Raw genomic sequence first — 115,343 nt, 5'->3', positions numbered from 1 at the left:
CTTGTGACCAATAATGGCCGCCATCACCAGTACAAAAACCAGTACCGGTGCAACTGCCTTGAGGCCGCCCACGAACAGGCCGCCGAGCAATCCGACTGATTTGGCAGCCTCAGGAGCCAGCCACGCCAGTAGGATACCAATGACCAGACCAACCAGGATCTGGCTAACAAGACTGGTACTGTTGACCAGTTTGATCAGGGGGTGTTGTGCTTTTGTCATCTGTCGAAGATTCCTTGTATACCAGCGGACAGGGTCCTTTGTCGCACCTCAGGCTGTACGAACAGAAGCAGAAGACATGGTCTACTGCTTCGCTGGTACCACTTTATTTTTTGAATAGGTTGCCCGAGTGCTGGAAATATCCCATCAACTGCACTGGATTTCCACTACAAAGGGAAACATTTAACTATTGACAGACACAAAAGCTAGTTATCAATCTTTTTATCAGCTTTTTAACCATATCTTCACGTTGAATACACTTATCCGGTCGGAACCTGAACGTACAGCACAAAAACAGGAAGGGCCCCTACCGGGGCCCTTCTTAAGCGGCTTTGTCATGCAACCGCTCAATCACTTCGTTGACTTCCTGCACCGTGTCCCGATGCGCGTCATCTGGCCGAAGTGGCATCACCATATGACCAGAAGCAAAATCAAACCGGCCGCGGCCATGTACGTAGATACGTCCCTTGAAAAAGGTCTTCACGTGTTTGGCGATCATTAAAGGCAAATACTTCTTGAACACACGCATGTATATAACCCTCTACACTTGTACCGGTTTGACCACAGCGTCTGCAAAAAAGTTCTCAATTGGCGAAGTTATCTTCTGCATTAACACAAAAGTGTGACATCAATCACCAATTGTTAATTATTTGTAATTTTAGCCTATTGTATGCGGTCCTTCCAGCCAGAGCAATGTGCCACGCCCCTCTTTATAGTCGATACACGCAAGACCTGAGGTAGCAAACAGCGGTGCTTCATGACCAGGGCAGAGGTGATGAACGAGATATCCGACCAGTGGCAGATGGCTAACTAGCAGGATGCTCTGCTCACTGGCGGAGAGTACATCCAGGTATGACGCCATGCTGACCGGATTGCCGTAGGGGGTGATCTCATCGCTTTGCTCCACCACCGCCACCTCGGGCAATTCACTGCAGATGGCTTGCCAAGTTTGACATGCGCGCACATACGGGCTGTGAATGACCCTATCCAGACCACTCAACTGCGGCGCCAACCAGCGGGCCATCAGCACCGATTCATGAATGCCCTGCTCTGTCAGCGGGCGCTCCTCATCGGTTCTGGCATTCATGCCGGCCTGACCGTGACGCATAATATAGATCTTCATGACTACCTCGCCCTGACGGGCCTGTTAAATGCGGGGGGATCTTACCTTGCCTCCCCCCCTGAAACAATTGAACCAGCTCGCAGAAAAGGGTTTGCCTGCCCCTCCCGAGAGGTCAATAATTGCCTTTACTAACCAAATACTTGCGCAAAGAGCTCACCATGAATCCCCATGCCAGTCCGAATGATCATCGGCAATACCGTTATCTGGTGCTCGACAACCTGCTGCGGGTACTGCTGATTGAAGATGACACCGCCGACAAGGCTGCCGCATCACTGGCTGTCCACACCGGGCACTTCGATGATCCCGTTGACCGGCAAGGTATGGCTCACTTTCTTGAGCATATGTTGTTCCTAGGGACACAAACCTTCCCCAAACCCGGTGACTATCAACAGTTCATCAACCGCCACGGTGGCAGCAATAACGCCTGGACCGGCACCGAATTCACCAACTTCTTCCTCGAGATAGACCCGGACTATCTCGACGAAGCGCTGCAGCGTTTTTCCCAATTTTTCATCTGTCCGACCTTTGATGCCGCGCTGGTGGACAAGGAGCGCAACGCCGTCGATTCCGAATATCGTCTTAAACTTCAAGACGATGTGCGCCGCAGCTATCAGGTGCACAAAGAGACCGTCAATCCGGCGCATCCGTTTGCCAAATTCTCGGTGGGCAATCTCGACACACTGGGCGATAGGCCCGGCCGTGCACTGCGCAGTGAACTCATCGCCTTTTACGAGCAACACTACAGTGCCGATCGGATGGCGCTGGTGTTGCTCGCCCCTGCCCCACTCGATCAGTTAGAAGCGTGGGCAAAATGCTATTTCTCTCCCATTTTGAATCGCAATTTGGGAATGCCACGCCTGTCGATGCCGCTCTATCGACCCGAGGATCTCGCCATCGAGATCGCCATCAAGCCGCTCAAAGAGGTGCACCGCCTTAATGTGGTCTTCCCGCTCGGCTCGGTGGATCACCTCTATCGCCAAAAGCCGCTCACCTTTATCAGCCACCTGATTGGCCATGAAGGTGATGGCAGCCTGCTGGCCCTGCTCAAACGCCGCGGCTGGTGCAACCAGCTCTCGGCTGGCAGCGGCGTGAGCGGTGACAACTTCAAAGATTACTGCGTCACCTTCGCCCTGACACCGGTTGGCTTTGAGCATATCGACGAGATCGTTACCCTGCTGTTTGGCTATCTGCAGCTGATCCGGGATCAGGGGCTCGAGGCGTGGCGTTACGACGAAAAAAAATGGGTACTCGAATCGGCCTTTCGCTTTCAGGAGCGTGGCCGCCCGATGGACACCGTCTCGTCCTTGGTGCTCAACCTCTTTATGTATGAGCCAAACGATCTGCTCTATGGCGACTACATGATGAGCGGATTTGATGAAGGGGAGCTGAAGACGCTGCTGGCACAGATGCATACCGGCAATCTGCGCCTGATGATCACCGCCCCCGAGGTCAGCACCGACCGTCTGGCTAACTGGTATCAGACCCCCTACCAGGTGACTGCGCTGACGCCAGCGCGTCTGGCATGCTGGCAACACGCCACGCCACACGCCGAGCTGCGCCTGCCCGAGCGCAATCCCTTTATCTGTCAGCGCCTCTCGGCCCGTCTGCCCACATTGCCAGCACAGGTGCCGGTAGCGCTGATTGATCGCCCCGGTTTTCGTCTCTGGCACCTGCACGATGGGCAGTTCAATGTGCCCAAGGGCAATGTCTATATTGCCGTGGATAGCGAGCATGCGGTCAAAAGCCCACGCCATATCGCCATGGCCCGCTTGGCGGTCGAATTGCTCACCGATCACCTCAACGCCATCACCTACGAAGCAGAGCTCGCGGGGCTGGGCTACCAGATTTATGCCCACCAGGGCGGTTTTACCATCGCCCTTCAGGGCTTTTCCGAGCATCAACTGGCGCTGCTCGATACTATCCTGGCTAACCGAACCCTGGGATACCCGGATCCTGGCCGCTTTGTGGAGATCAAGGAGGCGCTGATCCGCAACTGGGAAAACCAGTCCCACAGCCGACCCATTTCCCAGCTGTTTGGCCAGCTCACCAGCTTGCTGCAGCCCAACAATCCGCCCTTTGATCAGCTGCTGCCGCACCTCAAAGCCACCGAGCTTAAGGACATGCCGGCGTTTGTCACCGGCTTGTTTCGCGAAATCCACCTCGAGTGCCTGGTCCATGGCGACTGGCTGGAAGATGAGGCGCTGGCGCTCGCAGCCCTGCTTGAACGCCATCTTGCACCCTACAGCCGTCCCAGCCCCGAGACCCGCCGCCGACTGGTCGATATCAGCGGTCGTGGAACCCTGATCCGTGAGCATGGCTGCAATCAGGACGACTCGGCGCTGCTGGTCTATTACCAGTCGCGCACCACCCGCCCACGCGATATCGCCTGTTTCTCGCTGGCCAACCACATCATGTCGTCGACCTTCTTCCATGAGCTGCGTACCCGCCAGCAGCTAGGTTATGTGGTCGGCAGCGGTAATTTGCCGCTGAACCGTCACCCGGGACTGATCTTCTATATCCAGTCGCCGGTGGCCGGCCCGCAGATATTGCTCGATGCGGTAGAGCAATTTATCGACCTGTTTCCACTGGCAATGCTCGAGCTCACCGAAGAGCAGTGGCAAGCCAGCAAGGCCGGCCTGCAAGCCCAACTGGCCGAGCGCGATACCAGCCTGCGTGCCCGCGGCCAGCGATTGTGGGTCAGTATCGGCAACAAGGATTGGGGCTTTGTGCAGCGCGAGCGGGTCTTCGAAGAGGTGGGTGCCCTCACCCGGGCAGATCTCATCCGCTTTATCACCAAGCTACGTTCACGTACCTCAGATCGCCTGATCTTCTGCAGCTATGGCAAGGGACATCAGCACGATGAGCGCATCACCGGCCAGCTTATCGATGACACCCGTGCGTTTCGCCAAAGTGCCCGCAAGTTCTATAACTCATGACACCGTTTTGACAAAGAAAAAGCCGACCCGTTGGGTCGGCTGGAAATACCACATCAAACACGGCTTGAGCCGCAAAGTGAACATGAGCGTGAAAATCAGACACCGATGATCGGCTATGGCAGCCTCGCCAACCCGATAGCAACAGTGATTGAGAAACAGGTGTATCTTACGAATCAGGCGGCTGGGAGGCGTTGATCTACATCAAAGGAGGTAGCGTATTGCGTGCACGCCGCACCAGTCGGTAGCACACTTCATCGCAATACGAGAGCTCACCCCTTTGCAGCTTCGGATTGGCCTCATCAGCCTGACGCCCAAGTACCTCAATGGCAAAGTGCCGCTCAAACAACTGCCTGACCTCCAGCTCGCACACCGAAAACGGCGGCTGCTGTTGGCTATCGGGCTGATACTCCATGGTTACCAGTAGCACCTGCCCTCCGACTTCAACCATGCTGGCCAGTTGCTTGGCATACTCGACCCGCATAGCCGGCGGCAACGCAATCAGCGCCGCTCGGTCATAGACCAGCGCATAGCGGCGACCAAGGCGGCGCGCCTCGAAAAAATCGCCTTGATAAAGATGAATGCGTCCGTGGTGATGATAGCGAAACGGGCCGCTTTGACGAGACTCGGCCTGCCAGCCGTGCTCGCTAAAAAACTGCTCGACCGCAAGGGGCGAGAGCTCAAAGCCATGAACTTCATGGCCCTGCTCGGCCAGCCAGACCATATCACGCGATTTACCGCACAGTGGCACCAGCACGGTATCGGCCACACTCTGGGCTGCCCACCAGGTTTTCAGCCAGTCATTAAAATCGTGCTGATGAAAACCGATGCGATTCTCGGCCCAGCGGTTATGCCAAAATTCATCATCCATGATCGTGCTCCTTGCCCCTCACCGCATCCATGGCGGCGCTTAATTCACAGAGAGCCACTATGCCAAGAGGGCGCCGAGTTCGGCAAGTAGATGGCTGCATGTATTGTGCAGTCCCTCGCCAGGCACTCCGGCGCAACGTTCTGTACGTGTCTACGCACCAAACAACATTTCAAGCCTGGCTTGCACAGCGGCAAAATCCGGTCTGGATAGCGGCGCAGCATGACAGCACGCTGTCACCAGTTCAAAGAGCGCCTGGCGAAGTTCATCTGGCATGGTGCAGCGCTCGGTGAGCTCTTCGAGCAGACAACCAAATGCGCGCACTTCAAGCCGCTCTAGTGCGACGCCAAGCTGGCTACCGGGCTGATAAAACGAGGCGGCGCCAAAATCGCCAAGCAGCGCACCGCCCTGCCCGTCATGCAAAATATTGTGCGCGTAGAGATCCCCATGCACTATGCCGCGCCCGTGCAGATGCACCGCGACCGAAGCCATCTTGAGCGCAATCCCCTGCATGGTGGGCAGCGTCAAGCTGAGCCCTGCCTCATAACTATCACGGGTGCACGAAGCCAAACTGGGCGGTCCGGCCAGCGCCGTAAACGCAGGATCAATCAGCGCCATCACCAGTGCGGCAGAGCCCTTGGGATGATCGTGAATGTCCCCCACCAGCGGGATCAGCGCCGGATGTTGCCCCGCTGCCAGCGAGGCAGCCATCTCGCTTTGTGGCAAGCCATCACTGGTGACCTCACCCTTAAAGCATTTGACCGCCACCGGCTGCAACGCAGCCCCTTGCTGCCGGTGGGCTGCGAAAATTTGCCCGGAGGCCCCTTCCCCAAGCAGTGTTCCCAGCGTTAATTCACTCCATGGCACGGCAGTCACCGCTTCCGATGGTCTTGGCAAGATGCAACAAGGGTTGCCAGAAAAGGCCAGCCAGGAGAGGCGCGGCAGCGCCAACAACCAGGACGGCAGTTCACGCAGCCGGTTGGCCGAAAGACGCACCAATTCCAGACGCTGACAATCGGCGAGCGTCTCGGGAAGGGCCTCAAGCCGGTTACCGGCAAGCATCAATTTTTGTAAATCGCGGCACTGACCCAACTCATCGGGCAGCTGCGCGATATCGTTATCGGTCAGCACCAGCCAGCGCAGGTTAGTGGGCAAGGCGGCGGCGGGTACGTCGCGAATACGGTTAGCCTTAAAGCCCACCATAGTCAGTGCCGGGCAGCGCCCGAGCACCTCGGGCAAGCGGGTAAAGCGGTTTTGTGAGCAGAAAATGATCCGCAGCCGGTGACACTCAGCCAACTCATCGGGTAGTTCACAAAGCGCATTACCGGTGAGATCGAGCACTTCGAGCGTCTCTTTAAGGCTCAAAATCTCGGGCGGAAACGTGGTCAGATGTTCAGAGAGTTTCAGGTGGCGAGCACCAGCAAGCTCGCCAGCGCGCAGCTGCGCCAAGGTATGCATAACCATGTCTCAATCGGGATAAACAACACAATCACTGACACGGCCAACTATCTAACCGGCGGTCAGTCAGGGAGGGGCATTATAGAGAATCGTGATAGAGACTGCTTGTGTGGATACCAAGATATCTGTCTCGCACGGATGGCGCATCCTTGTCGCGTTTGCCGTTATCACTATCATTCGCGGATAGGATGCGCGCTCGGTAAGCTCATATGCGTGAATAATTGGCAGCTTGTCGATGGTGATGTCTGTTAGACATACAACGTGCCATGCCCATCTGGCATGGCATAGTGGTCACTCATCGACACGCAGCCAAGATGTAGGCGCCATCGTGGAGCGGTCAAGCATGTCCAGCCATGCCTTATTACTGTTCACGCGTCTTCCTGAGTTCTCATGTGTGAATGCCGTGAGGCAAGGATGCCCGCCGGAACCATTACCAGCAGGCCGGCGAAGGCCAGTGCCCCCCCCACCCATCCGGTAGAGGCCCAGCCCAGCCCTTGCGCAATCGCCAGTCCACCCAATGACGCGCCGATGGCATTGGAGACGTTGAAAGCACTGTGGTTAAGCGCTGCGGCTAGAGTCTGCGCCTTTCCCCCGACCTGCATCAAATGAGCCTGTAGGGCAGGCACCAACGCGAAGCCGTTACCGATCAGAAATAGCGTTACCAAAGCCCAATAAGTTGAACTGGCGGTAACGGAAAACAGTGCCAAAAACACCATGTTCCAAACCAACATACTGAAAATAGCTGGGATCAGTGCTCGATCAGCGAGCCAGCCACCGACCAGATTACCGACGATCATGCCCATCCCCCAGGTCGCAAGAGCCATCGGCACGCTGGACAGCGCCAGTCCTGTCACCTCGGTAAGCGTGGGGGTGATATAGCTATACACAGCGAACATACCGCCAAAGCCGATTGAAGCCACACCTAGGGTCAGCCACAACTGTAATGACTTCAGCCCAGCGAGTTCTGTGAGCGCACTGACCCCAGCCTCTGCTGCAACACGAGGCACAAACAGCATCAACATGGTTGCGGTTAAGGCACACCCCAGCCCGACACAGCCGAACGCACTACGCCAGCCCCAGGTCTGTCCCAGCCAAGTGGCAGCTGGCACGCCAATCACGTTCGCAGCTGCGAGTCCGAGCATCACATAACCAATCGCTTGTGCTCGACGCTGAGCGGAAACCATGGCCGAAGCCACCAAAGCGGCAACACCGTAGTAAGCTCCGTGCGGCAGACCGGACACGAAGCGCGCCATAAGGAGGCTCAAATGATCCCAAGCAAATGCACTGGCTAAATAACCCAAAGTGGCCAACGCCAAGAGCATCAGCAACAGCGTCTTGCGCTCACAGCGAGCGCCCAGTGCGGCAATGAGCGGGGCTCCGAACACTACGCCAAGGGCATAGGCACTGATGTAAGAGCCTGCCACGGGGATCGACACACCGGAGCTTTGCGCCATGTCAGGCAGCAGACTCATCGATGCGAACTCGCCGGTTCCAATGAACAGTCCTCCCATACCCAGTGTGAGCATAGCGATCAACAATCCATGGGGAGGCAAGACAACACCACTTGCTTTGGGTGATGTTGACATGTGTGAAGCAGATAAAGACATCATGGAGTACTCGTTGGTTCACGAGTGCGAGCAGGCACACGTGGTGAATGGTCAGAAGCAATGTGCCAAGGGGTGCCTGAGCTGGTTCGACTTAACAGCAACCAGCCGATAGTCATTGTCACGATAGCGAGCAGCAGACTAAGCAGGGAAAGTCGCAAACCAACCAACTCGGCGATAGGGCCAATCAACAGAGGGCCCACTAGCAAGCCCACATAGGCGATACGGGTCGTGATAGCCAACCCCTGCGAAGCAGGCCAGCCAACGTGCGCTGACAGCTTGCTCGCCGCCGAGAACAGCACAGGGATGAAGTTTGCTAGCCCAAAACCGGTGATGAGGAAGCCGATGACCACCATCAAGGGCGAGTGGTTCGCCAGCACCACGCCCAGGCCTGTGACGCCAGCGATGCCGCTGCCAGCGATGACGATCTGATGGTGATAGTGATCGCGTAGCCAGTCGCCGCCTAGGCGACCCAGCGCCATCGCGACGGCGAAAGCGGCATAGCCGGCGCCCACCCAGGAGGCCGGCGCCAACGCCACTTCCCGCATATAGACGGCGGACCAGTCGTAGAACGCCCCTTCGACGACCAGAGCGGCAAAGGCAATGACTCCGAACAGTTTCAAGCGCTTACGCACGACAGCGTCGGGGAACGCGGTCGACGAGGGAGCGTCATCAATTAAGCCGTGGTCACTGGGCTCGTTCTTGAGATAGCGAGAGGCGCATGCGATGACCAACACAGTCGTGCCGGCTAACCAAAGGAAATTGGCGGCACTAGGCCATGATGAAGCTAACCAGACGCTTGCAATCAGGGCGCCCACCAGACCGCCCGCGCTGAAACTGCCATGTACCGAGCCAATCAGCGAACGTCCCGAGATCTTCTCCAGATAAGCGACCTGGGCATTGGCGGCCACGTCGTTAGCAGCCGTCATCGTGCCGTAGGCAAACAGCAACGCCAACAACACTGGATAGTCCGGTACCAACAGGACCGGTGCTGCCGCCAGCGCCATCAGCAGGCCGCTGTACCGACTGGAACGGCCGCTTCCGGTGCGTGCGATCCATCGCCCCGCGGCGGCCATGGTGACAATGCCACCCATAGCCACCGCAACCATTGCCAGCGACAGGGTTCCTTCCGAGAGTGAGAACGTATCCTTGATCACGGGCATGCTCACGCCCCAGGTTGCGTAAAGCAATCCATTGCAGAACAGCATCGCCATGGTGGCTAGGCGCGCAGCTCTCACATCCAGACTCATGGCTCGTACTGTCATACGCCCTTCATGAACTCGGCGAATTTCTCACGCCAGTCCGGATGCCAGCGCGACAGCGCAGGCCGATTGTGGATCAGGTCATCAGCCGACCACTGCATCCGGCGCTGATCCATGTCACGAGTGACTTCGTTGTCCTGACAGAAAATGTAGAAGTCACCCGCGCTTAGGCCCTCGATCATCCTGTCTACGACCTGATCAGCGCTCCATGTCCCCGCCGGCTGGGGAGCATCCGTCGCCACGCCAGGGAAGTTCATCGGGGTGAACGTCCAGCCCGGAATCAGCAGGTGCGCCGTCACGCGATTCTGCACCCGCTCGCGCAGCTCGTGCGCAAGCTGCTCCGTCAGGACACGCACAGCCGCCTTGGACACGTTGTAGGCGGCATTACCCGGTGGCGTGGTGATGCCCTCCTTTGAGCCCAGATTGACAATCGCGCTGGACGAAGCTTGGGCGATCAGGGTAGGCATGAAACGTTGCTGCAATGTCAGGATGGCCCAGAAGTTGATGTCCATGACCTGACGCCATTGGGCCGCACCTTCCCATGGGCCAGCGCCTTTGATGATTGCCGCGTTATTAACCAACAGCGAAACCTCGCCAAGTGCAATCGCCTCTTGATACAGCTTCTCGACGGTGGCGTGTTCGGTGACATCCCCGACCACGGCACGTAGGGTCTGTGTCGGAAAGGCTGCTTGCAGGCGCTCAGTCGCGGCAGTCAAAGCCACCGCATCCCTGTCCAGCAGCACGAGCTGCATACCTTCTTGGGCGAGCCGATGGGCGATGGCATAGCCGATGCCCACTGCGCCGCCGGTAATCACGGCGACGCCGTTCTTGCTAATTGCTGGATGCATGTTTGTTCTCTCTAAAGTAAGGAGTCAGCGAGCAGGTGATCTGAGTGTGAATTCCGTTATCTCGGCGGGTCGGCCCAGTCGAATAGGGAAGCCATCCCAGATTCCCGTGCCATTGCTGACATACAGGTGCATATCACCAAGGCATCGAAACCTGGGATCATTCCGCCGTGGGTATGGCCCGCCAGTTGAAGATCGACGCCGGCTTGGGTGTGTGCCGCCGTGTCCACGGGGCGGTGCGTCAGCAGTACCGTCAAACTCTCGTGAGACACACCGCTTAGGGCTCGTGCTGCATCGGGCCCCGGAAGACCATGCGCAAGGGCCGCCGTATCATTCACCCCTGCCACAACAAGCTCTGCCACATCAGTTGCAATGCGCAGGCGCGCATTGGCTAGCGCAACCATGCCCAATTGTTCGAACATGGTCGTCCACTGACTAGCGTCAAAGTAGTACTCGTGGTAGCCCAGAATCGTGACGACACCATGCTTGGCCCGCAGATCCCTGAGCGGATCCACATCATCGCGACGAGCCTTGGGCGTGCCGTCAATCAGATCACCTGTAATGACAATCAAGTCGGGATTCAGGGCGTTGGTGCGTGCAACAACCTGTCGCACCCATGGGCCGTTCAGGAACCGGCTAATGTGCAGGTCGGTCATTTGCACCAGCCGAAAACCGTCCATGCCTTGGGGCAGATCGTGCAGTGTCAGCTCGATGCATCGCACGTTAGGTACCTTCATGGCCTGCTGAACACCTATCGCGCAGAGAAGAAGTACTGCAATGCCGATGGTGTAACGAGCCCACGTGTGGTGTTGTCGCTTCATGGTGCAACCTCGTTGCACCATCCAGGCAGCCACTAGCAGCATGTCGAGTATTGCCGTAAGGCAAAAAAGCTGTATGAAGGCACAAAACAGCCCGCTAAATACCACTATCAACGTTTTCGACATCTCCGGGGAAAACACCGTCCCGAAGACCCATTGCTGGATCAGGTGGTATTTGGATATCACTAGCAGTACAGCGGCCAGCAGCACACGCCATCCTGCACCCCATGGCAGTGGGAGCACAAAACGGCATGCGACATAAACATATAAGACGAACAAAACAACGTGAAACACTGGCGCCCAATCACCGTATTGTGGAAATTTTATGTATGATATGGCGGTAAAAATCAGAAACAATCGAGTATAAATCCATGGTTCGTGTAATTAAATTCACAGATAGACGTTTACCATGAGCCTTCGCCCCATCACGCGTTTATCGAGGGCCGACCTGGCTGATCTGAACTCATTTCTAGTCGTCCATCGCCTGTGTAGCTTTACCCAGGCTGCGGTCGAGCTGGGCATCACCACCTCAGCACTCAGCCATGCCATACGCAACCTGGAAGCCAGGCTTGGAGTGCGCCTGCTCAACCGCACCAGCCGCACGGTGTCGCCCACCGAGGCCGGCGACAGCCTAGCTAAACGGTTGGAAATCGGATTCATGGAAATTGGAGGAGCTCTGGCGGACGTGAATCACCATCGCGACCGCCCCATCGGGAGACTGCGTTTGAACGTACTCCAAGACGGAGCGCGGCTCTTGCTGGCCAAGCACCTACCGAAATTCCTGCATAGCTATCCCGATGTCGACGTCGAGATCGCCGTGGATGACCATATGATCGATATCGTGGCAGCAGGCTTCGATGCCGGTATCCGTTTCGGCGGGACAGTGCCAGAAGACCTTGTTGCCGTCAGGATCGGCACGCCACTGCGCTGGGTCGCAGTCGCGTCACCTCGCTACATTCACCGCAGTGCGCCGCTGCACGTTCCCGAAGATCTCAAAATGCACGAGTGCATCCAGATCCGCACCGGTCAAGGCGTCATCTACCGATGGGAATTCGAGAAGGACGGCGAACATCGCACCATCGACGTGCCGGGCCAGCTCTGCGTGAATGAAACGACTCTGGGTATCGAGATCGCTGTCGCCAGCGGCGGCATAATGTACTGTCTGGAGGATCGGGTACGAGAGCACTTGCTGCGCGGCGAGTTGCAGGTGGTGCTATCAGACTGGGCCCCGATAGCGCCTGCGCTCCATATCTACTATCCGGGCCACCGTCAGGTTCCGCCGGGCTTGCGCGAATTAATAGAGATACTGCGTCAGGACAATTGAGCTAGCGCAGCGGTGTCCTCTTATCTGGAAGCAATGACGCTTGCAAGGGCTCGTGGAGAGACGTGGTCAACCACCGCTTCTTCTCGCCCACTAGTTGATATATCGCTATGAGGCACACGGCAAAGCCAACGCTAGCTCGCTATACCGGCATCTGCGTCAGGGTCACAAGCACGATAGCAAGGGTAAGATCCCCTGATTGACGCGCTCCCTGCGGGAGTCAATGAACGCAGCCGTGTGGGGGATTGGCAAGGCTGCTTTGACATATTTTGCAATGACCATGAGCCACCGCGTGACATTCGCAGATTGCGACGCAAACGATTAAAAAAGAAAAGACGCCGCAAGGGCGTCTTTTTGGCAGTTTTACCTGCACAGCGAGAACTGCGTTAAACGCTTATTCCCACTCGATAGTTGCAGGCGGCTTGCCGGAGACGTCATACACCACGCGGGAGATACCGTTGATCTCGTTGATGATGCGGTTCGACACGTGGCCGAGGAAGTCATACGGCAGGTGTGCCCAGTGGGCGGTCATAAAGTCGATGGTCTCGACAGCACGCAGGGCGATAACCCAATCGTACTTGCGACCGTCACCCATGACGCCAACAGAGCGCACCGGCAGGAACACGGCGAAGGCTTGGCTGACGCGGTTGTAAAGATCGGCTTTACGCAACTCTTCGATAAAAACGGCATCGGCGCGGCGCAGCAGATCGCAATACTCTTTTTTCACCTCGCCCAGCACGCGCACGCCAAGGCCCGGACCCGGGAACGGGTGACGGTAGAGCATGTCGTAAGGCAGACCCAGTTCGAGACCCACGCGGCGCACTTCGTCTTTGAACAGCTCGCGCAGCGGCTCGACCAGCCCCATCTTCATCTCTTCCGGCAGGCCGCCCACGTTGTGGTGCGACTTGATGACGTGGGCTTTGCCGGTCTTGCTGGCCGCCGATTCGATCACGTCCGGATAAATGGTACCTTGGGCCAACCACTTGGCGTTCTTGAGCTTTTTGGCTTCATCGTCGAACACTTCAACGAAGACACGGCCAATGATCTTGCGTTTGGCTTCCGGCTCATCCACTCCGGCCAGTGCAGAGAGGAAACGCTCTTCGGCATCGACCTTGATGATGTTCAGACCAAAGTGGTCACCAAACATCTCCATCACCTGCTCGCCTTCGTTTAGACGCAGCAGACCGTTGTCAACGAAGACGCAGGTCAGGCGATCGCCGATGGCGCGGTGCACCAGCATGGCCACGACGGAGGAGTCTACCCCGCCGGAGAGACCGAGGATCACTTCATCCTCACCCACCTGCTCGCGAATGCGGGCGACCGCGTCGTCGATGATGGTGGCGGCAGTCCACAGGCATTCGCAGCCGCAGATATCTTTGACAAAGTGCTCGAGCATGCGGGCACCTTGACGGGTGTGGGTCACTTCCGGGTGGAACTGCACGCCGTAGAACTGCTTCTCTTCCCATGCCATGGCGGCATGCGGGCAGGTCGGGGTCTGGGCGATGGTGGTGAACGGCTCGGGAATCGCGACGACCTTGTCACCGTGGCTCATCCAGACATCCAGCATGGCGTTGCCGTTAGGGGCAATCGCATCTTCGATGCTGCGCAGCAGCGCGCTTTCACCCAGCACTTCAACCTGGGCATAGCCAAACTCGCGCTCGGTAGACGACGCCACCTTGCCACCGAGTTGCTCGGCCATGGTCTGCATGCCGTAGCAGATGCCAAACACCGGCACGCCGGCGTTAAACACATACTCGGGCGCACGCGGGCTGCCGGCTTCGGTCACGGACTCCGGGCCACCGGAGAGGATGATGCCGTTGGGGTTGAACTCGCGGATCTGCTCTTCTGTCACATCCCAGGCCCACAGTTCGCAGTAAACGCCGATTTCACGCACGCGGCGGGCAATCAATTGGGTGTACTGGGAACCGAAATCCAGGATCAGGATACGGTGATCGTGAATATTTTTACTCATGTTCGTCCTGTATCAGACTGCTGTGGGGGGTAAAAAATCGAGTTAAAACGGGGCGCAGGGCCCCGTTGTTATCAGCCCATCCGGTAGTTGGGGGCTTCTTTGGTAATGGTCACATCGTGCACGTGGGACTCTTTCATCCCGGCGCCGGAGATGCGCACAAATTCAGCCTTGGTACGCATGTCGTCGATGGTGGCGCTGCCGGTGAGACCCATGGAAGAGCGCAGGCCACCCATCTGTTGATGGATGATCTCTTTGAGGCGGCCCTTGTAAGGCACGCGCCCTTCGATGCCTTCCGGCACCAGCTTGTCAGCGGCGTTATCGCTTTGGAAGTAACGATCACTGGAGCCCTTGGACATGGCGCCCAGCGAGCCCATACCGCGGTAAGACTTGAACGAACGGCCCTGGTAGAGCTCGATTTCACCCGGTGCTTCTTCAGTACCGGCGAACATGGAGCCGACCATGACGCAGCTGGCGCCCGCAGCAATCGCCTTGGCGATGTCGCCAGAGAAACGGATACCGCCGTCAGCAATGACCGGAACGCCCGTGCCTTCAAGGGCTTCTACGGCGTCGGAGATGGCGGTGATTTGCGGAACGCCCACACCGGTCACGATACGGGTGGTGCAGATAGAGCCCGGGCCGATACCGACTTTGACGGCATTCACACCGGCTTCGACCAGTGCGCGCGCACCGGCGGCAGTGGCCACGTTACCACCGATGATTTGCAGTTCCGGATAAGCCTCGCGGGTTGCCTTGATACGGTCCAGTACGCCTTGGGAGTGGCCGTGAGAAGAGTCAATCAAGAGCACATCAACACCGGCTTCCACCAGCGCAGCAACGCGCTCTTCGTTACCGGCACCGGCACCGACTGCCGCACCGACGCGCAGACGACCCTGCTCGTCCTTGCAGGCGTGGGGCTTACGCTCGGCTTTTTGGAAGTCTTTCACCGTGATCATGCCCTTGAGTTTGAAATCGGCATTGACCACCAGCACCTTCTCGATACGGTGCTTTTGCATCAGGCCAACCACCTCTTCACGGGCAGCGCCTTCACGCACGGTCACCAGGCGTTCTTTGCCAGTCATGACCTGTTCAACCGTCAGGGAGAGATCGGTGACGAAGCGTACGTCACGGCCGGTGATGATGCCGACCAGCTGGTGGCCTTCAGTGACAACCGGATAACCGGCGAAACCGGTCTTGTGGCTCAGCTCTTTGATCTGGGCAATGGTCATGTCAGGACGCACGGTGACCGGGTCGGAGACCACGCCACTTTCGTACTTCTTGACCTTGCGCACTTCGGCAGCTTGTTGCTCCACCGTCATGTTCTTGTGGATAAACCCGATCCCCCCTTCCTGAGCCAGGGCAATGGCCAGACGCGCATCGGTCACGGTGTCCATGGCAGCAGAGATCATGGGGATGTTGAGGCTGATTTTGGAGGTCAGCTTGGTACGCAGATCGGCAGTATTGGGGAGAACAGTGGAGTGGGCGGGAACCAGCAACACGTCGTCGAAGGTCAGCGCTTCTTTGGCAATCCGGAGCATGGCAATATCTCACCTGTGGTGTGGGGGTGTAAAATATTGCCGGCAAATTCTACCGGCCAATGTGACAGTCGTAAAGGACTATTTTTTAAATTTTTACTACACATCGCCAATTTTCCCGACGAATCCGGTAAAAAAGCAACAAAAATGGTCGTCTAATGGGCCTTTCCAGCCCAACATTTGTGGCTGATCGAAGCAGACTAATCCGTTTTGCCTCACCCTCACCCACCGTGATAACGACCCGGTTTGTGCCAGTTTATCAGCATGGCATTCATCGCCACCGCACTGAGGGTCGACCAGAGTATTAACTCCACTCGCACCACCGGGAGCGACAGGGCAAACACCAGAATATCGAGCAGCAACTGGGTCTTTCCAGCATTGATGCTGGCGCGCTGCTGTAGCCACAAGGTAACAACGCCCGTACCACCGACCGATGCGTTATGACGGGCCAGCGACAGTACGCCCATCCCGAGGAAGGTGCCGCCCACCAGTGCGGCAAACAGGGGATGGATGTAGCTGACCGTTAGCATAGTGGGGACGGCCTGTGTCGTCAGCGCCAGCGCCAGGTTGACGATCACGGTCTTTAGCGTAAACGCACGTCCCATGGTGAAATAGCAGAAGATAAGAAAAGGGACGTTCACCAGAGCAAACAACACGCCGACCGACGCGTGAAAGTAGTAAGACCCAAGTAGCGCCAACCCGGCAATGCCACCGGTGATCATGCCGCACTGTTTGAGCAAATTGAGCCCGACGGCAATAAACATCACGCCCAGCGCCAATCCGTAAATATCATCCTTGATGCTGTGTGCCAGCGTTCTGCGGGCACTTTTGACTCTATGTTCCGGAGCCGGAGAAAAATGGTGCGTCATTGTCATGATGTGACCTCACTGCAAGAGAGAACACGGCAGGCATCCATGGCCAGTCGCTAAAGATGCTGCAAAAACAGCACCATCTCGCAGTAACGCGCTGCATATCATAAAAATTTGGTAATTTACCCTGCAAAATGGCAGACAGAGAAATTTGCTGCTGACACACACATCTCCATCCCCTTCCAACGCCGAGCGCAAAAGATTTTATGCTGCCACTACCCGCCAGCACAGACCTCAGAGCCATCACATCGCGTGCTCTGGCCAGCCCACAGGATGAACCATCGCTGGTGCATGCGCGCCAATTTGGTGCGTAATGAAGGCCAGTCTGAGCATTCACCGCCAACGATAAAGTGCGGTAAGATGCCTCATCCCCTTGATTGTCCATCCATGATGGCTGGACAGACACAATGAGAACACGTTGAATCAGTCATCCTCGCAACCGGTTTTTACCGTCACCCGCCTCAACAGCGCCGTGCGCATGCTGCTCGAGCATGAGCTGGGTATCGTCTGGCTGACGGGCGAGATCTCCAATTTGGCTATGCCCTCCTCCGGCCACTGGTATTTCTCACTCAAGGATCTCTCCTCGCAGGTGCGCTGTGCCATGTTCAAGGGCAGTAACCGCCGCGTGCCCATGCGCCCTCGTGATGGTATCCAGGTACTGGTTCAAGCGCGCGTCTCCCTCTATGAGCCGCGTGGCGACTATCAGCTGATTATCGAAAGCATGCAGCCGGCCGGTGATGGCCTGCTGTCCATGCGCTTTGAAGAGCTGAAAAATCGACTCGCCGCCGAAGGACTGTTTGCCGCCGAGCGCAAGCGCCCCTTGCCGGCCGAGCCCAGAGCCGTCGGGATGATTACCTCTGCCACCGGCGCGGCCTTGCACGATATGATCACCGTGCTTTCACGACGCGCACCGACCTTGCCCATCATCATCTATCCCACCCAGGTGCAGGGCGCCAGCGCCACGGCGCAGATTGTGCGCGCTATCCAGATTGCCAATGCGCGCAATGAAGTGGATGTGCTGATCGTCGGGCGTGGCGGTGGCTCACTCGAAGATCTCTGGTGCTTTAACGAAGAAGCGGTGGCGCGGGCTATCGCTGCCTCGCAGATCCCGGTGATCAGCGCCGTCGGCCATGAGGTGGATGTGACGATCAGTGACTTTGTAGCTGATCTGCGCGCTCCGACACCGTCGGCTGCCGCCGAGCTGGTGGCGCCGGATCAGGGTGCGCTGCGCCAGCGCTGGCAGGCTCTGGAGCGACAGCTCAAGCGCGCGCTGAGCCAACAGGCGCGCACGGCCAGGCATCAACTCTCCTTGCTCGAGCAGCGTTTGCTCAACTGCGATCCCAAACGCCAGCTCGAACGTCAATCCCAACGCCTTGATGAGCTGGCGCTGCGCCTACAGCGCAAGATGGAGCGAATTCTTCGCGATGACGAGCGCCGCCTGCAGGTACTCAATGATCGCCTGCAGCGTCAGGCACCGGGACAGCGGCTGGAAACGGCCCATCGCCGTCACCAGTTGGCACAAGAGCGCCTGCACAGCGCGTTTGATCGGCTGATAGGCAGCCGCCAGCATCACCTGGCAATGCTCACCGCCCGGTTGGACGGAGTCAGTCCACTGGCTACCTTGGGGCGGGGTTACGCTATTTTGCGTAATCCTGCAGGCAGCGTGATCCGCTCACCGGCCGACACCCGGGTGGGCGAGACCCTCTCGGCCCGGGTGGCCGACGGGTGCTTCACGGTGCGCGTCGAGACACTCGAATAACCCGGCTTGCAGATTCACCGTCCAGAAACGCCCGGCCAGGGTCAGCGTTAACGCATCCTGGCCACACTCGGCCAAGCCATGCTGTTGCCAGATAGCAAACAGGGCCATCAGCAGCGCTCGCTGATCGCTTGGTAACAACGAGTAAGGCAGCACGCCACAATCCATGGCATGACGGACTGCCCCTTCTTTGGCAGCATGCGGCGCGCTGGCGATCACCATGCCGGGCACCCGCTCCTGTTTCTCCAGGGCTGCGTGCCACCCAGCCAGATCGCGCCCATTCATCAGGGCGAATTGATGGACCTTCCCCCCTGCCCCAGCACCAAATGGCAGGATCTCGGCGCTACCTTTAGCCAGCTGGTTATAGCGGCTGCGCTCATCCTCACTGCGCCGCCAGTGGCTGCAGGAGAGACGCTGCCAGCCGGCGCGCTCCAGGCGATCGGCGCCAGCTGCATACATCAACGCCCGCTCGTGGCTGGGCAACCCGTCGGGCTGGCGACCGGAGGCCTGAAAGCGCTCCAGGTTATTACCCGGCAGCGCGATCAACTGATAGAGATCGACGCCGTGGATATCGCATTCGAGCAGATCACTCAGATCCTGCTGCCACACTTCATGGCTTTGCCACGGCAGGCCGAAGATAAGATCCGCCACCACCACCGCCTGATTACGTCGCCCCAGCGTCTGCAAGCGACTCATCACGGTATCGCGATCATCAATACGTCCGGCCGCCAGACGCACCTTGCTATCAAAACTCTGTACGCCAAACGAGAGACGGTTTACCCCACCAGCCAAGGCGGCCTGCCATTTCTCATCGTCAAAGCCATGCAGACGCCCCTCCAGCGTCACCTCGGCATCTGCAGCCAGCGGAAAACGCCGCACTGCCGCCAACACCAAGGCCAGTTGCTCGGCCGTCATGTCGGTTGGTGTGCCTCCTCCCAGATAGACCGCCTCAAACGGTCGGCTCTGCGCCAGAGGGGTGTCTGCTGCCCGCTCCAACTCTTCACACAGCGCCGTCACATAACGTTCAATCCGCCTAGGATTGGCACCATTTTCAAAGAAGTTACAGAAACTGCAGCGCTTGGTGCAAAACGGGATGTGCAGATAGAGCGCGCGCTCGGTGGCCTGCGAGGGTTGCTGCCACCATGCCAGCCACTGCTGATGCTCCGGTTGCATCGGACGGCCGCCACGGCGGGATGCGTGCGCCGAACTTTTGCTGGAAAAGGCAAACTGCAGGGGGGATGGGCTGGGCAAGCCAGTCATGGTGGAAGTGAACTGCATGGTGAGATCCTAACGCGCCAAAAACTTAATGATAGTTATTATCACTCAAGCTTTATTGTGCTGGATCAATCCCCTGCGATGCACCGCACATTACTGATTAAAAGCACAGTTTGTGTGTTAACGATTTGATAGCATCGGTCGATAGCAATGTAGCAAGACACTTGCCGACCTCTATCGTGGTCTGCGTTCACTGACTGCACATGGATTGTCTGCCATGCGAAATCTCTCGTTAAAACAGAAGATTTTCCTGCCCCTCACCCTGGTTATTGGTACGACCTTTTTCCTCTCTTACGAGCTCTCGGCCTGGCTACAACGGGATCTGGCCCTCAAGCTGGTGAGCGAAAAAGTCGACAATGTTGCCAATACCTACATGGATCAGCTCAACGTCTTGATGGTGACCGGCACCATTGCCAACCGGCAGATCGTGCAAACCAAACTGAAAAGCGAGCCCGGCGTAGTAGAAGCGCGGTTGATTAGGGCGCCAGCCATCACCTCGCTGTTTGGTCCCGGCCACAATGATCAGCACGCGGTGGATGCCTGGGATCGCCGCGCCCTGGAAAGTGGCGAGCAGATCATGGAGCAGCAAGGAGAGCGGCTGACCCTTATCAAACCGTTCAAAGCCTATAAGGAGTATCGCGGCACCCAGTGCCTGATGTGCCATCAGGTCAGTGAAGGCACCGTGCTGGGGGCCGTGCGCATTACCTATGATCTCTCCGCTACCTTAAGCGAGATCAGGCATAACAACTGGCTACTGATCGGCACACTCACGGCCGTGTTCGGGTTGGGCTTTGTAGTGCTGGGCTGGGTGCTGCAGCGCTATATCCGCCGCCCCATCCAGCAGTTGCAGGGGACGGTGATCCGTATGGCCCAGCAGCGCGATCTCTCGCTGCCGCTCCCCGTCGCCAGCCGCGACGAAATAGGACACATGACCCAAGCAGTGGCCGAGATGGTGCAGGGATTTCGCGCCAGCTTGAGCGAAGTAGAGCACGCCACCCAACGCATCTATGAAGAGTCGGCCCAGATAAGCCAGGTAGCGGCCAATACCGAGTCGTGCGCCAACATGCAGGATACACAAACGCGCCAGGTCGCCGACGCGGTAGGTGAGCTGGATCACTGCTCCGGCTCGGTGCGCAGCCACAGCCAGCAAAATGCCGAGCTCTCGGCACTGACTGACCGCGATGCCGGCCATGCCAGTGAGCTGGCGCATGCCTCAATCCACAACATGAGCGAACTCTCAGAAGAGATTGGCCGCATCGATCGGGTGATCAAAGCGCTCGATGAGCGCTGCCTGGCCGTCGATGGAGTGCTTGAAGTTATCAAGGCCATTGCCGATCAGACCAACTTGCTGGCACTGAACGCCGCCATCGAAGCCGCCCGCGCCGGTGAGCAGGGTCGCGGCTTTGCGGTGGTCGCTGACGAGGTACGCGCCCTCTCGAGTCGCAGCCGCTCGGCCAGTGAAGAGATAGCCCAGATGATCCGCGCCTTGCAAAGTGAGGCACAAAGCGCCGTTGACGTTATCAGCGATGCCGAGCATAAAGCCGCCGAGAGCATAGGTAAGACGCGCGACACACTGGCTGCGATGCAGACCATCATCGACCGCATTGCCAATATCAATGATCTCAACAACCAGATGGCCGAATCGGCCGAGCAGCAGAACCGGGTCTGCCACAACGTGACCCTGTCAGTCGGTCAGATCCGTGATACTGCGCACCAGACACTCGATCAGGCCCGCTCAGCGAGCAGCGCCTGCCAGCAACTGGTGGAGCTCTCAGCACGACTTGAGGCTCTGTTAAAAACCTACCGCTGGTAAGCGATAGCAAAAAGGGCTGCCACTGGCAGCCCTTTCTCATGGTGACGCGATTAACCGCGGCGGGTTTTAACCGCAGCCGCCAGACGGCGCAGCAGCACCTCGGTGTCGTCCCAACCGATGCAGGCATCGGTGATGCTCTGGCCGTAGGTCAGGCTGCATCCATCCACCAGATCCTGGCGACCTTCCACCAGATGACTTTCCACCATCACACCAAACACAGCCTGACTGCCCGAGGCAATCTGGGCGGCCACGTCTTCACCCACCAGCATCTGATTCTTGAACTTCTTGCTGCTGTTGGCGTGGCTGAAATCCACCATCACCTTCTGCGGCAGGCCGGCTTTCTCCAGACCTTGGCACACCTCAGCCACATGCTCGGCGCTGTAGTTGGGCGCGCGGCCGCCACGCAAAATGATGTGGCAATCCGGGTTACCGCCCGTCTTCACGATGGCCGAATGACCGTATTTGGTGACCGACAGGAAGCAGTGGGAAGCGCTGGCAGCACCGATAGCATCGATGGCCACCTTGATGGTACCGTCGGTACCATTTTTAAAGCCCACCGGGCAGGAGAGACCGGAAGCCAGCTCACGGTGCACCTGGGATTCGGTGGTGCGGGCACCGATAGCACCCCAGCTCATCAGATCGGCCACGTATTGCGGCGAGATCATATCAAGGAACTCGGAGGCCGTCGGCAGACCCAGATCGTTAAGATCGAGCAGCAGTTTGCGACCGATGCGCAGGCCGTCGTTGATCTGGAAGCTACCATCCAGATACGGATCATTGATAAGGCCCTTCCAGCCCACTGTGGTACGCGGCTTTTCGAAGTAGACGCGCATCACCACTTCCAGCTCACCCTTGAGCTCTTCGCGCAGTGCCAGCAGGCGCTGACCGTACTCTACCGCGGCCTTGGGATCGTGAATGGAGCAAGGACCAATCACCACCAGCAGGCGATCATCTTCACCGTTGAGAATATGATGAATGGCCTGACGGCACTCATAGACGGTGCGGCTGGCGGTCTCGGTCGCCGGAAACTTTTCCAGCACCGCGACAGGGGGCAACAACTCTTTGATTTCCTGGATACGAACGTCGTCGGTTTGGTGCTGCATAGCGAATTCCTGCGGTGAAACAATCAATCAATAATATCAAGAGAGAACAATCTAGCCCTCGAAGGCAGACCTGTAAATAGAAAATTACATCCAGCAAGGATTTATTTTTTATTGGCATCTTGCATGTTGTAAAAAACATGCTAAAGGCCCGCCAGGTGGCGGGCCAGAGGGTTACGCCTTGACGCTGACCGAAGCGAGCTTGGCGAAGTAATCAGGGAAGGTTTTGGAGGTACAACCCGGATCGTTGATGGTCACCGGGGTATCCGATAGCGCCACCAGCGAGAAGCACATAGCGATGCGGTGATCATTGTAGGTGTCGATAGCCGCATGCTTGAGGTGAGCAGTCGGGGTGACGGTGATGTAGTCCTGCCCCTCCTCCACCTCGGCACCCAACTTGCGCAGCTCGGTCGCCATGGCGTGCAGGCGGTCTGTCTCTTTGACCCGCCAGTTGTAAATATTGCGGATAGTGGTCGGCCCCTTGGCAAACAGGGCGGTGGTGGCGATGGTCATGGCCGCATCGGGAATATGGTTCATATCCATGTCGATACCATGCAGTTCACCCTGCTCGGCCTCGATAAAGTCGTCCCCCCAGGTGATGCGGGCGCCCATCTTTTCGAGCACATCGGCAAAGCGAATATCGCCCTGAATGCTGTGACGGCCAATGCCGGTCACCCGCACCTTACCCTTGATAGCGCCAGCGGCCAGGAAGTAAGAGGCGCTGGAGGCATCCCCTTCCACCAGGAAATCTCCGGGGCTGACATAGCTCTGGTTACCCTTGATGTAGAACACCTTGTAGTTGTCGTGCTCAATCACCACACCAAACTGCTTCATGATGTGCAGGGTGATGTCGATGTAGGGTTTGGAGACCAGCTCCCCCTTGATGTGAATGCGGGTATCACCCGCGGCCATCGGCGCCGCCATCAGAAACGCGGTCAAAAACTGGCTCGAGACAGACCCGTCCACGTGTACGTCCCCGCCCCACAGCCCTTTGGCATCAATGGCCAGCGGCGGATAGCCCTCTTTCTTGAGGTACTGGATGTGGGCGCCGGCTTCACGCAGGGCGTCAACCAAATGGCCAATTGGACGCTCTTCCATACGCGGCTCACCACCGAGCAGGTACTCACCGGTGCCCAGGCACAGGGCTGCGCACAGCGGGCGCATGGCGGTACCGGCGTTGCCAAGAAACAGGCGCACCGTCTCTTTGCTCGAGAAGCTGCGGCCCAATCCATTGACCACGCACTCGGTTTTGTCGGCCGACAGTTTGTAGCGCACACCCAGCTGGGTCAGCGCATCAAGCATGTGACGAATATCGTCGCTGTCGAGCAAATTGGTCAGGCGCGTGGTGCCACGGGCCAGTGCCGCGAGCAGCAGCGCACGGTTGGAAACACTCTTGGAGCCGGGCAGGTTGACACTGCCGGCAACGCGGGCGATGGGCTCAAGGGATAACGACTTCATAGACATCCTGTTCCTGGACCAAATTCGTGAACTGCTCCGGACGTTAACAGCCCGGGCAGGCGACGGCAAGGCTATTGCCGCCTGAAATGAAAACGGCGCCGGTGTGGATCCGGCGCCGTCTGTTCACACCGGAATATCAGCCATGGCTCTTGGCAAAACGCTCCATAAAGCCAATCAGGGCCTTAACGCCGTCGATCGGCATGGCGTTGTAAACGCTGGCACGCATACCACCGACAATACGGTGCCCCTTGAGCGCCAGCAGGCCGGCTTCCTTAGATTCAGCCAGGAAACGGGCATCGAGGCTCGCATCCTTGAGCTGGAAGGGAATGTTCATCAGTGACCGGCAGGCCGAGTCTATCTGGTTGGAGTAGAAACGGCTGCTATCAATATAGTCATAAAGCAGACTGGCTTTCTCCTGATTCAGACGAGCCATCTCATCCAGGCCACCGATCTCTTTGAGCCACTCAAACACCAAACCGGCCAGATACCAGGCGTAGGTGGGCGGAGTGTTGAACATGGAGTCATGTTCAGCGGTGAGGCGATAGTCGAGCACCGCCGGCACGTCGCTGCGCGCCTGACCGAGAAGATCGTCACGCACGATGGCAATGGCCAGCCCCGACGGGCCGATATTCTTCTGGGCACCGGCATAGATAATGCCAAAACGGCTGACATCAATCGGACGCGACAGAATGGTCGAGGAGAAATCCGCCACCAGCGGCACACTGCCGGTGTCGGGGATGTCGAACATCTCGATCCCTTCGATGGTTTCATTGGGGCAATAGTGCACATAGGCGGCATCAGCGCGCAGCGTCGGGGTCGGCAGCAGGTGAACGCGGCCTTGCTCATCCTTGGACACCACGTTGTAGCCTGCCATGTCGCCGTATTTGCGACCTTCGGTGAGGGCCCCTTCTGACCAGACCCCGCTTAACAGGTAATCCGCCTTGGTGTGACCGGCGCCAAGCAGGTTAAGCGGAACGGCTGCAAACTGGCCACGACCACCGCCATGCATGAACAAGACCTTGTAGTTGTCCGGAATGGCCAGCAGATCGCGCAGATCTTGCTCCGCCTTCTCAGCCACCGCCATGAACTCCTTGCCACGGTGGGAGAGTTCCATAACCGATGCGCCCAGTCCCTGGAAGTTGCAGAATTCCCGTTGGGCGCGTTCCATGACAGGCACCGGCAACATAGCTGGGCCGGCGCAAAAATTGTAGATTTTGTGTTCCATGACAGTTCCGTGGCGTGTGATCCGTGAAGTCATGCTTTTACACCGAGCCGCCCCTGCTCGGCAACGCCTTTTTGTGTCGGCGGTCACACCAGCGCACTGAAAACGGGCAGGTTGGATCCTGATAGTGCACGGCGTTTTACCTGCTTTGCCGACCGTTCATGGCGCTTTTTGCCCCCTTATTGCCACTTTGTCCTGCTGGCAGCTCCGACCTCGCCGTTTTTTGGCGCGAGGCTTTGAATATTCACGCGATTGCGCCTGACAATCGTCTTTAGCCCCTGTATAGTTCGCCGCAGTCAGGTTTCTTTTGGCCTATGCGTCTTTTTGCATTCTCCCAGCCGTCCCCTGCGGGCGCCGCATGAACCTGAGTGAGCATCCCTGCTAACCCACGAGTATCAAAGGGGGACAGATGATTACAGCCTACATCCTCAACAATCAGATCCTAGACATTCACACCCTCGGACCGGACGATACCCTGCCCGACAATACGGTGTGGCTGGATGTCTACAAACCTGACGAAGAGGAGCGGGAGTGGCTGACCGGCCTGTTTCTGGAAGAAGTTCCGGACAAGGAAGAGCTCGACGATATCGAAGCCTCGGCGCGCTTTTACTGGGACTCCGACGGTCTGCACATTCACTCCCTGTTTCCGCAGCGTATTGGCCGTGACACCAAGGGTGTCCACGTCTCGTTTACCCTGCGTAACAATCTGCTGATCAGTATCCGGGAAGAGGATATCGGTCTGGTGCGTTTGCTGCGCCACTACATGCGCCAGGAGCGTCTTGAAGTTGAAGACGCCCTCGACGTATTGCTGGAAGTGCAGAGCCTTAAGGTTGATTACCTTTCTGATCTTATCGAAGACGGTTATAAAACCTTGGAAGGCACCGCCGATCAGGTCTTTGAAGCCGAGCAGCTCACCCCTATGCTCAAAGAGCTGATCGCTCAGGAAGAGACCAACGGCCAGATCCGTCTCTCCCTGCACGATACCCGCCGTGCCTTGCGCTTTCTCAAGCGCAGCCTGCGCCAGAAGATGAGTGGCGAGCAGGCCAAGTGGATCGACGAGATGCTGCACGACGTGGAATCCCTGCTGCCGCACACCCAGTTCTTGTTCGACAAGATCAACTTCCAGCTCGAAGCCGCCATGGGCGTGACCAACCTCGAGCAGAACAAGGTGATCAAGATCTTCTCGGTGGCCGCCGTGGTATTCCTGCCACCCACCCTGATCGCCAGTATCTACGGGATGAACTTCGCCAAGATGCCGGAGCTCGCCTGGGGATACGGCTATCCCCTGTCGCTTGGCCTCATGATGATGTCAGCCTTTGGCACCTACTTCTTCTTTAAACGCAAAGGCTGGCTCTGACGCCACTCGTTGCGGCGCCACGGATGGCGAGTCACACGCTTTCGGCCCATACCCTCCCCGCTTTTTCCTCTCACAAGCCAAAAACAACACGGGCTGCCTGTTGGCAACCCGTGTGTTGAACCTGCTCGCGCGTCAGGACTCCAGTAGTGCTTCACGCAGCTTAGCCACCTGATCACGCAGCGCCGCCGCCTGCTCAAACTCGAGATTACGGGCATGTTCGAACATCTGCTCTTCAAGGCGCTTGATCTCGCGGGCAATCTCGCCCGGTGAGTGGTGATGATAGGGCGCTTCTGGCTCGGCGGCTTTGCGACCACTGGCACGGTTACTGCTCTCGCCCCCCGTGTCCATCACATCCATGATCTTCTTGTTCAGCCCCTTGGGCACGATGCCGTGCTTGAGGTTGTGCTCATGCTGCAGGGTCCGGCGCCGCTCAGTCTCTTCAATGGCCACCCGCATCGATTCGGTGATGCTATCGCCATACAGGATCACTTTGCCGTTGATGTTACGTGCCGCCCGGCCGATGGTCTGAATGAGCGAGCGGGTCGAGCGCAGGAAACCCTCTTTATCGGCATCCAGAATCGCTACCAGCGACACTTCCGGCATGTCGAGCCCTTCCCGCAGCAGGTTGATCCCCACCACCACATCAAACTTGCCTAGCCGCAGATCGCGGATGATCTCGACCCGCTCCACCGTGTCGATATCCGAGTGCAGGTAACGCACCTTGACGCCGTGATCGGCTAGGTACTCGGTCAAATCTTCCGCCATCTTCTTGGTCAGGGTCGTCACCAGCACCCGCTCATCCACTGCGGTGCGCTTGTGGATCTCCGAGAGCAGATCGTCCACCTGGGTCGCCACCGGACGCACTTCCACCTCGGGATCGAGCAGACCGGTTGGCCGCACCACCTGCTGCACCACCTCGCCCGCGGATTTGCCCAGCTCATAGGGGCCAGGCGTCGCCGACACAAACACCGTCTGCGGCATCAGGGCTTCAAACTCGTCAAACTTGAGCGGACGGTTATCCAGCGCCGAGGGCAGGCGAAAACCATATTCAACCAGCGTCTCCTTGCGCGAGCGGTCCCCTTTATACATGGCGCCAATCTGCGGCACCGTGACGTGGGATTCGTCGATGATAAGCAAGCCGTCCCCCGGCAAATAGTCAAACAGGGTCGGCGGCGGCTCACCGGGCGCGCGCCCCGAGAGGTAGCGGCTGTAGTTCTCGATCCCCGAGCAGTAGCCAAGCTCCTGCATCATCTCGATATCAAACTGGGTACGTTGGCTGATGCGCTGCTCTTCGAGCAACTTGTTCATCTCGAGCAGCTGCGTTTTACGCTCCCGCAGCTCCTCTTTGATCTTGTCGATGGCACCGAGGATGGTCTCGCGCGGCGTGGCGTAGTGGGTCTTGGGATAGACGGTCCAGCGGGCTACCGTCTGCTCAATTGCGCCGGTGAGCGGATCAAACAGGCTGATACGCTCGATCTCCTCGTCAAACAGCTCGACACGCACCGCCTGCTTGTCTGATTCAGCCGGAAAGATGTCAATCACCTCGCCGCGCACCCGAAAGGTGCCGCGACTGAACGCCATCTCGTTGCGGGTGTATTGCAACTCGGCGAGGCGGCGCAGGATATCGCGCTGGTTGATGATCTCCCCCACCCTCAGGTGCAGCATCATCTGCAGATAGGCCTGGGGGTCGCCCAGACCGTAGATAGCCGACACCGAAGCCACGATCACCACATCACGGCGCTCTAGCAGCGCCTTGGTCGCTGACAGCCGCATCTGCTCGATATGGTCGTTGATCGAGGCATCCTTCTCGATAAACGTGTCGGTACTCGGCACATAGGCTTCCGGCTGGTAGTAGTCGTAGTAAGAGACGAAATACTCCACCGAGTTGTGAGGAAAGAACTCCTTCATCTCTCCATAGAGCTGGGCGGCCAGCGTTTTGTTAGGGGCCAGGATCATGGTCGGTCGACCAAGACGAGCGATCACATTGGCCATGGTGAAGGTTTTACCCGAGCCGGTCACCCCGAGCAGGGTCTGATGCGCCAAGCCGCTCTCGATACCGTCGATAAGCTGCTCGATGGCGGCCGGCTGATCGCCGGAAGGCTGAAACTGGCTGGCAAGGGCAAACTCTCGACTCATGACGACTCCGGCAGTAGCACAACAGGACAGCGCAGTGTACTCCGTCCAACTTCATCTGCCTATGTCGGTAAAACCCTTGACCGACCAGTGCGACCTCTATAGAATTCTCGTCCCTGCCGATGTTCCCCCGTAGTTCAGTCGGTAGAACGGCGGACTGTTAATCCGTATGTCACAGGTTCAAGTCCTGTCGGGGGAGCCAATTTCGCTCACTACTCTGGTGCAACTTATCCACTTCAGTGCACCGTCTCCAGCAAAATAATGCACATCCTGCCAGGATCCAGAAATGGGGCCTGCGATCTCCCGTTTCCGCCCCACAGAATTTTCTTCTGTTGCTATTAACTCATTGTTTTTAAATGCAACTTTTGCTGTCCGTCATTTTTTCTACAACGGCTGCAAGCCAGTATCCATGCGGCCTTGGCGCGCTTTTGCAATTTTCATAAACAGGGTTATCCACAGTTTCTGTGGGTAACTGCCGCCAGCCCTGCCAGCACGGGCATTGGGCGCAGTTCCCATACTTTTCGCATTTTGCGCCGCAAAAAACGATTTTCTTCTAACCTGCAACAAGTGGTACCCCCGTCACATTATGACAAAACAACCTAGCCATCGGCCTTGTGGCTGAGTCAACGTCCAAGCAGTGGATAAGCTGAGCAAATAATCACCAAATAAAACGAGCGTTCATCCTGCCAGGTGAAGATTTGACCGCACAAAATAAAGCCTTTATCCAACTGCGCTCACCCCACTCTTGCGCGTGGGATTTATGCTGACAAGGCAGATAGGTTCAGGTGAAAAAGCTACTTTGTACTACCCCGTCCATCAGGCTGACCAGCGCAAACGACACAAACAAAAAGGCCACCTGATGAGGTGGCCTTGGCAGTGAACGTAAGAGCAGGCTTATTCGCCCTGACGGCGACGCCCTTCAGCCGGACGGCGAGCGCGCGGCGCACGTGCCTGACCATTGCCACCCTGAGCAGGACGCCCCTGGCCCTGACGCGGTGCAGTACCCTCACTGCGACCACCTGCCGCAGCCGGTTTGTTACCGGATGCAGCACGGCGTGGCTGACGCTGCTCATGGGGATCGCGAGGCTCTTTACGCGGCGGCTGACCAATGCCCTTGGCGATAGCATCCAGGGTTTCACGGGACGGCTCAAAACCGGCGACCGCTTGCTTGTCGATGGTCTGCTTGATGAGGCGCTCGATGCCCTTGATAAGCTTGCCTTCATCGGCGCTCACCAGCGAGATGGCGTGACCCGCCGCCCCCGCACGACCGGTACGGCCAATGCGGTGCACATAGTCTTCTGCCACGTTAGGCAGCTCGTAGTTAACGACCTGCGGCAGCTTGTCGATGTCGAGACCACGGGCCGCGATATCTGTCGCCACCAGCACCCGCAGGGAGCCATCTTTAAAACCGGCCAGCGCACGGGTACGCGCACCCTGGCTCTTGTTGCCGTGGATGGCCGCCGCAGTGACGCCCTCTTTTTCCAGCTTCTCGGCGACACGGTTGGCAATGTGCTTGGTACGGGTAAACACCAGCACCTGACGCCAATCGTTGGCTTTGACCAGATGAGTCAGCAGCGGGATCTTGTTGCCCTTGTCGACCGGGTGCACCAGCTGCTCGATACGCTCGGCGGTGCTGTTACGCGGGGTCACTTCGACCACGGCCGGCTCGTGCAGCAGACCGGTCGCCAGTTCGCGGATCTCGTCGGCGAAGGTGGCGGAGAACAACAGGTTCTGCCGCTTTTTCGGCAGCAGAGCCAGAATTTTGCGGATGTCGCGGATAAAGCCCATATCGAGCATGCGATCCGCTTCGTCCAGCACCAGGATCTCCAGCTCATCAAAGCGCACGGCCTTCTGATTGTAGAGATCGAGCAGACGACCCGGGCAGGCCACCAGCACATCCAGACCACGGCGCATGGCCATCATCTGGGGATTAATACTGACGCCACCAAAGACAACGTGGCTCTTAACCGGCAGATATTTGCCGTATTCACGGACGCTCTCACCCACCTGAGCAGCCAGCTCGCGGGTCGGTGCCAGCACCAGGGCACGAACCTGGTTGGGGGAGACACGGCGATTACTCTGTGTCAGACGCTGCAGCATCGGCAGCGTAAAACCGGCGGTCTTACCAGTACCGGTCTGAGCAGCGGCCATCAGGTCGCGGCCTTGCAACACGACCGGAATGGCCTGCTGCTGGATCGGAGAGGGAGTGGTATAGCCTTGATCGGCCACAGCCCGCAGCAGCGGAGCGCTGAGGCCCAGGGAATCAAATTGCATGAAGTTCCTTTGATGACGCGGCGCTGGTCGGCTTCTCTGCCTGGCTCGACCTGCCGGATCAGGGGGAATAAGGATGGCCCAGGGTGCAGAGCAAAAGGGCGCGAAAGAGGGGCGCAGTGTAACGGCTTTGTGCTAACAAGACGAGAAAAATGTGAGTCAGATCGCAAACGGGCCCGCAGGCCCGTTTGATAGGCGCTTAACGAAGCTGAGGCGTGCCGGTGTGCACACCCAGGTTCTGGGCGCGATGGCGCAGCAGGTGATCCATCAGCACCAGCGCCAACATCGCCTCGGCAATAGGCACAGCGCGAATGCCGACACACGGGTCGTGACGACCACGGGTGATCATCTCGGTGGCCTCACCACGGGTGGTGATGGTATGACCGGGCACCGTAATGCTGGAGGTGGGCTTGAGCGCCATGCTCACGACGATCTCCTGCCCCGACGCAATGCCACCCAGAATGCCGCCAGCGTGGTTACTGGCAAAGCCTTGCGGCGTCAGCTCATCACGATGCTGTGAGCCCTTCTGCTCAACCACGGCAAAGCCGTCACCGATCTCGACCCCTTTCACCGCGTTGATGCCCATCATGGCATGCGCGATATCGGCATCAAGGCGGTCAAACACCGGCTCACCAAGCCCGACTGGTACGTTCAGCGCCACCACCTGCACCTTGGCACCGATGCTGTCACCCTCTTTCTTCAGATCCCGCATAAAGGCATCGAGCGCTTCGAGCTTGCTGCTGTCGGGGAAGAAGAACGGGTTTTGCTCAATCTGATCGCGCTCCACCTGCTCGGCCTTGATAGGCCCAAGCTGTGAGAGATAGCCATAGATCTCGATGCCGTGCACCGCCTTGAGATACTTCTTGGCAATCGCCCCTGCCGCAACCCGCATCGCGGTTTCACGGGCCGAAGAGCGGCCGCCGCCACGATAATCGCGCAGGCCGTACTTCTGGTGATAGGTGTAGTCAGCATGCCCCGGACGGAACAAATCCTTGATGTCCGAGTAATCCTTGGAGCGCTGATCGGTGTTTTCAATCAAGAGCCCAATCGAGGTGCCGGTGGTTTTCCCCTCAAACACCCCGGAGAGGATCTTCACCTCATCCGGCTCGCGCCGCGGCGTGGTATAGCGCGAGGTGCCAGGTTTGCGGCGATCCAGATCGTGCTGCAGATCGGCTTCGCTGATCTCAAGCCCCGGCGGGCAGCCATCGACCACAGCGCCCAGCGCCAAGCCGTGGCTTTCGCCAAAGGTAGTTACCCGAAAGAGTTGGCCAAAACTGTTCCCTGCCATGATGTTCCTGCTATCAATTCTTGTAGAGTGCGAAATGTTCCTGGTACTTGATGAGCTCGTCGCGGGTCATCACGAACACGCCGTGACCACCGTTCTCGAACTCCACCCAGGTAAAGGGGATCTCGGGGAACTGTGCCTCGAGATGGATCATGCTGTTGCCCACTTCCACCACCAACACCCCGTGCTCGTGCAGGAAATCGGCGGCGCTGGCCAGAATGCGTTTGGTGAGCTTGAGGCCATCCGAGCCGGACGCCAGTGCCAGCTCGGGCTCATGCCGGAACTCATCGGGCAGATCCGACATGTCTTCTGCATCCACATAAGGCGGATTGGAGACAATCAGGTCGTATTTGTCGCCCGCCGGCAGATCGCGAAACACGTCAGAGCGGATCGGGATCACCTGCTGCTCGAGCCCGTGATCAGCGATGTTGCGCTCGGCCACGTTCAAGGCATCGATGCTGATATCGATGGCATCGACCTCGGCGTCCGGGAACTCATGGGCCATGACGATAGCAATGCAGCCCGATCCGGTGCACAGGTCCATGATACGGGTCGGCTCCTCTTTCAGGAACGGCGCAAAGCGGTTGGCAATCATCTCGGCTATCGGCGAGCGCGGGATCAACACCCGCTCATCGACGAAGAACTCCCACCCGGCATACCAGGCCTTGTTGGTGAGATACGGCGCAGGAATTCGCTCTTGCACCCGGCGAATGATGAGCTCCGCTACTTTATGACGTTCACTGGTGGTCAGGCGGGATTCACGCATGGCCGGGTCGACATCCGGTGGCAGATGCAGGGCGGGCAGCACCAGTTGCACGGCTTCATCCCAGGCATTGTCGGTGCCGTGACCATAAAAGAGGCCCGCATCATTGAAGCGGCTCATGGCCCAGCGCAACATGTCCTGGATGGTGTGCATCTCGGCAACCACCTCGTCGATAAAGATCTTGTCCAAAACCACCTCCAAGTCGAGTAATATCCGGCCCAGTTTCTTGATAATGCAGTACGACGAGTTGCCAATGAAAAAAGTACCACCTCTGGCCGACGATGATCGCCAGCTATTTCGCGAAGCGGTCAAGGGCACCCGTCAAATCAGGCAAGATACCATAAGTGCCGACTACAGACCGGTCAAGCAGAAACGGCAGTTGCGCCTTGAGCGCGAAAACCTTGGGCTGGAGCACCATTTCAGCGACGAATTTCAGCCTCATCTGGAAAGTGATGGACCGATGCGTTATGTGCGCAGCGACGTCTCCCATTTCGAGCTGAAAAAGCTGCGCCGTGGCGACTATCCGCCCGAGATCCTGCTCGATTTGCATGGCATGAGCCAAAATCAGGCCAAATCCGAGCTCTCGGCGCTACTCTCGGCCTGCGAGCGGCAAAACCTGCACGTGGCCTGCGTGATGCACGGCATCGGCAAGCATATTCTCAAACAGCGCATCCCCGCCTGGCTGGCCCAGCACCCCCATGTCCGCGCCTTTCATCAAGCCCCTCGGGAATGGGGCGGCGACAGCGCCCTGCTGGTGCTGCTCGATATCAAGGAGTAATGCGGCTGCGCACTCACAGCGCCCGATCACACCGGGCGCTCGGCGCGGATCACGATGTTGCGGGGCGTTAGCGGCCGGGCACAAAATTCCCCCAACGCGACCCGATAGCCCTGCTCTTGCAGATAACAGGCGCGATCCAGCACCAGCCATAGCTCCAGCGGCCGACGAAACAGCTGGCGTACCAGCTCGGTGCGCAGCACAATGCGCGCCCGCCGGGCGCCTTGCGCCAACCAGTACTCGGCGTCGATCTGTGCGGGCAAGGTGATGCCACGCGCATCCGCTGCCCAGCGGCAGAACGCCTCGAAACTGCCACTGAGCAGACTCTTTTGGATGTTCGGCACCGCCAGATAACTGTTGATGCCGCGCACTTCACGCTGCAAGCTGTCAAATGCTAGCCGCCAGCTCACCTCCTGCTGACGCAAGCGGCGCACCCGGGCTCCGGCTGTGACGGTCTCTTGCAGCGGCAAACGCAGATCCCCCTTGCCAAGGCGCAGCGCGCTACGGCGCGCCTGCTGGCTCATGGGTTGATAGGTGTCGCTGCTTATCAGGTGATAGCAACAGGGCGAGAGGGTCACGCCGCGAGCGCCACGCGCGGCAACATGGCGCATCAAGGTCATGTGCAACTCACCGCAAGCGTGCAGGGCCAGAGCGTGATGTTCGGGATGCACCAGCGCGGCGGCTTCCGCCGAGAAGGCGTCCCCGTGGACAAACTGCTGCTGGGCTCCATCGCGCTGCGCCAGATGAGTGCCCTCGGAGCACAACATCGCTTGCCACTCCAGACTGGTCACTCGTGCCTTGCGCGTTAATGAAACCACCCGTCCCAAGTGCCCTTTCCCGGCGCACCACTCCAGCCATGGGCCCTGATGAGCCGGTAACACGCCGGTAAAGGCCAGGATCTGCTCCCACTTGCGACCCGGCGTGTCACGCGCCATAAACGGGTCCACGGTCACAGCATCTGCCACCCATTGCGGCAACGCAGCGAGCTGCTGTAACTCGCTTCCCTCCACTATCCAGGGTGACAAAAACGCCACCAATTCATTGCCGCGCTCTTCGAGCGCCAACACCTGTTCATCCGAGAGGCCAAGCAGCGCCTCGACCAGTGCTGGAGAGTGCGCCGCAAAGCAAAAATCGGTGTGATGATAAGGCTGGTTTTGCCACCACTGGCGGGTGGCGGTTAATAACGCATCGAGGCGTGCAAAGCGCTCAGAAAAAGAGGAAGGAATCAATACAGTGGCCTCGCCGGGTCAGGTTGCGACATTCTAGCGGTTTGCCGCAGCATCGCCTCCTCCGATCTGCCGTTTTTTGTCGGGTTTGCGACCCCCTTTACCTTCTTTGTTAACAGGGTTCAGGGCATAATGTGGCCCCTTTGCAACTATCTCGGTCCTTTTGGGCATGACCATCGATTTTGTGACCCTGCTCCACCAAAGCGACTCCCTGCTTTTGTTTGTGGTGCTCGCCTTCGGCCTGCTGCTGGGCAAGGTGCGCATCGGCACCTTCCAGATTGGTAATACCATCGGCGTGTTGTTCACCGCCCTGCTGTTTGGTCAGATGGGGTTTCAGTTCTCCAACTCGACCGAAAACGTCGGATTTATGCTGTTTATCTTCTGCGTGGGCATTGAAGCCGGCCCGCACTTTTTCAGCATTTTCCTGCGCGACGGTATTCACTACATCACGCTCACGCTGGTGATCCTGCTCTCGGCGTTGCTGCTGACCGTCGGATTGGCCAAGTTTTTCAATCTGGGGCCTGGCATGGCCGCCGGGATTTTGGCCGGCTCACTCACCTCGACACCGGCACTGGTCGGTGCCCAGGATGCACTGCGCAGCGGGCTGCTAAACCTGCCACACCAGACCGACATGCGTTCAGTGCTCGATAACATGGGTATCGGTTATGCCCTGACCTATCTGGTCGGGCTGGTCGGCCTGATGCTGGTAGTGCGCTATCTTCCCTCCCTCGCCCGCCTCGATCTCTCTAACGAAGCGCAAAAGATTGCCCGTGAGCGGGGGCTTTCCGAGAGTGAAAACCGCAAGACCTACCTGCCCATCATCCGGGCCTATCGGGTTGGCCCCGAGCTGGCGGCCTGGATCGGCGGGCGCACCTTGCGTGAAACCGGCATTCACCCGCACACCGGCTGCTATGTGGAGCGCTTGCGCCGTAACGGCATTCTGGCTAGTCCGGATGGCGATGCCATCATTCAGGAAGGCGATGAGATTGCGCTGGTCGGTTACCCCTCCAGCCACGAAAAGCTCGACGTGAACTACCGTAACGGCAAGGAAGTATTTGACCGTGATCTGCTTGATCTGCAGATCGTCACCGAAGAGATCGTGGTCAAAAACGACGCGGTGGTCGGGCGCCATCTGGCTGAGCTTAACCTCACCGAAAAGGGCTGCTTTCTCAACCGCATCGTGCGCTCGCAGATCGAGATGCCCTTTGATCGCAACATCATGCTGCAAAAAGGTGATGTGCTGCAGATTAGCGGCGAAAAGCAGCGGGTGGCACAACTGGCCAGCAAGATCGGCTTTATCAGCATCCACAGCCAGACCAGTGATCTGGTGGCGTTTTGCACCTTCTTCGTCATGGGTCTGCTGATTGGCTCGGTCTCGCTGGTGTTTGGCCAGATTGAGTTTGGCATTGGCAATGCGGTGGGGCTGCTCATTGCCGGTATCCTGATGGGCTATCTACGCGCCAACCACCCGACGGTGGGGTATGTCCCGCCCGGCGCCCTGCGGCTTGCTAAAGATCTGGGTCTGGCGGTGTTTATGGTCAGCACCGGGCTAAAAGCCGGCAGCGGCATTCTCGATCACTTGAGTGAAGTAGGGGTCATCGTGCTCTTCTCCGGCATGGTGGTGACGGCGCTGCCGGTGGTGATCGGTTATCTGTTTGGTGTCTGGGTGCTCAAGATGAACCCGGCGCTGCTGCTCGGAGCCATTACCGGCGCCCGCACCTGCGCGCCAGCCATGGACCTGGTCAATGAGGCCGCCAACAGCTCGATTCCGGCGCTCGGCTACGCCGGTACCTATGCGGTAGCCAACGTACTGCTCACGCTGGCCGGCTCGATGATCATCGGTTTCTGGTTCTGATCATCACCTGGCAATAACAACGGCCGCGGATGCGGCCGTTGTTATATCAGACATAGAGACTCGCTGGCTGTTTATACCCTGAACTGGGCGACCAGCGATTGCTGCTCATCGGCGAGCCCCGCCAACCGGCTGAGCATGGTGTCGGTGCTGCTCGACTGGGCAATCACCTGTTCACTGGCTTTACGCACATTGTTGATGTTCTCGCTGATCTCACCGCTCACCTTGCCCTGCTCGCTGATGGCGCTTTCAATCTGACTGCTCATCTGCAAGATGGTGCCGATGGAGCGGGTGATCTCCTCAATATGCGCCACCGCCTGACGGGCATGCTGCTGAGTGACGCTGGCCTGCTCATGACTGTCTAAAATCCCGTTGACCACCAGTCGGGTGCCCGATTGCAAGTCGCCAATCACCTGGCGGATCTCCACCACCGAATCCTGGGTACGGCGCGCCAGATTGCGCACTTCATCGGCCACCACCGCAAAACCGCGCCCCTGCTCGCCAGCACGCGCCGCTTCAATGGCTGCGTTAAGAGCCAGCAGGTTGGTCTGCTCGGCAATGGACGTGATCACCTCAAGGATCTGGCTGATGTTCTCACTGTTGCCCGCCAGCGCATCCACCCGGGGACGGGTCACGCTAATGGTCTCCATCAGGCTCTCCATGGCGTGACGGGTCTCTTCAACCACCGCCTTGCCCTGCTGGGCGGCCAGCTCGGCATGCTCCGCCGCGCTGACCACCTGATTGGCGTGCACATCCACCTCACGAGAGGTCTGATGCATCTGCTCGATGGCCGACGCGACCATATCGAGTTCGCGAAACTGGCTATTCAGGGATTGCTGACTGCTAAGCGAAAGCGAGACGGCCTCGCGGGTGGCCTCGCGGCTGGTCCCCACCCCGCTGACCAACACTCGCACCGTGCCGTGGATCTTCTCCTGAAAGGCATTGAACCAGTGCGCCAGCTGGCCCAACTCATCGTGGCGCTCAACCGGCAGACGCTGGGTCAAGTCCCCCTCACCCTGGGCAATATCGCGCAGACGCTCAGCGACCCCGGCCAGCGGATGGGCAATATGACGCGCCAGCAGGGCAAACAGCACCAGACCGAGCAACGTGATGCCAAGGGAGAGCAGCACCAACTCGGTCAAGGTCCCGGCCAGATTGCCCGCGAGCTGAGCTTCGAGCTCAGTGGCACGCGCCAGCACGGCGCTGGCCGGTACCCGGATAAACATGGCCCACGGCGCGGCACTGCCGTGCACCGTGATCGGCAAGAACAGCTCGAGAGCGTCTTGTTGCCAGCTCAGCTGCGGCTTGCCGGCTTGCTGCAGTGAGGCCAGCTTGCCAGCCAATTCAGTCAGAGGCTGCCCCACCTGCATTGAGGCCGCTGTGCCGGCCAGCACATTACCCTTGGCGCTAAGCAGTACCACGTCGCCCTGACCGTCGTAGAGCGCTTTATCGACCTGCTCCATCATGGCTTGGGTCGCACCAAGATCGACGGTCAACCCCACCTCACCAATCACCGCATTTTTCTCTACCACCGGCAGGGACAGGGTGGTCATCAGCTGGCCTTTATTCACCACCGGCTCTTGCAGGCAGACGGCCTTGCGCTCGAGGGCGCACAAATAATCCGGGTTGGCCTTCGGTCCGACCAACTCGGCCTCATCCAGGCTGCGCCGTGACAGTCTATCTCCCACTTTGCGCCAGTAAAACGCCACACGCCCTGAATCGTTAGAGCCCAGATAGCTGGCATCGGCGTAGTTGCTGTCGGCATTATCGAGCGCATTGGGCAGATAGACCGCAAAGCCGCCTAACAAGCTGGGAGAGCTTTCCAGCGTCGAGCGCAAGGTATGAATGATGGCACCGCGCAGCAGTTCGCTACTGAGCAGGTTGGTTTCGGCAAAGGATTTTTGGAACAATTGCGCCTGGGCGGCTGCACCGCCGCGCACAAACACCTCGGAAAGGTAGTCACTGAGCTGGGAAGATTGCAGCGCAGCCTGCCTGGTGAGCTGCTGCTCGGCATTGTGTTTGAGTTCATCGCTTATCTGAGTCACTGCCATCTGGTTGCTATGGCGTATGTCATAGAGCGCGAACCCGGTCAGAGTCGCCATGGCGAGCAGCAAACAACTACCCGCTAACAGGGCAATTTTCCATTGCAAAGTCAGCTTACGCATGAGTCCATCCATGAATGTCACTGGGAAGAACTCGATAATAAGAAAGGCAAGGCCGCAAAGGCCAGCGTTTATTGCGGACAATAAGGCTATAACATTATGATTAAAAAGGATTAAAACCCACAAAACGCACCATAATGCAGCATTCGATCACTTTTGGGGCGCAGCACTGAATCAACAGCAGAAACATGTCCTCAAAAGAGGCCTGTTTTCCCTGTTAACGGCGGATCGCCAAGAGCAAGACTCCACCGGCAATCATGGCAATCGCCAGCCAATCTTTAGGCACCGGACGCTCTCCGAGAAACAGTGCAGCAAACACCACCACCAGCACCACGCTGAGCTTGTCAATGGGTGCCACCTGATAGGCTTGACCCACTTTTAACGCACGAAAATAGCAGACCCAGGAGGCACCCGTAGCCAGCCCGGAGAGGATCAGAAACAGCCAGGACTTGGCGGGCAGGTTGGCCGGATTGCTCCATTTACCGGTCATTACCACAAACACCGAGAGCACCGCCACAATCACCAAGGTGCGGATCAGCGTTGCCAGATCCGAATCCATCCCCTGGATCCCCACCTTGGCCAAGATGGCAGTCAGCGCAGCGAACACCGCAGAGAGCAGGGCCCAGAGCACCCAGCTTGGTAACAGTAGTGACATGAACACACCAGACATGAGAATAGGAATGGCTGCACGCTACGCGCCGCCCGCTGGCGTGTCAACGCACCCCACAATGACAAAAGGGAGCCAGGCTCCCTTTGACTTCGACGGTGATGGTGTCACGCCTCTTCCCACACCACGCTTTTCCCTTGCGGCCACTGGTTGCCCAGTTCGGCGTAACGCTGCTCGAGCAGGTGACGGCGAATCTTCATGGTCGGTGTCAGCACCCCATTCTCGATATTCCACGGCTGCTTGACCACATAGATACCGCGCAGCTTGGCATGCGCCTCCAGTTTCTCGTTGACCGCCACCCGGGCCGCTTCCAACTGACGCTCGATGCTGTCACGGTCACCTTGCATGGCACTTTCCACCAGTTGCACCAGCGCCAGCGGCTGGGGCATGCCATAGCCGATGACACACAGCTGCTCAATCAGCGGCTCCTGGCCGAGCATCCCTTCGATGGGTACCGGCGCCACATACTTGCCCTTGGCGGTCTTGAAGACATCTTTCATGCGCCCGGTAATAGTGAGATACCCTTCGCTGTCGATCTTGCCCATGTCGCCGGTATGTAGCCAGCCGTCACTATCGAGGGTGGCGGCCGAGCTGTCGGGGTCTTTGTAGTAACCCAGCATCATGCCGTCACAGCGGCAGAGGATCTCCCCTTCTGGCGAGATGCGTAGCGTCACGCCGGGACCGGCCTTGCCAACCGAGCCAATCTTGTCAGCACGAAACGGATAGTTGAGGGTGGAATAGGCGTGGTTTTCGGTCATGCCCCACGCTTCGGTGATATTCAGGCCGATGCGGTAATACCACTCGAGCAGAGCCGGCGCGACCGGCGCCGAGCCGCAGCCGAGCACTCGCGCTTGATCCAGCCCTAAGCCATCGCGCAATTTGCGCTTGATAAGCGACGAGACAAACGGGATTTTGAGCAGGATATCGAGTTTGTGCTGCGGTAATTTCTCGTGGATTTTGGCGCGAAACATCGCCCACAGCCGCGGCACCGAAATAAACACGGTGGGACGGCAGCGCTTCACGTCATCGATAAAGGTCTCGAGCGATTCGGGAAAGGCGACGCTGGCCCCGCCATAGAGACTGCCACCATAGATGTAGACGCGCTCGGTGATGTGGGCGAGCGGCAGGTAGGAAAAGCCGCGGTCATCCTCGGCCAGTCCCACCAGCTGAACCAACTTTTCGCACGACCAAGCGTAACGCTCGACACTGAGCATGGCGCCCTTGGGCTTGCCGGTACTGCCCGAGGTGTAAACCAGACTGAGCAGCTCATCAGGCGCCTGCAGCGGACTGCCGGCAATCGGCTGGGTGTTGGCAATCAGTTCATCCCACTGATAGCGGGCCGGCATGGTGTCGTAGGGTAAGGCGATGCGCGGCAGATCGGCCGGGACGCCCCCTTCCTGACCATGCCAGTCATCGAGCTTGCCGACGAACACGGCCTTGGCTTCACTGTGGCGCAGCACATATTCGATGGTGTCGCTGTTGGCGGTGGGATAGATGGGCACACTGACAAACCGCCCCATCTGCATCGCCAGATCGGCGATAAACCACTGGGCGCAGTTTTTCGACAACAGCGCCACCCGATCCCCCGCCACCAGCCCCAACCCCTGCAGGGCTGCGGCCATACGACGGGCCTCATCGGCTACCCGCGCCCAGCTGTAGTCCTGATATTGTCGATTGATGGTCTGACGAAGATAAATGCGATCCGGACAGTGACGCTCCCAGTGATAGAGCATCTCGAGCGGCAAATGACGAGCAATGGGGGGATGGGTAGCCATGGTTGATTCCTTGTAACAGACAGCCACCCGATTATTAACCAGCAATTAACTCAATAAAACGACGTTCTATAAAGAATGCTGGAAGTGTGACTCAGGACTCAGCTTGCTCCTGAAGCTGACGCCACAAGGCCATAACCAGCGATTGATCCTCGTCCGAGAGCTCACCTTGCAAGATCGCTTCGTTAAGACTGCGCAGCACGTAACTCTTCACATCACGAACCAGATTACGCCCCTCAATGTCAGCCCGCGCGACGGCCAGCGAGATGTGTCCGCGCAGATAGCCACCGGCAAACAGATCGTCCTCACTGGCGGTTGCTACTTGGCTGTCAATCAGCCCCAGCAGGCGTTGCTCATACTCTTGAATCGAGATCGTTATCGACATGGTCAGCCTCTTGGCCGGGATCACCGGCATATACAGCAATAATAATGGTGCCTTGGCCGAAGCTACTGCGGATTGGCCACCGGATAGATGACCTGATCGCGCCAGCCGGTGATGATGCGTCGCACACCTTCGAGCATGCGATCGAGCTCGGCATCACCGCTATCCACCCGAAGCGGTCGCCCCTCAAGGGAGGCCAACTTGCTCTTGGTGGCCAGCACCAGCATCCGCTCGGGCCCGATGGCTCGGATCACCGCCGGGCTCAGCTGCTGGTTGCCTCGTCCAAACAGATGTCCCTGCCCGCCGATCGGGGTAATGACCAGCATACAGGGGCGCCCCTCAATCCAGGTAAGGATCTCCTGGGCGCGCAGATCCTGCCCGATCAGCCGGCCATTTTCCACCAGATCCACGCCCAGAAGCGTGTTTTCGAGACCCAGCTCATCCATGCAGGCGGCCACCGTACTGCCCGACCCCATCAGATAGAGGGTATCAGGTTCCATGCGTGACACCACCTCAGCCGCAATGTCGGCCAGCACCAGCGCCTCTGACTCACGCCCACCCTGCTTGACCGACTGAATATACTGCAAGTCTTGCGGCACCATCAGCTCACCAAAATGGCGGGCTCGCACCCGACCGGCACGAAACGCCTCTTCGTCGATATCCATCACCTCCCCCTCACACAAAGAGAGAAGCTCGCCCTTGATCATGCGTGCCGCCACCCGTCCGGCGGCCTGCGGCGTGACCCCGTATACGCCGGAGTGAATTTTGCACCCCGCCGGAATACCGAGCACATGCACCTGCTCACCGACCGCTGCGCAAATATCGCGAGCGGTGCCATCGCCACCGGCAAACAGCAATAGATCAACACCTGCGGCGCACAGGGCCACGGCAGCATCACGGGTATCCTGCGCCGTGGTGATCTCCCCCTTGGGATGCCAGATCAGCTCACAAGGCAGACCCACTTCGCGTGCCACCGATTCCCCCATGGCGCCGGCCACCGTCAGCAGCTCAAACGACAGTCCAGCCAATGGCTCCAGCGCGCTGCGCGCCCGCAAACCGGCTTGGGGAACCGCGCCGCGGCGCAGCGCCTCGTCGACCACGTCATCCGATCCCTTCAATGCCACGCTGCCGCCGACACCGGCGATTGGATTAACGATGAGCCCCAGACGAAACATTGCCACCCCTCCCTTTCGTGCGAATGGAACATTTTAACCATTGAACAACATGGCACAAGGCAACAGTTATCGTTACAATCGCCGCCGTTTTATCTGGACAAGGTGTACAACATGTTTGAATGGATCCTGGATCCCTCGGCCTGGATAGCCCTGGCGACCCTGACACTGCTTGAGATTGTGCTTGGTATCGACAACATCATTTTCATCTCCATCCTGGTAGGACGCTTGCCGCCTGCCCAGCGCCAGCGTGCCCGTATCCTGGGGCTGGGGCTGGCGATGGGTACCCGGATCCTGCTGCTGTTGTCGCTGGCCTGGGTGATGCGTCTGACCACACCGCTGTTCACTATCTTTGAAGAGGCGATCTCCGGACGTGACCTGATCCTGCTGCTCGGTGGCCTGTTCCTGATTGCCAAGAGCACCCATGAAATTCACCAGACTATGGAAGGCGCCGCCGAAGAGGGTGAGCCGGATGTGAGCAAGGTGGCAGGCTTTGTCTCGACCCTGATCCAGATTGCCATTCTCGATATCGTCTTTAGTCTCGACTCGGTGATCACCGCCGTGGGCATGGCGAACCATGTTCCGGTCATGGTGATGGCCATCGTGATCGCCGTGGGCGTGATGATGTTTGCCGCCAAGCCGATCGGGGATTTTGTCGACCGTCACCCGACCCTCAAGATGCTGGCCCTCTCCTTCCTGGTGCTGGTCGGGTTCGCCTTGATGGCCGAAGCGTTCGAGTTGCACATTCCCAAGGGCTACATCTATTTTGCCATGGCGTTCTCGGTGGTGGTCGAGATGATCAACATCCGCCTGCGTGGGCACCTCGACAAGAGCGAATCCTGATCCGCTGTCATGATCAAACAGGGCGCCCATGGCGCCCTGTTTACTTTTGTGTCGTCACGCCTTACGCCGTGAAGTGCGCCGGCTGGGACGGTTTTTCACTGACCTCCACACCGATGCCGCACAGATCCCGGTAGAGAATGCCCTTGATGTTGTAATAAAGCGGCGCCAACCACAGCAGCCCCAGACCAAACGGAATGAGCGCCAGCATCAGCAACAGGGCCATCACGGCGTGCAGCAGCAGAATCGACGGCCAGCCATGAACAAACAGGCGCAAAGAGACCAACACGGCGCGCAGCGGGGTGAGGCCGCGCTCCAGCACCAGCGGGACAGTAAAGATCAGCCCCATCCCCACCACCGCCGAGGGGATCAGTGCCATCATCACCGGCAGATGCAACAGCGCAAACAACGGGCCAAATACGCTGGTGACCACGCTGGAAATCAGCGCCAGTGAGCCAAGCCGGGCAAAATGGCGGAAGAAATCGAATACCTGGGTGGCGCGAGCGCGCACCCCGATCGATTGCTGCAGCCCCAGCATGTCGAGCGATGAGCTAAGCGGTGACATCAGTACCGTGACCAGCAGACTCATGATCAGGGTCAGCGACACATCATCATCGGCAATCAGATGCGGCGCCAACACCACCTGGGTCAACAGCAGCCAGAAGGCCAATACCCCGGCAATGGCGATCAGCAATCCCCAACCATGGCCACGGGTCTGGGTCCAACCCTCTTTGAAAATACTCTTGAGATCGAGGCGATACGCCTTCTCCAGGGAGCGCTGAATATCGCCCCCGACACGAAATCTGTTGTTCAATTGACTATCCATAACGACAAAATGCCAACATCAGGCGAGGCATTATAGCCCGTTTGGTTTCGAGATCAGCCCTTTGCGCCGATTTCACCGACGCCCCTTGGCGAAGCCCGCGACCGGGCATAGGATAAAACTCCCTTCGCCAGCGTGGCGCATCGGTACGCTGGTTGTTTTTCGTGTCTGCAAGGAGTTTCCATGTCCGAATTGATGCTCTATGCCACCCCTGGCACCTGTGCCATGACCGTTCATATCGCCTTACTGGAAGCCAATGCCGGCCATCAGGTACACAAGGTCAATCTGGCAGGGGGCGAGCAACGCACCCCCGAATACCTGGCCATCAACCCCAAGGGCCGAGTACCGGCACTGGTCACCGAGCACGGCGTGTTAACCGAAACGCCGGCGCTGCTGCTTTATGTTGCCCAGCGTTTTCCCGAGGCACACCTGGCACCGCTCAATGATCCATTCCTGCTGGCGCGCATGCAGGAGGTCAACAGCTTCCTGGCCTCGACCGTGCATGTGTCCCATGCCCATCGCCCCCGCGCCAGCCGCTGGGCAGACGATGCCGATGCCATCAAGGCAATGCAGCAAAAAGTGCCACAAAACATGCGTGAGGGCTTTGCCCAGATTGAAGAGCACTACCTCACCGGCCCCTGGGTGCTGGGTGAGCGCTTTAGCGTCGCCGACATCTACCTGTTCGTGGTCGCCGGTTGGCTGGAGAGTGATGGCGTAGATATCGCCGAGTTTCCCCGCGTCGCCGAACACTTCGCCCGTATGCAGCAGCGCCCCTCGGTGGCCGCCGCCCAGACCCTGTAACGGATCGGGCCGCGTCTGCGGCCCGTTTCTTTTGACTCTGCTGCAGCGTCATTTTATCTTGCCTTTGCGATCTTATTCACACTCCTGAAACATTCCTCTGGCTAGCGCTCCTCGCCTCTACTAACCTTCAACGCAACCGGTTACGCAACCGGTTGCGTAAACCAGAATCATGAAGGCGACCGAGCCGGAGGTGTTGTATGAAACGAGGCAAGCTGCTGAATGCGCCGTTAAGCGCCCTGATAGCCCGGGTGGGCCACACTGACGAGATCGTGGTCTGCGATGCCGGCCTGCCGATCCCGGACGGCCCCGAGCGTATCGATCTGGCCCTGATGCCCGGCACCCCCACCCTGCTCACCACCCTTGACGCCCTGCTCAGTGAGCTGACGGTCGAGCGTGTGGTGCTCGCTCAAGAGATCAAGACCGTGAGCCCGGACTGCCATCAGGCACTGCTTGAGCGCCTCACTCGCCACGAACAAGAGCAAGGCAAACCGATCACTGTCGATTATGTCAGCCACACTGAGTTCAAGGCGCAAAGCCAGCACAGTCGCGCCATTGTGCGCAGCGGTGAAACCACCCCCTACGCCAACCTCATTCTCTGTGCCGGCGTGGCGTTTTAAGGTGCGGTCATGAATCAGCAACACACGCCCCTGCTTGAACTGACGGGGATTACCAAACAGTTTCCCGGCGTGAAGGCGCTGGATGAAGCGGGCCTTCGTGTCTATCCGGGCCGGGTCATGGCCCTGCTCGGTGAAAACGGCGCGGGCAAATCGACCCTGATGAAGGTGCTGACCGGTATCTATCAGGCCGATGCCGGCACCATTACCTATCGTGGTCAGCCGGTGGCATTCCGTGGTCCGCGCGAGTCGCAGGATCAGGGGATCAGCATCATCCACCAAGAGCTCAACTTGCTGCCCGAGCTGTCGATTGCCGCCAACATTTTCCTTGGCCGCGAGCCACGTACCCGCTTTGGCAGCATAGACCACAAACAGCTGCGTGAGCGCTCGGCCAATCTGCTCACCCGCCTTGGTGTGCGCCACGGCCCGGATACCCGGCTTGGCGATCTCTCCATCGGCGAGCAGCAGATGGTCGAAATTGCCAAGGCCCTGTCGTTCGATGCCAGCGTCATCATCATGGACGAGCCGACCGATGCGCTGACCGATACCGAAACCGAGCAGCTGTTCGTGGTGATCCGCGAGCTGCGTGCCCAAGGTTGCGGGATTGTCTATATCTCTCACCGCCTCAAGGAGATTTTCGAGATCTGTGATGACGTCACCGTCCTGCGTGATGGCAAATGGATTGGCGAGTGCCCGGTCAGCAGTCTGGATGAAGATCGCCTGATCGAGATGATGGTCGGCCGTCGTTTAGACGAACAGTACCCGCACCTCTCTCGCGCCCCCGGCGCCGTGACGCTGCAGGTGAACAATATCCGCGGTCCCGGCGTCAAAGAGGCCAGCTTTACCCTGCATGAAGGGGAAATCCTCGGCTTTAGCGGTCTGATGGGCTCTGGCCGTACCGAGCTGATGAAGCTCATCTATGGTGCGGTGCGCCCGAGCGCCGGCACCCTGCAACTGGGTGGTAAGCCGCTGGCCCATCGTTCGGCCGCGGACGGCCTGGCCGCCGGGATTGCCTACATCTCGGAAGATCGCAAAGGTGACGGGCTGGTACTGCCCCTGTCGGTGCGGGAAAACATGACCCTGTGCGCCCTGCGCGAATTTGTGCGTGGTATTCACATCGACGGCGCGGCCGAGCGTCAGGCCGTTGGCGATTATATCCGCCTGTTCAACATCAAGACTCCCAGTGCCGAGCAGCCGATCCGCCTGCTCTCGGGGGGGAACCAGCAGAAAGTGGCGATTGCCAAAGGGCTGCTGACCCGTCCCAAGGTGCTGATCCTCGATGAGCCAACCCGGGGTGTCGATGTGGGCGCCAAGAAAGAGATTTACCAACTTATCAACGAATTCAAGAAAGGCGGACTGAGCGTCATCATCGTCTCGTCCGAAATGCCCGAGGTGCTGGGCATGAGCGATCGCATCATGGTGATGCACGAAGGTCGCATCAGCGCCGAATTGAATCGCAATGAAGCCAATCAGGAGCGCCTGATGGCTGCCGCAGTAGGAAAACAATGGCAAGAGGTGCCGGCATGACATCCCAAACCGTGGCCCGTCAGGGCTTCCTGAGCAAACGCTGGTGGATTGATAACAAATCCCTGATCGCCCTGCTGGTGCTGATCGCCGTGGTCTCGCTCCTTAATAACCAGTTCTTTACCGCAGGCAACCTGCTGAACATCCTGCGCCAAACCTCGGTCAACGCCATCATCGCCGTCGGCATGACGCTGGTGATCCTGACCGCCGGCATTGATCTGTCGGTGGGTGCGGTGCTGGCCCTGTGCGGCGCGTTTGCCGCCACCATGATCGCGGCAGAAGTGCCGGTGCTGATCGCCGTACCGGCTGCGCTGGTGATCGGTGCGCTGCTCGGCGGCGTCAGTGGTCTTATCATCGCCCGTGGCAAGGTGCAGGCCTTTATCGCTACCCTGGTCACCATGACCGCCCTGCGCGGCTTTACCATGGTCTATACCGATGGCCGCCCCATCTCGACCGGTTTTAACGATGCCGCCGACCAGTTTGCTTGGCTCGGTACCGGCTATCTGTTCGGTATCCCGGTGCCGATCTGGCTGATGGCGCTGACCTTCCTGTTCGCCTGGTATCTGCTCAACCACACCCGTCTGGGCCGCTATATCTACGCCCTGGGGGGTAATGAATCAGCCACCGCCCTCTCTGGCATCAACGTGGCCCGCGTCAAGTTTGCGGTCTACAGCCTGTGCGGCATGCTCTCTGCCCTGGCCGGCCTGATTGTCACCTCACGCCTCTCCTCGGCCCAGCCGACCGCTGGCATGGGGTATGAGCTCGATGCCATCGCCGCCGTGGTGCTCGGTGGTACCAGCCTGATGGGCGGCAAGGGTCGCATCATGGGAACGCTGATCGGTGCCCTTATCATCGGCTTCCTCAACAATGCCCTGAACCTGCTCGACGTCTCTTCGTATTACCAGATGATTGCCAAGGCCAGCGTAATTTTGCTTGCCGTGATGATCGATAACAAAAGCAAGTAACACCTACAAGGAACGAAACGATGAAGAAAATCCATACCCTGCTCGCCGCTGCCGTTCTCTCCGTCATGGGCACCACTGCTCATGCTGCTGACAAAACGGTGGCTCTGGTGGTCTCTACCCTGAACAACCCCTTCTTCGTGACCCTCAAAGACGGGGCCGAGGCCAAAGCCAAGGAGCTCGGCTACAAGATCATTGTGCTGGATTCGCAAAATGACCCGGCCAAAGAGCTTGCCAACGTGGAAGATCTGACCGTCCGCAAGGTCAACGCCATCCTGATCAACCCGACCGATTCAGCCGCCGTGGGTAACGCCATCGTGCTGGCTAACCGTGCCGATATCCCGGTGCTGACCCTCGACCGTGGCGCCGCCCAGGGCAAGGTCAAGGCGCACATCGCCTCTGACAACGTCGCTGGCGGCAAGATGGCCGGTGACTACATCGCCCAGAAGGTGGGTAAGGGCGCCAAGGTAATCCAGCTGGAAGGGATCGCCGGTACCTCTGCCGCTCGTGACCGTGGTGAAGGTTTCGCGCTGGCCGTTAAGGCCAACGACTTCAAGGTACTCGCTTCCCAGCCGGCCGATTTTGACCGTACCAAGGGTCTGAACGTCATGGAAAACCTGCTGGCCGCCCAGCCGGAAGTGAAAGCCGTGTTTGCCCAGAACGACGAAATGGCACTCGGCGCCATCCGCGCCGTACAGGCTGCCGGTAAAGAGGTCATGATCGTCGGCTTCGACGGCACTGACGATGGTAAGGCTGCCGTTGCCAAGGGCAAGATGGCGGCAACCGTGGCTCAGCAACCGGCCCTTATCGGTGCCATCGGCGTGGAAACGGCCGACAAGGTACTCAAGGGTGAGACCGTTCCGGCCTCTATTCCGGTTCCGCTGCAACTGGTCACCAAGTAAGCTTGCAGGGGCAGCCTCGGCTGCCCCGTATTGCTTGCCCTGCTGCTGGATACCGGCAGCAATGCAAGCCGTATCAGACTCGAATCAGGAAATAGGATGATGAACCAACTTGTCGTTCTCGGCAGCGTCAATGCCGACCATGTTTTGCGCGTACCCCATTTTCCGCGCCCCGGTGAAACCCTGTGCGGCCATAGTTATCAGGTGCTGCCGGGCGGCAAAGGTGCCAACCAGGCCGTCGCTGCGGCGCGTCTTGGCGCTGACATCGGCTTTATCGCCCGCATCGGTGACGATGCCATCGGCCACCAGATGCGTGATGGTTTTGCCCGTGACGGCATTAATGTGAGCGCCGTCGAGTGCGACCCTGCCCTGCCGACCGGCATCGCCATCATCTATGTGAGCGATGAAGGGGAAAACAGCATCGGCATCTCGGCCGAAGCCAACGGTGCACTGACCCCGGCCGTGGTCGAGCAGCACGCCGCGCTGATTGCCGATGCCAACACCTTGCTGCTGCAACTGGAAGTCCCGCTCGCCAGCGTGCAACGCGCCGCCGAAGTGGCCCGTGCCGGCGGCACCCGTGTCGTGTTGAACCCGGCGCCAGCCCAGCCGCTGCCACCGGCCCTGCTGGCACTGGTCGATCTCATTACGCCGAACCAAACCGAAGCGGAGCTACTGACCGGTATCAGCGTCACCGATGAGGCCTCTGCACGCCTCGCGGCAGAGCGCTTTCACGCCATGGGTATCCAAAGCGTGATGATCACCATGGGCTCGCAAGGGGTGTATGTCAGCGAAGGCGGCCAAGCGGCTCTGGTGCCGGGCTTTCGCGTCAGCGCCACCGACACCACTGCAGCCGGTGACACCTTCAACGGCGCATTTCTTGCCGAGCAGCTGCGTGGCAGCGATACCCACAGCGCCATCCGTTTTGCCCACGCGGCCGCCGCCATATCTGTCACCCGCTTTGGTGCCCAGAGCTCGATTCCGACCCTTGATGAAGTCACCGCCTTTCTCAAGGAGCGTGGCTGATGGCCAACATCCGTGATGTGGCGACCATGGCGGGGGTGTCCACCACCACCGTCTCCCACGTCATCAACGAGACCCGTTTTGTGGCCGAAGAGACCCGCGAGCGGGTCTTCGCCGCCATGCGCGATCTCAACTACGCCCCGAGCCTGGTCGCCCGCAGCCTCAAGGTCAAAGAGACCCACAGTATCGGTATGCTGGTCACCACCTCAAGTAACCCCTTCTTTGCCGAAGTGGTGCGCGGGGTAGAGCGCTACTGCTTCGAGCAGGGCTACAACCTGATGCTCGGCAACACCGAAGGGGAAGCGGCAACGGCCCTCTCCTACCTCAAGATGATGCTAAGAAAGCGGGTCGATGGCTTGCTGGTGATGTGCAGCGAAGGGCAGCAAGAGGTACTGAGTCAACTCGGTTGGCTCAAAGACTTGCCCGTGGTGCAAATGGACTGGGGTAACAGCGGTGGTGAGGTGGATCTGATTGCAGATAACTCGCGCCACGGCGGCTGGCTGGCCACCCGCCATCTGATTGAACTTGGCCATCGCAAGATTGGCTGCATCACCGGACCGAGCCAGCGGGCGCCCGGGGCCGAGCGAGTTGCCGGTTTTCACGACGCGCTGCAAGAGGCGGGTCTGGAGTGCCCAGCGCAGTGGCTGTGGGAAGGGGATTTTGATTGCGCCAGCGGCCATCGCGCCATGCAGGCGCTGCTGACCTTGCCAGATCGCCCCACCGCCCTGTTTGTCTGCAACGATCTGATGGCCATGGGCGCCATCAGTGCGGCTACCGCTGCCGGACTCAAGGTGCCCGATGACATCTCGATCATCGGCTATGACAACGTGGCACTGGCCGAGTTTATGTCACCGCCGCTCACCACCATCAACCAGCCCAAAGAGGAGCTCGGTCGCCTGGCGGTTACCCAACTGATGAGTCGTATTAACGGCGATGCGGGCTCGGGACGTTTGATCAAGCTCGAGCCCAACCTGGTTATCAGAGCCTCCTGCTGCGCGCCGAGCGCCGCCTGATCTATTGCAGCGGCGGGGGCGAGCCGAGCAAATCCCCCACTGCCTGCGCCTTGGCCACACCGAGCTCTGCCAGCAATTCGTCGACAAACTCCGGCACAATGCGCGATGCCGGCCCATAGCGCTTCTCGTCAAACTGACTCTCCACCTCACTCGGCTCGAGATTGAGCTCAAGGGTATGGGCGCCTGACAGGCTCGCTTCATGGACAAACCCGGCAGCCGGGTAAACAGCGCCCGACGTGCCAATCGCAATAAACAGATCACAGCGCGACAGCGCCGCATAAATGCGATCCAGTCCGATGGGCATCTCGCCAAACCAAACGACGTGCGGGCGCAGTGGCTGCGGAAACTGGCAGCAGGAGCAGAGATCCTGTTCACTCAGCGCCCCTTTCCACTCAATCAGCTGGCCCGAGTGCGGACAGCGGGCTTTGAGCAGCTCGCCGTGCATGTGGATAAGCTGCTTGCTGCCGGCCGCTTCGTGCAAATTGTCGATGTTCTGGGTCACCAGCGTAACGGTGCCGGGAAACAGGCGCTCAAGGCGAGCCAGCGCATAGTGCGCCGGGTTGGGGTGCACCTGGGGTTGTTGCAACTGGGCACGCCGCTCGTTATAAAAGCGCTGCACCAGCTGGGGATCGCGGGCATATCCTTCCGGCGTCGCCACATCCTCGATGCGATGCTCTTCCCATAGGCCGTCGTGGGCACGAAAGGTCTTGATCCCCGATTCGGCCGAGATCCCGGCGCCGGTCAGAATGACAATGTGTTGGTAGCGTCGCTCCATAACCCCTCCCTGTTTTCTTGACCCTAGCATGCCCCGACAAACCGTGCCTATTCGCCCTTGGTCGAAGCCCCTAGCCAAGGGTCGAGCACCGTCAGATCAAGCCGGACAAACACCATAGAGCGGCCGGTCACCAGCGACAGCGGCAAACCGAGATGATGGAGCAGTTGCAGCATGGGGCGATTCTCGGCCAGCACATCAGCCAGCCACTCGCTGACCCCTTCGCTGCGCGCCAATAGAGCCAGCGCCAACAGCAGGCGCCGACCGATGCCTCTGCCTTGGTAACGGTCGGCAATCAGACAGGAAAACTCCGCGCGTCCGCTCTGGCGCACACGACGAATCGACTGCGCGTGAGCCACCGGCAAACCGGCGCTGTCGCACAGCAGCAGCGAGCACTGCTGCTCAGGGGAGAATTGGGTAAACGCTGCGACTTGCTCGGCACTGGGCCGGCGTTTGGCGCGCATAAAACGCAGATAAATCGTCCGGTCGCTGAGCTCAGCATACGCCTGCACCAAGGCGTCACCATCGGCCGGTGTGAGCTCACGCAAGATAAGAGATTCAGCGCCGAGCTGCCAAGTGATCGGCAGCTCGGCGCGGCTGCGCGGCCATTGCCATCCGGCCAGCGCCTGCGAGAGTCGCTCCGGCTCACCGGGATAGCAGTGGTAGCGCGGCGTCATGGTTACCAGCGCCCGTGAAAGCCGCGCTCTTCCCACCAACGGGCATCCAGCAGGGCATAGGGGTCATCCAGATAGATCTGGCAGCCTCGCTCGCGGGTGCGCTGCAAAAAACTATCGAGCAGCCCACCATGATCGAGCTGCGGCTGCACCCGATACCCAAGCAGGATCGCTTCTAGCGGTAATCGCTCGAGCAACTCAAACGACAGCCGCTCCGGCCGGTCGATCAGCAGTGCCAGCGTGGCGCCGGCCAAACGAGCCTGCAACGCCAGCGAAAAGCGCTCGGGCAAACTTAACAGGGCGTCTTGCGAGCGCACCACCAGCGTCAATTCTGCCGGGGAGCGCCCCTCCTCGGCCAGCCACTGTTTGACCGTCTCCCAGTTCATATCGAGGCTGGCGAGCAGCACCCAGCGCCGCTCGCCGACCGGCACAATGGCAGCGCGGGTAGCCAGCACGCCTAACGAGGCGCCAGACCAGTTTTGGATACGACGACTGTCAGTGCGCCGGGCTGGCAAGGTCGGTCGCCCTTCGTACAGTTGGTAGAGCACCGGCAGCAACCGTGAGGGTTCAAGCGGTTTGGTAAACGCGCCGACCACCCGCACGCCTTTATCGGCCAGCAGACGGGCCGCCCCATCCACCAGCGTCTGATCATGGGCCGAGAGCAAGATCACCGGCAACGACAGCGAAGGCTGAGCGCCGAGCACATGAATGGCGTCGTCCCCGGCCAGCGCCAAGTCGCTTATCAGCCAATCATACTGCTGCTGTTTGAGCGCCATCAGCAAGCTATCACCATCGGCGACCAGATCGCAGGCAGGACCCATCTGCCGGACCAGCGCCGCGATCTGGGCTCCTTGAAACGGATGATCTTCCAGAACAATCACGCGCTGGCTCGCCAGCCACTGATGCCAGGCGAGTAGCGCCGCATCAATTACCTCTGTCCAGGGTCCATCCACTGGCAGCACACCGTGCGCGTGGTGCAACACCGCATTGAGCGGACTGCTGCTATAAAGGGCCGGGGAGTAGAGCGCAAACTGGCTCTTACCAAACCAGCTGCTCCACTGCCAGTGCGCCTGGGGCTCGACCCGGCGCAGCGATAACTCTGCAGGCAGCGACTGACGCCGTGCCTGACGATAACTGACATCATCCAGCGCATAGAGGCAGAGCGGGCGAAACTCTTCCCCTTCTGCATCTACGCCTTCAAGCAATGCATAGAGCTCTTCATCGCTGATGATACTCATGACTCACCTCGCAATCTGAGCGTTTCCTCGTCAATTGCCTGCTCCAGAGCACCAATGCCATCCCATGTCGGATCAGCCTGCCACCGCTCAACTAGTCTGACCAGTTTGTCTGACCCTACCATTTTGGCCGAGCCCTTGATGCGATGCAATTGCGCAGCCCAACCCGCCTTATCACCACAGCGCCAGCATTCGGCCAGCTTGGCCAGATCCTGCCGATGGGTCTGCAGATAAATGGTCACGGTCGCCTCATCAAGCAGAAGCGCCGATGCTAGCGACGCGGGCTCACTGGATGTTGGCTGCACCGCGCTCTGCTCTCCGGGCGCCTGACGATGGAGCAGGGCCGCCAACTCCTGGCGGCGCACCGGCTTATCGAGCCGGCCACTACAACCACAAGCGGCCAATCGCTCGGCCGACTGAACGCTGAGATCAGCGGTAATCACATAAACCGGCAAAGATTGCCAACGGGGATCACGTTTTATCTCGTCACACAGGGCGGCACCGTCCATGCGCGGCATCTGCAGATCGGTCAGCACCAGATCCACGCTGAGCCCTTCGCTCAACTTGGCCAGTGCATCCACGCCATCCACGGCGGTGCACACCTCGGCGCCAAGCTGGCCCAACTGCATGGCCAGAACCCGGCGATTGAGATCGTGATCTTCGACCAGCAAAACCCGTAATCCGGCTGCGGCGGCAGGTTGATCCAGCGGCTCGTCATCGACACGCTCCACCAGAGCGCTCAGCACGCTTCCTGGCACCAAACGAACGCTGCCCCACTGCCAAGCCGGCGCCCCCTGTTCATCATGGATAGCGGCCAACACCGCCCCATCAACACGCTCACTGATCCTCAAGCGTTGCAGCCAGCGGCGCACCTGCTCGGCCTCCCGCTCGGGCAATTGCAGGTTGACTGCGCTCGTCACCGGCCGCCGTGGCAGTGGATGTTCGGCTTCACGAAGTGGCAGACGGCACCAGAAACAGCTGCCCACCGCCCGCTCCGAGACGCCAATGTCGCCCCCCATCAAGGTGACCAATTGATGGCAGATGGCAAGTCCAAGACCCGTCCCCTGCCCCTGCCGGCGCGCTTCCAGCCCCTGCTCAAAGGGGAGGAACAGGCGCGGTCGCAAAGCCGGATCGATGCCGGGACCTTGGTCTTCTACCGCTAGCAGCAGGCTCGCCTCGTCACGGCTGACGCGAAGACGCACCTCACCGTGCGCGGTGAACTTGATGGCGTTGGAAAGCAGGTTATGCAGGATTTGTGAGACCCGGTGCGGGTCGAGCCACAAGGTGGTGGGAAGCTCGGGGGTGATGCGCACACTCAAACGCAGCCCCTTGTCCAGCGCCTTGGGCCAGTGAATGGCCACCACCTGCTCGCAAAGCAGCGCCAAATCGACCCGCTGCGGGGTCAGCGCCAACCGGCTGCTCTCATTACGGGTAAAATCGAGGATGTCGTTGAGTAGCCCAAGCAACTCATCAGTGGCCATGCGAACCCGCTCCAGCGCTCTCCCCTGATCGGTCGCCATCGGCGTACCGGCCAGCCACTCGAGTAACCCGATAATGGCGTTCATCGGCGTGCGAATTTCATGGCTGATGGCCGCCAAGAAACGGCCTTTGGCCTCTGCTGCGGCTTCGGCGCGCTGACGTGCTTCTGACAGGCCCAACTCCACTTCGCGGCGGCGCTCCACCTCATCAGCCAGCATGCGCCTTGAGCGCCAGATAAACAGGGTGATGGTTCCGCCAATGAGCAAAATCCCCAGTGACGAGCCTATCCAGACCCCGTAGCTCACCCCTTCAACCTGGGTGACCGAGATCTGCAGCCAGCGCTGGCGCAACTCATCTTGCTGGCCGGGGGTGACCGTCATCATCGCCTTATCGAGGATCTTGGCCAGCATGGGTTGATGAGGCGAGACCGCAAAGGCCAGCCCCCAGCGCTCATCGACCAGATCGCTGATGGAAAGATCGTGCAGCTGGTTAAGACGTAGCGGATATTGCAGTTGGTAAAGGTCCGCCAACAGCGCCACACCCTCTCCGCGGCGCAGCCGCTCCGCCCCATCGACAATCGAGGGCACCTGTTTCCAGCGCGCGTTGCCAAGCTGCGCCAGTAAGGAGGGATCCCACAAGCTGGCAGGCACTAGCACCTCTTCTCCATCCACGTCGGAGAGATGATGATAACTGCCACGGGCACTGAGCAGCGCCCAACGGCTCATCGCCATGATCCGGGTAAAGCGCAGTCGGCTCGACAAGTCACTCGACTCGACCAAGCCCAGCATCAGATCAGCCTCCCCCTGCTCCACCAGTTTGAGGCTCTCCTCCCGGTCGCGCCCCTGCAGCCACTCTAGCGCGATACCGTGACTCTTAAGCAGGGTTTGCAGCACATCCATTGACCAGCCAGTGGGCTGACCGGTGCGACTTACGCCTGAAAAGGGCTGTAAACCCGGGTTTGCCACCACCCGCAGCACCCGGGTGCGCGCCAGCCAGGATTGCTCATCATCGCTCCACTTGGTCTGGTTAATGGCATGGGTGGCGTTGGGGACATAGTTATCCAGCACCCGATAGACGTTTGCTGGCGGTAGGTAGCGAATGGCGCTATTGACCGCCTCAAGCAGCAGAGGCTCAGGACGGACCAGCATGCGCAGGGACATCTGCCATTCACGCCGATCCAGCGTGCGCATATGAATATCGAGCTCAGGGTGTTGCCGCAGCAGCTCGCGCTCCGAGAGATAATCGCCGAGATAGGCATAGCCCTTGCCCTGCTGCAACAGGGGAATGGGCGACGAGCCAGGGGTCAAGGCACGCACCGGATGGCCGGGCAGGATCCGCTGTAACAACTCATCGGCGTACCACGCCGGCTGCAGCAGCACCGGGCCATTACTCTCTTGTGGCAGATACAGTAGTGCAGGCTCTACCGTCAGCAGTGGCTGGCTCTGCGCCGCTGTTTCGTGTTCCAGCTCTTCGGGCCCGAGTACCGGCACCAAATCGCACTCACCCTGGTTAAACGCCTCCTTGACCTTCTCCCAGCTGGGATAGGTATGGGTCGAGAGCCCAACTTTCAGCAGCTCGGCAAGCTGCCAGGAGAGATCAGGCACCATACCCCGGTGATCAAACAGATAAGGGGGATAATGGATCCTGGGAACGCAAAGGGTCAGAGATTGGCGCCACGCCAGATAGTCGCGAATTGGCTCGCGCAAAGGCAGCGTGTCCGCAACCGCGGACACGCAAAAAAACCAGATTGAAAAAAGCCAGGCAATGCCTGGCTTCATCTCAACTTTTCGGCTCGACATTCTCGACCCTTGCCTTGAGCTTCTGCCCGGGACGGAAGGTCACGACCCGCCGGGCCGTAATGGGAATATCTTCACCGGTTTTCGGGTTACGACCCGGACGCTGGTTCTTCTCACGAAGATCAAAGTTACCGAAGCCGGAGATTTTGACCTGTTCGCCCCGTTCGAGCGACATTCTTATCTCTTCAAAGAAGGCTTCCACCAATTCTTTGGCCTCGCGCTTGCTCATCCCAAGCTGGGTGAACAGGTGCTCTGCAATATCGGCTTTGGTCAGCGCCATAGATCAATCCCTCAAGGATGCGTTCAACTCATCAGAAAGCGCCTTGACCACTCTCTCCACAGTCTCGGCGATCTCTTTTTCTTCCAACGTGCGCTGGGTATCTTGCAGCACCAGGCTGATTGCCAGACTCTTCTTGTCGTCTGCCATGCCAGCGCCCTGGTATACGTCAAACAAGTTTATTCCAACTACCTGATTTCCGCCAACTTTTTTAATAACGCTCAAAACGTCACCAGCCAGAATCTGACGGTCAACGACGACCGCGATATCACGGCGGTTGGCCGGGAACTTGGAAACCTCGGTCGCGGCAGGCACCTTGGCCGGCGTCAGCTTGTCGAGTTCGATTTCGAACAAGACTGCACGGCTCTTAAGACCCAGCGTCTTCTCAAGGCTCGGGTGGATCACGCCCATGTGGCCAATCACCACGCCATTACGCAAAATCTCGGCGCACTGGCCCGGATGCAGCGCACTGTGCTCGGCACGCTCGAAGCTAAATGTGGCCCCTTCACCGGTCAGCTCCAGCACTGCTTCCAGATCGCCCTTCAGATCGAAGAAATCGACAGCGCGTGCCTTGGCATCCCAATGTTCGTCGCTCTGGTTACCGGTGATGATGCCGGCCAGCATCGGCACCTGACGGATGCCATTTTCGGCGCTCGCGTCCTTGATAAAACGCAGACCCTGCTCAAACAGGCGCACACGCGGCTGCTGGCGGTTCTGGTTATAAACCACCGCCTGCACCAGCCCCGGGAACAGCGATACGCGCATGGCCGACATCTCCACCGAGATGGGATTGGGCAGCACGATGGCATCGCTTTGCGGGAACAGCGCTTGCTGGGTTTTGGGATCGACGAAGCTGTAGGTAATTGCTTCCTGGAAGCCGCGATCAACCAACAGGTTGCGCACACGCTTGAGGGTCACCTGTCCTTCAGCCTGCTCAATCATGGCGAGCGAAGCGGTCGGCTTGAGGTTCGGGATGTTGTTGTAGCCGTAGATACGGGCCACTTCCTCGATAAGGTCTTCCTCAATAGCCATGTCAAAGCGCCAGGACGGCGCCAGTGCAGTCCAGCCTTCGGCCGTGGCGGTTACCTGCATGCCCAGACGGGTCAGGATCTCGACCACTTGCTCATCGGCGATCTGGATACCGATAACGCGCTCCATCTTGCTGCGACGCAGCGTGATGGGTGATGCCTTGGGCAGATGCTCGTCGGATTTGACCTCGATCACCGGACCGGCTTCGCCGCCGCAGATATCGAGTAGCAGACGGGTGGCACGGTCCATGACCTTGTGCTGCAGCTGCGGATCAACACCACGCTCAAAGCGGTGAGACGAATCAGTGTGCAGGCCATAAGAGCGGGCACGACCGGTGATGGAGAGCGGCGCAAAGAAGGCGCACTCAAGCAGCACGTCGGTGGTGGTCTCGCTAACACCGGTACGGTTGCCACCAAAGATACCGGCAATGCAGGCCGGACCCTTGCTATCGGCAATCACCAGCGTGTTCTCTTTAAGCTTGATGTCGCTGCCGTCGAGCAGGGTCATCGGCTCATCGGCCTTGGCACGACGCACCACCAGCTCCCCTTCCAGCTTGGCCAGATCGAAGGCGTGCATCGGCTGACCGTATTCCAGCAGCAGGTAGTTGGTGATGTCGACGATGGCATCGATGGAGCGAATACCGCCACGGCGCAGCTTTTCCTGCATCCACAGCGGGCTTTGCGCCTTAAGGTTCAGCCCCTTGATAACACGGCCGAGGTAACGCGGGCAGTCAGCCGGCGCATCGACGCGGATCGGGAAACGGGCATCGGTCGTGGCGGCAGCCGGCGTCCAGGTCGGTTCGACCACGTCGGCGCGATTGAGCACACCGATTTCACGGGCCAGACCGGCAATACCAAGGCAGTCGGCACGGTTTGGGGTGAGATCCACATCGATGGTCACATCGTTGAGGCTCAGGTAATCGCGCACATCGGTGCCGACCGGCGCATCTTGCGGCAGCTCGATAATGCCATCGGCGTCGACTTCGATGCCCAGCTCACTGAAGGAGCAGAGCATGCCGTGGGACGGCTGGCCGCGCAGCTTGGCTTTCTTGATGGTGAAATCACCCGGCAGGGTTGCACCTACCTTGGCCACACACACCTTGAGCCCGGCACGGCAGTTCGGCGCGCCGCACACGATATCAAGCAGCTCGGCCTCACCCACGTTCACCTTGGTCACACGCAGCTTATCGGCATCCGGATGCTGGGCGCACTCGACCACTTCACCCACCACCACATTGTTAAACTGGCCGGCAACCGCCTCAACGGCGTCCACTTCCAGACCGGCCATGGTGATCTGCTCAGCCAGCTGGTTATCACTCAACTCGGTGCGGACCCACTCCATCACCCAGGATTTGCTGAATTTCATGTTCTCTCGCCCTTACTTGAACTGCTTGAGGAAGCGCAGGTCGTTTTCGAAGAAGGCACGCAGGTCATTGACCCCGTAACGCAGCATGGTGAGGCGCTCGACGCCCATACCGAAGGCAAAACCGGAGTACTTCTCCGGATCGATGCCGACCGAACGCAGCACGTTCGGATGGACCATGCCGCAGCCCAGCACTTCCAGCCAGCGGCCGTTCTTGCCCATTACGTCCACTTCGGCACTCGGCTCGGTGAACGGGAAATAGGAGGGACGGAAACGAATCGTCAGATCTTCCTCGAAGTAGTTACGCAGGAAGTCATGCAAAATCCCCTTGAGCTCGGTAAAGCTGACGTGCTCATCCACCAGCAGGCCTTCGACCTGATGGAACATGGGGGTGTGGGTCATGTCGTAGTCGTTACGATAAACACGGCCCGGCGCAATGATGCGGATCGGCGGTTGCTGCTTCTCCATGGTACGGATTTGCACGCCCGAGGTGTGGGTACGCAGCATCAGATCAGGATTGAAGTAGAAGGTATCGTGGTCGGTACGCGCCGGGTGATGCGCCGGAATATTCAACGCATCAAAGTTGTGAAAGCCGTCTTCGATTTCCGGACCGCGGGCCACGCTAAAGCCCATCTCACCAAACAGACGCTCGATACGCTCGATGGTGCGGGTCACCGGATGCAGACCACCGTTTTCAATGCGGCGGCCCGGCAAGGTGATGTCTACGGTTTCGGCAGCCAGCTTGCGGTTGAGCTCGGCAGCTTCGAGCGCGTCACGGCGCTCGCCCAGTGCATCCTGCACGGCTTGCTTGGCCTGGTTGATAACGGCGCCGGCAGCAGGACGCTCTTCGGGCGACAGCGCACCCAGCCCCTTCATCTGCTCGGTAAAGAAACCCTTCTTACCCAGATACTTGACCCGGATCTCGTCAAGCGACGCGATATCGCCTGCCCCCTCGATCTCGGCCCTGGCTTGGCCGACTACTTCTTCAAGCTGCTGCATGATTTCCTCGTCAACACTCCCGACGCGGGAGCTTGCTTATGCAAAAAATCGGAAAGGGCATGATAGTACAAAAAAAACCGTGATCCTGCCTAGGATATTGCGCCGCAACAGACAATTTTCCTTGCCGCCACACCCGAGCCAATGCCAACGCTCACAGCCAGTCTCGCTAGCAGTGACGATACCGCTGATAGGGTCCCGACGGAGCCCCCCTGTTTGGTGGTTTTTTGAAAAAAAAGATGAAAAATGAGCACCTTGGCAACCGGTTGGTCAAACTGAAGACAAAAAAAGGCCCGCGACAGGCGGGCCAACCATAGAACCCCAATGGATAACAAGAGGAGAACGCTCTGTAAGCCTAGACCCGACCGGCAACACCTGCCATGACCCCTTCACTCTTTACGATTGCCACCCGCAGAAATGCGAGCCGCTTCGCAGTTAGTCTCGTATGAAAACGTTATTATCTAATTAATCACGAAATCAATAATGACATGGAGCGTAATACCATGAGTCTGCCCGTCAACAATTGGCACAAACTCTCAGATTTGGAACAACCGGAGTGCGGCTGCGCCTCTTGGCAACAGCACTGGCTGCGCGTCACCCAGCATCGCTGGCCGGCCACCTGTTATGTGGCCGGTTGCCACAACAGAGCCACTCACGCGGCGCATATCCAGCATACTAATGATCCGCGCCACTGGGTGCTGCCCATGTGCGAAGAGTGCTATCAGGCCAGCGGAGCCTTTACCATCAAATCAGTGGTGACACTGGTGCGTAGCAAACAGGCTCGCGCCTGCCTGGAAGTATTGGAAGAAGTGGAAGCTGTTTGAATTTCTGCGCTGACGAAGGTTGTCACTGTGACGGCCCGGGCTCCAGCATCTGAGTCAGCTCGGGATAGTTTATCTTGAGCTCCTCACGAGTGCTCCCGGATGCAAGCGCCGCTTTCGAGATAACCAGATAGCCAGTGTCAGTCTGCCGGGGGGCACCTTGGTGTTGTACACGCAGCGCCGCCACCTTGACCCCGTCATAGCCGATTCGATACGGCCGCTGGGCAATCAGTGCTGAAAACTGGCCGTTGATGACCCCCTCCAGCAGCCGATGGCTCATATCAAACCCCACATTCACAAGCCGCTGATGCCCGGGCAGATGCTCCAGCGCCAGCAGCACGCTGGTGGTGGTGGTTTCATTCGGCGTGAAGATCCCGTCAAACTGCCCCTTCAAGGCGGTCAGTGCAGAGCGCGCCAACACCCTCCCCTCAGCGACATCATCCCCGATATAACTGTCATGGACGATGGTCAAACCGGAGGCTGTCGCCGCATCGATAAATCCCTGCTCGCGTAAATCAGTTGAGCTGATCCCTTTTTGCAAGCGCAGCAACACAACACGCCCTTTACCGCCCAACTGCTCGGCCATATAACGCCCAGCGGCTTGCCCGGCTGCGTAATTGTCAGTGGCCACCAGATCGATAAGGTCAGACTGACCTGCCATTCTGTCGATATAGATAACCGGAATGCCTTGCGCTTCAGTTTGCGCAATAAATTCGTCGTAATTCATGCTCGGCGCGACCACCAAGGCTTTACAGCCCAAGCGTCCTATCATATTGACGATCTTCTGTTGCTCCTGTGCATGGCTGGAGGTTTTGGCCCCTCGGAAATAGATTGAGTACCCCAGATCACGTCCGGCATCGAGTGCGCCACGCTTAACCTGTTGCCAAAAAAGTTCAACTGCACCGCCAGGCACGACCTGAATACATGACTGAGCACTGACAGTCATGGCAGGCAATACCATCAGGCTCCATAACACCGTCACAATGAACAAACGCATACCTTCCTCCCAGGGCCGCGCACTTTACTCACTTGTGAACCAAAAGGCGACGCTAAAACGATTCACTACCAAGAGAGATATAACCAACACGCTGAATGTCGGCCATATCACAACGACTTATCAGAGATTAGATTCTTGATAATCAATGTATTAGTCACCATCCGTCGACCTCTTTTCAACACTGGATGGTTTGATCATAGCAATAAATAGTCATACGAGGCTCATATTGACCTATGATCGGCTGACACAGAATATTGAACACCCTCTGATGTTTAACCGAGACAGCCATCGAAAAACAAAAGAGGCTCACACCATGGAGCCTCTTCTCGATCTTTTTCGTCATTCCAACTTTAGTGTGCAGCTAGCTCACTGTAGAGATCTGGCTTTTCTTGCATAAGCATCAATACCTTCGCAGCCAATCCAGTCGGATTGCGACGCCGGGTTTCCCAGCTTTTGACTGTATCAACGCTCGTTCCCAACGCTTGGGCAAACTCCTGCTGCGATACCTTGAGGGCCAGACGAATAGCCTTGACGTCAGCAACCTCATATTTTGTCCGTACGGCAGGCTCTACGCGACCCCGTTTGATCTCGATGGCCTCTTCGAGAGAAGCTTTCAGTTCGTCAAACACGCTCATATCAAACCTCGCCTTTCAGTAACGTGGTCAATTTCTTCAACTCTGCTTTTTCTGCGCTGGTGAGGCTCTCTTTCTCACTCTTCGCATAAGCCAGAACTAGGTATATCGTTTCAACGGTCGCTAAAAAGTAGATCACCCTAGCACTGCCGCTCTTCCCTTGCTGGCCTGTTGCCATGCGCACTTTTCTCAGGCCGCCAGTACCTTGGATCAAATCGCCTTTTTCTGGCTGGGCAATCAACTCTGCCTGTAATGCTCTGAGCTCATCGTCAGTCGCAAGGGCCTTTATCTGCTTAGTGAAGATCGACGTCTCTATAAATTCAATCGCGTGACTCACGCATCACTCACTTTGAACACCTTCACACCATGGTGTACATAGTACACGCCGCAAAATCAAGAAACAATGTTGCTTTTGTGCTGTCGCCACTTTGTCGCCATTTTGCCAAAAACAAAAAGGCCGCTATCATTAGCGGCCTTCGTAACTCTTTGATTCTATTGGTGCCCGGAGCGGGACTCGAACCCGCACAACCAAAGGTCGAGGGATTTTAAATCCCCATTTTTATCCTTCAAAATCAAAACTTTAAGCGTGATTCGGGGAATGCGCAGCTTTCGTAACTTATTGATTTCACAAGGCCCAACTCTGCGTATTCCCTAACAAAAAGCCTGCAAAAATAGCAGGCTTTGTGGTCTTCAATTCAGCAAATCTCTCATCTTCTGCACCTGGCTATCCACCTCTGCCCTCGTCACTCTATCCATGTCCAGACATGCCAGCATCTCGGCTAGCCGCTCAAATTCCAAACCAATCGCTCGCCTATCAGGGCTGTCGTTGCTCTGTAACTTCATCTGCCCACTCCAATCACTGCCATCGGCCTCACGGCCGTAGAACACTGTATGCAAATACAGGTGTTTTGATACTCTACCACAGAGACTGAAGCGATGAAGTGAACATTTTTTTAAAGCTCTAAGCGGCCTACCTGGTCATTCCTTGACCACTATTGGGGTGGAGTTCTCTCTCCTCCGAATAGGTTGACATTCCTATCAATCAGCGGAAATTTTCACCACGCCCTTACCAAAACATTAACTAGAAATCCGACAACTGCGACTGTGCCCAGCCACATGATCACATTGTCCACGCTGGCATTGGTGGCCTTGAGCATGAACCAACAACCGATCAGAAACGGTGGTATAGCCAGTGCAAAGTGGATGCTGATCAGCGCACCGGCTATCAGCCAAAGTATCAAAGCAATACCGGCCATTCGTTGGCCCTCATAGTGTTTGTGAGGTGATTTTAAACCCACTACCCTGGCTATCTAAGGGCCGTCAATACCACATCGGGAAGCCGTGTTTTACCGTGGAAGCTACCAACCTATTACGCCTCGCCATGAGCTTATCAAGCCGCTCACGTTTCTGATCCGATGTAAGAACCTTGCTGCGCTGGATTAGCTCCATTTCATTGCGAAGTTGCCTGATTAACGTCTGCGTATTTGTGAGGTTTCCACGAGCACGCAGAATGCCGCCCTGCTCATCCAGCAACGCCTTGGCTTCATCGGTCATACCTTCTTTTCGGTACTGATCGATGGTTCGCTTGAGCTTGTTCACCTCGTCCAGCATGGAATAGAACTGATCCATCTGCTGGGTGGACTTGGCCGGCGCGCTGCCGCGATAGAACGCCTTCACCACCGGGATCTCATCAGCACGCCATGCAGCAGATTCGCCAGGAGACATTGCCCGGATCAGGCCGTCCGCCGCCGCCATCACATAACTACCAATGGTGCCGGTGTAGCCAATCATCAGGTGCTCCAGCTTCTTGGGGCTCATGCCGGTAGCTTGGCCGATCTCACGCATCAGCAAAGAGGTGTTCTCGTTGTATCGCGCCTCGGCGCGCACTGCCAGATCTGCCATGTTCTCGATGGGCGCCCCACGGAACGTGTCGTAGTTGAAATAGGATTCAACCAGCGGCTTGACCACCTGTGGTGTTGGGTTGAGCGCGAAGGTATCCATAAAGCTGCGGGCCAGCGCCTTGCCGAACTGCGCTCCGGTATCAGCGCCGCCCGCCCCTCTGACCATACGCTCCGGGATGGTGGCGAACATCACCCCGATTTCAAACGGCTTGGGGATGCGGAAATGCTGGTCACCAAAGAAGAAGTGCCAGTTAGCGTCCTTATCCCAGTCAGGCAGGTCTTTGTAGCGGTCGTCATCCCAGTTCATGGCCAGCAATGCCAGCGAAGCGGCGGTGATCATACCGGCTCGCTTGGCAATGGCGCGGGGGTTATCACGCAGCTCACGCCCCAGTTTGCCAAGACCCTGCACTCGGGCATTGAAGAACGGCAGTAACTGAACAAACAGCTGCATGGAGCGCGATGCCCCGAGCATGGAGAAGTCCATCAAGTCTTTGGCTTCAAAGGCGGCTTGTGCATGGCTCTTGCCGGCCTTGATGGCGGCATCATAGACCGCCTCACGGTTAGCGTTTTCGAAGGCCTCGCCATACTTGGCGTACTTGTCCCACGCACCAGCGATTACCTCTTGCGCCTGCTTGGCGTTACGGATGATGGACTTTTCGTACTTGCTGATCTGCTCTGGCGTCATTCCTTTGCGACGCAGTGCCTTTCGCACCGAGTCAGCCATCGCCCCCGGGTCATTGCCGTTGACGTAGCCACCCAAGAATGAGGCGCCGGAGAACATCACATCAAGCGTGTTGCCATCCATCGCCAGGGTTTTCCTGATCCCCTTAATGGAATCAACCACCGGTTTAAAGCCGTCCTTGCTGATGGCCCATGCGCTGAGCGAGTCACGCATGAAGTTGCGGAACATAAATTCAGGTGAGGCAGTAACACCAGCAGTCAATAGGCGCTTGGCCTTGGACGCCAACTGAACGGCTTTGCCAAACGGCTTGCGGTCAAAGAAGGTCATAGCCCGGTAAAGATCGGGGTCGTTGACCCGCAACATGTAGTCCTCACCTTCCAACTTAACGGTTATCAGCTCACGGCCGTTCTTGATGGCACGCCAGTCCATCATGTTGGGCTTGCTGACCACCTCAATCAGGTCCGTGTCAGCCAGGTTCCACACGATTTTTTGGGCGGCCATGTTCTTCATGGAAGCATCGATCAGCTTGCCGGTGCTGGAAAAGATGTTCTCGAGCAGATCGGCGGTGTGCTCGGTACCGCCCTTGAGCTTCTTGATACCGGCACTCTGGTTGGCCAGCCCCTTGGCCTTGAAAGGCGCCATGGCATCGCCATCTTCCGATTCGCGGAAGAACGGGATATACCACTCGCTTTCCCAGTTGGCGCGGTCAGCTTTGGTGAACAAGCCTGCCTCTTCGGCCAGATCCAGCACCGCCTTGTTGACAGCATTCCACTTCTGCTTAGCCTCTTGAAACTGCGCCTCTTTGCCCTTGTCGAGCGCTTTGAGCGCGGCGATCTCATCGGAGGTCAGCAGGTTTTCACGGCCCTCCTTCATCAGGATTTCCGCCCGGTGGCCGGCCATCCAACCCAACCAGTTGTGCAGATCCTTGCCCAACCCCTCAAAGATACCGAGCAGCGCATCGCTTTCGCCAGTGCCAGCCTTGCGCTGGATAACCCCATCCTTCCACTCCGGCAAACCATAGAGCATGGTGGCCTGCATGGTGGCGGCCGAACCCGACGCCAGACGGGCGGCCACATAGCCAGAATCCCCCGCCTCCGTCACGCCAGCTGCATCCTCGGCGTATTTGATGGGGGCCAGCGCATCGAGCATCTCGGTGTTTGCTTTCTTGATGAAGCGGTCAACCCACTTCTTGACGGTCGATTTATCAGTGCCGCGCAGCGCCTCTAGGCGCTCCTTGGCGCGGTCGATGATATCGGGCTTAATGCCAAGACTGAGCTTGTCCATGGCGCTGTCAGTGGCGGTCTGGCTCATGTGAATGTTGCGGCCTGCTTTATTGACAACATCCTCCTTGGTGAGTACCTTTTTCCGAGAGCTACCTTTTTGGGAGGTGCCCGCCTCAGGCAATTGGAGCCTGACTGTCGGCAACCATTGGGTGGCTCTTTCTTTATCCAGATAAACCAAGTCCTCACTCAACTGGCGCTGCAAGGCTGCCAAATTGTCCTTTCCGTAGACACTCGCGATCTTGTTAACTTCAATGCGCGAGCTCCCTTTCACATTGCTGTGGATTGCCACAATCACTGGTGCGCCGTTCTGGTCAGTCGCCTCTATGAGAGAAACAATCGCGCTCTGCTCTGTTCTCGACCGCATTATCGCAATAGGGTCGCTCAAGTGATCGGGTAGCGCCTTAAGCACTTCAAGTGACACCGAGTGGCCACGCACGTCAGGGTTTGTTGCCTTGCGCACCACCGACGCAGGCAAGACAGTCTCGATCCCGTCCAGCCCGATCTGCTGCATCACATACGGCGTATCGCCCATGCTTATCTCTTGTCTTGAATCTGGGTTGTTGGCTGTGTACTCCACTTCCTTGGCGAACGCTTTGGCGTCATAAGCGTCAGGAGTAAAAGATCTATCAGACTTGCGCTGGCTAAAACGCGGCCCTTCCTGTTCCTGCGTCGATTTACCGCCTTGCAGCTCGTTACCCAACGCCTCCACCAGTGAGCGGATCTCGGTGGCACTGACATGCGACGATGGCAAAAAGCCGACCGCACGCAGCGCCTTGGTTAGCCAGTTCACCACCTTTTCCCAGCCGCGACGCCAGGAGCTCGGCTCCAACTCGGCAAGATGAGCTACAACCTCCTCGGCCTGCACACCGATATCCTCATCGGCATAGTGTGTCTCTACCCACTGCCACACATCACGCATCGAGGGGTCATCTTTGGAAGCGATAATGCGGGACATTAAGTTGGTGTACTCACCACCGCCCAGCACATTAGCCAGCCCATAGTGGGCCAGCACCTCGTGGCGCAGGATTTCGCGCAGATGGCGTGGGCTGCTGATCGTATCAGCGGCCACATGCAACCCGGATTCATCCCGGTCGAACGCTGCGCGGCGGATCAGCCCCTCTTTGGGTTCCAACCCTAGCGCCAGCTCCATCTCTGCTTGGGTGGCATGGATCTGGATATCGATGCCGGCCACCCCTTTGTATTGCCTCAACCACTCACGGGTGACCAGTTCGGCCTCTTTGCGGGTCAGGTGCTTGTCCGGAATGAGGCCTTCTGTTTGAGATTGCTTTGAGAATGAGACTCGGGCTGTGTCAAGCGATGCCGGCTTGGAGATAGTGATAATCTTGGTGCGAACACTGGTCGGATTCAGGGAGTCTTTAAATGCCCCTTCCGGCATCACCTCCTGCTCTGCGCCCAGGCTCTCCAGCCACACTAAAAACGCCTTGTTCTTGCGATTGCTGCGCTCGCCGGCCATTGACGACACGATAGCCACCAAGCGACCGCCTGGCTTGAGGTGGTCATAAGCATGGCGCACATGGTCAATATCCATGTCATTGCTAAACGGCGGGTTCATGATCACGGCGTCATAGTCGCCCTTGGCCTCGGTGGCCATAAAGTCGGTGCCAACCAGCGGGTATCCCTTGGTCTGCAGAATGTCGCGCAGGTCACTGGCCAGCTCGACCGCATCCACACTGGCACCGGCAGCGCGAGCCGCATCGGCCAACATGCCGTGACCGGCAGAGGGTTCGAGCACCTTCATGCCTGGCTCAATGCCGGCGCGAGCAACCAGATCGGCGGCGTGCTCCTCCGGGGTCGGGAAGAAATCGATAAAGGCATTGCGATTGTTAAGCAGACGCAGCTTGAGGTTTCTGGTTTTCTCGGCGAGCGGGTCGCTTTGCGGGGCGCGCTTATCCAGCCCCTTTTGCAGGCGCACCAGCTCGCGCAGGGCGGCGCGCAGCTCGGTCTGATTGGTAATGCCCATCCGCTCCAAGCGGCTGTAACCGGCAATCTGATCCTTGATGGTGCTGGTGCTGAAATCATCGCTACCATTCACAAACGCCTTGAGCTTGGCGATCAGCTCCGGATCGCTCAGGGTCACGCGCTTGCTGTCGCGGTTTGTGGCTGCTTTGACCAGGCTCATAATCTTGACGCCGGCCTGCTTAAAGCCACTGGCAGATTGCATCTTGAACGCCGCATCGCGCAGTCGGTCAGTGTAGTAATCCATGCCGGGCATGGTTACCCCTTCCACTTGCTGCTCCGGCGTGGCCTTGTCGCTCCATGAATACCGACTGTTGTTATCGCGCTCGATCACCCCTTGCGACACCAGCTCGTCTACCTTGGTAGATGGCAGGATCCACAGGCCGCGATTCAGGGCCGACTGCAGCTCTTCAAGTTGCGCCCCGTTCGCCAGATTGCGCAAATAGGTGATCTCGCCAGCCTCAATCCCTGTCGCAATGGCATCGAGCAGGTCAGCAAAGCGCAGATCCCGCTCGGCATTAGCCCGGGCGTGGGCAGCCTGACCGGCACGCTTTGCGGTGTTTTCCTTGCGCTCGGCATTAAGCGCCGCATCTGCCTTGGCGCGCACCGAATCAGCTCGTTGGCGCAGCGTCTCAACCTGCTTGCCATTGCCGCCTTCATTGGAAGGCTCAGTTATCTCGGTGGGTGCCGCATCCGGTTTGGCTTGTGTGGTGGTTTCGTCAGCCAGCCACGCCTTAAACTCAGCCGCTTTGGCTTTATCCTTGAACTGGAAGCCTGGCACCGCGCCCTTGCCTCGGAACGACGAATACCAGCCGCCCATCTCCTTGGCCTTGGCGTTGACGGTGTTATAAGTATCGCGGTCTACCCGCTCCCCCATCTGCACCACAAACAGATCTTCGCCAGTCTTGGTGTGCTTGGTCTGGATGATGTCGCCGGCAGTGGTCGCGGTGACCTTTGCCTCAGCTTTGGCATCACGCACAGCCTCGCGCTTATCCATGTTGCTGGCTGCCACCAGATCTTCGTAGCGGGCGCGCTGCTCGGTGGTCAGCTTGTCGCTGCCACGGCGCTCGACAAAGGCGCGAAAATCCTCCAGTGTCTGCGGGTCAATCAACGCCTGCTTGAGCGCAGCGCGGCGCCGCTCGAGCGCTGCCATATCGGCCCGCTGCTTGTCACGAAATTGCTGATAACGTCCCTCTGTCAGCCCATCGAGCGCGCTCGATACCCGCTCTTCAATAGATTGGCGCTTCCCGCCTAACGAATAGGTCTCACTCATGGTGTTGCTGCTGCCATTGGCAGCCCAGCGCAGATCACCAAGCAACTGGTTATAGGCCGCCTCGACCACGGCCGCCTTTTTCTCATTCTTGTAACGTGCTGCGTTAAAGGCGCTCATCATCTGCAGCAGCTCGGCCTTGGTTTTCTGCTCAAGCTCGGCGCGCAGTGCGCCGGCGTTATCAAGCATGGCCCAGCTCATCGCTTTAAACTCGGCATAGCTCATGTCGCCAGCGAACAGGCGGCCTTGCGCCTTGCGATAGTCCTCTGCGCTCTTGGGTTCTGACCAGTTTAGTGCCTGGTCATCTTGCTGTGATTCCATTGATGCAGCATCAGGCGCTGCGCCACCGGCATTATCTGCGGCGGGCACTCCTGCACCGTCGTCGGTGCTTGGCTCAGCCACTGGTAAAACTGGTTCGCCTGCGCCTGGCTGATCACCCTGCTGCTCACTGCTGACTGGAGCCACTGTGGGAGTATCATTGCTTACCCCTTCGCGCTCTTGGCGCATTTTCGTGTAAAGGCCCAGACGCAACCGCTCATCTCCGGTCTGACGCGCCCCTTCATTGGATACCGCTGCGCCAGTGCGACGGCCGCCATCACCGTTGAACTCGCCAGCCCCTGCGCGTTGCAGATCGCTTACCGCCCCACCAAGGCGGCGATACTCGGCTTCAAGCTCAGGTATTGGCATCTTTCCGTAGCGGCGGTCCATTTCGCTAAACAGATCTTCGTTTGCCTGTGCAAATCGCTCATCACGGGTAGGCACTGACTCGCCTTTTGACATCGCCTTACGATAAGCCTCTTGAGCACGCTCAACTGCGCCTTCCTTGGTGTTGGCAGTAAACCAGCCGGAACCAACTGAGCTTCGATATTTCCAGCGGCCAGCATGCTCCTTGAGCAGGTCGCGATCTTTTAGATCTTCCTCGGATAGGCCTCGTTGTTCCGTTTCAGCAACTGGCTTGGCGGCATCCAACGGTTCAGGATTGTTTGACTGTTGCTTGATTTGGCTGGCCTCGGCCTGAACCGGTGCCGTAACAGTTTCAGCGCTTACGCCTGCGGCTGGCTGATCTGCTGGGGTGTTAATAGTGGGCGCTTCGGTATTAGCTATTGGATCTTGGGCTTGCACCTGCTGAACTTCGGCAATCTGCGCCACGCCAAACCCGCCACCGTTGAGCGGGACCGGCATCTCCTGATCTTTGCGGCTGGCCATGGCCGCTTCTTTCTCGGTGGCGAACGGCTTACCCTTGCGGGTCACGCGCAGCGATTGCAACGGGCCAAACACCGAATCGGTGGCGCTGCCTGCATTGGCAATCGACTGACTAACCGGTGAGCGCGGATCGCGGGTGGATTGTTCCCCCAAGCTGGTATCAACGTGATCGCGGGATAGTCTCGGCGGGGTGTAGGCGCTATTGCGCTGATCGGCACCGGGTTCGCCACCGGCAAAGATGGTATCCGACTGTCCAATTTGCTGCGGTGCTGGCGTGTACGGCAGGCCGGCCACCTCATTGCTCTGGCCTTCCAGTGCAGCACGGTTGGGCGCAGCCTCATAGCGCGTTGAGCGATTGACAGGATCGCCCAGCTCGGTGCTGTCAGAGAGCGGCATGACGCCAGTGCCGTGATCCAGCAACTCCCCTTCCAGTGGAACGATAGGCGTACCTTGAAAATCCTGCCCGCCACGCACAAAGCCTTGGCGCTGATAGGCTGGGATGTCGCGCAGCGGGTCGAACTTACTAGTGCTTGGCCCAAGTGGGCTCTGATTATCCTCGGCCGCTTGCTGGCCAGGCTGAGTGGCGCTTTCAGCTGGCGCTTGCTCAGGCGCAAAAGTCTGCTCAGGTGTCGGCGCTTCCGGCTGGCCATCAGGTTGCTGCTCGGCGCTGTTATCCGCCTCGGGCTGAGCCTGTTCATGACCACCACGGAGACCGCCAATGCCACCCACACCGCCACCGATTCCGGCACCAATCACACCGCCTTCAATGGCTGCACTCTTAACACCCTGCATCGGGTCAATATTGGCATTGGCAACATCATTCTGAGCCTGGTTCGCCACGTACTGTTGGGTGCCGCTTTCCAGCGCCTCACTGACGCCTTCACCGGCGGCGCCTTTACCCATACCGCGCAGCACTCCACCGCCAACCCCTTTGCCGGCCAACATCTTAAACAACATGGTGTCGCCCATAATGGTGCCAATAGCTGCAGCGCCCCAGGTCTTGGCGTCGCCCATAGCATACTGGCTGGCCGCGTTCGCGGTCTCTTCCCGCGCCATAGACAGCTTTTCAAGATCAGAAAGGTGTGACGTTTCCTGATCAATGTCGATGCGGCGGAACGCATCGCGGAAGGTTTCACTACCCTTGAGCTCATCAAAGCTCATGCCAAGCACACCTTCTTTGGCTTGCTGACCGGTAGAGCCTACCGAGCCAGTTACCCCGGCCGTGGTGGCGCCAGTGGTGGCAAAACGCTCCACGGTCTTGGCGGCCACGGCTTCTGCCACTTCTTTGGTGGCTCCGCGCTTGATCATGGACTCAGCCACAGAGCGGCCGATTGCGACCCGGGCAGCAGCACCAGTAATGCCGCCAGTGGCGATAGTAGGCAGTAGCGAGCCAATGCCATTAGCCATCTTCATGGCCCACACGTCTACATCACCGATACCATCGCCAAGCGTGAGGTTACCATTGGCATCTTCACTGACCAGACTGCGCCCCATGGCATCCTTGGCGCCTTGGCTCATGCTACCGGTCAGCTTTTCAGAGCCTGATTTCGCCAGCTCTCCGATGGCCGATACCGGCTTGGTGAGCGGCGCGATAGTGCTGGCTACATTACCCCAGGCGCTCTTGCCTGCGTTCTCGGCGCCATAACGCTGCACGCCCTTGGCCAGTTCGCCAATTCCGCCAACCAGCTCCAGCGCGCCGGAGCCCACCGCCTTGGCGTAATCAGACAGGCCAGCGCCATCACTTTGCGTTGTCGCACTGGGGCTGCCATTGATGTTGGCGTTCAAATTGCGCCAGAAATCCTGGGTGCGGGTATCAGATTGGTCGGGATGGGGCAGGCCATTGTTGCTGTTGTCCATGAATTCCTCACGCGGCGCAAAAAAGAAAAGCCCCGACCGGGTGAGCGATCAGGGCTTTATGGGGTGATGGCGACCAGCGGGCAGACTGGTCGATGATGGGAAGATGCTAACGCCGGGTTATGGTGCGAGCAAGACTATTTACCATAACCCCTCGCCCACTCCGGCACATAGGCATCGCTCTGCGGCAGGCTGAACTCACTGGTGAGCTTTGGTGCTTGGACATTACCTCCGCCAAGGTTGAGTGGTTGGCGATACTGATCGCTCAGTCCAGCACTGCGCTGCCCCTTGCTACTTTGCAGCACCTGCGCCAATGACGGTTTTTGCGCGGCGCCATCACCACGCAGATCGTCGGCCGTATTGGCGGCATTCTTGCCAGCCACCCACTTCCGGTACTCACCTTCAAGTACCTGCATGTTGGTCTTGTCGGTAAACTCGACTCCGCTGCGGATGGCTTCGGCAATGAATGCCTGCCGGCTCTGGTCTCCGCCAGCCCACATTGCGGCCAGATTGGCGCCTCCACCCTGCTGGCTGCCACCCCCTTTCTTCTTTTGCTGGTCGATGCCAAACACATCGCGCATGCCATCAATCTGCTCTTTGGCGGATTGGCGCTCAGCGGCAATAGCCTCCTCCTTGTTCTCCACCATGGGGTCGCGCTGAATAGCCGCGATGGTCTTGTTTGTCTCAGCCTGAATCTTCACCACGGCCTGGCGGTATCCCTTGGTGTCCGGCCCCTCGCTCAGTCCCAGCGCCTGACTCACCTGTCCAGCCCGCTCCTGCATCTGCTTGGAGAGCAGCGCCCGCTTGTAGCCAGTTCCGACAAATTCAGACAACGGGATAACTTTTGGATGATCATTGGGATCAGCACTGCGGTTTTGTGTAACCGGGCGCTCAGCCGTTGAACCGTCGTCATAAGTCACCTTGAGGCCGAGCACCACGCCGGCGCCGTCATCGGTCACCATAATCTTGTCGAGCGTTTTACTCTTGATGGTCTTGCCGGTCTGCGGGTCGATGCCGCCAATGCCGGTATTGATCTCGTCCTGATAGAGTACGCCGGTAGACTTGAGAATGGACGGACTGTTGATGCGCTTAACGCCCTCTTCACTGCGCCAGTCGAGTTTGCCAGCTTCAGCGTCACGCATCAGCGCTCCGGTACCTTGCACAAAGGCCTTGCTGGCATCACCGTACTCGCTGGTGATATAGCGGGTCGGGTTGTACTGCCCAGCACGCGGATCCTGCGCTGCCTGCCAGAATGCTGCCGGTGGTTCATCACCGTTGGCCAGCGCTTGGTACCCTGTCTGGAATAGAGCCTGGTTCTCTTGCTGGAAGCGAGCTCGGTCCTCCTGATCTCGCTGCAACTTGTACTGCTGCTCTTGCAATGCCAATTGACGGTCTGCTCGCCGGCTCGAGGCGTTGGCGCTGTTGATGCTAGCTAACGTGCTCTTTTCATTGAGAGCATCAATCTTGGCCTGGCGCTCATCGTTCTTGGCGTCACGCTCGCGGCCATACTTGAGCTCGTCGGTGTAGCGGGCATCCTGCTTTTGCTGCTGATCAAGCGTGTTCTGCCACATGGCGTCACGCAGGCCAGCCTCACGGTCTGCCCGCTCGTCAGCTTTTTGCCCGCGATAGTAGTTGCTCATGGTGTAAAATCCGGCAAGAAAACCGTCTGCCAATCCGTTCACCGCCATGATTCCCCCTTAGAATTGACTGGCAAGAAAGCCGATGCCGGCGCCAATGACGGCACCCATCGGACCGCCGACAGAGCCCATTTGAGCACCAGCCATAGCGCCAACGGCCGCGCCGGTACCCACGTTGGTCATGGTCTGCTGCTTCTGCTGCGCCTTGAGCTGCTTGTTCATGGACTCACGCTGCTCATCCAGCTTGGCTGCGTCAGAGAGCCCCTGCAGCGCCTGCTGCCGGCTCTTAGCTGCGATATCAATCAACCCATAGCCCATTAAGCACCTCCGGTTTTAATGGCTTCACGCAAGCCAGCATCGGCACCAGTTAGAATGTTCAGTTGCCTTGTCTTTTCTTGATCACGGATCGCGTTCTCACTGCCCGCCGTCATCAGCGCAGAGCGCAACCCCTGGGTGTTATCCGTGCTCGTTGACGCCACCCCCATGCGCGCATTGCGGTTTGCGGTTGCCTGCTGGGCTGACGCCAGAGCATTGGCACTGTTAGCATCGACGCGGCCGAGCTGATCGCGCATCAACGATTCATCGGTTGCCAATTCCATCAGTTGCTTCTGCTTCGGATAGAAGCGGGTGAGCCAGTCCTGATACTGCTCCCGGGTAATCTGACCGTAGGTGTCTGCTGCCTTGCCCATTTAGCGACCTCCAAAATATGTGCTTACACCCGGGTTATAGGTCTGGTTCTGCGTAAGCGTCCTGGTACTGTCGAGGTAACTGGTGCCATTGGCTTGTACCGCGCTCGAGGCATAGTTGTTCAACCCATACGCCAGCCCGGCGCCGGCAACCGCGCCTACCGCCCCTTGGGTGGCGCCCTTGTTAGCCAGCGCGGTCTGAGCATTCACGGCGGCCTTGTTAAGGCTGCTTGATGCCAGATCGCTGTAACCTTGCAGCGCTTCGGCCTTTTGCCCCTGACCGATCGATGCCACATCCTGCAAACCCGCCACGTACTTATCCTGCTGGCTGGACTGCGCTCGGTTTGTGGTGTCGGTCTGACTGAGCGCTTGATCCGTTTCGAGATCCTTCATAGCCTCCTGATATCGCCCACTGGTTGGGTCAACACCTGATGCCGCCAGATTGTCAGCCAGTCCTTGCCTGGCTGAGCCAAAGCTTTGCGCCGTCCCCAGCGCAGCCGTGCCGGCCAGTTTGTCGTATTCGCTCCCGTTATTAAGCTCGTCAACCTTATCCATGAAGATGTCTTCATACTGCTGCAAGTCTGTTTTGTAGAGCTGCCACTGCCTCTGAGCCACCTCGGACTGCGCGCGCTGCGCTTCTGTTTCCTTTACTTCGTTTGAGCCGCCGCTCTTGCCCATTACTCACCTCACAGAACCAGCTGAAAAACCATCAAACCGTCTTGATCATCCGGTAGCCTCACAAACCCCATTTTGGGAGCTGTGCGCAAAAAACCTTGTCGTGCAGAGTGAAAGCGCAGCCACCTTGCGCCAATCATCCGAGCCAGATGTTTTACTTCCGGCAAATGCCTAGATGGCGCCCCACCACTTCCCCAGCCAATCCACACAATGACCCCACCTACCCCATCCTCGATAACAGGCCTCAAGACAAACCCATCACCGCCACGCAGAAATAAAAACGCCACCCGGTTACGGATGGCGTCTTGAAGTTGAGCCGGGATATTCGGATCACCGATATCGGCCATGATTCTGCGTAAGTGTTTCACTGAATAAACGCTGTAGCGACGAGTGGACCAATAACTGACATGCTTCCGGCATCAGAGCGCAATGCAAACGACACCGTTCCTACTTGGTTGGCCGGTAGGGATATCTCGACGCAAAAACCACCAAAATCCTCACTTATACCGCTATTCACATACCGTTGTGTCGTATATGTCAGCCCGTTTATGGTTAATCTGACTGTATGCCAACCACCATCATCCGTTGTTCTGACCCATGGAAACCAAGCAACTAACTTTCTTGCTCTCTTAAATTCAGGAAAGCTCAATGTGCTATTTGGGGTCATTGTTGACAGCGTCTTAGCCACATCACCGACTATTTTTTCGGCATAGAGAGTCCCGCGAACTTCGCAGTTTTCATTGATAATGCAATTGTCGATGGTCATGTTCTTCACATAACCGCCCTCGGCTCGCAGCCGGTTAGTGTAGATGTAACCGTCCGCGGTAATCAGTGTGTACCAGCCCTTAGCCCAGGCGCTATAAGGGCCACCAAGCCCGAATCCCCCAGCGCCATCCTGCATATAGGCATTGCCCATATCAAAGGATCCGCCAGTGATTAACGGCGCGCTGATGCTGACGCCGGCGCGAACGTAGTCTGCCGTTATCTTCTCAGCCTGGAGGATCTGAATGGTGGCGGCTTTGATAACCGCCTCACGGATTGCCACCTTGCCCTCGTCAGTAACGCCGAAGATGATTTCTTTTTCGGTCGGTTTGGCTGGGTTGTAAATGGCGAAGTTCGTGGCAGACGCAATGATTTCATCCACATCAGCACTGGTAGATGCGCGCAGGCCAGCACTGGCATTGATGGGTCCAACCATGCCGTTCTTGTTGACGAAGCGCACCCAGTAAAAAGCCGTGAATCCCCTACCCACGGCGTCGGAGTAAACGTTCGCCAGTGTGGTGCCGATACGCACGGCGGTCGATGGGTTATCCACCTCAGAGCGCAACACCTCTGCGAACGAGTGCCCGCGATATGTGGGTGCATCCCATGTCAGCGTAATGGTATGAAACGCGCCGGTTACTGCGGCGTTGACCGGCGCGTGAGGATTTTGAACATCCTTCCAAGTCGGATCACTATCTGAGCCTGACTCCGGCGCAACCGGAATGACAGTCCCGGAGTTGTTGCGCTTTAAGCCAATCAGCCCCAGCTCAGCTGCACTGCGCAAGGTCAGTGCCTTGTCCAACCGGTCACCGCGCTGGCCTGTCAGGATCTGCATATTCTCGGTCAGTCCCTGAGTCGTCCCACTGGCGCGGAAGGTCTCTTTGCTCATACTGCGCTCACCTCGGCCATGCTACTACCCAAGGTGATACGTTCCACCCCACCTGCACCATGGACCTCCACTTGCCAGCGACGACCACGCACCGCTGGCAAGCGAAACCCTCCACGCGGCACTCTGCCGATCGGCAGATTCATCACGTTGACGCCATCCACTATCAGGATGAAACCTAACTGCTCGAGGTTGTCACTTGTCACGCGGGCACAGCTCAAGCGGCTGCCGGGCGGCATCAGGAATACCTTGGAGCGCCACACCATGGGCAGCAAAATCTCTGCACCGCGCCAGTGGTAAAGCTCCGTACCTTTGGCGATCACTAAGGCATCCAGCTCCATGTCCAGATAGGCGGAGTCCCAACGGTTAGTCAGTTGACGGAAATCGCCAGATTTCGGGTCAAATACGAAAGCGTGCGTGTCGGTCAAGCCGATGTACTTGCCTTCGTGATACCAGGCGCGCAGCGTCGCTGGCGTCAGGGCTTGCCACTGCTCGCGGGTGATCAGGCTTTCTGTCACCACGCTTCCACCATCTCCGCCGATCCCCACCAATCCATCTGGCGAGGCATATAGCACTAGGCCATCGAGTGCCACCATCGAGCGCGCACTGATGCAAGCTTGCTGCAGGTGGCTGAGCTTTTGAGCAGTCATCGAACTGGGTGAGGCGCCCTGGATCAGATATGGGTAACCCTTGGTGCCTACAATCAGCGCTGTATCGATAGCGGCCACCGCGACGATGTCGTGCTCGGTGGTAGTGCGATACTTTTCCGGCCAGGCATAGGGCAGGTATGGCTCTGAGAAATATACCGAGTTGCCAGCAAAGCCGGCGCAAATGCCGTTGGCCATCTGACACAATCCACGCAAGCCACTGGGCGGCATGGCGTAATCGTAGGTTTCAAGCACCGGACCAAGCTCACCTTCCTTGCGCGAGTCAGTGAAGGTAGTTGTAGCAATCGGCAACTCAGCGACCAGCAGATAATCAGAAACCCCACCGCCTGATACAGAGCGGTACAGTCGGCGATGAGTAATGTTGCTATCGTTGGTCGGCGCTGGTGACAAGCCGATAACCAGCGTGGAATCTGGGATGGGAATGGTGATTTTGCCACTGGCAGGCCCCGGGGCCCCCTCTTCGCCCAAGCCAGACACATAGGTCTCAACGTAGTAACGAGTCTCGTCATCAGTGGCAGTATCATCAGCCTCTCCAGTCGGTGGGGTGATAGATACAAGGTTTGGCCCCAACCCTGGCGCCGGAATGCCAAGGCGAAACCACTCTGTCGGCTTGCTGGCTCCGCTGGTTGCAATGGCGTTATAGGTCAGCTTCGGGAAATAACCATCCGTCCAGTACACCCTTCCATACTGATCCTGGGCTATCGGAGACCGTATCACTTCAACAGCCTCCCCCCAGGCAAACCAAAAGTCTCCTGTGTAGTGCAGCAAGGTCTTTGGGGTAATGGGCAAGGTATGCCCTATCGCCTTGTCTGTTTTCAGTGGCTCCAGCGTGCCGCGGTCAAAGTGGCAATCTTGCGCTAACGTAGCAGCTTCATCAGGCAATAGATGGTCCGCCACGCGAGGCACCGCGCCGCGCATGGTTACAATGTCGATTTGCAAGATGGTCACCTTGAGCAAACAAGAAGCCCCACTCGTTAGAGCAGGGCCATTATGGGAAAATCCTAACGCCGGCTGTAATAAAGCTCAATCATGGCCCGCAACGAACAACGCTACTCAACCCGTTTCCAGATATACACCTGTAAGCGCTTGCCACGCACATCTATCGTCGCATTGACCGTTCCTGATGTGTCCGTAGAACCGGCAACACTGTGTGAATGTGAAGAACCGCTGGCACTGGTCGTCCCCGAAACAGTGTGTGCATGAGCACCCGCGCTGGACGTGGTTCTTACCGTATTCACATCTCCGGTATTGTGTGCCAATCCACTTCCTGAACCAGCACCATTAGCGGATGATAACGTGTGTGTATGAGCTCCGGCACTTGATGTCGTTGCGCTGAAATTATGCGTATGGCTGTCAGATGTGGATCCTGATGTAACGTTAAAAGTGTGGCTATGTGAAACGACAGGAACCTGGGGAGTATTTGATCCCACTATGGTGCCTGCTCCAGACGCCACACCATGTAGAGCGGTATCGTCCTCAACCAAGCTCCAGGCCCCGGGATATCCGTATGAACTGGGGTCGCTACGGTTAATCGTGATAAGTACATGGCCAACGGGGAACAAGTTGTTCTTTATGCCAGCAACCGCACTATCCACAGCCGACGCCAACTGGCCACCGGTTACATAATCATCATGTGTATGTGACGCTGGTGCAGCCCCTATCTCGATCAAGGAAAACGAGACGTTATTCGAGCCATCAAATGTCTTCTCGACAGCCCCCACAGTAATTTTTCGAGCTGTGTATAATTTCGAAGCTGATGCTGCATTACCCAAAGCATCAAGCTTTGAGTCGAGTAACTCCTGCAATCCACCCACGCCAGACACGGTGTGTGCAGCGCTCCTGGCCTCATGCTGCTGAATTAAATCTGCAGCAGTCCCCTCTGGGTCAGCGCCCACCATCTCTGCAGAGACAACCACAATACCTTTCCGGCCATTGATGCTGGTTACCGACTCCGAGTTATCAATTTTGTAATAAGATGATCCATGGGTGGTGTATACCAGCGAGTCGCCCACACCAAGCTCAATGCCACCTGTAGTGCCGGCCCCCGTCACCTTCCAGATACAGGATTTGTTAGCACCAGCTACTTGAATGGGTGACGGTAGTACGCCAGTGGATGCGTCATAAGGGCCGGCATCAATGAGTGCGCCGGCGACGATCTGAGCGGCTTGCTCTGCCCTTGTCGCTGCGCTAGATGCGGTCGCCTCGCTTTGCGCTGCGCTAGCGGCTTTCTGGCTGGCTGTGTCTGCTGCTGCAGTGGCCGTGCTGACGTATCCGTTAACATTATCTCGTATGGCCTCGACAGCGGCCTTCAACGTTTCGGCTTTATCGGCTGCTGCCTTAACGACAATCTTGGACTCCAGTGCGGTGGCTGCATCTCGTGCTGCTTCTGCCGCGAACGTGCTTGCTGTTGTGGTATTAGCGCTGACGGTGGCGGTGTTACTAACCACTTCCTGCCTTGCTGACTCCACGGCAACCGCCTTCTGCCGTACATCGGCAACATCGTTCACTATACTGTCCCGCGCCGCCTTGGCTTCACGTTCCGATATGGCAGCTTCCCCTGCTTTGGTTGTGGCTGTCGTAGCCATCTCTGAACTAGTACGAGCGTCAACACCAGTCTGTTCCCGGTCGCTAGCTGCTGCCGCAGCCGATACCGACGCTCTATTTGCTGCTTCTTGGGCAACTTCTACAAACGGGGGGGTGATATCTCGCCCCCCATCAACAAGGATGTTAAACAGAGCACCATCAATGCTGGATGCCGACACCATGCCACTGCCCAGGTAATCCATGTCGCCTTGGTAGTCGTTCTGGGCATAAACGTCATAAGCGCCGTTACCGAGTTGGAAATCGTAATTTCCCGACTCATCACACTTAACCGTCAGCACCGAATCGACCAGCACGTCACTGGTACTATTGAGCGCTCTCAGTTCAATCATGGCGCCGGTAACTGGGCGCCCAGACGGGTCAGTCATCGTGCCGTGAATGCGGATCATGATCACCCCTGGTTATTTTGGAACTTGTTATCACGAAGGGCAGCGATGGCGCTGTCTGTCTCGATTTTTACCCCGAGATATTGGGCAAAGGCCTGTAGATGGAGTTGGCCCCGAGCAGAGTTGGCGGTGTCGTCAGAATCGCGCATGTAAGCGCGGTAGATAATCCAATCCATAAGTGGGGTGAGCCATGTGTCATCCACTTGAGCAATGGCGCCAGCGGTTACCGTTTGCTCAGTGACCTGCGCCGGCAGCGAGCTTTGCACCACGTCCACACTCACACCATCCGCTACGCCTGGGTAAAGCCAGAACACTTTAGGGTTCGCCACTTCATGGCTATAAGCTTCGGCCGCAGCGTTTCCGGTGCCGGTCATCCATTCGGGATCTTGGTCATCCAAGTGACCACGCTCGATAAAGCGGATCTTGCGGCCGCCAGTGTTACGCTCCACCTCGATGAGCTTGATGGCACCTGACGGCAGCGTTTGCCGGGTTCCCGCCGCACTGATATGCGCCACAGTCTCAGCAAACAGATCTGGCCGATAGTTGGCGATGGCGGCAATGGCGCTATTGTAGTAACCAACCAAGTCAGCCAGTGTCCAACTGGTCCGCGCCTGGTCGGTCAACTCACGTGATACCGTATCCAGAATGGATTTTATGGTGGTGCTCATGCGGCCCTCTAGCAGAAGGATCGGCGCCGAACCGGGTTGTACGGCTCAGCGTTGGGAGTGTGCTCAACACGGAAGCGGTAGGCGTCACGAACGGCATCGTTGAATGCCATCTTCCTGGCTCCAGCAGCGTCGGGATTGGTCCAGGGTTTGCCGGGCTGCAGTTGCAAGATAGCGGTTGCGCCGTCTGCCAGCGCCTCAGCGTAGTCTTCGATAATGGCAGTCGGGATTAGCGTGGCGGTGGGTAGTGGCTCAATGGCGCCGATAATGCGCACATCATTGAATTCAGACAGAAACCGGATCGACTCGGCCGACTGGACGTGATAATCCACTCCACGTTGCAGGTCGTTGCTTCCCGCGGTAATGCGATGGATAACCGAGCCGGTGACCTGAGGTTCAGTGACCTGCTGGCGCGCTTGCCGGTTGATGCTGGACGCCTTGGCAAAGCTCACAGTTTGCCCTTCGTAAACAACATCGAAGGTACGCTCCATGTGAACCAGTGCGCTGCGCTTGCAGAAATCAATCGCGGCACTCACCAGCGCCTTTGTGATTTGGCTATCAAGCGGACCGGAAACGCGCTGGCGGACTAGCGCAATCATTGGATCTAAGTTGCTTAAACGGCTATCCATCACAGCGGCCATTACTCGGCGCCCTCTTCTGCAGCAGCTTGCTTGGCACGCAAGGCGTCACGCACGCGAATACGGAAGTCATCCACCTTTTCTGTCGCGTCTTGCTGCAGTCCCAGATCTTCACGTTCAACCAGCGTGGCCAGCTTCGCAGAAGTGAGCTTGGCAAGGTCAACATCGCCCACCACCATGCATGCGGCCTCTGCTGCAGCGGCATCGGCTTCCGCCTTAAAGCGTACTTGCTCTGCAGCTTCCTCAGCAGCTTTCTGCGCCTGAGCTTTCACTTCGGCGAGGTTTTCGGCACGTACCCACACGGTTGGATGGTCCAACAGGATCTGGGCAATAGCGCATTCCACATCCACCGGCTGCAAACGTGGGAACAACAGGCGCGAGCCGGTCAGGGTATCGCGCTTAACCTCTTTGGGCCCGATATAGACCACGGCGATTTTGTCTGTCATGGCAGTCTCTCTGATAGGGATAAGAAAACGCCCCGGATAAACCGGGGCTCGGACAGTTACAGATTGCCAAGCACTTCATAGTGCAGTTTGAGCTTGGCTGTTCCCGTTGCTGCCCCACCACCAACAGTCAATGTGATTTCCTGCCCTTCGTTAGTCACCAGATCATCAACAGGAACATAGGCATTGACGGCCGCAACCGTGTTCTGTGCATTGATGATGGTCTTATCACCCACCTTCACAGTAAGCGTGGTACTGGCTCCGAGCGCGGTGGTAGTCAGGGTAGCCCCGATAACCTTCAAGTTCGGCTCGACGGGGTCACCAAATGCCACCACGTCATCTGCCGGCGTTGCAGATAAAGTGGCTACCATGGTCGGGGAAACAGAGAGATTACCAAAGGCTCCGACGAACCAACGGCGCAGGGTTTTAACCAAGGTTTTTTTGGCCATGATTGAGATTCCTATTGTGAAAACGAGATGTGGCGCCCCAGACAAGGGCGCCCATTGGTTAGCGGGTTACCAGGCTCACTGCGGTATCCAGAGCGATCACGCCGTGATCCTGCAGCATGCCGTCCTTGCCGGCGAAGCGGATCTTCTCGAGGCCGCCGATCCAGCTGATGGACAGCTCGGTGCTGTTCTCGTGGTCGGTTTTCTCTTCGTGCATGTTGAAAGCGCCACCTTCTGCGCCAGAGCCAAACGCATTGGCCAACGCCTGACCACCCAGCAGCACGGCGCGGTCAATGGTCGTTGCTGCAGTCACCTGGGTGGTGACACCGGTGGCACTGTTGGACGTGCAAACATCCACCGTTGAACCCTGATTGAAGCGGATCGGCATACCCTTGTATTGCTTAATCAAGATGCCGCGCCACATGGCCGATTCGCCCTTGAAAATGGGGTGATTCCAGCCCTTACTGCGCTCGAGCGCGGCCGTGACCATCGCCTGCCAGTCCTTGGCGGAGCTGGAGGTGTAGAAGTCATGCCACTGGCGAGGACTAACATAGAGGACATACAGCGGCTCGCCGCCGCTCGGGTCAGACACCATGCGGATCGGCTGAATGGGCGAAGCCATTTCGCTGATAAACAGAGCCAGATTATCCACCGCGCCTAGACCGAACTTGTCGGCGCTGTCGAGACTGCCAAAACTGGTGGCATCACCCCCAAAGAAGTGGCGATCGTAGGTCGGTGCAGTGACCGGGTTGATCAGGATGTCGCTGAACTCAGGATCATCCGCCAGCGGTAGGATGATATCTGGCGCGGAAAAGTCGCCACGGGCACCGGCCAGCTGCACCATGGCGCGCTGATCGACCAGTCGGCCGTAGTAGCCATCAGCCAGCAGAGTACGAGCAGTTGCGCGCAGATCATGCTTGGTGCGCTTCTGGCTCATCTTGCCACCGGCGTCCACGCCGTGACGAGTTTGGTTGATCTTGAGGCTGAAGCTAGCCTGAGACAGGCTTTCCAGGCGGCCAGTAATCTTGCGGTCACCCATGGTCGGGCGGCCAGAGAGCTGATGGAAGATCTGCATTTCAACTTCATCACCAGCCTGTTTGGCCAGGTCGGTAACTCGCACTACAGGCGCACCAGCCGAGGTTTGTTTACCACCATTGACCTTGACGCCCTTCGGCGCCTCTTCGGTCAGCATGTTGACGAGGGAATTGGCGCGCATCGCTTCGGTAAAGAGCGCCGCCTGCAGGACCTTGTTGGCCTGCGCAGAGGTTACTTGGGTCATGATCCTCTCCTGCACAAAAAGAAAAACCCGGCACAGTGGCCGGGTCATGGAATGGTTGACTAGTTAGATATCGAGCTCTGCAAGCAAGGCGTCAATCTGCGCAGGGGTCATGCCGGACATTTCTGCCATCAGCTGCTCCTGCGTCATGGTGCCATACTTGTCAGACTTGCTCTCATGCTGCACGGACTGGCCGAGGTCGGTCGGGCTGGCCGGAATGCAGTCACGCACCTCAACGTCCTTGGTGTCCGGCTTGGCTGCTGTCTTCGGGGCCTGCTTGGCAGGCTCGATAACATCACCAAACGCAGCCTTGGTGCGACGGGTTACTTCAGCGAAGCGCTCCGTCAGCGGCTTATCTGCCCATGCGGGATCCGCCTTGAGTCGATCATCAACTGAGATAGCGAAGGTGGCGCGGTCCTGGTCATTCTCCATCCACCCCTTGAGCTCTGGTACCGCCTGCAGTGCAGCCTGAACATCATTGTGAGTGGTGTTTTGCTGGGCTGGCGCGGCTTGCGGCTGACTGATGGCGTTGAGGCGAGTGGCAATACCGGTCAGCACCTTACCCAGCTCCGGGTAGTCCTGTGCCAGTTGCTCAATCTCGGCCACGTCCAGCTTGTCAGGGTCGGCATTGGGATCAATGCCATGCTTCTCCAGCACCTTCTGCAGCTTCTCCCGCTCAGCGACCTCGGCTTTTAGACGGGCGTTTTCAGCAGCCAGTTGCTGCTTTTGCGCACGCTCGGCCTCGAGCACTTCATACGGGATCTGATGCTTGCCGTCCTTAGACAGGATCACCTTTTCGGTGTCACTGCCCGCTTCGCTTGCCTGCGACTCATCGGCCTTGGTATCACTCCCCTTATCCTCAGCCGCAGACGGCGCGATGGTTACGTCCTTTTCTTCGGATTGGGTGGCTGGCTCTTGCTGCTCCTGTTCAGCGTTGTCGCTTTCATCCAGGGCATTCAATGCCGCCTCGAGCTCTTCCAACGATTCAGTGCCGGTTAGGTTGTTGATGTCTACGCTCATGGTTTCCTCATGGGTTATTGCGGGTGGTATCGCTGCCCAAGCGGGAGAAAGCTCTTACATAAAGCGCTCTCCGGCTGGAGCTGGGCATAAAAAAAGCCCGCACGAGGCGGGCATCAACTAAGGAACTATCATGTTGGGTTCAATTTGAATACTAGTCCAAGAACCGCAACCAACAATGGAAGAAAATAAAAAAAGCCCACTGCAGATACAGTGAGCCATGATGGGAAAACTCTAACGCCGGGCCTCTTTGATTGCAACCATCACAGTTGGATTGCATCAATTTGAGCCTGAATGGAGTTGAGCAACTGCTCCTGTACGGCCGCCATCTCCATCTGCATCGCATCGCGCTCCTGCTGCAGTCGTTCCATTTCCTGCAACGTTTTACCGGTCTGAGCCTGCTTGAGGGCGTCATCAAAACGCATCGAGTCAGTCATTTTTGCCAACCTCTGGGCTTCCGCTGACCATTTCTGTGCTTCCGCTTCGAGCTTCGTTACCTTGGCGGCTATTTCACGCATAGCCATGTCTTGCTGGGCCTGCTGCAGCTGCGCCTGTTGTGCAGCGGCCTGCTGCTCTTCTGGTGTCATTTCTTCGGGCTTTTTCTGGATACCCAAAGCACCGCGGATCCGCTCTACGAACTCTGACTTCTTGGGAACGTCGAGCAAGTCTACCAGCAGGTCAAAGCACACCGCAGCAGCTGCCGGGGGTAACTGTGACATAACGTTGGTCATGCGGTCGGCCAGCTGCTGCTTGTAGGCGCTAGTCTGCTGGATGGGAGCCAGTGCGATATGAGCGCGCAGCTTACTGACGTCATTGCTGAGCTCTCCCTCTTCCTCGGCATTGATGATCACCACTTTGCGGCGCGCCTTCTCGTCGCGGTTGAGCGTGACCTTGACGTTGCGCTGGCCGGCCATCTCTTCGAGCAGGTAACCAAGTGCAAGCTGACCGACCATTTGCCTAGCGAAACGGTAGTTGTCGTTGATTTCGGAAAGCGTAGTGGCGCCCTGCTCCACTAAATTGGCGATGGCCACACCAGATTGGCCAGTGGTCCCCTGCCCCAGATAAGCGGCATAGACGCCCATAGTGTCCTGGATCAGCTTTACGCTGTCCTGCATCACCTGGAATTGCTGGGCGGCGACTTGGAAATCCTGCTCAACACGGAACACGTCAGAGATGCTGAGTTTGTTGGCGCGGTCCGGGTTGAGCTCGATAATGCCATCGGCACGCTCAACCTGCTCCATCACCTGCTCCCGGCTCATATTGGTGGCGTCTTTATCCATGATGACGCGCTTGGCCTGCAGCAACCAAGTGAGCTTGATACGGCGCAGGTTCACCTCATTCTGTGCTGGGATGGCACGGGCTATCAGTCCATAGGGCTCACGAGTGCGATCTTTGCGATAGCCCCAGAACGGGACCAGCGGGTACATGTTCTGTGGGGCGCTGCACGGGCGGTCAGCTAAGAAATGAGGGCCGGCAAACCAAGCCTCCCGGATAACCGACACCGGAGCGTTTTCCACATAGCCACGCCCTAGCGCCACGGCGGCCATGTGCATAGGGTTATCGGGATTGAACTCAACGCAACGACCGGTCTCGAGCGTGAGCACCTTGCGCATTGTGTAAGTGCGGTAGTAGACCACCTGCAGCAGCAGACGCTTGCGGTCTGAACTTCGCCATTCGAGCTGGCGAGCGTCGAACTGCTGCCACTCATCAAAGGCGTTTGCCACACTCGGCTCCATCCCTTCGATGCTGGTGACACTGACCACGCCCATCCAACCGTCACTGACACTGGCTGACAAGGCTTCAGCCTTTCCTGGGAACATGGTCATAGCCTCGTCCACATCCAGCCAGCGGCGGCGCATCAGCCAACGACAGTCAGACAAGTCCGGCTCACGGGAGTGCCAGTCCCAGTAAACCTCATCACGGTGAATCGGTGAGAATTTCCACTTAGCCCCGAAAGGATCACTATTACGACGCACTTCAACCCAGCCCACGCCGAACTTAACCTGGCTGCCATACGCCTCACCACACGCACGATCGCACCCGCCCAATCGGCACATGTCAGCAAAAGCTGCGTTGACAGCCTCAGCCAATTCCTCGATCTCGTCATCGACGTCGTCGGCGATCACCATGAGGTCAGTACGGGTCTTAGCTTCCATCCCCAGTACGCCATCAATCGTTGGGGCAATCAGGTTATGAACGGTATTGGGCTGGCCACGTTCTTTGAGGGTGCTGATCACGTCTTGCGGTAGCTGATCCCCGTCATAATAGGCGCCACAGAGGTTGGCAAAGGTTCGCCAGTCAGGCTGAGCATTGATATCTCCCATCAAATCCAACAGGCGTGCAGTATCGAGACGCCCCTTGGGCGCCTTGGTTGTCATCTCGCTCATCAGTGTGCCATCCAGTGTTTCGATTTGCGGGGAGTGTTATCTCTGACAATGCGCGCCGGCATGCGGGCTCGCATCTCTTGGGCAATCATGTAGCTCATCAGCTGGTCATCGAAGCAGCCAGACTGGGCATTCATCCTGCCCTTCTTGTCATAAACGAACGTGGTTGCTTCATGCGCGGTACCAATCCAGCGGATCCCGGATTGCCCGGCACGGAGCAAAGCCTTGAGGCCATCAACCAGGATCGGCTTGCTCTGTGCTGTGGTCAGCCAACCGAGTCGATCGGTCTCTTCGTCCATTTCCCTGTCGATGTACTCTTGGGAATAGATGCGGCGCGTGGGGTAGATATCGCGCAGGGCCAGCAACAAAGCGTGACCATGGTTGTTGCGCTCTGGGCCGATAAAGGCAGGGCCGTATTCTTCTGTGCCATACCAACGGCCGATATGGGCAACCAGTTTAGCCAGTAAGCCTGGGTCGAGATGACCAAACCAGTGCGCCACCTGCTCACCGTTGCTGCGCTTGGTGACATCAACGCTAGAGCGGTCACCGTGCTCCAGACCCTCAGCCACGTCCACGCCGATGGCGTAATCCTCGTCAGGATCAGGCAGCTCCCAGACCAGCAGCAGATTCAGCAGGCTTCGCTGCCCTGCAGCATCCAGATTCTCCGGACCATGAGCACGTTGGCGTTTGCCAGTCGTCGGGTCCATGTCGTAGACGAGTTCAGGCGGGCAGCATTCACTCTCCGCTGTCATCACATCTGTTGGGTCAAAGACTCGGCGGCCGGATGTCAGGAACGCTTCGAGCGGCGTGCTAGGGAACTCCTGCTTCATCTCGGCACCGAGCGTCGATTCCTTGGTGACATACCACTGCCGCTGCTCATCATCCAAGTTGCAGCCCATAGCCTTTTCCACCGCCGTGAAGTAATCGGCTTGAGCCTGGCTCATTACCACTCCTGCTCGCGGTACAGCAGCCCGATACTTCGGGTCTTGCCACCAGGCGAAGAAGTGGAATTTCCAGTCAAGCTGGCTCAGCTCACCAGTCTTGGCCAACTCCATCGCTTTAATACACATGTCGTAGTAGTCGCCACCGACCCCTTCCGCCGTGCTCTCGATAAATGCGACGGCTCCCGGGTGGATGGCCTGCAGCGTACCGGTCTTCACTTCCTTGGCCTTCTCCGGGTACTTGGCGCATATCTTTCCGTGCTCCGACACATGGAGCCGCTGCAACGTACCGGAACGGAACGATGTCGCTACCTGGATGCTTGAGCCGTGCTTGAAGAAAATGGCGCCACCATTCTTGCCGCCGGAGCGTGAGGTCACGATGAAGCGGCTACGCAGCCAAGCCGGAAGGTTATCGAACGGGATCTCAATCTTGGTCCGAAAGATTTCTCCCGCGGCGCTCAGGTCTTGCGCGATGATCCCGCACTTTAGGTTCTTGTTGAACAACGCCTCATCGAGCAGATAGATATCAATGGCCGTTGAGAAACCGAGCTGCCGAGCTTTAAGTATGATGTTGAGCCACCACATCACCCGGAACAGCGCTTCTTGAGCCGGGCGCAACTGGAAGCGCACCAACTGCCCCTGCTCGTTCTCTATCATGTAGAGGTTGTTCATCCTCCACCACTTGTCGCTGAGCTTCGAGCGGATGTAGTCCATCCGCTCCTGCTCAGTCATGGCGGTGATGTCGAGTTTGGTCACTGGTGGATCTCAGGCAATAAAAACCCGCAGAAGCGGGTTTGGATATAGATGATTAAGTCTCTTAGTTCTGAATTACTGACATCGACCCGATCGTGAAACCAGATACGTCACACAACCTACCGCGCCAATATCCACCTCTAGTCGGCACTGGCGTAACCCCGCTGTAATGCTGAGCGTCCTTAAGGTGAATATAAACTGTTTTATTTATATCCGGTGTACTGTACCTGTTAGACATCCACTTCATTTCATCTGAAAGGACATTTCTAATGGAGTCCTCTACCTGATCATCCCGATGCAGTAGGGTGGCGAGATTGTCAAAATACTCCTTACCAGAAATAAGCTCCCCAGATATTAACGTTCCGCCAACAGTGAGCGTAATACCGATGCAAATCCCCGGATTGTTGTTAATCAGCCCAACCAAGGATGCTAAATGCCCATCAATTACAAAACCATAATTCAGGACTGCTTGCTCATTATCGTCATTGCTAGTGCATATGTTGTCACTCATACAGAGCTCCATTTGATAACTAAAAACACGGTATATCTAGTTCATCCGCTCATCAAGCCACCAGTACCCATATCGTGAAGCTCGACAACTATCTCACTCACCGAAGTTGTCTCACTGCCGCCTTCCGTCTCCAACCGGTCAGCTTCAGCGGTCAGCTTGCGCGTTGCAGCCTGAACCCGCTTGGTGTCCTCCATGATGTGGGGAACCCGGGCTTCATCAACCTTGATGGCTCGAAGCGAACGCTCAATAGACTCAATGCGTTGGATATTACGGTCCAGCGCCTGCTCGGCTTTCAGGATCTTGTCATAAAGCGCAATACGGTCGGCCATTTCGCTGGCCAGGGTTAGGTCCTGCTGCAGGCTCTTCAAGGTCTTGGTGACCGAGATAACTCGCGCCCGTGTAAACACCAGTTCGTCTCGCAGTCGCAACGCCTCGGCTTCATCGAAGAGCTCATCAGCGTCGAGGAACTTGGCGTAACCGCCGTGAGTCTTTGTCAACTGCATGCCGGGCTTGATGTTTGCCGGCGGATTGGGATTACCAGGGTTGCCCTTAGCGAAGCGGCCCTTCTGGTCCCGTCCGTTGTTGCTCACGCTTTGGGCCAAGTCAGTCTGGGCCTGAGTCGATGAAGAGGACCTTTCCTGTTCACCTTCTTCCTCTTCCCAACCAGCCTGAACTTTGCCCGCCTCATTTTGCGCAGTTTGCGCAGTGCGCACACCTGATTGCGCAGTTGCGCATTCTTGCGCAGCCTTCTGCGCAGCACTGGGTTTGATGTACCGCCGGGCGGACTGGTAATTCAACCCTTTAGCTTCGCACCATACTTGCGCACTGATGCCGGTCGCTGCATGAGCTAGGGCAAACTCGGCTTGCAGTGCGGCCCAGTCTGTCTTTGCCATTAGGTTCTAAGCTCCCCTTCTACAACAGCGTCACCTATCCGCGGGAGGTGCGTGGTTTGAATTCGAACCAGAACCCCGCTATCCAGCTTGACCGTTGCACAGGTCAATGTGTGAGAGATAACAGCTACGACAATGCCGGTAGTGTCGATGCCACCTTGATGCGCCGGGGTGTAGTCGCTCATTTGCTACCAACCCCTTTCGACATCAAAGCATCGTAGGCCCGCTCGCAGGCTAATCCTGCGTTTCGAGCTTGGTCATAAGCTGCTGCCAGCTCTCCCGCTCGCTTGTCAGCCCGGCCGAGCAGGTCGGCGAGCACCATGGCAGCGGTGCCGGCTGCCTGGCCACCGATGGTAGTACCGGTATTACCGGCGCACTGACTTGCTCTTGCTGCCAGGCGCTTGGCTTGCTGCTGCAGGCGCTCAGAAGCAGCATCAGCAGAGGCGGCATCAGTCTTTGCACGAGCGATTTCTTGTTCAGCATCTTGTCTCACCTTCTCGATGTCGGATTGGCGCCGCAGCTCCACGGCTCTCACCTTCTCCAGTGCCTCTGCCTTAGCGGTGGCCAATGCCAGCGCCTGCTTGTTCCACTTGCCCTGCCACTCGAGCTCGGTGGAATTGACGCCACGATGGTGGCCATAACCATAAGCTGCGCCCACGAGCACAGCTCCCAGCGCATACGGGATAAAGGGACGAAAATCAGTCATGGATTCCTCGTTAATCGAGGCCGCCGAGCGGCAGATCCTTGAAGAGCAATTTGGCCTGAGCCGGGGTCAGTTCGTTGCGACAGAGCGAGCGCTCTATCTGGCGACGTGTCCAGATGCCATAGCAGCCGCTTGAACTCTTAGAGCAGTCGGCTCGCTGGTTACGCACCATGGAAAACTTGAACAGCAGGATGGCGTCACAGGCCTGCTCGCGGTTATTGGCTTCGAGCTGGCGTATTGCCGTGGAAGTAGCGCAGGCGCCGGTACCCACGTTATAGCAGAGGTCGGTCATAGCCAGTATGACGTGCCCGGGTAGTTGATACGGCACAGTGGCCAGCGGCTGGCTGTGGGCCTCAATCTCACCGGCCCGAGCGCGGGCACACCATTCTGGTGTGACAGTCATGCCAGGAGTGACTCCCTTGGTGATACCGTCGCAGATGGTCCAGACCCCAGCGATATCCCGGTAGGATGTGAGAATTACCCTTCCAGAGGATTCCAACTGCCCAATCATGGAGGCTGCTAGGAGCATCAGCGACGACCCGACCGCCACGGTATTTCGCACGGGTTTCATGGCTGCTTAGGCTTGATGATGTTTGACCACACGAACCAGCCGGCCTGAATGACAATCCAGCACAATGTGGCCACAAGCACCCAGTCATTTAGGCTGTATCCTGCCAGGCTCATCCCTGATACCACAACCGGCGGACCAGACTTGGCGGCCCCGCTCGCTATGGCTGCCATCTCAATCTTTTCTTGTACTGCCATGCCCATACCCCACAAACAAAAAAGCCCGCACAAGGCGGGCCAGAAAACAAAAAGGCCAGGGTCGGTAAGACTCTGGCCATGCTGGGTAAACTCTAACGCCGGGTGGTGTTGAAGGCAAGCTTATAGACGATTAATCAATACCTTTCAACCCCAAATGGGGCTGCATAAGTTCTCAATTGGTACTATCGTTAATTGTGCCTCGTTGGATCTGTCCTAGATGACTTTCTACTCCTTTTTATGCTTGGTCAGTGTGCGGTCCAGGCATTTTTTATGCGAGCTTACACACCCATTTAGGGAGTGTTCGGAAGGGCCCAATGGAGTACCTTTGATTCTGCGTTCAGTCTTCCCAAATTGACCGCAACGTAAAGAGTATGTTTTACACGCTTCGTATAACCTTGCGTGACCTTCATGCCGCTGGTCACGCTTTTTTTTATATCTGCGTCAATGCGGGGTCAGGCCATGATTGGATAATGCTAGCACCACCCAATCGTTGAATCATGACCCCTCATTGCGGTTAGCTAGATGAGGAAACTATCAAGGGAATCACCCACCGCTAGGGCATTTGAGATGACTTTCGGCATGCGGCCTTGACCGGTCCAGAACTTCTCAACTCCATCGTCCAGATATTTGTACTTGGGCGGGCGTGGTGCTCGCTTAGCACCAGTCTCTTTGCTTGCACCGGGCACTGTGCTGACAAGCTCACTGGGGTCTATGCCCGCATCTTGCAACATAGCTTGAAACTCAGCCAACTTGGCAAAGCGCTCAGCTTGCTCTTTGCTTTCCATTTCAGCCGCTGAGACGCGTTCTTCATATACCGCGTCAAACTTCTCTTTTGCTTCCTTTAGCTGTTCAAAGGTTAGCTCACGAAGGGCGGCGCGAAGACTACGAATGTTGAGAATTACTTTCAGAAAATCGCTCATTTTGCTCCCACTGATAGATATAACAGATTATGGCCACACCACATGATTGACTGAGGCGACACTATTATTGAAAAACTTTATCTAATCTTGATTCAACAAGAATTGTAATGATAAATATCAAACTTTAAAAATAAATATTCCAAATCGCCTATCTGGTTAGACCTGAAAAAATGACAGTTGACCACTTATCTACTCTTGACACACATGACAGGCACAACACCTCAGCTTATTATTAAAAAAACAAATAAGTTTGAATTGAATACAACCATTTTGTATTTAAAATACCATTCCCCATACCTTGCACTTTTGATAAGATAATGATTGTTCAATTTTCGATCACTTGTCTCAAATGAGCGGACACGAAGACAAATCGCCCATGCCATTACTAGCCCAAGCGAGAGCTATCCTGTCGGATAACTCTTTTTCTCGGGATCACGCTAAAAAGCTAGAACAGCTACAAGATGCAGCTACAGGGCTCGAAGCAGAACTTATCGAGGAACTTTGGCTAAAAGCCTATAGCCTCGATGCAGACTTGACATTGGAATATCTCAGTGAGGAAGGGTGACCCCAAAAGGAGCCTTAAGGGCTGCTAGCTCACCTGTCCGTCATTTGAGCAACATAACCGATGGTTTAGAGAGCGGTGTTTAGCCGCCCATTCCCTCATGCTGCTAGCATGTCACTAATCTGCTTTGCCATTTCACTTGTCAGTTCCGAAGCTTGGGCTAGTACGTTGTCTACCTCACGCTCCATCAGATAACACAGCTCTGCAGAGAACTGCTTCCGAATAGCCACGCGGTCGGGAACTACCCTTCCGGTGCCGTTGCAGGATGGGCACTCGGTGCCAGCGCGCACTCGCTTGCCGGTTCCCTGACACGTTGGGCAGCGCCCTGTTTGCAGGATCTCGTCAGCACACCGGTTATAGGCGGCCGTGAGGATATGGTCTCGCTCATTCTTGAGGCGCTGATACTCAATTTCGTTGCCTCGGCGGTGGGCACGCTTGGCCTGCTCCATCACAATCGATGCCCGGCGCCGCTCTTTATCGTAATAAGGATGAGCCTGGCCGCTTCTCGCCTTTATCATGTGCTCGAGCTGATCCGGCAATGGCCGGCGTAATAACAGGGCAAGCGCAGCACCGGCGGCATCCTTCCCTACCGCCTGGGTAAAGTGGTCGCTCAGAGCGCGCACAGAACCGTCGTCCATCAGGTGCTCAGCCATGAGATAGTGATAACCCAGTTGTCGGCCAACAGCTGCAGCCTGTAAAGCGCCAAGGATTTCTTCGCGCCCCAGGATTCCTTTGCCAGACATCGCCACATCGAGCTGCGAGCCGCGGGGACTGAATAGGCGCAGGGCCATTTCTATACTTGCCATGGTTAGGTCCTCAGGTTTTGGTGATGGTTTGAGAAGGCGCGGTTAAGCCATTCCCGCATTTGACCGTTACTCACCTGCTCAGGCGTCACCTCGATGACTACCCAACCGGCAAGTAGCGCTTCATTCATCTTTGCTCGGTCACCGACAAATCCCTTCCCCCTGGTGTGGCGGCCACCGGAATGGATGCCGCCATGAACCTCAAGAGCAACCATCTGCACCGGCCAAGCGAAATCTAAGCGCCAGCGGCGCTTTGGATGGAATACCAGCTCTGTTGTTGGCTCAGGGAAACCGACCAATTGAGCCAGTACCTTGTTGTTAAGACTGTCCACCTGCTGTGACTTCTTAGCCTGATCAGCAGATTTCTTGGCTTGCGGGTGTTTACCGAGCAATCGGCTGGCCTCGATGGCAGACAGATGGATCATGCCGCCCCCTTCACGCTGATGAGCCCACGCACTGCCCAACTGTGTAGCTGACGAGTGAGGGCGCTAAAGATTGCCTCCTCTCGCTCTCCAGGCTGCCAGTCGTAGGCGATCCGGCCATCAATGGCATCGTGACAGGCACAGCACGCCTCGACCGCGACAAGGTCATCCCCTTTGAGAGCCATGCCATGGGGAGCACTCGGTAGGTGCGCCAGAACAGTAGTGTCAGTTCCCCCTACACAGACGCCAGCCAGTTGCAGCTTACAGGTCTGGCCGCGGGCGCCGTCGCGCAGTGCCTTGGAACGGATTGGACTGGTCTCGAATCTCATCCGGAGAACCCCATCAACTGGGAGCAGGCATTCTCTGCCTCTTCCTCGGTGGCAAACTGCTTGCTCAGGACATAACGCCAGCAGACCCCAAATACAGCCCGATAAAGGTCAGAGAATTCCGCCTGCTCCATCTTGGCGAAGCTGATGCTTTTGGCCTCCTTGCGCATGCCGCCATCCGGAAGCATCACAACGGTGTAATAACCGGCCTCGACGGTGAGCCACTTGCGCATAACCTCAAACGACTTCTCTGCCTGGGGGCCATGGCGCTCAACTCTACTGTTGGCCAGTTGGTCGATGAACTCATCCTTAGCCTTGTCCAACACGCTGCCGGAACCGAACTGGGCGAGGTAGCGCACAAAACGAGATAGGATCCCCTGCTCTGCTGGCGAGACCATGCCGCCGGCCGGCTCCCAGTAATCGAAGGTCAGATTGAGCAAGGCAAAGAAGCGTCGGTGGAAGGCCAGATTGCGCCGCCCCTTTCCCTTGGCTTGGATGATGGTGCCGATAGGCATCAGCTTGATGGCCTCTGCATCGGCTGGCGTAGACGGTGCAAGCACCCCGCCGGACATTTTCAAGAGGGTAAGGTCCATTGCTATGCAGCCTCCTCGCCGATCAGGTCCAGGCACAACTGGATCTTGGCGTGGATAGCGGCCTGCTCTTGGCTCAACGCATGCTTTTCGATGCGGCGGCGGACAAGTCCTTGACCATGCACGGTACCTTTAGTAACAGATGCAGCCTCTCGACGGGTGAAATCGTTCAGCCATTCAGTAAGCTCATAGCTTTTTCTGATCTGGTCAGCCAGCCAGTTGAAGGCTTGGATGTACAGCTCCTTGAACTGGGCGGCCTGCTTGCCGGTAAATCCCATTACCAAGAAGACCATGCCATCCTTGGTCATGTGCCACATGGGGGTGGCAATGTCTTCACCACCTGATGGGTTTTTGCGGTAATAGACCGTCTCCTTGAAATTGAGGAGACGAAATTCTGAGCTGCACTCCAACTTATCAATTGTCCGAAGAACGTTGTCATGGCGTTTGCCAAAAAGCTCGGCCACCTTGCGGGACGTGGTGAACGTTTCCCCATGCTTGGCAGCTACTAGCGTCCGGAACAACGCTATCTGCTCGGGGCTGAATGTGGTCATTTCACCGGATGTGGTGGAGTCGAAAGTGAATATGCTGGCGCCACTGCGCAGGCGCTGAATAGATAGTTCTTGGATTGGTTTCTTCATGGCTAGGTCCTCGTTGCGGGTGGTTAGCCCGATGGCTCGGATGGTTAGTCCGAATTTCTGTCGAGGCTCGTGAAGAATTTTTCGATTGTCAAGTCTAACTATATGCCTTCATGTCAAATTAATATTAATGCAACAATCTTTCTCTTTTCGACGGGCAAAATCATATTCCCCATATGGGTCTGTCATAGGTGCCTTCATCTGTATTACTCTCATACTCAAAAAAAGAGAGCACCCTGATGGAAGAACAAAAAGAATATTTACTTGAGATTAAGTTTGAGCCAAAACTATACCTCCTTCATCGAAGCGACTGCCCGGTGCTTCCATGTGCCCACATTAGAGACTATTTCGGTGCCTATCCCTCAGATGCAGAAGCAATAAAGGCATTAAAGTCACTTAACTTGGATACGCGGCTTTGCGCCACATGCTTAAACGCCTACACAAGAAAAACATATGACAACTCGATAAGGCCCTAGAATTTACTCTGATAGTGACCAGGTTATTCATATCGTATCTCGTGTGTGTATAAAAAACACCCACTCATCAGCGATATCGCAGACACTTAATTGATAAGTCTGTTTGTTCTATGAGGAGATCACACTCTAATCTCAAACACGCGGTTAAAGTGAGTATTCGCACAATCTTTACCTTCACAGGGATTCATAGACACTGTTATAAATGACAGTTGAAAATTTCAGTCAGCATCAATTCCAAAATCAATATTTATATACGACAAAATGTGATCGTTGTCTTAAGGTCACGAGAAGATAAAAAGAGAAACTATATCCAAAAGTAGCTCCGCCAATCTACCCCCAATATGAAATATGTTCCTTACTCCACACAGGTGTAGAGTCTTAAGAGTCCTCCCTCCCAACATGAACATTGGGGATAAAGTATGAACAAGATAACGGCCATACGTGAGCTCGAAGCCGACAAGATAAGAGCTAGTGCGAGCGCAGCTTGTGAAACATTAGACTGGATTTCAGACTATGTAGTCGCAGGCGTGAAGACAGAGAGCATTGCGAAATTCTGTCATGATTATTTGTTCCAAGTAAAAAAGATACCCGCTTATGACGTAACCGAAGAGGGTGATCCTGTTGTCACTGTCTATGTATCTCACAATTATATCATTGCAGGGGGTAAACCCAGCTCGTTGCGCTTACAGCATGGAGACATCATCAATGTTGAGTTAAAGATACAGATGGACAACTGCTTCTCTGAATCCAGCAGAATGTACATGATCGGAAAACCGAGCCCTCAAAAAATCGCTATGGTTGAGGCTGCATTTGAAGCGATGTCCTCTGGGCTCGAAGCTGTACGACCGGGCGCTACAACAGGTGACGTTGGGCACGCAATCTATACAACCATCTCTAAGATGGGGTTCCATACTCTTATAAATGATAGTGATTTCACTGAAAGACCAGCAATTCCACACCTACCTTCAGTCGGCAGGCCAGGAGCAGGTATCAAGCTCGAAACTGGCATGATCTTCATACTCGAGCCAATCATCATCTCCAGATGTGCTGACGTTGAGCGACCATCCAGTAGAAGCATATTATCTACAAGTGACTGTTCCCCGACCGCACACTGGAAGCACATCATAGCCGTGACAGACGAGGGTTGTGAGGTTTTGACCCAGCCCACCTTTCATAAAGATGGGCTGTTACTATCTTGCATAAAGCCATCACAAATGGATGGGATGTGGAGAAAAAAACAGGCTAGCTAGAATCCACCGTAGCGATTTATTTCGAATTCTCGGGGAGGCTCGTGAAGAGTTTATTTATTGTCAAATTACTCTAACGGCTCTTCATAAAAGTGGTTAAGTACAATCCATAATAACTATCTCAAAACACTTTCAATTGACTCCATAATTCTTTTTATTGCGGGCTGACATGCAGTACGGCTAAATATTTTGTATGAGGAAAGATGAGGTAGCCGTATCAGAACTGACAAGTTTCCATCTCGTTCAAATTGATGAATCTGATATCTTGCATACCACCAATTAACGCGCTCGTTAACACTGTCCCCAACTTGTTTGTAACCATTCTCGACTAAATGATTGTGGAGCTCATTAAAAACCACACAAGAGATAGCAACATATACCTTACAATGCACTTTACTTATCCGTTGAGACCATATCTGGCGACCACACTGAATCCACTCATCTTTATCGGGTAATTGACTCCAAGAGGGTGAACGAGCAGGGATGTAATTTGTCATCAATGAGCCATCCATGAGCGACTCCATATCAACCCCAATGACATCAGCAATCATCGAGTAGAATATCCCTAGCTGTTTTTGCAAGGGGGCTTCCCCTCTGGGGTATGGTGGCCAGACCTCATTGTAATAAGCACACTTACCCTCAACAGAAACCTGGTGATTCTCAGACGCAGGGCCTCCTGGGTTTAGCCCCAAAAACGCCACCGGATAACGCGGTGAGCACATGTTTATGAAAGGCCCGAACAACAAGTCCCATCCCCACTTCGCATCTGATTCCTGATAATAGGAACTTATGTGGCGGACTACACTGTCACGAGAAGTAATGTCAAGATAATCAGTCATTAATCATACCTGTATATAATTCAGACAAAAAGAGGGCTCTATACAAACGAGCCAACCTCTACTCGTCTAGGCAGGTTTTAGAAGCCTTTCCTGTAAGATGCTGACTTTGATTATCTCGGATGGTGGCTCATGAGAAGGTCTGATGAGCAGTAGCAGTTAGTCGTATTAACGTGCTATCTTGAGGCGCAGCCGTTCCTCGCGTTGTTGTTGGGACACATGGACAGCTTCCGGGATAGCAGTCGATGGACTCCTAGAAAATTTTTGCATTACCTAGTTATCACTACGGTACTTTGATCGCCCTCCCAGGTTAATATTTAAGCACCCAAGTTAATACTACCAAGCGAGTCATCTTTAACCTCTTGAATCTAAATTTACACAAACCCATTACAGCGATGAATCAAATCTGTCATCACCATGCCGACTGAATATATATGAAGAGAAAAACAGACATAGCAATCAAAATAGTGTAGAACATATGTTCATAAGCATGAAACAGAGTGGCTATGATGCAAAATATTTTCTCATCTCAATCAATGGAAAATGCACACATATATGAATTCCTAACTTCTCCTTATGAATCCCCGTTCTACTCAAAATCTTTTGATATTTCGCACAACGACAGAAGGATTGGGATAATTGATCAATTTAACGGCAAGCGACCAATCATTTTCAATAAGGATTTTTTTGACAAAAAAAAGCTAGAACTCAACATCTATCAAACTTTAGTGCTTGACTCACATATAGTAGATATTTTACACCGTTATGTATCTGGCATTGGAAAGTTAGATGATAATTCAAAGCTAGTAACAAGAGATTTTTTAGTACATGTATCATCCTTAAATTGTGACTACAACCCCGTTTTCTATCTAACAGAAAACTTCTCCAAATCATCAAAAGAACAATTTATTAAGACATCATCTGGCAAATTGTCATCAATTCTAAAACTACACTGTATGGATGAGCAGGAGTATATAAACAATAATGTAATAAAATATAAAAAGGAATCTGTGGAGCACTATTGCGATAAATATAAATCTGTAGACCTAGATAACTGCGGAATAGCATGGGCTAATGAATTCGCAGAAAACCACCATAATAACGACTATCGAGAAATAACAAGATTATCATATGCCTGTTTATTAAAAATGGTGTTAATCCAGTTTATGTACCCTAAGATGAGCCAAGAAAACATCATAAAGAAATATTATGAGTTTGAAAGGTTTTTAATTGAAGACTTAAATATAATATTAGCTCGAGAGCTAAACCTTGCCTTGTACTACTTTTCAAATTTTGCAGGGAAATTCGTAAGTGTTCAGCCAAACATGGATGTCGAAGGTGCTAAGAGAGCGTTACTATCTACTGCATGGGACCTTCTTTTACTTCGTATACCTGAAATACTACTATCTCCTACTCACTTACCAGAATTGAATTTATCCTATATAGTAACTTCTGAGGCAAAGTTGCTCGACATAGGAGATATGTTTAATATTAGTACAGTTATGTATAAAGATAAAAAATCCCCTGCATTTCCAATTCTGAGTTTTAATGTAAAGAAATTTGAGAAAGTCATCTCAGAAGTAAACCTAGATGAGTTAAATAAGCATGGGCAAACACTAGCAATATCTCGTATTACCAAAGCACCAAAGCATATATCAACTCAATCGGTAAATTGGCTTATTGCTGATCTAGAGTTACAACTCAGCTATCTGTGTAAATGATTATACCCAAATCTGCTCATGATTAGGGCCAGTTTATTATTACCAAACACCGGTATCCAGCCGGTGTTCTCCTCACACTAGTGACCCCTCTCCCGCAACTCCTTCACCATCTCCTTGGTGACTTCATCTTTGTAGCAGATAGGCGCCTAGCCTCCTGCCCTGTTTCAAGCGCTGCGCTTACTACAGCGGCTGCCATTCATGGGCGTTTTCAAGATAGCGTCCGAATATGCCGACTCCTTCACTTTTAGCACAGCTTCATTAACGCTTCAGAAACTGTTCGACATAGCGCTCGGGAATCTCCGACTGTGAAAACAACTCGAATAGTTCAACATCAAGGTGCCCACCATGCGCCATCTTGCGCATGATTTCGAGCGATGCTTCTACGCTTTTCCCCGTTTTATAAGGGCGGTCAGTTGCCGTTAGCGCTTCAAACACATCAGCAATAGCCATCATTCTGGCCGGAATGCTCAGGGAGCCTGCGGGTATTGAGCGGGGGTAACCGCCGCTATCTGTGCGCTCATGATGTCCACCCGCGATTTCCGGTACATTCGCCAGATGCCGAGGGAAAGGCAACGCCTCTAACATTTTGATTGTCATCACAATATGTTCATTGATTTTATATCGTTCTTCCTCTGTCAGGGTCCCACGCTGGATTGACAAATTCTTCACCTCACCGCGGTCATATAATAATTCCGGTACCCGCATTTTGAAGCCCCATGGGTTATCCGCGCCAAATGCCTGTCCAGGCGGACGCGCGATCTGATGTTCCGGCTGATCACGAAGCAGATATTCCCGAGTAGGCAATGGATCAGCATCGCGCCCTGAACGGCGGCTAATTTCGTCATGAGAAAGCCCAAGACGGTCATCCAACGTTCGAACCCAGGTTCTGGCCGCTATTTGCTTGATGCGATTAATGGCCTCCTCAGACATATTTTCGCTGCCCAGATTACACTCAGCAACAAATGCAAAATCATCATCCAGTGCCTGAAATTCGTGGGCGAGCTGTTCCTTTGCAGAAGCAGGTAGGCCCTGAGGATAGGCCAGGTACCAGTGCGCGAGCTCTGCATCGCGCTTGCAAACCTCAAACCGCATTCGAATCTCGTGGATTCTGTCGTATAAGGTCTCGAGCTTCGTGGCCTTATCAACCACATATTCAGGCGTGACGACTTTCCCGCAGTCATGTAACCACGCAGCGATATGAACAGCTTCGCGCATCTCGTTGTCCAGAGTGAAGTCGGCAACACATGCTGCATCACTACTGGCAGCAAGCTCAACCAGCCATTCTGTCAAGATGGGCACACGATGGCAGTGCCCCCCTGTATGAGCACTCTTGGCATCCACCGCTTCTGCAAGCAGCTTGATGAAAGATTCAAACAATTGCTTTTGCTGGGCGATGAGTTCTCTTGATTCCAGCGTCAATGCAGCAAAACCAGAAAGCGCCCCGACAAGATTTCGTTGATGATCACTGAAAGGTGTTAAGCGCTCTAAGATCAGGAGACCAAGCAAATGACCACGCCGCCCGAATAACGGCACGAACAATGCGAATAGCCCATTGTTAGACTTGACTGTTGGCTGCTTGTCTCTGCGGGCTACCTCATCCAACGCAAGCCAATCAGCCAGCCAGTCGCGATCTGACTCTCCCCCACGATGTACCCGCAAACTCCACGTGTCGGAGTCATAAATATAAAGCCAAGCATGTTCTCCTTGAACAACTTTGCTCGTCTCTTCAAGCACCAACGGTAACAGGTTCTCCAAGTCAGTCTCTCGAGAAACTTTATCCAGCAACTTCATAAAATTGGATGATGTTACACGCGCTTGCTCCAACCCAGTCTCTAGCTGAGCTATTTCAGTAATTTTGGTATTTGTGAGTTCAATTCGGCTGAAATCAAAATTGGTCAGAGAGTTCGCCCTTTCAGCGAGCGTCTGCAACACTGCCGAGATCTGGTTTGCGCTCCTTCGGGCAAGTAACAGTGTGATAGCCGTAAGGAATAAGGTTGCCATTAACAATGCATTGCGAACTGTTTGAGCCTTAGCTAACAGCCTGTCTCTCGGCACGGCAACATGAAGTTCAATTTCATCGAACTGCTCAAGCTTGATCTTCGCCGTACCAACCCACCAAGATCGCCCTTCCGGATCGATCATCCAACTGAATGCATCACCCTCTGAATTCCATGGAGCAGCTACAAGCTTTGTGAAAAAGATATCTTTTCCATTGTCGAGGGTGTCCGCAGAAATTACTGCGCCAGTGTTTTCGAGCAAGGCAATACGTGCAGCTTGCTCTTTAGCTAACCTAGCCAACTCGGGCTCAAGGCTCTCGACCTCGATATCCATGCCGATAACCCAACCTTCCCCCATGTATTTAGCAAGGGTAACGCCGCGTTTTCCAGTTGTGAAAAAATTGTATACAGAAGTGCGCAGCAACACATCTCTGTCAAGACTAGCTTGATACCAGGGTCGAGTCCGCGGATCGTATTGGCGTCCTGATGCAACGGGCTGTCTACTCAGCACATGGAATTGAGCATCCAGACTGGTCCAATACTGGTCCTCGCCCTCCTCTGAATTGACTCGCTGTGTCTGCACTAGCCAACGAGACTGGGGTGAAACATGAAACCGCTGCCGATCCAGGTCATCACGTAGAGCACGGAGAAGCAGAAACTGGCCACTAGGGCCGCCGACATAAATGCTCGTCAACATCTTGTTGTCGATCAGTATTGATGCCTGTGCAGGGAGGCGGAGCATCCAGTCTTGCTCTTTACCTGTTTTAAGATCAGGTACATTGGCAAGAAGATTCAATAAAATAGTTGCTGGCTGGAGTAAACGATCGACAGCATAACCTGACTCGGAGGTGATGCGACTTAACGCCTTTGCAGCGTCATTTTCAGCTACTTTACTGAGTAACCAGTAGCCACCTACGCTGAATAATAGGCCAATTAGCAGAACTAACCCACCCATGCGATATTGCATGTACCGATGAATTTTTATCATGAGCTTACCTTAGTGCGTGAGAACACAACAAAAGAGAATACTCATCAAAAAAATACAGCTTTTCAAAAAAACGCGTCTTCTGTATTTGTCTCGATTAAGAGGTCAAAGTGTCTTCATCTCCAATCTATACCGAAACATCTTATGAAAATAGAGCATTTATCTTGGTAATTGCCCGAAAAACTGAGGTGTACAGATTTACTTATCTCCTGACTCCGGCATCGTGCCGCCCCAGGTGTTTTACTCATGCTATTGATTCCCATCCCGCCACTCCTTCACCATCTCCTTGGTGACTTCATCTTTGTAGCAGATAGGCGCGTAGCCTCCTGCCCTGTTCCAAGCACTGCGCTTACCACAGCGGCTACCATTCCGTGCATGGTTGTATGGGCATGGGCAGTTCCCGGGATAGCTGTCGATAGACTCCTGGATTATCTGCTGCTTAACCTGGTCATCTGACACTTTGTGTTTGGGGGCTTGGTCCTTGGCGCTGACAGAGAAGCAGATAGCCAGAAGCATGGCCAGCAATGCGGTTCGTTTCATTGAACACCTCGAAGGTACTCCATTGAGCACCTATAAAGTTACCACTCCACCTGACTGCTGAGTACAACACCATGATTAAATGGTGATATACCTCAATTTTCTACCTCTTCAGACCATGTTCTGGCCACTCGACTCTAAACAAAGAAATTCTCGTTTGATACCATCCCCACACGGCACTCAGATTCTCAAGGAGCGCCAGTGCAATACTGCATGAAACACAGGGCTAAAGCAGCATTCTGGGAGCTGGAACTTAGGGGCGGTAGCTTAACTACGGTTTATAATTGATACCCCCTCCCACGACTAACAGGAAAAAAATTAACAATGAAGAGAAAGAAAAAATCAAAACCAGAATCATCACATGAAGTTATTAACAAAATACTCCACCCTAGATCTTATATAGGCAGCAAAAACAAAGCCATACAAGATGCTTTTATAGCATTCATTATAAACGAGAGCTCTGATGATGACTTTGAAACTCAACTTGGTGTACTAATAAAAAATGATGTAGTTGCTGAAATGTTCAATTTTTATAAAAGAGACATCAGAAACTACTCGTCAAAGCCATATTTTTCATATAAAGATGTAGATATTGCGCGAATCACCTCCATATATCGAGTATTGCTAAAAAGCAAAGTGAAAGAGCTTATAGAATTTGAGGAGTTTAAAAGGCGCGTCTACCAGTATACTGTTCACGCCGAATATGAAAGCGCGATAAACCAAATACGACAATTTAATGAAAAAAATAGTGAATCCCTATGGACCTTATCGATGGAGACTCTAATCTATGGATACTTGAAAAAAGATCCATTAAAATTTGATAATATTAGAAGAAAAATCGAGGAACTGGAATACTCAACACAAAAACGTTACTTTCAGGTTGCGAGCAGAAGACACACATCTTCTAGTATGACTGCGCTAATTGAAAACCAAATAAAGAGAACAAACAGAGAATTCATTCATGCCGATGCAAAATTCCTAGCTGCAGTACACTCCTTATTACATCTCCCATATCCACTATATGACGATATTGACTCCTCATATGTTTACTATGAACTACAACAATTTAACTACATTGACTTCTATCAATTACTTGGTGAATCGATAACGCAAGCAAAAATAAATCATGATATTCGTACATCTCAACCAATCATAGACTTCAATCCTATATCTAGCGTATTATTACATCTACAAGATTTCATAACAGAACTCGGACTTAATGACTGTAAAATTAAAGATGGCGCGATTGATAAATTCACAGAGGATATAATCGAACTGTATAATGAAGGTCAGTACAACATTATCCTTGACCAACTAGAAGATAGGGTATTCGAATGTAAAAACATAGCCACAAATCTATGCATTTATGCCAAGAGTTACGTTTATACAAACAGAAACCCAAGTGAATCACTCCCTAGCTTAGTAAAAGACAGCATTTGCAATCTAATTAATATATATAAACTTCACAATGTGAATGCATCTACGCAAAATCTATATGAACTTGCAATAAGAATACATCCTCTAGAACTTAGCAAGCATATTATTTTGAGCATATTAAAGGTATCACCATATTATTTCGGCGCTGATGATAACAAAAAAATAGGATTAATGACACTTTACTTATATGAACAGGCGACCCCCGTTAACAGCATATCAGGTAAATTCTCTCAACCTTTTGAATTCTCAATCGTAAAGACAGAACCTCATAGTCACCTAATTGAGATAAAGAATGAAACAATTGAATATATTACAAACGAGAATTATAACCAGGCTGCGATAAAACTTGAGGAGTATAGAAGAGAAAGTTTAATTTATAAAGACTACATAGACTTGAAAGTATTCTATCACCTAAAAAAACAAAATAAACGAGAGCTTCTAAATTTTACAGCAAGGACGTTAATTGAAACGCCCCAGAGTTACATATGCTTTCCTTTGGCAGAGATCATTAATTATATTGAATCTGAATCATTATTCAGTGTAGAAGCGGTTATAGTTGCATATTTTTATAAAACTCACAATCGACGCCTGAGCAAAGATGTATTCAACGATATATTTGAAGAATTCATACTAAGCTCAGGCCATGAGCGCCCTAGTGAATTATTTGAGTCATTACATATAATTTCTGATATGCATGTTTTCTTTTTGGAGAAAATAGCTACTATTGAAAACATTGATTATCTGGGGTGCTTCAATGACAATATAGATTTAACTCTAGAAAGAATTAAAATAATACAAGGATTGAAGGTTCGAAAACTAATTGATGACTTGTCCTTTTCGAATGAATTTCCACAGCTAATTGAAAGTGTGATTATTGATAGTGGTGTTGCCAAGCTAAGCACAGCCAAGATATTTGTTGATACTGATAGTATATTACATTCAAAGCAATCAGAGATTGAATTATTCATTGAAACCATTGAATCAAAGGAAATATCAAAAGCAAATGGAAATTTAATCAATCTACTTAACTTGATAAGAGGTGAGTATATTAACAATCCAGAATTTGGACTTGACATAAACCTTAGCTCTGAAATTAGGCATGGTTTCTTTAGTAACATTATGTGCTCTAAGCTAAAAGAACAAAATATACTATGCGAACTTGACAGCGACTATCCGAATAACATAAAAGACAATGAGCATTGGATAAATTACTATGATATAGTTCAAAACCATATCCTTAACGATATAAATGATTCCCTTAAAAAATTTTCTTCAACATTCTACAAGCTACTAGAAAAGGCTGAGAACTGGATGAAGACAGATGTTCACTTGAATCACGACAGAGTTTTTTGCTTTGACATAGATAACTATGACCTTTTCACGATTGCATTTGAATCCCTGGATAATAATACTGCACCAAAGTTAATAATTGAAATGTTGAATGACAAGCTCGAAAGCAATCTCCATAAAATTCAACATAAACTTAATGCTGAGCTTGCAGTAGAGATTGATGTGATTTTTAGCACATTACTTTCCGATATAAATTATAAGAAACGTGGTACATCACTTAACGATCTTATAATATCGATTCAACAAGCACAGTCAGATGTTAAAGAGAGTATAAGGACCGTGTGTGAATGGTTTAACTTAAGAAAAGATATTGAATTTGAACCATTGCCAATAACTGACGTAGTCAGACTTGCGCAGAAATGCTTTGAAAAAATATCGAGTAGCGATATTCAGTTTAATATATATGGACAAGGAGAGTCTAAAGGTGAAGTAAAAGGAAAAGATATTTCATCACTAGTTAAAGCACTAATAAACTGCTTTAATAATAGCATTGAGCATGGCACAAACAAGAACTTAATAAATGTTAAAACCACAAGCCTATCAGAAAACTCCTTTAAAGTTTCAATTCATAACAATATAACAGAAGTCAGAAAAGATGAACTGAGCTCAGGCTTGTTGAATGAAATCAAGGAAAAATTATCCGCGATGTGTTCAGACGAGCTTCTTGCTACAGAGGGAGGCTCTGGTCTCTATAAATCAAAGTATGACCTTATGCACCTATCTAAACATTATGACCTAACTATCAACCTAAATGAAGATGTTTTCACTGTAGAGATATTCTATGACGATAAAGATACTTATAGTTGAAGATAACATGCATAAAAGACAGAGTATAATATCATCAATTAAAAACTCATTTGATAATATTCACATAGATGAAGCGCATTCATTTACAAGTGCATGGTCTTTGTTATTGAAAAACAATTACAGCTTCGCATTGTTAGACATGAGTCTACCCACCTTTGACAAAACAAACAACAATACTGGTGGAACATTTAGAGTATTTGGAGGAAAGGAAATAGCAAGAAAAATCACCAGAAGAAAAATAGAAACACCTTTTATGTTTATCACTCAATATAAAAACTTTAGTGAAGATAGTAGTCTTTATTCTTTTGAGTCACTAAAGGCAGAACTAATAGAAAGCTATCCAGAGCAATGTAAAGGGTTTATTTATTATAATAATGCCAGTAGCGAATGGAAAGATGAAATAAACAACACAATTAAGGATAGTATTTATAATGCGGATTTTGATAGTTGATGACGATAATAGCAGAGCACTGAAAATCAAGTCTAAGTTATTTGAAAAAGGCTTATGTAGTAACAACAATATTGACATTGCAAATAACGTTCAAAGCGCACATGGGTTCATCTCATCAAAAAAATACAATATCCTTATACTAGATGTTGTATTACCAAAGCGAGATGACGTTGCATCTGCAAAAAACGGCTTAGAGTTTTTGACATCAATTGCATCAAGATCTCACTCAAAAAACATTAAACGTAAATTACATATGCCGGATACTATCATCGGGATAACTGCCAATACCGATGATATTTCACTTTACAGAAAAGAATTTGAATCATACTGCTTTCATATTATTGAAGCATCCATTTATGATGGAGAATGGATGCAGAAACTGATTAATGCAGTCCAGTATAAACTAACTGCATCGATATCAAACACATGCAATATAAAGAAAATTGTGTGCATTACGATTCATGGTATTCGAACTACTGGGAAATGGCAAATTCAGCTTCAAGAAAAAATAAAATTCCATACTGATGATGTAGCATTCGAAACGTATAAATACGGTTTTTTTTCAGTTCTACTATTTTTATTGGCTCCGTTTCGTTGGCGTGAGGTAAATCGATTTAGAAACTCGATAGAAACAATTCTGAGAGAAAATCCAGACAAAGAGGTATACATATTTTGCCATAGTTTTGGGACGTATGTCGCTGTTAAGACTCTGGAGAGACTATCTAAAGATGAAGCTAAAAACATAAAGTTACTTGTTTTAGCTGGCAGCGTATTGAAACAGTCATACGACTTTACCAACCTATTGAAGTTAAGTGATATTAAAATTGTAAATGATTGTGGCACTAACGATATCCCGCTATTATTTAGCGAGTTATTTGTTTTAGGAGCAGGAATGGCAGGGAGGGTCGGGTTTAAAGGGAGCAATAATGATAGATTCACCAACAGATTTTTTCCTGGTGGTCACAGTCATTATTTCAATGAAAAAAATAGATTTATAGATGAATATTGGTTACCATTTTTTGAGACCGGCGACGCACCTGAGATGATAGATCAAAGAAGCACTGATGGATGGTCTAATTGGATAAGCGCCATTGTTGGAATAATAGGTGGACTGAAGGCAATATACATCCCTGCGATAATAATCACCGCATTGATTGTAGCTATTTACCCATGATAGCAAGCTAAAGACTAAACTGGTTTTTACCAGCACCCCCTTTCTTACTTCAATGAACAATTTCTGCTTCCAAAGCCACATAGGCAAGCATGTGTCAGCTGACAGGTACACATCTACATCCCAATATTCTTTTATATAATTTAAGATCTTAAACATCGGCTTATAACTAGGGGCTATTATTTTATAAATAACCCCTATAAACCACCGCCCCTTCTTTCCTACCTCCTGATAAAACTCATCACTATGCTGAACCTCCTCTCGCGTCGGTAGGCTCTTGAACACCTCTGCCTGCAAGTCCTCCCCTGCCCTAACGCGCCTCACCAACTGTAAATAAACCAGCTCGAACACCGGTCGATATTGCTCCATCGTGAGCATCTTGCACTCCCAGCTCGTAGCCCTTACGGCGAGCTCCACCGCGGGATAGTAACACCTTACCCAAATTTACTAAGTGGAAAGGTTACAAACGAAGACCTCTGTGATAGTATGAGAATACTGATGAGATAATTTAGGCCGTTCGGGGTAATAGGTGGGGGACTGACAATCCCCTTGGCGTTTCTTGTCTTTGTAGCCCTTCTGTTGTCTTTGTTGCGTTTTATTAGCCTTGAGTTGGCTCTATCTGGCCAATCCAACATTGAGGAGGTGTCTATGGTTAGAACATTAACTGCTTATACTCGTAATTTTCTAAGCTCTTTTTACGAAACATTATGGACTATTGGAGTCGGCTGCGCCGCTACACACCTATCGACCTAAATTATCTTACAACATGAAGGCTCTTCAACATCGGCTTACAGCAGGAGTCGTCTTTTCCTGAGTAAAGTCCTTAAACCTTTCACTCTCCTGTTTCCTGATAGAACTGCGGACTATGCCGAATCTGCTCCCGGGTCAGCAGGCCCTTGAATACTTCAGTTTGTAAGTGGCCTTGTTGATCAAATCCGAAACTGGATAGCTGTTCTCCAGTCCGCCGGGACCACCAAATTCACTGGCTGGCGAAAAGGCATACCAGGCCCTGTGAGCTTATTCATGACCTTCACGCTAGCCATGATTTCGCCCACTTGGGCGTTGTAGTCCCGCAGGCTCAGTTTCGGTCCAGTGAGTTGCTTGAAGCGGTACATCAACGTCTCGGCTATCGAGAGTTCAGTTCACCAGCCTTGACTGCTGTTACAGCTTCGTTGTGGGGATGCCCATCCTCCTACATCGCCGCGTTCTTTTTCGGCGGTATGGTGGCTTTTGCCCCCTTCTTTCTCCTCAGTAGCGCATGACACGCATTAGTGTCATATGCCCTATCGGCGTTGACCTGTTTTATCTTGCGTCGTAAAAAGTTGAAAAGTTTCGGTAGTACCTCGTTATCCGCCACCGCCTCCAGGCTAACTTCGGCAGCGATTATCGCATGGGTTGTGGCAAGCGCTGTTCATCAAATCACGAAAATATTGGCAATGATGACTTAGGAGGAAATATCACATCATCCCCAAGAGTCCGCGATTCGAATCAATTAGCGAAGCTCTCTCGGCCACCATCTGTAATGTCACCCAATAGGCAGCGTCATAGTCATATGGGACTTCCGGTGATGGACTGCCAATGTCTAGTCGCAAACCTCGCTCATCACCCTTTGGAACCCAATGCCATCCTTCTGGAAGTTCTGGTAAATCTCGCTCACTGTGTTCAGGCCAAGCCAAATACAGCTTCATCAGAACCGCCATCTGCAACATCTCCTCTGGAGTCTTTCGCACTATCCAATCCTCCCGGTTATCGTCACGCCGCACCGGCGCGCTTCTGACACTAAGCGCTCCAGCTCTGCCTGCACGGCATCGCCTGTCACGCTACCGTCACGCTGCAGCACAACCACTGTCGCCCGCATCTCGCAAGCCCTGATGGACACTTCCAGTTCGCTCGCTCTCGTTGCCGTGGTTGTGGCTGGCAATCTGCGCAGTATCTCAGCCCGAACTTCCGCTGGCCGTGGCGCAAACTGCCGTTCAGCATCGCTGGCCATGTCCTGCACAACCTCACGGATCTGGCCAGGGGTGAAGCCTCGTAGCACCCCACCCCACGCCAGCGCCACGCCGCGAGCATTGGCATCCAGCTGGTTGGCACTGGCAGGCCAGCATCCGGCCATCAGCGGCAACAGCTCCTCGGCGATAAACGCAGCCATGCGGGCGCTCATAGCGGGCGCCTCCTGATTGGATGGCAGGGCGGTCACGTTAGAGAGGGGTGTCGTCGTCATAGCTGACAGCTCCCGATTCGATGAGGGCGCGGGCCTGTTGCTGGGCGGCGGAAATGTTGGACATTGGCTTGCGCTTACTCTCAAAACCCTCCCATTCGCCGTTCACACAGTGCGGGCGACCGATCTGTTCCCAGCGCTGAGCTCCAGCCAGGTATCCGGCAAACTTCTGTGGTGCGAACAGGGTTATCGGCCGCAGGTACTCGGCCATTTTCAGGCTTGCAGACCAGTGCTCGCGCTTGAAGTCGATGACCAGTTGCAGATCGGCTACGGTGTAGCCCTCCCCCAGTCTTGCGTTGATGTTCTGCAGGGTGGTTGACTTGGCCTGATAGCGGCGATTGCATACGGCGTTGAAGTGATTCAGAACAGCCAGAGCATCAGGGGATGATTGCTCTGATTTTTTCGCTGGTTTGGTTTCATCAGAAACCGAACAATAGATCTGTTTACTATCCTCGGAGTTTATTATGTTATTAATGATAAGATCTTCGGCGTGATACTCCGCACCTAACTCCGCAGTGCGGAGTTGCTGATCTGCCTCCTCCCCCATATCCGGCGCGGTCTCAAACTCCGCGCCATACTCCGCGCTAAAGTGTTGCGAAACTCCGCGCTGATAGGCATCAAAATTTAACAAGCTGATGACGGTATAACCGCCCTTCCCCTGCTTAGTCACCCTGCTGATAGCGCCTTCTGACTCGAAGTAATCCAGTGCCCGGCGAGCCTGATCCTCAGACACTCCGCACGCAATCCCAAGCGAACGAGCAGAGCAAGCCAGCTGACCGCGATGAATTGTGAGACGGTTGCCATTGAAGGTGACATCGCAGCTCTCATAGGCCGCATCCAGCAGCAAATGCAGCCACACTGACTTCTTGGCCACGTCCTTGTACCAAGGTGCGTTCAGCATCGACGAATAAGCGAGACGGAAGCCATTGCGGGCATTTTCGCTCACGTTGTTTCCTCTGCTAACAGGTTTGGATGCCGGCTCGGCAGCACCCGGGAATTTGATAACCGTGTTCATGCTGCCTCCTCATCCGCACAGGGAAGGCCTATTTCAGACAGGTGCAGAGCTATACGTTTTCCAATCCATACCATGCACGGAACGGCCATTGAATTGCCGATCGCTTTGTAGCGCGGGCCATCTGCGGCCATTAGCCACCATTCGCCATCAATCAGCTCCCACATGTCGTCTGGGCGCAGCTTTGTGACCTGTTTTTTGGAATACTTGCGCAACGGTATTCTCGTCCTGTTGTCAGGGAAGCCTTGCAGGCGATCGCACTCAACCGGAGTCAAGCGGCGCACGGCGAGATCTGCGTACACACATGCTGGCAACGGACGCCCCCCGCCGCTGGGGGAATCCGCAACTAACGTTCCCATCGGCTCATGAGGCAGCAGCCCTCCGTTACCGCTATCGATATAGCCGAGCACGTTCATGCCGCGATCCGCGCAGGGGGAGCTGTCGTGCCGGGCTGTGAGGGTTCCGGCGATTTCTGTGCCGAATTGCGTCAGTACCGCATTTTCCTGCACCAGTTCATCCCAGTTGTTGGCAGCGAATATGACGCTTTGATCGTGGTCTTTGATGCTGTTGTATTTGGCTAAAACAGCATTTTCCTGCCCCTGATTGCGGCCCAGCGTATGCGCCAGCTCGGTGTTGGTGTCTGGGTCTTGGGTGCCGTGGACTGTCATTATCGGTTGCAATACAGCCGGGAAGCGGTTCTTTTCCGGCATTGTCTGGCCTTTTGCCAAGACGGCATCAAGGGTCTGGCTTACCTGCCCACCATCCCACCAGCATCCAGCGGCAGGAATCAGGTGTCCTGCTTGTCCTTGGTTGTCGTCTGCACCACACGTTCCAACGCCGTTTGCAGTAAGTGCGGCAACGACCGAGCCCGTTTCTCTGCTCGGCGGAGTATCCCGGCGCAGGCCGTCGCGCTCAAAAAGTACCGCTGCGGGATCGAACCCTGCTCGAGCACTTGCGACAACAAACAAACGGCGGCGTCGTTGGGCCACTCCGAAATATTGGGCATCGAGGACGCGCCACGCGACTGCTCTTTGGGGGCCAAGCACACAACCAGCGTTCGACCACCGCCCCCCTGGTGGGACGAGCTCGCAATCTTCGCCGGCAAGGAG

Annotated in this window: 90 protein-coding genes, 1 tRNA gene and 3 pseudogenes (1 of these 94 running past the window's edge); 23 read left to right on the top strand and 71 right to left on the bottom strand. The window is 55.7% G+C overall.

Going from position 1 to position 115,343, the window contains the following annotated elements:
- The 3 genes from sstT to sixA form a co-directional block, all read right to left on the bottom strand.
- Positions 1-219: the 5' end (the start) of a serine/threonine transporter SstT gene (sstT, locus tag BW958_RS09340; RefSeq protein WP_076575469.1), read on the bottom strand. 1,035 nt of this gene lie to the left of the window's left edge; 219 of the gene's 1,254 nt are visible here — the first part of the coding sequence; its start codon is at positions 217-219; its stop codon lies off the left edge, out of view.
- A 319-nt stretch (positions 220-538) separates the two neighbouring features.
- Entirely contained in the window at positions 539-745 is a 207-nt protein-coding gene (locus BW958_RS09335; protein WP_076575468.1) for a DUF1107 domain-containing protein, read from the bottom strand.
- A 129-nt stretch (positions 746-874) separates the two neighbouring features.
- A complete protein-coding gene (gene sixA / locus BW958_RS09330) occupies positions 875-1,339 on the bottom strand; it encodes a phosphohistidine phosphatase SixA (protein WP_076575467.1) in 465 nt (154 codons plus the stop codon).
- A 158-nt stretch (positions 1,340-1,497) separates the two neighbouring features.
- Here sixA and BW958_RS09325 point away from each other — a divergent pair, with 158 nt between their 5' ends.
- The gene (locus tag BW958_RS09325) at positions 1,498-4,275 is read left to right on the top strand and encodes an insulinase family protein (protein ID WP_076575466.1); all 2,778 of its coding nucleotides are present in this window, start codon (positions 1,498-1,500) and stop codon (positions 4,273-4,275) included.
- A 196-nt stretch (positions 4,276-4,471) separates the two neighbouring features.
- Here BW958_RS09325 and BW958_RS09320 read toward each other — a convergent pair whose 3' ends face one another.
- The 6 genes from BW958_RS09320 to BW958_RS09295 all read right to left on the bottom strand — a co-directional run bounded on the left by BW958_RS09320 (position 4,472) and on the right by BW958_RS09295 (position 11,337).
- On the bottom strand, positions 4,472-5,143 hold the full coding sequence (locus tag BW958_RS09320; RefSeq protein ID WP_076575465.1) for a thiopurine S-methyltransferase: 672 nt from the start codon (positions 5,141-5,143) through the stop codon (positions 4,472-4,474).
- A gap of 150 nt (positions 5,144-5,293) precedes the next feature.
- Positions 5,294-6,598 (bottom strand): leucine-rich repeat-containing protein kinase family protein, encoded by a 1,305-nt coding sequence (locus BW958_RS09315; protein ID WP_076575464.1) that lies wholly within the window; start codon positions 6,596-6,598, stop codon positions 5,294-5,296.
- Between the two features lie 368 nt (positions 6,599-6,966).
- Complete coding sequence (locus tag BW958_RS09310) at positions 6,967-8,208, bottom strand: MFS transporter (RefSeq protein ID WP_083687294.1); 1,242 nt, start codon at positions 8,206-8,208, stop codon at positions 6,967-6,969.
- Positions 8,205-9,410 carry an MFS transporter gene (locus BW958_RS09305; protein WP_256701961.1) on the bottom strand — a complete coding sequence of 402 codons (1,206 nt, stop codon included), beginning with the start codon at positions 9,408-9,410 and terminating at the stop codon, positions 8,205-8,207. The genes BW958_RS09310 and BW958_RS09305 overlap by 4 nt, the downstream gene beginning before the upstream one ends.
- 53 nt (positions 9,411-9,463) lie before the next feature.
- Positions 9,464-10,312 (bottom strand): SDR family NAD(P)-dependent oxidoreductase, encoded by an 849-nt coding sequence (locus BW958_RS09300; RefSeq protein WP_076575462.1) that lies wholly within the window; start codon positions 10,310-10,312, stop codon positions 9,464-9,466.
- A 56-nt stretch (positions 10,313-10,368) separates the two neighbouring features.
- Complete coding sequence (locus BW958_RS09295; RefSeq protein ID WP_218641753.1) at positions 10,369-11,337, bottom strand: metallophosphoesterase; 969 nt, start codon at positions 11,335-11,337, stop codon at positions 10,369-10,371.
- A 199-nt stretch (positions 11,338-11,536) separates the two neighbouring features.
- On the opposite strand from BW958_RS09295, the gene BW958_RS09290 reads away from it, so the two are divergent.
- Entirely contained in the window at positions 11,537-12,451 is a 915-nt protein-coding gene (locus BW958_RS09290) for a LysR family transcriptional regulator (protein ID WP_076575461.1), read from the top strand.
- 97 nt (positions 12,452-12,548) lie between these two features.
- A pseudogene (locus BW958_RS20645) lies at positions 12,549-12,700 on the top strand (IS30 family transposase); the annotation flags it as partial.
- 142 nt (positions 12,701-12,842) lie between these two features.
- Here the strand turns inward: BW958_RS20645 and guaA are convergent.
- From guaA to BW958_RS09275, 3 genes are all read right to left on the bottom strand, one after another.
- Positions 12,843-14,420, bottom strand: a complete 1,578-nt coding sequence (gene guaA / locus BW958_RS09285) for a glutamine-hydrolyzing GMP synthase (RefSeq protein WP_076575460.1) — start codon at positions 14,418-14,420, stop codon at positions 12,843-12,845.
- A gap of 71 nt (positions 14,421-14,491) precedes the next feature.
- Positions 14,492-15,955, bottom strand: a complete 1,464-nt coding sequence (guaB, locus tag BW958_RS09280; protein WP_076575459.1) for an IMP dehydrogenase — start codon at positions 15,953-15,955, stop codon at positions 14,492-14,494.
- A gap of 218 nt (positions 15,956-16,173) precedes the next feature.
- Positions 16,174-16,827 carry a YitT family protein gene (locus BW958_RS09275; protein WP_256701950.1) on the bottom strand — a complete coding sequence of 218 codons (654 nt, stop codon included), beginning with the start codon at positions 16,825-16,827 and terminating at the stop codon, positions 16,174-16,176.
- Between the two features lie 388 nt (positions 16,828-17,215).
- On the opposite strand from BW958_RS09275, the gene xseA reads away from it, so the two are divergent.
- Complete coding sequence (xseA, locus tag BW958_RS09270; RefSeq protein ID WP_083687292.1) at positions 17,216-18,580, top strand: exodeoxyribonuclease VII large subunit; 1,365 nt, start codon at positions 17,216-17,218, stop codon at positions 18,578-18,580.
- Here xseA and hutW read toward each other — a convergent pair.
- Positions 18,494-19,855 carry a heme anaerobic degradation radical SAM methyltransferase ChuW/HutW gene (hutW, locus tag BW958_RS09265; RefSeq protein ID WP_076575457.1) on the bottom strand — a complete coding sequence of 454 codons (1,362 nt, stop codon included), beginning with the start codon at positions 19,853-19,855 and terminating at the stop codon, positions 18,494-18,496. The two genes, xseA and hutW, sit on opposite strands and share 87 nt — an antisense overlap.
- A 214-nt stretch (positions 19,856-20,069) precedes the next feature.
- Here hutW and BW958_RS09260 point away from each other — a divergent pair, with 214 nt between their 5' ends.
- Positions 20,070-21,665 carry a methyl-accepting chemotaxis protein gene (locus tag BW958_RS09260; protein ID WP_076575456.1) on the top strand — a complete coding sequence of 532 codons (1,596 nt, stop codon included), beginning with the start codon at positions 20,070-20,072 and terminating at the stop codon, positions 21,663-21,665.
- 50 nt (positions 21,666-21,715) lie between these two features.
- On the opposite strand, the gene aroG is transcribed toward BW958_RS09260, so the two are convergent.
- From aroG to serC, 3 genes are all read right to left on the bottom strand, one after another.
- Positions 21,716-22,768, bottom strand: coding sequence for a 3-deoxy-7-phosphoheptulonate synthase AroG (gene aroG / locus BW958_RS09255; RefSeq protein ID WP_076575455.1), 1,053 nt, complete (start codon positions 22,766-22,768; stop codon positions 21,716-21,718).
- A 171-nt stretch (positions 22,769-22,939) separates the two neighbouring features.
- Complete coding sequence (gene aroA, locus BW958_RS09250) at positions 22,940-24,223, bottom strand: 3-phosphoshikimate 1-carboxyvinyltransferase (RefSeq protein ID WP_076575454.1); 1,284 nt, start codon at positions 24,221-24,223, stop codon at positions 22,940-22,942.
- 136 nt (positions 24,224-24,359) lie between these two features.
- Entirely contained in the window at positions 24,360-25,448 is a 1,089-nt protein-coding gene (gene serC, locus BW958_RS09245) for a 3-phosphoserine/phosphohydroxythreonine transaminase (protein WP_076575453.1), read from the bottom strand.
- A gap of 406 nt (positions 25,449-25,854) precedes the next feature.
- On the opposite strand from serC, the gene corA reads away from it, so the two are divergent.
- On the top strand, positions 25,855-26,802 hold the full coding sequence (gene corA / locus BW958_RS09240) for a magnesium/cobalt transporter CorA (protein ID WP_076575452.1): 948 nt from the start codon (positions 25,855-25,857) through the stop codon (positions 26,800-26,802).
- Between the two features lie 132 nt (positions 26,803-26,934).
- Here corA and uvrB read toward each other — a convergent pair whose 3' ends face one another.
- A complete protein-coding gene (uvrB, locus tag BW958_RS09235; RefSeq protein WP_076575451.1) occupies positions 26,935-28,938 on the bottom strand; it encodes an excinuclease ABC subunit UvrB in 2,004 nt (667 codons plus the stop codon).
- A 123-nt stretch (positions 28,939-29,061) separates the two neighbouring features.
- Here uvrB and BW958_RS09230 point away from each other — a divergent pair.
- Positions 29,062-29,137, top strand: a tRNA-Asn gene (locus tag BW958_RS09230).
- A gap of 692 nt (positions 29,138-29,829) precedes the next feature.
- Here the strand turns inward: BW958_RS09230 and BW958_RS09225 are convergent.
- The 3 genes from BW958_RS09225 to prmB all read right to left on the bottom strand — a co-directional run bounded on the left by BW958_RS09225 (position 29,830) and on the right by prmB (position 33,443).
- A complete protein-coding gene (locus BW958_RS09225; RefSeq protein WP_076575450.1) occupies positions 29,830-31,209 on the bottom strand; it encodes a DEAD/DEAH box helicase in 1,380 nt (459 codons plus the stop codon).
- Between the two features lie 196 nt (positions 31,210-31,405).
- On the bottom strand, positions 31,406-32,494 hold the full coding sequence (gene aroC, locus BW958_RS09220) for a chorismate synthase (RefSeq protein WP_076575449.1): 1,089 nt from the start codon (positions 32,492-32,494) through the stop codon (positions 31,406-31,408).
- A gap of 13 nt (positions 32,495-32,507) precedes the next feature.
- The gene (prmB, locus tag BW958_RS09215) at positions 32,508-33,443 is read right to left on the bottom strand and encodes a 50S ribosomal protein L3 N(5)-glutamine methyltransferase (RefSeq protein WP_076575448.1); all 936 of its coding nucleotides are present in this window, start codon (positions 33,441-33,443) and stop codon (positions 32,508-32,510) included.
- A 64-nt stretch (positions 33,444-33,507) separates the two neighbouring features.
- Between prmB and smrB the strand changes: the two genes are divergently transcribed.
- Complete coding sequence (smrB, locus tag BW958_RS09210; RefSeq protein WP_076575447.1) at positions 33,508-34,032, top strand: endonuclease SmrB; 525 nt, start codon at positions 33,508-33,510, stop codon at positions 34,030-34,032.
- A 26-nt stretch (positions 34,033-34,058) separates the two neighbouring features.
- On the opposite strand, the gene BW958_RS09205 is transcribed toward smrB, so the two are convergent.
- Complete coding sequence (locus tag BW958_RS09205) at positions 34,059-35,258, bottom strand: methyltransferase (RefSeq protein ID WP_076575446.1); 1,200 nt, start codon at positions 35,256-35,258, stop codon at positions 34,059-34,061.
- A gap of 166 nt (positions 35,259-35,424) precedes the next feature.
- Between BW958_RS09205 and BW958_RS09200 the strand changes: the two genes are divergently transcribed.
- On the top strand, positions 35,425-37,110 hold the full coding sequence (locus BW958_RS09200) for an aspartate:alanine antiporter (protein WP_076575445.1): 1,686 nt from the start codon (positions 35,425-35,427) through the stop codon (positions 37,108-37,110).
- Between the two features lie 71 nt (positions 37,111-37,181).
- Here BW958_RS09200 and BW958_RS09195 read toward each other — a convergent pair whose 3' ends face one another.
- From BW958_RS09195 to BW958_RS09175, 5 genes are all read right to left on the bottom strand, one after another.
- Positions 37,182-39,272: a methyl-accepting chemotaxis protein gene (locus tag BW958_RS09195; protein ID WP_076575444.1), complete on the bottom strand. Its 2,091-nt coding sequence runs from the start codon at positions 39,270-39,272 to the stop codon at positions 37,182-37,184.
- 214 nt (positions 39,273-39,486) lie between these two features.
- A complete protein-coding gene (locus BW958_RS09190) occupies positions 39,487-39,924 on the bottom strand; it encodes an EamA family transporter (RefSeq protein WP_076575443.1) in 438 nt (145 codons plus the stop codon).
- Positions 39,925-40,043: 119 nt separating this feature from the next.
- Positions 40,044-41,711, bottom strand: a complete 1,668-nt coding sequence (locus tag BW958_RS09185) for an AMP-binding protein (protein ID WP_076575442.1) — start codon at positions 41,709-41,711, stop codon at positions 40,044-40,046.
- Between the two features lie 91 nt (positions 41,712-41,802).
- Positions 41,803-42,081 (bottom strand): YfcL family protein, encoded by a 279-nt coding sequence (locus BW958_RS09180; protein WP_076575568.1) that lies wholly within the window; start codon positions 42,079-42,081, stop codon positions 41,803-41,805.
- 74 nt (positions 42,082-42,155) lie between these two features.
- Entirely contained in the window at positions 42,156-43,265 is a 1,110-nt protein-coding gene (locus BW958_RS09175) for an ATP-NAD kinase family protein (RefSeq protein WP_076575441.1), read from the bottom strand.
- A 111-nt stretch (positions 43,266-43,376) separates the two neighbouring features.
- Here BW958_RS09175 and BW958_RS09170 point away from each other — a divergent pair, with 111 nt between their 5' ends.
- Positions 43,377-44,105, top strand: a complete 729-nt coding sequence (locus tag BW958_RS09170) for a TerC family protein (RefSeq protein WP_076575440.1) — start codon at positions 43,377-43,379, stop codon at positions 44,103-44,105.
- 61 nt (positions 44,106-44,166) lie between these two features.
- Here BW958_RS09170 and BW958_RS09165 read toward each other — a convergent pair whose 3' ends face one another.
- On the bottom strand, positions 44,167-44,928 hold the full coding sequence (locus BW958_RS09165; protein ID WP_076575439.1) for a hypothetical protein: 762 nt from the start codon (positions 44,926-44,928) through the stop codon (positions 44,167-44,169).
- A gap of 180 nt (positions 44,929-45,108) precedes the next feature.
- On the opposite strand from BW958_RS09165, the gene BW958_RS09160 reads away from it, so the two are divergent.
- The 7 genes from BW958_RS09160 (at position 45,109) to BW958_RS09130 (ending at position 51,758) form a co-directional block, all read left to right on the top strand.
- Entirely contained in the window at positions 45,109-45,726 is a 618-nt protein-coding gene (locus tag BW958_RS09160) for a glutathione S-transferase family protein (protein WP_076575438.1), read from the top strand.
- 197 nt (positions 45,727-45,923) lie between these two features.
- The gene (gene rbsD / locus BW958_RS09155; RefSeq protein ID WP_076575437.1) at positions 45,924-46,343 is read left to right on the top strand and encodes a D-ribose pyranase; all 420 of its coding nucleotides are present in this window, start codon (positions 45,924-45,926) and stop codon (positions 46,341-46,343) included.
- A gap of 9 nt (positions 46,344-46,352) precedes the next feature.
- Positions 46,353-47,867 (top strand): ribose ABC transporter ATP-binding protein RbsA, encoded by a 1,515-nt coding sequence (gene rbsA / locus BW958_RS09150; protein ID WP_076575436.1) that lies wholly within the window; start codon positions 46,353-46,355, stop codon positions 47,865-47,867.
- Positions 47,864-48,829, top strand: coding sequence for a ribose ABC transporter permease (gene rbsC / locus BW958_RS09145; protein WP_076575435.1), 966 nt, complete (start codon positions 47,864-47,866; stop codon positions 48,827-48,829). Before rbsA ends, rbsC begins: the two co-directional genes overlap by 4 nt.
- A gap of 20 nt (positions 48,830-48,849) precedes the next feature.
- A complete protein-coding gene (rbsB, locus tag BW958_RS09140; protein ID WP_076575434.1) occupies positions 48,850-49,728 on the top strand; it encodes a ribose ABC transporter substrate-binding protein RbsB in 879 nt (292 codons plus the stop codon).
- 99 nt (positions 49,729-49,827) lie between these two features.
- On the top strand, positions 49,828-50,748 hold the full coding sequence (gene rbsK / locus BW958_RS09135; RefSeq protein WP_076575567.1) for a ribokinase: 921 nt from the start codon (positions 49,828-49,830) through the stop codon (positions 50,746-50,748).
- Positions 50,748-51,758, top strand: coding sequence for a substrate-binding domain-containing protein (locus tag BW958_RS09130; RefSeq protein WP_076575433.1), 1,011 nt, complete (start codon positions 50,748-50,750; stop codon positions 51,756-51,758). The genes rbsK and BW958_RS09130 overlap by 1 nt, the downstream gene beginning before the upstream one ends.
- Before the next feature lies 1 nt (position 51,759).
- Here BW958_RS09130 and cobB read toward each other — a convergent pair whose 3' ends face one another.
- From cobB to pheS, 7 genes are read right to left on the bottom strand one after another with little or no spacing between them, the layout of a single operon-like run.
- Complete coding sequence (cobB, locus tag BW958_RS09125) at positions 51,760-52,533, bottom strand: Sir2 family NAD+-dependent deacetylase (RefSeq protein WP_076575432.1); 774 nt, start codon at positions 52,531-52,533, stop codon at positions 51,760-51,762.
- Positions 52,534-52,580: 47 nt separating this feature from the next.
- Positions 52,581-53,207, bottom strand: coding sequence for a GNAT family N-acetyltransferase (locus tag BW958_RS09120; protein WP_076575431.1), 627 nt, complete (start codon positions 53,205-53,207; stop codon positions 52,581-52,583).
- A gap of 2 nt (positions 53,208-53,209) precedes the next feature.
- Positions 53,210-54,442: a response regulator gene (locus tag BW958_RS09115; protein WP_076575430.1), complete on the bottom strand. Its 1,233-nt coding sequence runs from the start codon at positions 54,440-54,442 to the stop codon at positions 53,210-53,212.
- Positions 54,439-57,651, bottom strand: coding sequence for an ATP-binding protein (locus BW958_RS09110; RefSeq protein WP_179078840.1), 3,213 nt, complete (start codon positions 57,649-57,651; stop codon positions 54,439-54,441). The genes BW958_RS09115 and BW958_RS09110 overlap by 4 nt, the downstream gene beginning before the upstream one ends.
- A gap of 46 nt (positions 57,652-57,697) precedes the next feature.
- Positions 57,698-57,994: an integration host factor subunit alpha gene (gene ihfA / locus BW958_RS09105; RefSeq protein WP_076575428.1), complete on the bottom strand. Its 297-nt coding sequence runs from the start codon at positions 57,992-57,994 to the stop codon at positions 57,698-57,700.
- Positions 57,995-57,997: 3 nt separating this feature from the next.
- Positions 57,998-60,385, bottom strand: a complete 2,388-nt coding sequence (gene pheT / locus BW958_RS09100) for a phenylalanine--tRNA ligase subunit beta (RefSeq protein WP_076575427.1) — start codon at positions 60,383-60,385, stop codon at positions 57,998-58,000.
- 12 nt (positions 60,386-60,397) lie between these two features.
- Positions 60,398-61,381: a phenylalanine--tRNA ligase subunit alpha gene (gene pheS, locus BW958_RS09095; protein WP_076575426.1), complete on the bottom strand. Its 984-nt coding sequence runs from the start codon at positions 61,379-61,381 to the stop codon at positions 60,398-60,400.
- Between the two features lie 500 nt (positions 61,382-61,881).
- Here pheS and BW958_RS09090 point away from each other — a divergent pair, with 500 nt between their 5' ends.
- Positions 61,882-62,202, top strand: a complete 321-nt coding sequence (locus BW958_RS09090) for a hypothetical protein (protein ID WP_076575425.1) — start codon at positions 61,882-61,884, stop codon at positions 62,200-62,202.
- A 22-nt stretch (positions 62,203-62,224) separates the two neighbouring features.
- On the opposite strand, the gene BW958_RS09085 is transcribed toward BW958_RS09090, so the two are convergent.
- The 32 genes from BW958_RS09085 to BW958_RS08920 all read right to left on the bottom strand — a co-directional run bounded on the left by BW958_RS09085 (position 62,225) and on the right by BW958_RS08920 (position 97,992).
- Positions 62,225-63,196 carry a substrate-binding domain-containing protein gene (locus tag BW958_RS09085; RefSeq protein ID WP_076575424.1) on the bottom strand — a complete coding sequence of 324 codons (972 nt, stop codon included), beginning with the start codon at positions 63,194-63,196 and terminating at the stop codon, positions 62,225-62,227.
- A 350-nt stretch (positions 63,197-63,546) separates the two neighbouring features.
- A complete protein-coding gene (nadS, locus tag BW958_RS09080; RefSeq protein WP_076575423.1) occupies positions 63,547-63,831 on the bottom strand; it encodes a NadS family protein in 285 nt (94 codons plus the stop codon).
- Position 63,832: 1 nt separating this feature from the next.
- Complete coding sequence (locus BW958_RS09075; RefSeq protein WP_076575422.1) at positions 63,833-64,165, bottom strand: type II toxin-antitoxin system RelE/ParE family toxin; 333 nt, start codon at positions 64,163-64,165, stop codon at positions 63,833-63,835.
- Between the two features lie 718 nt (positions 64,166-64,883).
- The gene (locus BW958_RS09070; RefSeq protein ID WP_076575421.1) at positions 64,884-65,084 is read right to left on the bottom strand and encodes a hypothetical protein; all 201 of its coding nucleotides are present in this window, start codon (positions 65,082-65,084) and stop codon (positions 64,884-64,886) included.
- A 64-nt stretch (positions 65,085-65,148) separates the two neighbouring features.
- Positions 65,149-74,001 carry an LPD38 domain-containing protein gene (locus tag BW958_RS20640; protein WP_076575420.1) on the bottom strand — a complete coding sequence of 2,951 codons (8,853 nt, stop codon included), beginning with the start codon at positions 73,999-74,001 and terminating at the stop codon, positions 65,149-65,151.
- 134 nt (positions 74,002-74,135) lie between these two features.
- The gene (locus tag BW958_RS09060; protein ID WP_076575419.1) at positions 74,136-75,686 is read right to left on the bottom strand and encodes a hypothetical protein; all 1,551 of its coding nucleotides are present in this window, start codon (positions 75,684-75,686) and stop codon (positions 74,136-74,138) included.
- Positions 75,687-75,695: 9 nt separating this feature from the next.
- Positions 75,696-75,953 carry a bacteriocin gene (locus BW958_RS09055; RefSeq protein ID WP_076575418.1) on the bottom strand — a complete coding sequence of 86 codons (258 nt, stop codon included), beginning with the start codon at positions 75,951-75,953 and terminating at the stop codon, positions 75,696-75,698.
- Positions 75,953-76,324: a hypothetical protein gene (locus BW958_RS09050; RefSeq protein ID WP_076575417.1), complete on the bottom strand. Its 372-nt coding sequence runs from the start codon at positions 76,322-76,324 to the stop codon at positions 75,953-75,955. Before BW958_RS09050 ends, BW958_RS09055 begins: the two co-directional genes overlap by 1 nt.
- Positions 76,325-76,999 (bottom strand): hypothetical protein, encoded by a 675-nt coding sequence (locus BW958_RS09045; protein ID WP_256701945.1) that lies wholly within the window; start codon positions 76,997-76,999, stop codon positions 76,325-76,327.
- Between the two features lie 8 nt (positions 77,000-77,007).
- Positions 77,008-77,343, bottom strand: a complete 336-nt coding sequence (locus tag BW958_RS09040; RefSeq protein ID WP_076575416.1) for a hypothetical protein — start codon at positions 77,341-77,343, stop codon at positions 77,008-77,010.
- A gap of 17 nt (positions 77,344-77,360) precedes the next feature.
- Positions 77,361-78,647 carry a phage tail protein gene (locus BW958_RS09035; RefSeq protein ID WP_076575415.1) on the bottom strand — a complete coding sequence of 429 codons (1,287 nt, stop codon included), beginning with the start codon at positions 78,645-78,647 and terminating at the stop codon, positions 77,361-77,363.
- Positions 78,644-80,260, bottom strand: coding sequence for a hypothetical protein (locus BW958_RS09030; protein WP_256701944.1), 1,617 nt, complete (start codon positions 80,258-80,260; stop codon positions 78,644-78,646). Before BW958_RS09030 ends, BW958_RS09035 begins: the two co-directional genes overlap by 4 nt.
- 101 nt (positions 80,261-80,361) lie before the next feature.
- The gene (locus BW958_RS09025; RefSeq protein ID WP_076575414.1) at positions 80,362-82,302 is read right to left on the bottom strand and encodes a prophage tail fiber N-terminal domain-containing protein; all 1,941 of its coding nucleotides are present in this window, start codon (positions 82,300-82,302) and stop codon (positions 80,362-80,364) included.
- A gap of 2 nt (positions 82,303-82,304) precedes the next feature.
- Entirely contained in the window at positions 82,305-82,967 is a 663-nt protein-coding gene (locus BW958_RS09020; protein WP_076575413.1) for a phage adaptor protein, read from the bottom strand.
- 8 nt (positions 82,968-82,975) lie between these two features.
- Positions 82,976-83,563 carry a hypothetical protein gene (locus BW958_RS09015; protein WP_256701943.1) on the bottom strand — a complete coding sequence of 196 codons (588 nt, stop codon included), beginning with the start codon at positions 83,561-83,563 and terminating at the stop codon, positions 82,976-82,978.
- A 41-nt stretch (positions 83,564-83,604) separates the two neighbouring features.
- Positions 83,605-84,048, bottom strand: coding sequence for a hypothetical protein (locus BW958_RS09010; RefSeq protein WP_076575411.1), 444 nt, complete (start codon positions 84,046-84,048; stop codon positions 83,605-83,607).
- A gap of 56 nt (positions 84,049-84,104) precedes the next feature.
- Positions 84,105-84,494, bottom strand: a complete 390-nt coding sequence (locus BW958_RS09005) for a hypothetical protein (RefSeq protein WP_076575410.1) — start codon at positions 84,492-84,494, stop codon at positions 84,105-84,107.
- A gap of 58 nt (positions 84,495-84,552) precedes the next feature.
- Positions 84,553-85,770, bottom strand: coding sequence for a N4-gp56 family major capsid protein (locus BW958_RS09000; RefSeq protein WP_076575409.1), 1,218 nt, complete (start codon positions 85,768-85,770; stop codon positions 84,553-84,555).
- Between the two features lie 63 nt (positions 85,771-85,833).
- On the bottom strand, positions 85,834-86,787 hold the full coding sequence (locus BW958_RS08995) for a hypothetical protein (RefSeq protein WP_076575408.1): 954 nt from the start codon (positions 86,785-86,787) through the stop codon (positions 85,834-85,836).
- A gap of 260 nt (positions 86,788-87,047) precedes the next feature.
- A complete protein-coding gene (locus BW958_RS08990; protein WP_076575407.1) occupies positions 87,048-89,171 on the bottom strand; it encodes a portal protein in 2,124 nt (707 codons plus the stop codon).
- Entirely contained in the window at positions 89,171-90,865 is a 1,695-nt protein-coding gene (locus BW958_RS08985; RefSeq protein WP_218641752.1) for a terminase large subunit, read from the bottom strand. The genes BW958_RS08990 and BW958_RS08985 overlap by 1 nt, the downstream gene beginning before the upstream one ends.
- Positions 90,866-90,926: 61 nt before the next feature.
- Entirely contained in the window at positions 90,927-91,373 is a 447-nt protein-coding gene (gene gvpU / locus BW958_RS08980; RefSeq protein ID WP_076575406.1) for a gas vesicle accessory protein GvpU, read from the bottom strand.
- 41 nt (positions 91,374-91,414) lie between these two features.
- Positions 91,415-92,266 (bottom strand): terminase, encoded by an 852-nt coding sequence (locus BW958_RS08975; RefSeq protein ID WP_076575405.1) that lies wholly within the window; start codon positions 92,264-92,266, stop codon positions 91,415-91,417.
- Between the two features lie 178 nt (positions 92,267-92,444).
- Positions 92,445-92,969, bottom strand: coding sequence for a DUF2514 domain-containing protein (locus tag BW958_RS08965; protein WP_076575403.1), 525 nt, complete (start codon positions 92,967-92,969; stop codon positions 92,445-92,447).
- A gap of 10 nt (positions 92,970-92,979) precedes the next feature.
- Entirely contained in the window at positions 92,980-93,477 is a 498-nt protein-coding gene (locus BW958_RS08960) for a glycoside hydrolase family protein (protein ID WP_179078839.1), read from the bottom strand.
- A 56-nt stretch (positions 93,478-93,533) separates the two neighbouring features.
- A complete protein-coding gene (locus BW958_RS08955) occupies positions 93,534-93,731 on the bottom strand; it encodes a hypothetical protein (RefSeq protein WP_076575564.1) in 198 nt (65 codons plus the stop codon).
- 518 nt (positions 93,732-94,249) lie between these two features.
- A complete protein-coding gene (locus tag BW958_RS08950) occupies positions 94,250-94,651 on the bottom strand; it encodes an H-NS family histone-like protein (RefSeq protein WP_076575401.1) in 402 nt (133 codons plus the stop codon).
- Positions 94,652-95,311: 660 nt separating this feature from the next.
- Positions 95,312-96,019, bottom strand: coding sequence for a TIGR02642 family protein (locus tag BW958_RS08940; RefSeq protein ID WP_076575399.1), 708 nt, complete (start codon positions 96,017-96,019; stop codon positions 95,312-95,314).
- Between the two features lie 2 nt (positions 96,020-96,021).
- Positions 96,022-96,441: a hypothetical protein gene (locus BW958_RS08935; RefSeq protein ID WP_076575398.1), complete on the bottom strand. Its 420-nt coding sequence runs from the start codon at positions 96,439-96,441 to the stop codon at positions 96,022-96,024.
- Positions 96,438-96,767, bottom strand: coding sequence for a nuclease domain-containing protein (locus tag BW958_RS08930; protein ID WP_076575397.1), 330 nt, complete (start codon positions 96,765-96,767; stop codon positions 96,438-96,440). The genes BW958_RS08935 and BW958_RS08930 overlap by 4 nt, the downstream gene beginning before the upstream one ends.
- Positions 96,764-97,357, bottom strand: a complete 594-nt coding sequence (locus tag BW958_RS08925) for a DUF1367 family protein (protein ID WP_076575396.1) — start codon at positions 97,355-97,357, stop codon at positions 96,764-96,766. Before BW958_RS08925 ends, BW958_RS08930 begins: the two co-directional genes overlap by 4 nt.
- Positions 97,358-97,359: 2 nt before the next feature.
- Positions 97,360-97,992, bottom strand: a complete 633-nt coding sequence (locus tag BW958_RS08920; RefSeq protein WP_076575395.1) for a Rha family transcriptional regulator — start codon at positions 97,990-97,992, stop codon at positions 97,360-97,362.
- A gap of 892 nt (positions 97,993-98,884) precedes the next feature.
- Here BW958_RS08920 and BW958_RS08915 point away from each other — a divergent pair.
- Together BW958_RS08915 and BW958_RS20320 are read left to right on the top strand one after the other, a co-directional pair.
- Positions 98,885-99,715, top strand: coding sequence for a M24 family metallopeptidase (locus tag BW958_RS08915; protein WP_076575394.1), 831 nt, complete (start codon positions 98,885-98,887; stop codon positions 99,713-99,715).
- Positions 99,716-101,054: 1,339 nt separating this feature from the next.
- On the top strand, positions 101,055-102,269 hold the full coding sequence (locus tag BW958_RS20320; protein WP_143233058.1) for a hypothetical protein: 1,215 nt from the start codon (positions 101,055-101,057) through the stop codon (positions 102,267-102,269).
- Between the two features lie 258 nt (positions 102,270-102,527).
- On the opposite strand, the gene BW958_RS08900 is transcribed toward BW958_RS20320, so the two are convergent.
- Positions 102,528-105,254 carry an HD domain-containing phosphohydrolase gene (locus tag BW958_RS08900; RefSeq protein WP_076575391.1) on the bottom strand — a complete coding sequence of 909 codons (2,727 nt, stop codon included), beginning with the start codon at positions 105,252-105,254 and terminating at the stop codon, positions 102,528-102,530.
- Between the two features lie 858 nt (positions 105,255-106,112).
- Here BW958_RS08900 and BW958_RS08890 point away from each other — a divergent pair.
- Genes BW958_RS08890 through BW958_RS20315 form a run of 3 tightly spaced genes read left to right on the top strand, consistent with a single transcriptional unit; the run spans position 106,113 to position 111,007 of the window.
- A complete protein-coding gene (locus BW958_RS08890) occupies positions 106,113-109,382 on the top strand; it encodes a hypothetical protein (protein ID WP_076575389.1) in 3,270 nt (1,089 codons plus the stop codon).
- A 7-nt stretch (positions 109,383-109,389) separates the two neighbouring features.
- A complete protein-coding gene (locus BW958_RS08885) occupies positions 109,390-109,833 on the top strand; it encodes a response regulator transcription factor (protein WP_218641751.1) in 444 nt (147 codons plus the stop codon).
- Positions 109,814-111,007 carry a response regulator gene (locus BW958_RS20315; protein WP_076575387.1) on the top strand — a complete coding sequence of 398 codons (1,194 nt, stop codon included), beginning with the start codon at positions 109,814-109,816 and terminating at the stop codon, positions 111,005-111,007. The genes BW958_RS08885 and BW958_RS20315 overlap by 20 nt, the downstream gene beginning before the upstream one ends.
- Positions 111,008-111,933: 926 nt before the next feature.
- On the opposite strand, the pseudogene BW958_RS08875 reads toward BW958_RS20315, so the two are convergent.
- The 4 genes and pseudogenes from BW958_RS08875 to BW958_RS20635 form a co-directional block, all read right to left on the bottom strand.
- Positions 111,934-112,406 (bottom strand): annotated as a pseudogene (locus BW958_RS08875) (transposase); the annotation flags it as partial.
- 327 nt (positions 112,407-112,733) lie between these two features.
- Positions 112,734-113,165 (bottom strand): hypothetical protein, encoded by a 432-nt coding sequence (locus tag BW958_RS08865; RefSeq protein ID WP_076575385.1) that lies wholly within the window; start codon positions 113,163-113,165, stop codon positions 112,734-112,736.
- Positions 113,166-113,202: 37 nt separating this feature from the next.
- A complete protein-coding gene (locus BW958_RS08860; protein ID WP_076575384.1) occupies positions 113,203-114,237 on the bottom strand; it encodes a conserved phage C-terminal domain-containing protein in 1,035 nt (344 codons plus the stop codon).
- Positions 114,234-115,343, bottom strand: a pseudogene (locus BW958_RS20635) (DNA cytosine methyltransferase); the annotation flags it as partial. The gene BW958_RS08860 and the pseudogene BW958_RS20635, both read right to left, overlap by 4 nt.

The organism is Aeromonas sp. RU39B (genome assembly GCF_900156095.1).
Taxonomy (GTDB): domain Bacteria; phylum Pseudomonadota; class Gammaproteobacteria; order Enterobacterales; family Aeromonadaceae; genus Aeromonas.
This window is presented reverse-complemented; position numbering and strand designations above follow the sequence as displayed.

Excerpts from the sequence above, each read along its gene's own strand:
- BW958_RS09160 (WP_076575438.1), top strand. The coding sequence starts at position 45,109 with ATGTCCGAATTGATGCTCTATGCCACCCCTGGCACCTGTGCCATGACC.
- BW958_RS08865 (WP_076575385.1), bottom strand. The coding sequence starts at position 113,165 with ATGAGCGCCCGCATGGCTGCGTTTATCGCCGAGGAGCTGTTGCCGCTG.
- pheT (WP_076575427.1), bottom strand. The coding sequence starts at position 60,385 with ATGAAATTCAGCAAATCCTGGGTGATGGAGTGGGTCCGCACCGAGTTG.
- BW958_RS09325 (WP_076575466.1), top strand. The coding sequence starts at position 1,498 with ATGAATCCCCATGCCAGTCCGAATGATCATCGGCAATACCGTTATCTG.
- rbsK (WP_076575567.1), top strand. The coding sequence starts at position 49,828 with ATGAACCAACTTGTCGTTCTCGGCAGCGTCAATGCCGACCATGTTTTG.
- BW958_RS09335 (WP_076575468.1), bottom strand. The coding sequence starts at position 745 with ATGCGTGTGTTCAAGAAGTATTTGCCTTTAATGATCGCCAAACACGTG.
- BW958_RS09185 (WP_076575442.1), bottom strand. The coding sequence starts at position 41,711 with ATGGCTACCCATCCCCCCATTGCTCGTCATTTGCCGCTCGAGATGCTC.
- ihfA (WP_076575428.1), bottom strand. The coding sequence starts at position 57,994 with ATGGCGCTGACCAAAGCCGATATTGCAGAGCACCTGTTCACCCAGCTT.
- BW958_RS09085 (WP_076575424.1), bottom strand. The coding sequence starts at position 63,196 with ATGCGTTTGTTCATTGTGACGGTGTTATGGAGCCTGATGGTATTGCCT.
- BW958_RS08950 (WP_076575401.1), bottom strand. The coding sequence starts at position 94,651 with ATGAGCGATTTTCTGAAAGTAATTCTCAACATTCGTAGTCTTCGCGCC.
- guaA (WP_076575460.1), bottom strand. The coding sequence starts at position 14,420 with ATGAGTAAAAATATTCACGATCACCGTATCCTGATCCTGGATTTCGGT.
- BW958_RS09315 (WP_076575464.1), bottom strand. The coding sequence starts at position 6,598 with ATGCATACCTTGGCGCAGCTGCGCGCTGGCGAGCTTGCTGGTGCTCGC.
- BW958_RS09290 (WP_076575461.1), top strand. The coding sequence starts at position 11,537 with ATGAGCCTTCGCCCCATCACGCGTTTATCGAGGGCCGACCTGGCTGAT.
- BW958_RS09035 (WP_076575415.1), bottom strand. The coding sequence starts at position 78,647 with ATGAGCAAAGAGACCTTCCGCGCCAGTGGGACGACTCAGGGACTGACC.
- rbsD (WP_076575437.1), top strand. The coding sequence starts at position 45,924 with ATGAAACGAGGCAAGCTGCTGAATGCGCCGTTAAGCGCCCTGATAGCC.
- BW958_RS09000 (WP_076575409.1), bottom strand. The coding sequence starts at position 85,770 with ATGACCCAAGTAACCTCTGCGCAGGCCAACAAGGTCCTGCAGGCGGCG.
- BW958_RS08940 (WP_076575399.1), bottom strand. The coding sequence starts at position 96,019 with ATGGCAAGTATAGAAATGGCCCTGCGCCTATTCAGTCCCCGCGGCTCG.
- BW958_RS09190 (WP_076575443.1), bottom strand. The coding sequence starts at position 39,924 with ATGTCACTACTGTTACCAAGCTGGGTGCTCTGGGCCCTGCTCTCTGCG.
- BW958_RS09040 (WP_076575416.1), bottom strand. The coding sequence starts at position 77,343 with ATGGCCGATATCGGTGATCCGAATATCCCGGCTCAACTTCAAGACGCC.
- BW958_RS09260 (WP_076575456.1), top strand. The coding sequence starts at position 20,070 with ATGCGAAATCTCTCGTTAAAACAGAAGATTTTCCTGCCCCTCACCCTG.
- sixA (WP_076575467.1), bottom strand. The coding sequence starts at position 1,339 with ATGAAGATCTATATTATGCGTCACGGTCAGGCCGGCATGAATGCCAGA.
- BW958_RS08990 (WP_076575407.1), bottom strand. The coding sequence starts at position 89,171 with ATGAGCGAGATGACAACCAAGGCGCCCAAGGGGCGTCTCGATACTGCA.
- rbsA (WP_076575436.1), top strand. The coding sequence starts at position 46,353 with ATGAATCAGCAACACACGCCCCTGCTTGAACTGACGGGGATTACCAAA.
- BW958_RS08900 (WP_076575391.1), bottom strand. The coding sequence starts at position 105,254 with ATGATAAAAATTCATCGGTACATGCAATATCGCATGGGTGGGTTAGTT.
- BW958_RS09090 (WP_076575425.1), top strand. The coding sequence starts at position 61,882 with ATGAGTCTGCCCGTCAACAATTGGCACAAACTCTCAGATTTGGAACAA.
- BW958_RS20315 (WP_076575387.1), top strand. The coding sequence starts at position 109,814 with ATGCGGATTTTGATAGTTGATGACGATAATAGCAGAGCACTGAAAATC.
- BW958_RS20640 (WP_076575420.1), bottom strand. The coding sequence starts at position 74,001 with ATGGACAACAGCAACAATGGCCTGCCCCATCCCGACCAATCTGATACC.
- BW958_RS09045 (WP_256701945.1), bottom strand. The coding sequence starts at position 76,999 with ATGGGCAAGAGCGGCGGCTCAAACGAAGTAAAGGAAACAGAAGCGCAG.
- BW958_RS09050 (WP_076575417.1), bottom strand. The coding sequence starts at position 76,324 with ATGGGCAAGGCAGCAGACACCTACGGTCAGATTACCCGGGAGCAGTAT.
- BW958_RS20320 (WP_143233058.1), top strand. The coding sequence starts at position 101,055 with ATGATGCAAAATATTTTCTCATCTCAATCAATGGAAAATGCACACATA.
- BW958_RS08935 (WP_076575398.1), bottom strand. The coding sequence starts at position 96,441 with ATGATCCATCTGTCTGCCATCGAGGCCAGCCGATTGCTCGGTAAACAC.
- BW958_RS09010 (WP_076575411.1), bottom strand. The coding sequence starts at position 84,048 with ATGACAGACAAAATCGCCGTGGTCTATATCGGGCCCAAAGAGGTTAAG.
- BW958_RS09305 (WP_256701961.1), bottom strand. The coding sequence starts at position 9,410 with ATGCTGTTCTGCAATGGATTGCTTTACGCAACCTGGGGCGTGAGCATG.
- BW958_RS09175 (WP_076575441.1), bottom strand. The coding sequence starts at position 43,265 with ATGTTTCGTCTGGGGCTCATCGTTAATCCAATCGCCGGTGTCGGCGGC.
- BW958_RS09025 (WP_076575414.1), bottom strand. The coding sequence starts at position 82,302 with ATGATCCGCATTCACGGCACGATGACTGACCCGTCTGGGCGCCCAGTT.
- BW958_RS09120 (WP_076575431.1), bottom strand. The coding sequence starts at position 53,207 with ATGACGCCGCGCTACCACTGCTATCCCGGTGAGCCGGAGCGACTCTCG.
- BW958_RS08930 (WP_076575397.1), bottom strand. The coding sequence starts at position 96,767 with ATGAGATTCGAGACCAGTCCAATCCGTTCCAAGGCACTGCGCGACGGC.
- BW958_RS08885 (WP_218641751.1), top strand. The coding sequence starts at position 109,390 with ATGCATAAAAGACAGAGTATAATATCATCAATTAAAAACTCATTTGAT.
- BW958_RS08860 (WP_076575384.1), bottom strand. The coding sequence starts at position 114,237 with ATGAACACGGTTATCAAATTCCCGGGTGCTGCCGAGCCGGCATCCAAA.
- BW958_RS09055 (WP_076575418.1), bottom strand. The coding sequence starts at position 75,953 with ATGGGCTATGGGTTGATTGATATCGCAGCTAAGAGCCGGCAGCAGGCG.
- BW958_RS08960 (WP_179078839.1), bottom strand. The coding sequence starts at position 93,477 with ATGATTGGGCAGTTGGAATCCTCTGGAAGGGTAATTCTCACATCCTAC.
- aroC (WP_076575449.1), bottom strand. The coding sequence starts at position 32,494 with ATGGCAGGGAACAGTTTTGGCCAACTCTTTCGGGTAACTACCTTTGGC.
- nadS (WP_076575423.1), bottom strand. The coding sequence starts at position 63,831 with ATGAGCGTGTTTGACGAACTGAAAGCTTCTCTCGAAGAGGCCATCGAG.
- hutW (WP_076575457.1), bottom strand. The coding sequence starts at position 19,855 with ATGCAGTTCACTTCCACCATGACTGGCTTGCCCAGCCCATCCCCCCTG.
- aroA (WP_076575454.1), bottom strand. The coding sequence starts at position 24,223 with ATGAAGTCGTTATCCCTTGAGCCCATCGCCCGCGTTGCCGGCAGTGTC.
- BW958_RS08920 (WP_076575395.1), bottom strand. The coding sequence starts at position 97,992 with ATGAAGAAACCAATCCAAGAACTATCTATTCAGCGCCTGCGCAGTGGC.
- BW958_RS09195 (WP_076575444.1), bottom strand. The coding sequence starts at position 39,272 with ATGCGTAAGCTGACTTTGCAATGGAAAATTGCCCTGTTAGCGGGTAGT.
- BW958_RS09020 (WP_076575413.1), bottom strand. The coding sequence starts at position 82,967 with ATGAGCACCACCATAAAATCCATTCTGGATACGGTATCACGTGAGTTG.
- BW958_RS08925 (WP_076575396.1), bottom strand. The coding sequence starts at position 97,357 with ATGGACCTTACCCTCTTGAAAATGTCCGGCGGGGTGCTTGCACCGTCT.
- aroG (WP_076575455.1), bottom strand. The coding sequence starts at position 22,768 with ATGCAGCACCAAACCGACGACGTTCGTATCCAGGAAATCAAAGAGTTG.
- BW958_RS08955 (WP_076575564.1), bottom strand. The coding sequence starts at position 93,731 with ATGGCAGTACAAGAAAAGATTGAGATGGCAGCCATAGCGAGCGGGGCC.
- BW958_RS09070 (WP_076575421.1), bottom strand. The coding sequence starts at position 65,084 with ATGGCCGGTATTGCTTTGATACTTTGGCTGATAGCCGGTGCGCTGATC.
- BW958_RS09170 (WP_076575440.1), top strand. The coding sequence starts at position 43,377 with ATGTTTGAATGGATCCTGGATCCCTCGGCCTGGATAGCCCTGGCGACC.
- BW958_RS09115 (WP_076575430.1), bottom strand. The coding sequence starts at position 54,442 with ATGAGTATCATCAGCGATGAAGAGCTCTATGCATTGCTTGAAGGCGTA.
- BW958_RS08890 (WP_076575389.1), top strand. The coding sequence starts at position 106,113 with ATGAAGAGAAAGAAAAAATCAAAACCAGAATCATCACATGAAGTTATT.
- BW958_RS09225 (WP_076575450.1), bottom strand. The coding sequence starts at position 31,209 with ATGCAATTTGATTCCCTGGGCCTCAGCGCTCCGCTGCTGCGGGCTGTG.
- serC (WP_076575453.1), bottom strand. The coding sequence starts at position 25,448 with ATGGAACACAAAATCTACAATTTTTGCGCCGGCCCAGCTATGTTGCCG.
- smrB (WP_076575447.1), top strand. The coding sequence starts at position 33,508 with ATGAAAAAAGTACCACCTCTGGCCGACGATGATCGCCAGCTATTTCGC.
- BW958_RS09165 (WP_076575439.1), bottom strand. The coding sequence starts at position 44,928 with ATGGATAGTCAATTGAACAACAGATTTCGTGTCGGGGGCGATATTCAG.
- guaB (WP_076575459.1), bottom strand. The coding sequence starts at position 15,955 with ATGCTCCGGATTGCCAAAGAAGCGCTGACCTTCGACGACGTGTTGCTG.
- BW958_RS08915 (WP_076575394.1), top strand. The coding sequence starts at position 98,885 with ATGAACAAGATAACGGCCATACGTGAGCTCGAAGCCGACAAGATAAGA.
- BW958_RS08965 (WP_076575403.1), bottom strand. The coding sequence starts at position 92,969 with ATGACTGATTTTCGTCCCTTTATCCCGTATGCGCTGGGAGCTGTGCTC.
- BW958_RS09015 (WP_256701943.1), bottom strand. The coding sequence starts at position 83,563 with ATGATTGCGCTAGTCCGCCAGCGCGTTTCCGGTCCGCTTGATAGCCAA.
- BW958_RS09320 (WP_076575465.1), bottom strand. The coding sequence starts at position 5,143 with ATGGATGATGAATTTTGGCATAACCGCTGGGCCGAGAATCGCATCGGT.
- BW958_RS08995 (WP_076575408.1), bottom strand. The coding sequence starts at position 86,787 with ATGAGCGTAGACATCAACAACCTAACCGGCACTGAATCGTTGGAAGAG.
- BW958_RS08975 (WP_076575405.1), bottom strand. The coding sequence starts at position 92,266 with ATGGCAAAGACAGACTGGGCCGCACTGCAAGCCGAGTTTGCCCTAGCT.
- uvrB (WP_076575451.1), bottom strand. The coding sequence starts at position 28,938 with ATGAGTCGAGAGTTTGCCCTTGCCAGCCAGTTTCAGCCTTCCGGCGAT.
- BW958_RS09310 (WP_083687294.1), bottom strand. The coding sequence starts at position 8,208 with ATGATGTCTTTATCTGCTTCACACATGTCAACATCACCCAAAGCAAGT.
- rbsC (WP_076575435.1), top strand. The coding sequence starts at position 47,864 with ATGACATCCCAAACCGTGGCCCGTCAGGGCTTCCTGAGCAAACGCTGG.
- pheS (WP_076575426.1), bottom strand. The coding sequence starts at position 61,381 with ATGCAGCAGCTTGAAGAAGTAGTCGGCCAAGCCAGGGCCGAGATCGAG.
- BW958_RS09130 (WP_076575433.1), top strand. The coding sequence starts at position 50,748 with ATGGCCAACATCCGTGATGTGGCGACCATGGCGGGGGTGTCCACCACC.
- BW958_RS09275 (WP_256701950.1), bottom strand. The coding sequence starts at position 16,827 with ATGACAATGACGCACCATTTTTCTCCGGCTCCGGAACATAGAGTCAAA.
- gvpU (WP_076575406.1), bottom strand. The coding sequence starts at position 91,373 with ATGAGTGACAACATATGCACTAGCAATGACGATAATGAGCAAGCAGTC.
- BW958_RS09300 (WP_076575462.1), bottom strand. The coding sequence starts at position 10,312 with ATGCATCCAGCAATTAGCAAGAACGGCGTCGCCGTGATTACCGGCGGC.
- BW958_RS09200 (WP_076575445.1), top strand. The coding sequence starts at position 35,425 with ATGACCATCGATTTTGTGACCCTGCTCCACCAAAGCGACTCCCTGCTT.
- corA (WP_076575452.1), top strand. The coding sequence starts at position 25,855 with ATGATTACAGCCTACATCCTCAACAATCAGATCCTAGACATTCACACC.
- BW958_RS09005 (WP_076575410.1), bottom strand. The coding sequence starts at position 84,494 with ATGGCCAAAAAAACCTTGGTTAAAACCCTGCGCCGTTGGTTCGTCGGA.
- rbsB (WP_076575434.1), top strand. The coding sequence starts at position 48,850 with ATGAAGAAAATCCATACCCTGCTCGCCGCTGCCGTTCTCTCCGTCATG.
- cobB (WP_076575432.1), bottom strand. The coding sequence starts at position 52,533 with ATGGAGCGACGCTACCAACACATTGTCATTCTGACCGGCGCCGGGATC.
- BW958_RS09060 (WP_076575419.1), bottom strand. The coding sequence starts at position 75,686 with ATGGCGGTGAACGGATTGGCAGACGGTTTTCTTGCCGGATTTTACACC.